Source organism: Bacteroides bouchesdurhonensis, assembly GCF_900155865.1.
Classification (GTDB): domain Bacteria; phylum Bacteroidota; class Bacteroidia; order Bacteroidales; family Bacteroidaceae; genus Bacteroides; species Bacteroides bouchesdurhonensis.
Genome location: NZ_LT707006.1, coordinates 4,112,458 through 4,227,800 on the forward strand (window position 1 = coordinate 4,112,458; position 115,343 = coordinate 4,227,800).

Here is a 115,343-nt window from a genome sequence, read left to right on the forward strand (position 1 = left end):
CACCATATCGATGGAGTTCTTCACATCCTTACTGTACACGAATTGGCGGGTACACTCCAATATATTTTTATTGTACTTCTCTATCAGTTCGGGATTAAGCGTTGATGTGGGAGCGAAGAAGCAGAGTTTCAATGGAATGCCGAAGTCGCTCACTCCATTGCGCAATGTATGTATCAACCCATACTTCAGGATGTCACCTTGTATAGTTTTATACAATTGTGCCTTTACACCATTACCATATTTACGTTCAAACTTTTCCCAAACTTTCGGCTGGGAATCTTTGATAAAGCGAATCAAAGTATCAAGATCAATGGCTTTTTCCTTGTCATACGTGGCTTGATTTCCTTTGATATAGCCACCTTCCGTGAGCAGATATTGTTCAATATCCGCTTCAAAGTTTTTCTCGTATAAACCTGTATGTGCCATAGTACAATTAATCTTTTTTAGAGTAAGTTCTGTTTTTATTGCCCCCGTGGGCTTCTAAATATCCGAATTCAGTCAACTGACGCAGATAACGTTTGGCTGTTGTTTCGGTGAAGCCGAAAACACTGACAATTGTTTCGGTCTTTATTTCGTCTTTATCGGCCATAAACAATAAAATATCGACCAATTTCTCAGCAATGGATAGCTTTATCGACCATTTATCGACCATTTTTTTAGTTAAGTCTGTTTTATCGACCACCTCTACCGACTTAACATACTGTTCGATGTCATACTTCAAATGAGTGCAGTGCAACTCGGCCATGCAATTAAGGAATATTTCTATATCCTCATTTTCTCTTGTATCGATAAGAGCTTGTATGTATTCCCCCTCATCTTCTTTGAGTACCTTTGTTGGAAGCACGTCATATTCCATTTGTAAAAGGTTCATCAGCAGGCGGCTGGTTCTGCCGTTGCCATCTGCCCATGGATGAATGGTTACAAGTTCATAATGTGCCCAAAAACTAAGTTCGTATATAGCTGCAATATCACCAGAATCAAGTGCTTTACGGCGAGCATTAAGTTCATTGCAAAATGCTTCCAGTTTCTGAGGCACTTTCATCCAATTCATATACGATCGTCCACCGGCTCCAGCTGTTACATTCAGTTTACGCAACTTTCCTTTTGAAGCATCAAAGTTTCCACCCAAAGAATTATATTCGGAGCCTGTTCTTGCCATGACTTTGGAAGCGAGCGTAACCAGGATGTCAATAGTGATGTCTTCGTGATTTTTTATCCATTCTCTGCCGTATTCGTAGGCATTTTTCAAGTCAAGGTTCATCAACTGCTCAACCATGGGTTTACCTTTTGCAGTAATGCCCTCGTCAAACAGAAGCAGAGCTTCAACTTCAGTCACTGTGCTACCCTCAATAGCTGTGGAATGGGTGATAATCGAGTAGAGATAGAATTTGTCGTAATCTATCTGATTCGATATTCCCAATTCTTTGTGCTGCTGAAGTAGTTGCAGCAGTAAGGTTTTATTGTCCGCTTTCATGGCTTAAACTCTTTTCTTACCGGTTACATACTCGTAGATAATGCTCTTTTTGTAGTCCTTCAGCTCCTGTATCTTCTCCCGCTTAATGGCAATCAAGGAGTCTATTTGGGCGGTCTTGGTGTCGAGGTATGTGACAATGGCAGTTTGCTCGTCTCTTGTTGGTAGTATAACTGATGTGGATTTTATAAGTTTTTGATTAACGCTAAATACTTTAATTCCGGAGACACGTGAACGAATCTGTTGTCTCCATATATCAGTTAAAAACTGGTAAGCAAGATATTTATAATCGCCAGCAATAATCGGACGAGCAATAATTGTATGATAACCAGCAAACAATGTTATATCTCTATCAACATATATAGCATTGCCACATCCTTCATAATCTTCAGAAGTGTCTGCAAAGAGGAAACAACCTTTCTGTACCAAACATTTTGGGTATGAATTAAGATATGTGTCTGGAACATATTTGAAAAGGACATCATTGATTTGAGTTCCTGGGTTTTCTTTACTATGTATTTGCCCATAACTTAGCACAGGAATTCCACTCTCCACTAAGTTTTCTTTTGTGATATTCAATCCCTTTTCCGTATAGTAAAGCGATTTTAGTGGTTTTATCTTCCACCCCTCCGGCACTGCCCCAATCCATTCCACACCACTGTCTTTCATCTTTGCATTAGGGTCAAGTCCTTTGGTGACAGCCTCTGTAATTATAGACTGCTTATAAGCCTGCAATTCGCTTATCATCTCCTCCTGTAAGGAAATCAAAGAGTCTATCTCATTACATTTCTGGTCGAGAAAGACAGCTATGGATTGCTGTTCATTATCAGAAGGAACAAGGACTGGTTCTGAACGAAAAGTTCCATAATTTAATGTCGCCCGCAAACCGCGTCCCATCGCATGAAGAGCTTTATTGTTATCATATGCTTTGAGAAGATACTTTGCATAATCAGACTTCATACCTTCTTTTGGTTTCAGGGCGAGGTAGGTTGAAGTAATAACCCCCTTTTCATGAACTTGGGCTACTCTTTGTGAAATAAGATCAAATGAAAGATTTAGTCCATTTATCATGATTGTACCTGGTTCAACAATATTGTAAGCCTCAATAGTTTCAGGATTATATTTACTATCTCCATCTTTCTTGGAAATGATATCTCCCATTTTAAATTGAAGCGTATTAGTTTCCTCTTGATTGGTATTAGGATTTTTAATTTCATCGAAATACCGTCCTACAAAACCGACTTTCCATCGACTCGGAATCTCCCCTATCCAAGCAACGCCACTATCCTTATATATATCGTAAGTCTTTGCCATAACTATCCCAAAATTTTAGTCATCAATTCTGCCTCTTGTAGTTCCAGCTCCTTCAAGTAGGCAAAAATCTCTTCGCTCTTGCGCGGAGTTACATATTTGTAGAACTCACGTGTGAAGGGAATCTCATAACCAATCTTGGTCTTCTTCTCGTCAATCCAAGCATCTGGGGCGTAGGGGAGGACATTCTTCTGCATATACTCCTCAATGTCTTCCGTCCAAGGTACAATCTCGATGTCACGTTTCTTGGCATCCGGCTGTACTTTCCCCTTTTTGAATATGGGTTCACCCGTCTTTTCATCCACCAAAGGACGTTCAACAGTCAGTTTAGAAAATTTGAAGTAGTCATTATCCAACACTTTGCTCTCAACATTCAAAGTACCGTCTTCACTTATGTATTCCCAATCTGTAAAGTCCTTGTATGCCTCCATGATAAGTTCTCGGCAGCAGTCACTTATCTCCACACGCTTATTTCCCAGACTCTTCCGGCGTTTGTCATAACATTGGCTTGCATCTATAAGTTGGACTTTACCTTGACGTTCTTCGCTTTTGTTCTTGGTGATAAGCCAAATATATGTAGCAATACCAGTATTGTAGAACAAGTCGTTAGGCAACTGAACGATAGCTTCCAACCAGTCGTTTCCCAACAAATAGCCACGGATTTCACTTTCGCCACTGCCAGCATCCCCTTTGAAAAGACTGCTGCCGTTCTGAATGATTGCCATTCTACCCTCATCTTCTTTCAGCTTGGCTATACCGTTCAGCAAGAACAGCATCTGACCATCGCCAATGGCAGGAAGTCCGGGGGCAAATCTACCAGCTTCACCCAATATATATTCATCCTCTACAGCCTTCTTCGAGGTTTTCCATTCTATACCAAAAGGTGGGTTTGAAATGATATAATCAAACTTATAACCGGAAAACTTGTCATCCCCAAGGGTATCTCCTTGACGCATATTGTCGGCATTGCCTCCCTTGATAAGTGTATCGGCTTTGGCAATGGCAAAGGTTTGGTTGTTCAACTCCTGCCCGTAGCTTGTAATCTCCGCTTCCGGATCAATCTTCAGAAAACGTTCGGTAAGGCAACCCAGCATCTGGCTTGTACCCATCGCCATATCATAGATAGAGGCAGTAATACCTTCACACTCCAACTTCTGTTCATCGTTGCCGACAAGCAGTTCTGCCATGAGATAGATAATGTCGCGGGCGGTAAAGTGTGCTCCTGCCTGTTCGTCATAGCTTTCCGAGAATTTACGCACCAGCTCTTCGAAGATGTACCCCATGTCCACACTGGTAACGACATCTGCTCCGAGATAGGCTTTGGCGGTGCAGAACTCTTTAATGACAAGATACAGTACATTATTATCAGCCATCTTTTGGAGTTCACGGTCGAAGTCCATACGATGGATGATGTCGATTACATTTTCAGAAAAATGATTAAGATATGATTCAAAGTTCTCTTTGATATTCTCTGGATCGTTCAGAAGGCTTTGAAATGTGAACGGAGAAAGGTTATAGAATTGCTGACCGGCAGCCGTTTCCAAAAATCCCTTTTTCACCACAATGCCATCTTTGTCAAGTTTGGCATTTGTATCAAGGACTGCCTGCTTGGTAGGTGCAAGGGTATCTTCAAAGCGTTTGATAACGCACATTGGAAGAATGACATTACCGTACTCGTGAGGCTTATAAACACCTACTAACTTATCTGCTATAGCCCAAATAAGGTTTGCTTTCTCTTGAATATTAATCGTTGTTTGTTGCTGCATATTATTGTTCATATTAACGCACTGTATTATGTCTATCTAAATTAAAGTTTAACGCCTATTGCTTGATTACAGCTGCCAAGTTCATCTTTATCTGTGCAGTGATTCTGCATAGATAAATATTTTTTCAGACAATCATGGATTTTTTTGCCAAATTCATCCCTAAACCAAGCTGGAGATAGGACTTCAACATCTGGTCCGAATGAAAAAATCTGCTGTTCTAATTCCAAAGTGTGATATAGGGTAAGAGAAATGACACAGTCTTTTTCGCTTACCGTTTTTTGCGATTTATGAATAGGCTTGGAGGTTACATATTTAAAACGATGCGGAGAGAATTTTAATTGAAATTCTTCTAATTTTGCATCATATGGCACTGTGACCCCAACCACATTATCAAAATAGGAATTGAAATCAACAATTTCATTTTTACGAAATATATACGTACTTAATGCAAGACTTTTGATTCTGTCGAAAGCTAGATTTTTAATTCGTTCTTCCTTTTCATCTAAACCAAACAGATACCATCTACCATTGTACTGCTTTACGAAATAGGGATGCAATGTGTGCTGATGATGGTTTCCATTGGCAGATATATATTCAATTTCCAACGGTTGGTGGTTGATTGTAGCATCAATAATGTCAGAAAGATATTCTAATCCTTTTAATTGTTCATTTTGTCCAAATGAAACAAGATTTTCAGCGTTATTTTTGACACCAAATCTGATTTCAAGATTAGAGATGACTTCTTCCAGCCATCCGTTTGAAGGCAAACCTCTGTATTTTCCTAACATTTCTATGGTAGAGCGAAGATTCTGTACCTCTGAAACAGAAAGTTCATTTTTGTAAATAGAGAAATCTGGTTCTGAATAACGATAGTAGCATTTCTTACCATCATACGGAATAGCATCAAGGTAAACTCCATCTGGAAGCATTTTGCGAATAGCACTAAAATCACCACGGAGCTGACGTTCTAAAATCATGGACTTACAACCATTAGCATCATAAAGTTTATCGTTGACTTTTTCCAGCAAGTCTTCAATATTATATTTATGGTGATAATCGCTAAAGCATCGGTCTAAAACCATAAACCTATATTCCGCATTTTTATTCTTAGGCATAGTACTGAATCTGTTATATAGTAAAATTTGTCGGAACTTTAAAATACATAGTATCTTCCTTTGTAGAATGCAGCAAATCTTTCACATCTACATCAAGAACATTAGCAATCTGCAACAATGTTTCCAATCCTGGTTGTGAAGTGTTTGTGCACCATTTGGAAACCGTTGCCGGGTCTTTCCCTAATTGTTCTGCCAGCCATTTATTGGTCCGCTTCTTTTCAACAAGAACAACTTTGATTCGATTTATATCCTTCGTTGCTTCTTCCATTTTGGATTATGTTATTTACCTTATCATGCAAAAGTAATGAATTTATTTCATTGAAGCATCATTTAAATTATATGATTTTCCATTGAATTTGCGAATTACATCAATATTTATGACCATCATTTACTCAAACCCGATAAAATTGTCTAACTTTGCGTATATCATTTATATCAAAAATATTATGACAATAGAAAAACTGACAACATTAGCCTTTTCCATGTATTCCAACAAAGGCACTTATGCTCTTTTGCTTGGTTCAGGAATATCACGCTCTGCACATATACCAACAGGATGGGAAGTTGAAACAGCTTTAATAGAACAGCTGGCAGCCTCAAAAAAAGATATTATAAAGGATAATCCGCACCAATGGTTTAAAGAAAGATATGAGAAAGAAGCCTCGTATTCATTCCTGTTGGAAGAATTGGTAAAAACACCCACTGAACGAGTGCAGTTAATGAAACAGTTTTTTGAGCCCACTGAAGAAGAAAAAGAATTGGGTTGGAAACAACCAACAAAAGCCCATAAAGCAATTGCCAAATTGGCAAAAGCCGGTTATATCCGCATTATTTTGACGACTAATTTTGACAGATTGTTAGAACAGGCATTTGAAGCAGAAGGAATAACACCTCAAGTAGTTTCTCATGAAGCCGCCATTTCACAAACTACGCCACTTACTCATTGTCAGCTCCCTACAATTATTAAAATCAATGGTGATTATATTGATTGCCAATTTAGGAACACGACAGAAGAATTGGATGATTACCCTCCAATAATGAGACGATACCTTGAACGAATTTTTGAGGATTATGGGCTTATAACTTGCGGATGGTCTGGAGAATGGGATAAAGGACTTATTAAAATTATATCTGAAGCAACAGCCTCAAGATATAATTCGTTTTTCGCAACTATTGGTATAGCCAAAGAAATATTGCAGGAATTAACACGACTAAGACACGGTGAACTATTACCTATAAATGGTGCTGATGAATTATTCTCAGAATTATTGGAGCAAGTTTCTGCTTTAAATGAGAACCATATCAGTAAGAATATGGGGCATGACATAATGATTGCAAAATGCAAAAAATATCTATCATCAAGTCAGTACGATATTGAGTATATGGATTTAGTGGAACGATTAGGCAATGACGCCTATGATATAATAAATGCCCATGCTAAATATAACTTTGCCCTAACACAGGAATCTTTTTCAAATTATTTGGAACTTCACAAAAGCGCAATTACTCCTTTGATAGAAATCGCAATTTTGGCAATCAGATGGGGTAAATGGTATCACATTAAGCCTTTTGGTGAATTATTGGTAAAATTATGTATCAAGCCTTTTAAAAACGGCGAGAGCTTCATAGAAGGAACTCAGTATATACACTCAATAGCTCCAATGCTATTATTAAATGCCATCGGTATTGCCTGTATTAAATACAGTAAATTCAGAGAACTTGATAGTATTTTGAAACTATCCGTCCCTGCTCCTAATTTTATGACTGTTTCATATAGAGAGCCATTGTTAACCTTGTTGGGTAGCACTCATTGGAATTATGAAACATGGAATGAATTAATAGGACAGCGTTATTATTATCCTATCAGTTTCTTTTTGCTCAATGAATTGCGTCCTTTATTCGAGGATTTTTTTGTTGTCAATTCGGAGTATGAAAACACCTTTTATATCTGGGAACGTATGAAGTCTTTAATATACGGCTACAACAAATGTTCAATTCTTAGAGAGTTCGATGTCCCATTAGGACAGTTTGTACGAAGTGAAAAAGAATATGAATTGAGAGGTATGGGGAAAGAACCATATACTATATTTTGGAAAAGTGCTGATTCACTCAAAAATGAATGGCCTCCTATAAAGCAGGGAATGTTTGGCGGACGCTATGAAAATTACAAAGCGATCAATGAACAAGCAATTGATTTTTATTTAAAGCATCGGAAATATTAATATAGTGCATAGATAATTACCGCAATTGTCAGATTATTCCAGAAGATTCTGATTGAACCATCCAAAATTTTCGGATAGTTCACTGTCTGAATTAATCCATACATCCTAAATTCACCAAAACGAAGCGGTTAACCATTCTACCATATCAACCGGCTGGTTGATATGGTAGCTTTCTTTATCATACTCAATCTATCATATGATATGCAAAAATACATCTTTTTCTTTATTTTATGACAGGTTGTTACTTTTATTCATCATATAGAAAAGTCCAGTCTTTAACAGCATATTCCTTTTCAAACTCCGCCAAATCTCCCTTAATGCGTTCACGGAAGCTCTCTTCGCTATCATCGCCACTCATCATCCAATCTACGCGAGTTGCATATATTTCTGCTATGCGCATTTGCCGATATGCCTCCTTCATTGCATTTATCGTCTCATCTGACAGTTCCAATACATCAGCATCATCCGGATAACGATCATAACAACAATGATAGATTGAGTATAATACTGGAATTTGTTCACCATCAGGAGTATCAGACATATTATGCGTTGTTGACTGGAATATTATGTCATCTGCGATAAAAAGGTCTGCATATTTTTGTTCTGCCTTGATGATAGTTTTATCTCTCAGGAGAAAAGATTCTGCATCTTCATAACTAGCAAACTTCATATAGCTGTTATAGTTATGGAATGAGCTAAAGCTATCTTTCTCATAAATTACCCAATAATCCATATGCTCCTTCTCTGGCTTTGGCTGTAAAGCTCTCGCAATATCACGCTCCATAGTATCTGCGATTTCACGCATTGCATATGTGCTCCTATCAAAATATCCTCCACTCATAGTTATTTTTCTCCTTATCAAATTTAAATACTATCATATCGTTCATCCAATACTCCTGAAAACATATCCATCTCTCTTTTGGAAATACTCAATCGTGTTGCCAGTTCTCGCCATCCTTTCACGGCTTCAATCACTTCTGAAATAATCTTTTCTGCCGTTTTTGGGTTAAGCATATAATCTTCGCTGGCATCCAGCAAAATACTCAGCTCTGCTTTATTAGAAGTTGATGAAACAAGCAAACTTTGATATTCATTCAAAGTTGGATTCATATCGTATGCAGGAGAAAGCGTCCAACCTTTTGCAGTCAAAAGAAAACTGTGATTACGGAAATGGTCATCGCTATTACCAATGCAGATATTGAAAGCCACACGGCGATAGAGTTCCTGCAGATTCCCTTCTACATTCGTACAGTTCTGGATTATGAAATCTACTATATCCAGATAACCGTGTCCCGTAGTTGCATTGTCGCCGTCATTGAGTCCCAATAAAGTCATGGCAGAAGCAAAATGAATCCGTCTCCCTTCTTGAGTTCTGTCAAAGCGTTGCGAAAGCAAAGTGTGATATTTCTCTCCGGTAGCCAGCACTTTGGTCTTTGCGGCATTTATACCGACTTTTGCAGCAAGAAGATGGCTGAAATGCTCCCAAAGTCCTGCATCGTAATCATCTTTGCGAGAAGGGAACTTGGCTATATAAAGCGTTTTATCCGTGTCTATCACACTGGCTTTAGGCCTTGCGCCTCCCAATGAAGAACCCGGTTGTACGAGTTGGGCAATCCATTTCCTGTCAGGCAGGACATTCCCCTCTTCGCTTTTCTCTATTTCCGCACTGGCTGCAATCAACTCCCTTATATCCGTCAGAGGTGGGATTTTCAAAGACTCACTTACATTTATAAATCCTCCGCCTTTTGACTCCTTGAAACGGAAAGCACCCATTCGGGAAAAGTCATCGATACCAGTTAAAAAGTCGAAAGAAGACAATCTCCGCACCGGTCGTTTCTCTTCCATCGCAGCAATCTGTTCACGTCGCAACAGCAGCGTTCGTCCCCAACGATCCGGCAAAGCATCCGAGAAACATCCGAATATATCTTTCTCCAGTTGCGTATATTGCTGTCCCGGATAATTATTGAGGTCATCACTCAGGAACAAATCTCCGTGTCTCTTCAACCATCCATCGTTGAAGGTAAAGCAATAGCTGTCCGAGCCACGAAGAGATTCATAACCTAATTCACCAATGAGTTCTGTTTCCTTGAGCCAATCAAAATCGGCATAAACATATAGCGTCTTCATCGTTTACTCCTTTTTTGAGGCACGTTCCCTGGTCTTCAAACTCAAATCCTGCAAGGCTTTTCCCAATTTGTCTTCTTTGGCCAGCCACAGAATATCATCATCAAGTTGTAAAGCATACAGCACACGCAAGTAGATTCCGATTGCGACTGTCGGTGCGCCTTTCTCTATTCGGGACACGGTCAACGGAGAACAGGTAGCACGTTCAGCCACCTGAGCTACACTCAGATTCCTGCGCAAGCGAGCCAGTTTAATCTGTTCTCCCACAACAGACATCTTCTGCTCCAAATTTCGGGGAAGTTTGGTTCCCATTGTATTCTTTGTCATATTAACTCATCATATAATATGCAAAGATACTACTTTATATCTATTTAATGATGTATTGCGGACGCAAAAATCACAAATTCAAAAGATACGACTATTAAATACTGATTTTGCTACCAAAATAGAGATTTCAAAGAAGCAGACTTCTACCTTTATCTATGATTATAGTCAAGATAAAAGCCAGCTTCTTCAATTTAAGCATCACTCGATGGGCTTCACCAATTCTTCATCCTGCCATTCCGCAAGAGAAACAATCGCATTGTATTGCTCCAAAGTCAAATCCGATTCACTATCGTCTGAGCATTCGTATTCCCACGGCAGTTCGTAAACAGTACCTTCTTCCTGATAACCCATATAGTTATGGTACGTATTAGGAATTAACCGCACATAATCTTCTTCGCGCAGAATCCTCAAAAGTTTCTCGGCATCACGAATCAATAATGGCACTCCGACCTTATATAGAGCAGTGGCAACCTCAATGGCCAGCTCGACATTTGCCGAGTAGCTATTAGAAACAACTATCATCCAACCCTGCTGTGGCACCTTCGATGCAATGATGTTCAAGCGCGAAAACCACAACTCGCCATAGTGGTCTGTTGCAAACCGTATAAAATCCTCCGGGCTGTCAATGTCATAGAGTTTATCTACATCTACGAATTTCACTCGTTTGTAATAGACTACATCTCGCAGTTCTTCCGGGATATTCGGTTGTTCTTCGTAGAGACGGTTTCCAATACTTCGCTTCCGGTAGTATGCCTCATAAGCCTCGTTAGCGATACGATAATATGTGCAATATTGCCGAATGGTCATAGTCTTCAGATGAAGTGCGGAATGTTCCTTCGCAGAATCCTCCAAAGCCTTTATCGCTGTTTCCCGATCTTCCACATTAATCTTAAAGCTCGGAGCTATCCTATTGAGTTCCTTTCGTGCAATCCGCCCAATCCGTTGCTGGCACGGCAGATTGTGCGCCACATAGTCGTTGAACCCATCAGGATTTGCAGCAATAACATCAACCAGCCTCTGCAAATAGCAGAAAAGTCGGGCAAGGGAATCCTGATACCATCCGTCATCAGATTCTCCGTCGGCACAAGAGGAGCGATTTGTTATGACGAAATGCGCATGTTTTCGGTCTGTAATGCGAATCGACCGGAACTCTTCGTATTTATAAGAGGTAACATGAAACCACTGCGTTTCCGTTGGATTGAACGCAAGCCAGTCCGCAAGGAAGGCTTCTTTGCTTTGATACTCTCCCGAAGCAATCAGTTCCTCGACATCACCCCATTCCTCTGGAGTGGGTCGCGGTACCACAATGTAGAAGCCACGGTATTCATCATCCCCCATTACGGTAAGTTGCTCGAACTGATGCTGAATTTCAACTAGACGTTCCAGCATATTGCCGCTAACTGTGATTTCACAATGACGCATTTCACCCATTGCTTCTATATGCGAAGCGTTCAAGCCAACCTCATTTGCCAAATCAATAAAGAGTTTTCTATCTATTATTCTTTCATCCATTGCTTAATGCTCATTAAATTTCAACATGCTTTTTCGGATCAAACCCATTCACAATGTGCTCATTCGCAAAAATATATCCCATCTGATTACAGATTACTTTTGTACTACCAATCTCTGTGTCTATATTGGTATGTGAATGTCCATAAATCCAAATATCTATCCGACTGTTGGCAATCCAATCACCATATTCGCTAGCAAATGCACTATTCAGTACGGAGTTCTTGTGCTGTGGATCAATCACCTCCAAAGTAGGCAAATGATGAGTAACCACCACAATATGACCAGCCGTGCTCTCTTCGACACTTTTCCGGATAAAATCAATACAGGTCTCATGCATCCGATTGAATTCCTCTACCTGTAGCAATTTTCCGTCAAATTTGATTTGGCGAAAGTCATTCATACCTTTCCACACGAAATACTCGTCATTCGGGTTAATCCGTGACCATAGCGTACTCAGGACAAAATCGGTATCATCGATACGGATTACCTGATTCTGATAGAACCCTACATTCTCACGGAACATCCACTTCCATTGCAGCCCTCGTTCCATCACGTCCGAATAATTATAGTATTCGTGATTGCCGGGAACAATCAGAACCTGCCTGTAATTATCCGAAGCCCATTTCCAGAATTTCATCATAGGAGCTATCCTATCCCTAAGATAGAATATATCTCCAGCCAAAACCAGCACGTCACCGGTAACAGGTAATTCATTATGCTTTAAATATCTGCTGTTCTCCCTGAACTCCAGATGTAAATCGCTCATGTATTGTATCTTCATTGCTCTTTCATTTTTAATTGTTCAACTTGTTTTTCAATAATTATCTTCATCTGTGCAAATGAAACCGGCATAAAGTTGTTGTTATCAACACCTACGTCATATTGTGTAGGATAGAGATACTGAAGCCGGGCTGCATCAATTCCAGTGTTATTCTTCCTCGTATGCACATGGCCGAACAGTTGCCATACATCTTTATAGCCGCCATCAAAGCACAGAAACGGATAGTGATTCAAATATATCTTCTGTTTATCCACTTCTATATGCATCTGCATGGTCACATGCTCAAACCTATCGACATACCCCTGCCTCAAGTTCTTTAAATCATGGTTGCCGAGAATCAGATATATCTTGCCATTCAATCTATCAAGAATTTTAGTCCATTCAGCTGAACCGCCCAGACAGAAATCACCCAAGTGAAAAACAGTATCATCCAAGCCAACTGTATTATTCCAATTGGAGATAATCGTTTCATTCATCATTTCCACATCCTCAAAAGGTCTGTTGCAGAAACGAATGATATTTCCGTGATAAAAGTGGGTATCAGATGTAAAAAATACTTTACTGCCATCAAATTTATAATTCATTTCTTCTCAATTTATGTGCATCACTGCACGTTAATAATCTGTTTGTCAATCACCCATCAGACGGAAATGACAGAAAAGCATCGTAAGATAACTGTCACAAATGGGTATAAAAACAAAATAGTTGGAAAGTTCGGTAAAGACTCTCCAACTATTCAGTTTATATTTTCAATCAGGGGTAGAATAAACTACACCATGCTATGTTCTTCGTTGGAAAGTATTTATAATACAAGGTTCAATGCCAAAGACATGAACACACAGTACAGATTCAGGGCGTTTGTTACCCCAAATTGTGACCTTCGATAATATGTTCATGCTATTTCTTTGCATTGTTAGTTTTTATATCGTTTCAAACTCAGCGCAAAATTAGCAAATAAATTCCATATCACACATCACTTTCTGAGAAAATCCACGTAACCTTTTGCCTATATGCCGCATAATAAAAACTGAACCTATGCAATTAATACACAGATTCAGTTCCTTATCATTTAGCTCACTCCATTGATTCCCGAATAATCCGCCGAGTCTCTTTCTTATACTCCTTGCGGTCATATTCGAATCCCCTGCACATCCAACAGCTACACGGAGTACCTGTTGTTTTGTAAACTTGTGCCCATTTCTCTTTTGCCAATTCAAACCAACGGGGATGCTCATAATAGCTTCCATCCTCACGAATGATGCAATGACCATAAGCGGCATAAAGAATCATGCGAGCCTTAAACACACGAGCCATTTGTTGGCGTCTCCAAAATTTGTTTCTTTTGTCCATCGTCTGTTTCTATTAAAGTTAGGATGAACGATGATGTTACTTTGGTGAGACTTAATATATCCATAGAATTATACTTTTAATAATCAAATTATTGCAGCTGTATATCATTCTTAATCTTCCATCTGATTAGAGAGAATCTTCATCATCCTCTTCCTCAAAACCTTCTGATGCATTTGCTATCAGTGCCTTCCCTATTTCCAATTGTAGGTATTTCGGAAGACGAAGCAGTTTTGCCATAAGATGGCTATAAGTGAACTCTACTTTAGTGTCGAGTATTGGTTCTTCTTCAATGCTCGTATCAATTTTCTTAACAGCATTAGCATCTTTAATAAAGTCGGAAAAGTCTGGCTTCTCCATCCAATTTTCTATCATACCGTCATGTTTGATTCTTAAACGGATATAATCCCCACAATCATCCGCCTCCGGAATTAAGCCATTAGGTACATAATCGGTAATTTTACATATTACCTTTTTATCTTTATCAAGCAAGAAATAGGTTCCGCTATCACATACCTTAGCTTGAAGATATAAAGTTCCATATTCTGGTTTCCAATCAAGAAGTTTATGAACTTTCAAGTCAATTATGCCAGACCACATCCCTTTAGAAACCAAAGGATACTTGTTTTCATATAGCTCACCAAGCCAATCATCTGTATAGCTACACATTTCCTCATTGTATGGGAAGTATATCACCAGATAGTGAGCCACCTCATTCAAATTCTGTTCTTCAATTCCAACTAATATCTGTTTTGCCATAATCAAAATTTTTAAATAGTAGTCAACAGACTCACATCAACATCAGGAATGATAACGTCCGCAAGCCTGTCTTCGACAAGGAATCCCATATACAACGGAATGGTGAGTATATCTCCCTCACGTCCTACATTATATTGCCCCAACTTGATTGCATTCTTGACATGATACACATCCTTATTTTTAAGAATGGTAGCCATACTTTTTGCCTTACCGGTCTTAGCCTTGACTTCAAGGATGACGCATTCGCCTTTGAACCTTACCAAGAAGTCCAGTTCAAGCCCACTGTCCTTATGGAAATAGTATAGCTTCTGTCCGGACTTACACAGGAAATCCGCCATGAGGTTCTCAAAGATAGCTCCCTTATATCCAAGAAGATTCCCCTTCAATATATCAGCCTGAGTGCCATAGTCGAGCATTGCTACAAGGACACCTATGTCAGTAGTGTACACTTTGAAACAATCTTTGATGGAATTGCCCTCCAACGGCAGTTCCGTAATCTGCGTGTTATAGCACCTACGGACTATTCCGGCATCCTCCAACCATTGAATGCTACCGATGTATTGAGAAGACCTTCCTCCCTTTTTGACTATGGAATATTGGAATTTCTTATTCTCCTTGGCTAATTGCTTCGGAATGGATTCAAAACATTCACGGATATTAGGTTTGTCCGCATCATCTGCATATTTAACCATATCCTCTTCGTATCCGGCAATAAGATTACGCTGCTTCTTATATATGAGTTCGATATTCTTGGTTTCAAGGAAGCAATTCACCACTTCCGGCAGCCCTCCTACAATAACATATCTGTATAGCAGCTCCATCATTGCCTTGTGAATCCCATCGGGAACAGCCTTTTCGTTCTCAAAACATGATTTGACAGAATCGATAACAGCCTCACCGATTCCGTTTGCCCATAGAAATTCCTCAAAATCCAATGGGTACATATCAATTACGGTTTCATATCCGACAGGAACAGAATCTTGCCCGACATCCTCTTTCTTTTTCTTGCTTTGACCATAGCCTTTCACTCCTAAAAGAGAACCTGTGGCAATAACATCAAAACGTCCGTCTATATGAAATGACTTCAAGGCTGTCCTTGCTTCCTTACATTCCTGAATCTCGTCAAGGATAATGCAGGTTTTCCCTTCAATGAACCGACTGCCTTGAATCAAAGCAGAGAGGTTGAGAATGATGGTATCGACATCTATATTGCCAGTAAAGGCAGACTTCTTGTCAGGTTCAAGAATGAAGTTCATATAGACCACACTTTCATAATTCTCCCTTGCGAATTTCTGGACAATATATGTCTTCCCGCACTGGCGAATACCTTTTATCACAAGGGGCTTTCTGCCCTCGGCCTCTTTCCAATTAGCTAAATATGTTTCTATTTTCCTTTTAAGCATAGCGCAATCTTATTCTTTCCGCTACAAAATTACACTTTTTCGAGCGAATAAACCAAGGTTAAATACATTTTTTCAAGCGAATAAATCGAATTTAGTTACACTTTTTCCAACGAATCATCCCTATTACACGACATTTTTTCAAGCGAATCACAGCATAAATTACCGAAACCAACTTTACTTTATCTCCGTATTCATATATACGTTCATTAAAGTAAAGCTAACAAAGGGGAGAAAAAGAGATAGCTTCGCCCAAACCAAGCCGAACCAGACCTATAGACTTTCTCTTTTGGCTGCAAAATATGAGCAATCTAAGTATGAAGATTGAGCAAAATACAACTCCAAGCAAAGCAATACTCACCTCCTACCAGGTCACAAGAAAACAACCCGGAAATCTGTGAATCTGTCTTCCATTTTGCAGCCTGAACCGGCGAAATAATCCCCGATATACCTTATCTTTGCGAAGCGGAGGTTTCGGGGCGAAAGAGAGCGATTTTCCCCATTTTCCCTCTGTTTTGAGACTGGCAACGAAGAAAAGTGTTAAATCTTCGATTTTTGACGAAAAAACAAGTAATTTTTTGAGCAGTCTATCTTTTAAGCCATAAACTACTGATAATCAATTAGCATAATATGCTGCATCGTTATTTACCACCGATACCACTTACACAATTGCTTAAACGAATATTGCATCGTTGCAGAATCAGATCAATAGCTTGCTCGGCACGTTGCAAATTACGATTGAGATAGAAGATTTTCCGATCAAACAAGCGAAGCTCCTGAATGACAGGTTCAGGTATAAAACTACCTTTTATAAGTTCTTTCTGTAAAACGGTAGCAATCCACTGAACATCTTTTACGTCGGTTTTACGTCCGGGAAGTTGTTTGATAAAGTAAGGATTGACCAGCTTTACATCAAAATCACTACATAATACCCGCCAGATAGGAATCCAATAAATACTGGTACTTTCCATGGCGACTTCACCCACAAAGTGACACACCAATAAATCACGAAGACGGTCAAGTTCAGGAGTTAGTACACCAAACGTTTCTTCGATTTTATCACCATTTTCTTTGAGAATGCACATAAACACACTATCTTTATGCACATCAAGACCACATACGTTCCTCATAATTAGTACTATTTGGGTTGCCACTTGAAAGATACTAAATACTCGGGAATCTCGAACTATGAACGAACGGAGTGGTCCTTATTTTTATTGAACACGCTTATAAATCAAGTTTTTTATGTAAGTTTGCAGAAATACGTAAAAACATAGCAACCATGTCAAAAGCTCAACTTAAAAAACACCTCTCCACTCTGAATAAGGAGCAGATTATCGAAGTGATGCTGGAACTTTACGATGCTCGTAAAGAAGCAAAGGAGTATCTGGAATTTTACCTCAACCCAAATGAGGATGAGAAATTGGAAGAATACAAAAGAATCATCCGCGACGAATTCTTTCCTAGACGCGGGGAGCCTAAATGCCGCTTCAATATTTGCCGTAAGGCGATATCCGATTTCAAGAAACTAAATCCACATCCAACTTGCCTGGTGGATCTAATGCTATATTACATCGAAACAGGATGCGAAATGACCAGCATGTACGGCGATATGTGGGAACAATATTATACTACGTTGGAAACGAACTTCACCAAAACAATGGAACTGATTAATAAATTAGGATATACAAAGCAATTTAGTGAACGGATCGAGCGGATGCTGAAATCAGTAGAGGATTGCGGATGGGGATTCCCCGATACCTTGTATGATATCTACTACGAGTATAAAGTAGATTAAAAGTTGCCTTTTCAAACATATGGCAAGCTGACTCAATTTCGCTCATGGATGAGCAATGGACCAATGCCTACTTATTATACAATATATGATCTTCCATAATAAGTTGACGAAATAAAATAATACGACTTTTAATTTCTTCTTATATACCCTTCTTGTTCATAGCCGCGTTTATAACGATGAATCATTTCAACAACCGGCTCTAAACGTCTGTCAGCAACAGTCATATTTTTATAGCGGTCATATTGGATATCATAAAGTAACCGATTGCCATTCTCTATTCTTTTCTCTACATCCGCAGGAATAAAAAACTCTGCACGATCCCCCAGATATGAATAATATTCCGTCAGGAAGATAGACACACCAGCTAAATCAAAATCTCCAAAATGAATATAACGGTTAGGTATCACTTGTAACCATGAACGCAAATCATTCGATTGGGGATAACGGGATACGAAGAGTACTTTCATTCCTTCAAACAAATATTGTTGATCACGAATGGATTGAAAGCTTTCACCATTCTCCATACCAACCACTACTACATCTTCCGCAACCCGGAAATGTTCAAAATCTTCCAAAAACACAGATGTCCCTTTTGCAGGCTGAAGAATCAACGGCTCATCACATAAAGTAGCTTCTATCGGAGTGACACAGTTAATGAGGAAACCTCTAAAAGCACGAGTCTTTTTTAATTTCGAGTTTCCAACAACTTTCACTTGTTCCGAACGCTTTATTTCTTCCTCACTGGATTTTATCTCATACCATTGTTCCAAATTACCACCAATATCATAACGTTGTGCAAGGTAAGTGCGCAGTCCTTGTGGATCTCTCAATCGATAGCTTCTTCTATAGCCACTACTACTAACTATCAATATATCTTCATCTAATAGCTCTTTTGCCACATCAACCTGAAATTTACTGGAAGCAATTCTTTCTCCTTTCAACAGCTGCATCATTCTACGGGCAAACGCCAAAGACATTTCTTCTTTCATCTATTCTTTTTTTTGATTATATGATAATAATGGAACAAGCTGCGTGTTCGACCGCTTATCTTTACTTAATAAATAGGTATAACGATAATCTTCCACATTATAAGTGGTGGGAGAACTGTTTACTAACAGAATATTGCGGCAATTCGCAAAATCCAGAATCCCCTTCACATTATTAGGATGTAATTTACCAATTTCATCCATCATGCAATGAATTTTAAAATCCCCGAACTTACGGGAAGCCTTCTCTTTGAAAACATTAATCAACATAATATTCACCATTGCTTTGACCAGGATATCTGTACCGTCGGAACCCACATTGGCTATCTTCTCCACCCATCCCGTATCGTTATCGTTTTCTTTCACACGAAATTCCAGTTTAAACGTATCAGCCAACGCCAACCGTTTACGTCCCGGCTCATCAAGCAGATATTTCATAAACGACAACAAATAACGAACAGCAGTAGCATTGACATCTTCCCGGGTATCCTGTGAGAACAAATCCATTTTACCCATATTATGCTGGTTTTCATCACTAAACCGTTTTATTTCCAGTAACAACTGCATTAGTTTGTCACTACTTTGTAAAGGTCGAAGAGCTATCTCTTTGATTACTCCCGCAAAATTCCGTTCGATGAAATCATCATTGATAGCATGAATTGTTTTATGTATCTCACTCTCATTACGGGTAAGATCACCCACTTCTTTCGAAATACGACGAATGATATCCGTATATCGTTCGCTGATATGCTTCTGATATTCAGAGATTTTATCGTTATCCACAAATTCGCATAAGTTAGCTGCGAAATCACAATAATCCTGTTCGCCAACCAACTCCGCACGAAAATGGAATGTATTCTTGGGTGAGAAATTTCCGTTGAACTGTGTAACGATCTTTTTGAACTCATCTGTCTTTTTAATCGTAGAAACAATGAGAGATTTTAACTCCTCTACTATGAGATCACAACTTTTCCGAGTAGTTTTCTCACCTGGCTCCAAGATTTCGAGCGGGCAGAATGTCCTATCTTTACGAAACATATCTACCTTATTCAACCCTTCTTCCATTGCATGAAGTTCCTTATTCATCCGACCGAGTTTATCATCCACTTCTTTCAGCTGTATCTGATATTTTTCTTTTCTCAAAACAAAACGTTCATCCAATGCAGTTAATTTCGTATCCAATTCTTTTTTCCGATTACGCACCATCGGTTCTTTATCCAAAAAATCTTTTTTATCTTTCTCGTAAAACAAAGCTTCCGGACGATATCTATTGATATACTCCAACTCTTTCTTGATTATATCCAACCGATCATCATATTTCCGAATAGTAGCCGTATCAGCACCTTTTCCATTCAATTCATCTTCCAGTGCTCGTTGCAGTTCCTTCTTCCGTTGTTCCATTTGTTGTTTCAGACCATCTATTTCTTGCCGGATATCAGCTATAAACAGTTCTTGTTCATTCAACACTTCCGTTTTAGCATCTTTATAAGATTTCTGGCAAGCTTTCAATTGCTTGTCACGTTCCATCTGCAACTTTTTCTTTTCCTCCTCAATGAGATAAAGCCTATGAGCAGTTTCATTCGATTTCATCTGCAATTCTTCCGTCCGGCTACGCTTCCATTCCTCTTCCTTTGTCCTCCAGGAAGCATAATCTGCTTGCAGATTTTTCAGTTTAACCGGGATTTGCATTCGTTCAGCTTCCATCAGATGTTGTTTTTCCGATAGGTCACGTATCTGCCTGGAATATTTCTTTTCCAAAGAAGAAACCGCTTCAACTTCCTCTTCCGACAAATGCTTTAGTTTATCCGTACACGATTGCCAGACAATCTGCCGTTGTTCACGTTCCAATTTCATTTCTTCAGGCGTACGTACAGAACGATCCATTGCTTCCAGATTAAGCGAAATACCAAACAGTGTATTTTCGTTTCCCACTAACTGAGGATGTAATTCATTGTTATACAATACCTGCTCTTCATCTGCTACTTTTCCAATTGTATCTTGCCAACCAGGTTTATTTTGCTCCAACCATTCACAAAGAGAACCTTTCCTCTTTTCAATCAAAGTATCCAATGACTGAAGCTGATTTTCAATCGTCGCTCTCTCTTTACGAATCGCCTCCATCTTTGTTTGAAACTCCCATTTCACATCTTTCCGCTTCAACTCACATTCCTGCCTCAGCTGATTGATTTCGATTTGTTGCCGGCGAATGTTTAGTTCCAGTTCTCTATCTATTTTACGCAGTTCATTGATACCTTCTTCACACCCCTCCATTTCTTTCTGATGAGGATGTTCATAAGAGATCTTTTGAAGTTGAAGTTTCCACTGAGACTGCTCTTCATGTAACTGCCGGATGCGATTATCCACTGTTTGGAATCTTTCTTCCTGAGCCAATCTCACTTTTTCTTCTTCTTCACGAAGCCGTTGCATTAATTCTTCCTGCTTAGCAGTAACTTCCGACTTCTTAACGAATATTTGAGTCTGACGATTATTCTCGGAAGTACGAAAATCCGCTTCTAACTTATCCAAAAGCAGACGATATTTAGATAACACATCATCATACGCTTTGGTTAGTTCCGATTTCATTCCACGCACTTGTTCCAATTCCAGAGTCCACATCTCTTCGCGGGAAACACGTTTGATGATTTCTTCAATCTGCACCTCTTCATAATGCATACGCTTATCACGTACCTGTTTTAAGAAATCATTGATTATACTCCTATCCGCAATCAGACCATCGTGCTCTTTAGCATACTTCTGTTGCAATTCACCCATAAGTCGCAAAATACGTTCGTGTTCACTCTCCATCTTTGCAATCTCTTCCTTCATCAAAGGTATTTCCTGCAACGTACGTTTCTCCGCAAAGTTCAACTCAGCACGCCCTTCATCGATCTGCTTATGAGTATAAATCAAATCCCGATAAGCATTCATCACCTTCTCTGCCATCTTACGGACAGGTATTTCTCCATTCTTGTTAGGAGTATACCAAAGCATCACATCCCTGTATTCTTGTTCAAATTCTTTTATCTGTCCACGATAGAAATCCATATCAATCGAGACATCTTCATCACTCATCGAACGAATAATGGTATCTTTAATAAAATCAGCATCCAATTTGGAATTCAGAAAAACATTCTGAATGGTACGTGGTATATTCTGATATTTGGCACTCTCTACAATTGCGAATTTCCGATACGGTATCATCTCTTGTTTCCGGTTATTACCAAAGATAATATCACGATACATTTCATAACCGGTTATTTGTTTGGTGATCTGTATTTTGGAACCAATCCCGTCACGAACATGGCTCCATTCAGTATGTACCTCATTACGATCATTGATAAACCATTCTCTCTGAAACGGTGCATCTATAAACCGAAAATATACCCTACCTAATGATTTAGCGGTTAATACACAATATGCACCATGCTCGCGCATCACTTCATAGATTATATAAGAATTGGCATAAGGAAAATAAAATGCATCGAAGCTTTTCTTCTCTTTAGGAATACCCAGCCTCAGCTTATCAGCATTATAGAAAAAAAGGATAGCACGAAGCAACGTACTCTTCCCCACTCCTTGAGTACCAATAAAATGCACATTTCCATCCAGCTTTATTTCTGCATAAGGAATATGGGCACTATTCAGAAATATAATCTTATTCAGGTATCTCATCTTGCACCTCCTCCGATATGGTAATACAATCAATCAAATCTTCCATATAATGAAAAGCAGCCAATACTTTATAGGTTCCGTCCAGCTCATTCTCCTTTTCTATCAACCCCATACTCTCCAGCTCCTTCACAATTTTAGCAACTACTTCATCATATTTCTTTTTATCTGTGAAAAGTTTGGAAGCCTTTTCTTTTAATTCAATATCACATCCTATCTGAATCTCAATATCAGCAGCACGAAACAAGAATCCCGACCCGAAAGCGGAATTATACGTTTTCAGAAAACTCATATAGTCAATCCATCTAAAAGCAGCTTCCAGTTTACGTTCCAAATCTACCTTCGCTTCTTTACGAACAAAATGGTAATAACCATCTCCCCCTTCCAGGTAGAAACCAATTCCTTTATAATACTCAAAATAATCAGACTGTTCTTCTTCAATAGCATCATACAATCGCTTTATCTGAGTAGAAATACTATTGGCTGATATAAATCCTCCTTTACTAAGTATATTGAATATTTCTTCTGTATATTTCATGATGGTTGGTGTTTTTCAATCTTATTGGGCATAAATTAAAGGATATTCCACATCGTCGGAAACCTCGTATGTAGTAGTAAAAAGCAATTCATCTGCGAATTGTGAGGCTAACTGGCAGAAAAAGACCAGCTTTTCATTTCGGCTCACTTTTTTACGATAAGAATAGTTCATCACGAAGTAAAACAGATGGGTGCCGGATGCCATAAAAGCATTGTGAACTTCCTGTAAATTTACGGTATCAATTACTTGCGACTGTTCTCCCAAATATTCTTCCGGAATAGGTTCCGCCACTTGTTTCATACCTTTGGAAATACTTTTTTGCCTGGAAGCCAGTTTTCGGATCACCTGAAAAGCATCGTCGGAAGTACGTAAACAATCAATGGATAGTTTAATACGATATCCCGTCTGCGATTCCATCCACACAGGATTCTTTTGAGACAGAACCTGACGTATATTGGTATATTCTTCCAGAAGGAATTGGTCTTTCAGGTATTTCAGTTTCTTCGCTTTTTCAAGGATGCGGTTCTGGTAGTCTATGAGATTCAGATAATGGATTATTTGCTTTTGGATTTCAATCAGATTATGATACGAATCATTCAGTTGAAGCTTCACGTCGCTCACCACATTACGCATTTGCACATCCATCGCCACCCGGAAAAAAACAGGTTGTCCCACATCAATCAGTTCCTCACTTTTCCGAATCAATAGGGCTATGTTTTTTCGTTTCTCATCAAGCCTGACAAGTTTGGTCTTCTTTATCTTATAATTGGGTTCGTTTTTATACGCATTATCCATATTTCTTTTTAAGTCCATCACATTACGGACTGTAGTAAGAGCTATGTTTTTTAAACAACGTTTTACTTCCCGCTGATAATTATATTTACGGTGTTCATTACTCTCAGTCAGATAATAGTCGATAGATTCATTAAGTCGTGTAAGATAATCCTGTACAAAAGAAACATTAATTTCTTCATTTACTTCGAGCACATCTTCAAAGAACTTTAGATAAATATCTTCCATCTCCAAAAAATCACCAGTATCCCGAATAACACCATAATCAATCAAATAACGGATACGTTCTTCTTTATATTCCGTCATTTCCAAGGCATAATCGTAGTGAAATGAAAGAGATTTCCTTTTGGCAAACATATCCTTCAAGAGTTCTTTTTCCCGATCAAGGCTTTTAACTAATTCTTCTATGGAACGGAATGTACTCATTTTATTGACAATCATTTTCTTTGCAAAAATAACTAATTCCTACATAATATATATATATTATTGAGATAAATATCCTCTTAAATTAATAATCCATATTTGTCGTTTAACCATATTTGCGTAAAATGGCAATAAATTAGATTTACCTTTAATACATTCAAAATTACAACTCTAAATAAGTTTCATTAAATACAATCAAGCAGAAAAAACTCATATCCTACTTTCAAAAGAGTAGGATATGAGGTAACACTCATTATTTTAGATGATAACTTAAGCTATTATTATGGAGTTATAACAAAAAAAGAAGCATTATGATTAAATAATAACATATTAAAGACCGCAGATTACATCTATAGACCAAAATTTCTCAGTATTACCATCTTACTCAAACATTTTTCAACAAAGATACCCCATTATATTTCTCTTTCTTAATTAAAACTCCTACCTTTGTAAAAAATAATATTTCACATAAAATGAAACAAGAAACTAACCAATCAGCTCCTTATAGCTTTGCCCGTTGTTTCAACGCCCAATGTTTACAAGCTTCCAAATGTCTGCGTTATTTAATTACAGAAAATGACACACCTAACATTCCTTTTATCACTGCTGTAAGTCCAGTCTGTTATCCGGAAGATTCCAACAAATGCCCATATTTTCACACTGCCGAAAGAGTTCAAGTTGCTTGGGGAATCAAACGATTACTGGAAAGACTGCCTTACGAAGATGCTGTCAGTATCCGTAAACATCTAATCTTGCACTTTGGCAAAACAAGCTATTACCGGTTCTACCGGGAAGAACGTTATCTGTTGCCTAAAGATCAAAAGTACATCCAACAGGTATTCCGTAATAAAGGAATTACTGATAGACCAACTTTTGATCGCTACACAGAAGAATATATTTGGTGAATTTCCATCACCCGTCACATGTAAGCAGATAACTAATTCAGAAGTCGATAACATTTCACAGCCAACCGATAGGCATGAGCATGGAATTCCATGCGGTGATACTCATAGTTTCATCACTTGAAACCTTTTGTTTCAAGCCTTGAAACCATTGGTTTCATATAGGGAAACTCTTTGTTTCTCAGTGTGAAACTGTTAGTTTCATACGGTGAAACTAAAGGTTTCACTACTATGAAACTATCGGTCTCAGTATATGAAACTATAAGTTTCACTACACTTTTATATCTGATGCCCTGATTATTTCCATATATTGTTAGGTATATCAAGTTTTTTTATACCTTTGCCCTCCGATAAGCAGCATCCGGAAAATCAACAAAGTATCTCTGTCACGAATGCATGCTTCGTATAAAAAGACAAAACAGAAATCATCTTACTATTACTAACAAGAATACTCAAACTAAAATGAAACGCATTGTTTTTTTGGATTATGTACGCGTATTTGCATGCTTTCTCGTCATGCTTGTCCACGCTAGTGAAAATTTTTATGGTGCTCCCGGCTCCACAGACATGGCAGGTCCGCAATCTTTTTTAGCCACTGAGGCAGATCGGTTGTGGGTATCTTTGTATGACGGTTTTTCCCGCATGTCAGTACCATTGTTTATAATTGTTTCCGCCTTTCTTCTTGCTCCCATGAAGGAGGGACAGACCACATGGCAATTCTATGGTAAGCGCTGCCTCCGTATTCTGCCACCGTTTTTCATATTCATGATATTATACAGTACCCTACCATTATTGTGGGGACAAATAGATGGAGCAACATCAATTCAGGATTTATCACGATTATTACTGAACTTCCCGTCACAAGCCGGACATTTCTGGTTCATGTATCCGTTGATCAGCATTTATCTGTTCATACCTATTATATCACCATGGCTGAAAAAAGCTACGGCAAAAGAAGAGCGTTTCTTCATAGGGTTATTCCTGCTATCAACATGTATGCCGTATCTCAACCGTTGGTGCGGTGAATTGTGGGGACAATGTTTTTGGAATGAATATCACATGTTGTGGTACTTCTCTGGTTACTTGGGATACCTTGTACTTGCACATTACATACACGTACACCTTACATGGAACCGTTCCAAACGTCTCACTATAGGAGCCATTTTAATGATTGTCGGTGCTGCATGGACCATCTACTCATTCTATGTTCAGGCTATACCTGGAATCACTCATTCCACCCCTATAATAGAGATTGGGTGGGCTTTCTGCACCATCAACTGTGTGCTTCTCACTGCAGGAACATTCCTTATGTTTACATGTATAAACAGTCCGAAGTCTCCACGAATCATAACAGAATTATCAAAACTCAGCTATGGCATGTACCTTATGCACATATTCTGGCTCGGATTTTGGGTAACAGTATTCAAAGGCACACTGGCATTACCAACTGTTGCTGCCATTCCATGTATTGCAGTGAGTACATTCATTAGCTGTTACGTAACCGCAAAGATTATCTCATTCATACCAGGCAGTAAATGGATAATAGGATAATTATCTAAATTAATAAAAATCATAGCTGTGTCAAGCAATCTGCGTTTTGCGTTGCTTGACACAGTTTAATTTACATCCTCGAAATGATAGCATCACCAACTCTTCATACAGAACGTTTGTTGTTACGCCCCTTCTCCGAAAGTGATGCAGAGCAATTTTTTATCTCTTGCCAGAATCCCAATTTAGGAAATAATGCAGGATGGAAACCGCACGAAACTTTTGAAGAGTCTCTTACTATTCTTCAAACTGTTTTCATCGGACAAGAAAATGTTTGGGCAATCACGCTCAAAAACACGCAGCATTTGATCGGTTCTATCGGTATTGTTCCCGATCCGAAACGGGAAAATCCACAGGCACGCATGTTGGGATATTGGATTGACGAATCACATTGGGGACATGGGTATGCAACTGAGGCTACACAAGCAGTACTTCAATATGGTTTTGAAGAACTGAAACTCCAACTCATATCTGCCAATTGCTATCCACACAATGAACGTTCACAAAAAGTTCTTAAAAAGAACGGATTCATCTATGAAGGAATACTTCATCAAGCAGAACAGATTTATAACGGACAGATATATGACCATCTGTGTTATTATTTACTCGCTTGATGAAAGGGTATTTTTATAAATCTGTCCGTCTTTCATAATCAAAAGCATATTCCTTTCCGGATGCTCCAGAAGGGTGACGTCTTCCAAAGCGTTGCCCTCTACCAGAATCAGATCAGCCAGAGCCCCTTCTTCAATGACTCCCAACTTACCCGGATAGGGATTTCGTGAACCGGAGAGAGCAAGTAACTCCGCATTATCATGAGTAACCATTTTCAAGATTTCAAAATTGCTGAACCATTTTTGTAATTTGCCAATTCCTTTATTCTCATTGACTGTATTAGCCGGATTAAACAATAAATCGGTTCCCCATGCCAGATTTACTTTGTATTTCTTGGCTAACTGATAAGTACTATCCGTACCATGAACCACCATTTCATGCTTAGCTTGTTGTTCTTTTGTCGGATATTGATTATCTTCCAAAGTAAATGGTTGCATACTTAGCCATACGTCTTTTTCTGCAATCAGTGCCATCGTTGGTTCATCAATCAAATGGCCATGTTCAATACTTTTCACTCCTGCATGAATAGCTCGGGAAATTGCTCTCGGCACATATACATGAACCATCACGTAAGTACCGACATCTTCCGCAGCTTTTACTGCTGCATTAATCTCTTCTTCAAAATATTGGATATCTTCCAAACGGTCATAAAGTGAAGCAACTCCCCCACCCGTCATCAACTTTATCTGACTGGCTCCCAAACGAAGATTGTTACGGGCAGCCACAGTAACAGCATCTACCCCATCCGCAATGATCGCAGCTCCGATTTCTTCGGTATGTGTCAGTCCACAACAATCAAACGGACGAGGTTCTTCATAAACTGCCCGAAAGTCACCATGCCCACCGGTCTGCGAGATGATGGAACCACTCGGATAAATCCTTGGTCCGGATAATATCCCTTCATCAATCGCACGCTTTAATCCGAAAACCGGACCGCCTGCATCTCGAATGGTAGTAAATCCCCGTAATAATGTCTTTCCGGCTTCATGTCCCGCTTTAAACTGAGTATAAGCATCGTCTGCTACCAGCAAATCCATCATAGTATTGCATGACATATACGAATGCCAATGAGCGTCAATCAATCCCGGCATGAGAAACTTACCTTTTCCATCTATCACTGTTGCCCCTTCAGCAGAAATCGGCAACTCAGAGATCTTCTGAATATGTCCTTCTTCCACTAGAATATTCCCTTTGATAACCTTCTCATTGATTCCGTCGAAGATTAATACTCTATTAATTAATACAGACTGATTCATAACTACTTTAATTTAATTTCAGGCAATTACAACCTATCTATCCACATTTTGTTCGTCTCTTTAAGGATATATCTCTATAAAAAACTATCTTTGCATAAATAATAAAGACTAGATACAATCACATGATTTCCCAACCCACTTTACAAGATTATAACGAGCTGACTCTGTTATGGGAAGCTTCAGTTCGTAGTACGCATCATTTCTTGACGGAAGAGAATATCCGATATTATAAGCCATTGGTACGGGAACAATATCTGCCGGCTGTAGATTTGTACATCATACGTCGTGAAGATAACCGAATCGTTGCTTTCATGGGATTAAGCGATGAATTAATTGAAATGCTGTTTGTTCATCCTGATGCACAAGGGAAAGGCTATGGCAAACAATTGATTGACTTTGCCGTAAACAAAAAACAGATAACTAAGGTCGATGTAAATGAACAGAACGAAAAAGCTTTGCAGTTTTATCTAAACAGAGGATTTGATGTAATCGGACGCGATGTAACGGACCCTTCCGGCAAACCTTTTCCTATTTTACACATGGAAATAACGGCTCCTTTCGTCAATCAGTTGTCCAAACGTTTCCATATTGAGGATATTCACTCTCTCATATATCAAATAAAATACAACAGTTCACGTAAAGAAGAGCTTTACCAACTGATCTTTGACAAAGACAATTATATCTCCTATCAGGCTCTTTGGACATGTAGTCATTTACCTCTTTCGGAAAGAAAATGGCTGGAAAGCAAACAGGAGGAGCTTATTGAAGAAGTTCTCCATTGTCCCCATTCCGGAAAAAGACGGATTCTTTTGCAATTATTGGAAAAACAGTCTTTTAAAGATACCACCAGAGTAGATTTTCTAGACTTCTGCCTGAACCACATGCTTTCTAAACAAGAACCACCAGGCATACAAAGCCTTTGTATCAAACTGGCTTATAAGCTTTGCCAACCGATTCCGGAATTATTGCAAGAGTTTTGGATGATGATAGAAATAGCTAAAGAAGAACAAGGATCAGCAGCTGTGAAATCGGCAATACGGAATCTATCGAAAAAGAAGAAACAAAAAGAATGAATGGGATAAATAAAGAATATGAGGCAAAGGCATATTGACAAGTGGTTTGCTTAATAACATTACATCAGCTATGTATTACGCAAATGATGCGATTTTGAAATATCAGAATCGCATCATCTATTTATTCCGTAAGAGAAAAATTAGTATCAATAAAAGGTAAAGACCTACTTATCAATTGAAATAATACAAGAATACTGCTATTCCCTCTAATGCTTTCTTAGGTTGGTCTTTTATCTCAATAGCAAACTTGATCTCTGCTTTTGCCACACCACGCAAGTTCGTCAATGAATGCAACGTAGTTACCAAACGTATACTCTGACCTGACAACACAGCCTGACCAAATTTCATTTTGTCCATACCGTAATTGATCATCATTTTCAAATTATTCACCTGAATGATCTGGTTCCACAAATAAGGAAGCATAGACAAGGTCAAATAGCCATGAGCGATGGTGCTTTTATAAGGACTTTCTACTTTAGCACGCTCTGTGTCCACATGAATCCATTGATGATCCAGCGTTGCATCAGCAAAAAGGTTAATACGTTCCTGAGAAAGTTCTACATAATCGGAAACACCGATCTGCTGTCCAACCAGTTTTTCAAATTCTTCATACGAGTTAATAATTACTTGAGCCATAGTTTTTATTGTTTTATGGAGATTATACATCAATTATTGGCTGCAAAAATAGGAAAAATAAATGATATGGCTCTCAATAAAGAATAAAAGCTATTTTTTACAAAGAGGACTCGTTGGATCTGAGCACAGCTTGTTTCAGAGTATCTGATAATATACTGTATCCTTTTCCATTCAGATGTAAATCATCGATAGTCATTTCCGGATTCAATCGTCCATCCGACAATAGCCGATTGAATACATCCAGATAAACAATACCCGTTCCTGCCAGTTTACGTTGTATTTTCTGATTAAGAACACGTATAAAACGATTCACTGCCGTACTATAATCATCATAATCATTACGAGGAAAAATACAGAACAGAAATGTTTTCAAGGAAGGAATAACAAGTACAGCTTTCACATATCGTTCCACATAATCATCCACATTTTCCTCATTCAACTGATAAATATCATTCGTACCAAACTGAATAACGACCTGACAATCAGAAGTGTCTTTATCAAATGATTCCACATAGGACAATCCTCCACCGGGAGCACCATAATTGAAACACTCCCACTGCGGGAAATAGACATTCAAAGCCCAGAATGCCATATGACTGTTGCCTACAAAGGCAAATTTCGGTTTATTCTCCATACGATTCTTCAATACCTTTTTAAACTCTAAAACAAATATAGAACAAATTTCGCAGATTTAGTTTACTTTTGCACCCGTAAAGATAGCTATATACGAACTGATGAAACATTTTTTCAGCCAATCGATTTCCCACATTCCGTTACCGGAGAAATTCACATATCCTTTTCATTATACGCCTCATCCATTATGCGTGTTAGCCACAGAAGAGGTAAAAGCATTTATTGAGACGCAAGTGAAATGGCAAGAAGAATTATCTTTGGGTAAAATGTTCGGTGTTCTAATTGTGCAGGACAATAAAGAAATGATAAGTTATCTGGCAGCTTTCTCCGGCAATCTGGCGGGAAAAAATCTACATCCTTTTTTTGTCCCTCCTGTCTATGATCTATTGCAACCACAAGGTTTCTTCAAGATAGAAGAAGAACAGATCTCTACTATTAATTCACGAATAAAAGAATTGGAAGCCGACCCCACCTATCAGACTTTAAAACAAAGACTAAAAACAGAAACTGAACAGGCAACCGTTGCATTAACCAAAGCCAAAGCCGAACTGAAAGCAAACAAAGAAGCAAGGGAGCTCCGACGTCAATCCGTAGCTTCTCTTTCTGAGGAAGAACAAACAGCTCTTATCAAAGAAAGCCAGTTTCAGAAAGCCAATTTTAAGAGATTGGAACGGAAATGGAAAAAATTATTAGAAGAACGAAAAGCAGAAGTTGTAGCATTCGAGACAGCCATAGAAGATTTAAAGATGGAAAGGAAAGAACGTTCCGCTGCCTTACAACAGAAACTTTTCCAACAGTTCCGAATGCTAAATGCCAAAGGAGAAGTAAAAGACCTATGTACTATTTTCAAAGAAACGGTACATAAGATTCCTCCCGGAGGGGCTGGTGAATGCGCATTACCTAAATTATTACAATATGCTTATCTCCACCAATTGAAACCTTTAGCAATGGCTGAATTTTGGTGGGGAAACTCACCTAAAACGGAAGTACGGCATCATGGTTATTATTACCCTTCCTGTAAAGGCAAATGTGAGCCCATCTTGAAACATATGCTACAAGGATTGGAGGTGGACGAGAATCCTCTCACTACTGACCCACGTCCACATATGGATTTAGAAATTGTTTTTGAAGATGAATGGTTGCTGGTAGTCAATAAGCCCTCCGGAATACTATCTGTACCGGGTAAAATAGAAACAGTAGACTCTGTTTTTCAACGTGTGCGAAAGAAATATCCAAATGCAACCGGACCAATGATTGTCCATCGCCTGGATATGGCAACTTCCGGATTATTACTCATTGCTAAAACCAAAGAAGTGCATCAACATTTACAAGCACAATTTGAAAATCATACAATCAAGAAACGATATATTGCTCTACTCGATGGAAGCAAACTTGAAAAACCAATAAAGAAAAACGGAAGGATCGAACTTCCTCTTTGCTTGAATCCATTAGACCGCCCCCGACAAATGGTCAGCGAAGAATATGGTAAAACTGCAATCACTGAATATCAGGTATTGGAAAGTTCGGGAGAATATATCCGTATCCTCTTTTATCCCAAAACCGGACGCACACACCAGTTACGCATACATGCCGCCCATCCGCAAGGTCTGGGTTGTCCCATCGTAGGAGATGAACTTTATGGAATGAAAGCCAACAGACTTTATTTGCATGCCGAATATATTGAGTTCTGCCATCCTGTTTATGGCGAAACAATCTGTCTGCAAAAAGAGGCGGAATTCTAAAAACGTTCTTTTGTAGTGAACTGAATACTATGGATCTAACAACCGGAACTTATTTCCTCCGAAACAACTTATGTTCAAGCAGCATCAATGGGGAGGAAATTCTTATACAGAATAAAATCGGGGAATCAAGAAAATTACAAAGATCTTTATTACACGAAATTAGCCCAAAGATTGACAATCTAATTTTACCCTTCGCAAGCAATGAAATGTCTATAGATAAGGGCGTTCGTAAAAACTCTTTCTTTTAAGTCAATCCTAATCTCGGTTATTAACTAGATTAAGCAGAATATTCCAATTCCTCTTCTTTGGAAGAAGATATAGGTGTGAGACAACTTTTCTTTAACCTGCGATAGACATAAATAAATGCAGGAATTAAAAATAAATCCGCTGCGATCCACGCGGTCGGGTCACCAAAACAAACGGCTATGAAACCGAAAGCCGGCACTGCATAAATACTGACTAGTATACGAGCAATCATTTCCGAAACGCCGGAAAACATAGCAAGATTCGTATATCCCACTCCCTGAATGGTATAACGGAGAATACAAAGCAATCCGAGTACAGGGAAAAAGCAGCAAGCAACATGAAGGAAGAGTTCTGTATTTTTCAGAATTTCCGTCTCCGAAGGATCTACAAAAATCAAAGCAAAATACTTAGATCCCACCATCAACAGTACAAAAGTCAGTGCTGTATAAATTAACATCATCAGTACACTGGCTTTAATTCCTAACCAAACACGTTCCGGTTTACCGGCTCCGTAATTCTGTCCGCTGTAAGTTGCCATGGCAATACCCAAACTCTCAAATGTACAGATAAAGAACATTTTGATACGCATAGCCGATGTAAATGCCGCTACACAAGCCGTTCCCAACGCATTGTTAGCACTCTGGAGCATTATACTGCCAATTGCAGTAATGGAAAACTGCAATCCCATAGGTACACCTATATAAAGCAATGTCTTAGCCAATTTTGGTTGGAATCGTCGTTCTTTTGGAGAGCTCTGTAATATTTCAAACTTCCTGCGCATATAAATATAGCATAGAACCGCCGAAAGTCCCTGCGAGACAACAGTGGCAATGGCAGCTCCCGCCACTCCCCAATCGAGTACCAGAATACAGAATAAATCGAGAACGATATTTAATACGGTAGATAAGAGCAAAAACCAGAAAGGTGTTTTACTATCCCCTAATGCACGAATAATACTCGAAAGAAGATTATAGAAGAAAGTTGCCGGGATGCCGATAAAGGTAACAAACAGATAATCATAAGCTCCGTCAAAAATAATTTCCGGTGTACGCATTATACGAAGTATATCGGCACAATAGATACTGGTAATAACAGCAATGGCCAAAGACATCCCAACAGCCAGTTTCAGGCTGACGGCAACATAACTGCGCATCGTACTATAATCTCGTGCTCCAAACTTCTGCGCTACAGGAATCCCAAATCCGCCGCAACAACCATTACAAAAGCCTAGAATAAGAAAGACAACCGATGTACTTGCTCCAACAGAAGCTAATGAGTTTATTCCCAAGAACTTTCCAACTATTGCAGCATCCACAAGTGAATATGTTTGTTGCAATAGATTGCCAAGTAATAACGGCAGTGTAAACTTTAAAATTAGAGGTAATGCCGGTCCTGCCGTCATTTCTTTAGAAGTTGCCATACATCTGTGTTCTAAAATCAGGCACAAAGATACGGAGAATCCAACGAATAAAATTTAGTTTTCTGCGCCTCTTTCATTGACTTAAATCAAAAAAAACGGAGCATAGATTTATTATCTCTTTTCTAATCTTTTAGGAGAACCATGCCAAGAGCAGCCTAAACAATAGACCTCTGTCAAATCGAAACCTTCCATAGAAGTTCCTTGTTGTTTCGGAACAACCTCTCCATTCTCCATTACATAAACCAGTAATCTTTCTCCCAAATCATTCTTCACATACATAGCAGCAATCTTACACTGCGGACATAATAGCTTTTTCATGCTGCAAAGATACAATAGTTTTCTGTCAATTTATTATCTTTGCTCCCATATTCAGTTATGGAGAAAAGAAAGAAATCGCGCATTGAACAAGAAAAAAAGACAGTTGAGATAATGATACGCCTCTACTGCCGGAAAAAGGAGAAGAATATTACGCTTTGCCCGAAGTGTGAAGAATTGCTCCGGTATGCACATGCCCGTCTTGAGCATTGTCCTTTTGGAGAAACCAAAAGTTCATGTAAACAGTGCACCGTCCATTGCTACAAACCCATTATGCGAGAACGAATGCGACAAGTAATGCATTTCTCCGGTCCGAGAATGCTTATATATGCTCCTTTGGAAGCTATCCGCCATTTATTAAGATAAAACTAACTATTCTTCCTGAACTTCGAATAAAAGAGTAATACATCAATTTAATAATTAACAATATGAAACGAGCAATTATCATAGGAGCCACCTCGGGTATCGGACAAGAAGTAGCAAAAATACTTTTACTGGAAGGTTGGAAACTGGGAGTAGCTGGCAGACGCCGATCTGCACTCGAAATCTTTCAGAAAATAGCACCGGATCAGATAGAGATCGAGGAATTAGACATTACCCAAGAAGAAGCGACTGATAAATTGCAAATACTTATCAATAAGTTAGGAGGTATGGACTTATTCCTGCTTAGTTCCGGCATAGGTTATCAAAATATAAATTTAGATAGCAAGATAGAATTGGACACAGCACGCACCAATGTGGAGGGATTTATCCGGATGGTAGACAGTGCTTTTACTTATTTCAAAGAAAACGGTGGCGGTCATCTGGCTGTTATAAGTTCTATAGCAGGAACAAAAGGATTGGGAGTGGCTCCCGCCTATTCTGCAACCAAACGTTTTCAGAATACTTATATCGATGCACTCGAACAACTGGCCCACCTGCAAAGACTAAATATTTATTTCACAGATATCCGTCCGGGATTCGTTGCGACAGCTTTGTTGAACGACGGAAAACATTATCCAATGCTGATGAAAGCGGACAAAGTAGGATATAGTATTGTAAAAGCAATTAAGAGAAAACAACGGGTAGCGATTATAGACACACGTTACCGTATTCTCGTATTTTTCTGGCAAATGATTCCTCGATGGATATGGAAACGAATGCCGATTAAAACGAATTGATAATTAACAAGGTTAGATAGTTTCTTTTTCAATAAAACTACCTATATTTGTTTCCGAACAATATAAAAAGAAATAAGATGGAACAAAAAATTTGCCAGAGTTGTGGTATGCCAATAGATGACTCTACTTATGGAAAAGAAGCAGATGGTAGCAATAACGAAGAGTATTGCCATTATTGTTATGCAGACGGACATTTTACTATGGATTGCACAATGGACGAAATGATTGAACACAATCTAAAGTTCCTCAATGAGTTTAATAAGGAATCTGAAGTAAAATTTACCTTGGATGAGGCTCGCGCAAGTATGAAAGAATTCTTTCCGCTACTCAAAAGGTGGCAATCGTAAAATCCTGTAATAGAGGTTTGCTTGTCATTACCGAATTGGAGTATTTCATTAAAGTGATAAGAACTCCGGATGACGCTCTAGCCATTTCACTGCATAAGAGCAGGTTGCTTTAGGTTTCAGTCCATTTTGCAAAGCAAAGTCATAGGTAGCTTTTACCAATGCGGCTGCAATTCCACGCCCCTCAATGGGTGGAGGGACAATCGTATGAATAATATCAAGGCTATTGCCCAACAAACGATACTCAACAAAAGCAGTACGACCATCTACTTCCGTTTTAAACAATTTCTGTTCCGGTTGATGAATAATTTTGTAATCCATGTTATTATAGTTTTAAAGTTGTTCAATCCACTTCAAACGTGTTGTATCATAACCGCGACGTTCAGCAGCGGTTACCAGCTTTTTCTTCACTTCTTCTGGAAGCTGTGGAGTACGGCTTAATATCCAAAGATATTTATCAGTGCTACTGCCAATAAGAGCATAATTATAGTTCTCCTCATCCAATTCCATAATATAATAATCAGAATAAACTCCGGGAAAAAACGAAACCTTCAATTTCCCTGGTTGAGTAAGATCAGGGATAATAGCACGTCCGGTAGCTGCTTTACAAACATTATACGGAGTTTTCTTTTTACATCCGCAATTTTCCACACGAATCGTTCCGTTAGGACGTAATGTATAAGTAGCCGTTACATCAATAAGCCCCCGTTCAAAACGATTATCAAAACGGGCTATTTCATACCAATGTCCCATATAGTGGGAAAGGTCCAATTTATTGACAGTATGATGATCTGTTCCTTCGAATAATTTTTCCACTGTTGGTACAGAGAAAGTGAAACCGGCATCAAGTAAGCGTGTAGGATGAACATATTGCCCAGTGGTCAGAAACGAAGCCGCTTCACCATAAAGCAAACGAAAGACTGTACGAGGAACTTTAACTGTCATCCAAGAATGATATGCTTTCGCCATTGCATTCGTAAAAGGTAATTGGGTAATTTGTTGGGGAGCAACCAAATTAAAAGTTCCCTGCAATGATTCATTATTAATGATAAAAGCTATTGCACGACACAAATCACAAATACTGATCCATGGAAAAGGTTGCGTACCAGGACCTATAGCAGTAGCTACTTTCATCATTTTCAGTGATCTCAGCATTTGTTGCATAGCTCCTCCATCAGGAGAAAGTACAATACCGAAGCGAGTAATCACCGTTCTCGTTGATGCCGGACATCGATGGGCTTCTTTCTCCCAGGCATAACATAAATCCGACAAAAATCCTTCTCCCCTGACTTTACTATATTCATCGAACACAGTTGTATCCGCACCCGGTTCTTCTCCTTCCCTTGAAGGATAATATCCTGTAGCAGAAGCTGAAATAAACAATTTCGGTTTCGTTTTGATAGTGCCCAGAATACGAATAATATGATGAGTTGTATTAATACGACTATCATACAATTCTTTTTTATATTCAGGAGTCCAACGTCGGTAGATAGGAGCACCAGCCAGATTGATAATAACATCACAGTGGGTCAACGTCTGAATCAAATGACCGGACATATCCTCACGAAACATCGATCTTCCAAGCGGAAGTATCCGGTGTCCTTCCGTTTCAGTCAGAAACTTAGAAAGATGTTTGCCTATATATCCGGTGGCTCCGGTAATTACTATATTCATATGGATCCATTGTTTTTTAACTATACTAGAAAACGTATAAAAAGCAAAAAAAGTTCTTTGAAAAAAGTAAAATGAGGTTATCTTTGCAAGAGAACATTTTCGAAATATAAAAAATAAGAATATGATCGAAGCCCCCGAAGCACGTTATTTGTGCGAACAACTAGACAATACTGTTAAAGGAAAACGGATTACCAATGTGTTTGCCCAATTTACTCCTCATAAATTTGCCTGGTTCTCCGGAAGTCCCGAAGAATATGCAGAATGGCTGACAGGAAAGGTTATCAGCCACGCCCAGTCGCAAGGAGGAATGGTGGAAATATCCATAGAGGACCGGATGCTTGTCTTTACGGACGGAGTAAATTTGCGTTATTATGCTCCAGGGGCAAAGTTGCCGGCCAAGCACCAACTTCTGATAGGATTTGAGGATGAAAGCTGTCTCGTAGCTTCCGTACGTATGTATGGTGGTTTGATGTGTTTTCTGAAAGGAAAATGTGATGTTCCTCTTTCTGAATATTACCTGACAGCCTGCAACAAGCCACAAGTGATGTCAGAAGCATTCGACAAAGAATATTTCCTTAACCTCATCTGCCAAGATAGCGTACAGAAAAAATCCGCCAAGGCTTTTTTAGCGACCGAACAGACAATTCCGGGACTCGGAAATGGAGTATTACAGGATATTTTATATCATGCACGCATACACCCAAAGAAAAAAATCAGTGAACTGACCGACAAACAGAAGGAAAATTTGTTTTATCAAGTGAAGAAGACAATGGATGACATCTACCAGCAAGGTGGACGTAGTACGGAAACAGACTTATTTGGAGAAAACGGCAAGTATGTAGCATGTTTATCCAAAGATACGGCTGGCAAAGTGTGTCCCTGCTGTGGAGAAACGATCATAAAAGAAAATTATCTCGGAGGCAGTATCTATTATTGCCGAGGATGTCAGACACTCTCTGATTAATAAATTTAGAATTAAACTTTTAACAACGAAATGAAAAAACAGTATCGAATTAATTATATTCTCTCTCTTATTTTAGTGTTTGGTATCGGAACCATGCTTCCTACGCTGATTGGTAGTAGTATGGTTAGTGAACAACATTCCGCCAAGTCGGAAGTTCCTTATTGCGTCACTCCTCCGACTGTTCCCGAAGAAGTCTCTTTTGACGGTGAAACTATTGATCTACGCCGTTATGACCGTCGGGAGCGGATGGATCGTGAAATGATGTCATTTACTTACATGCACTCCACAACAATGTTATTGGTTAAGCGAGCTAATCGATACTTTCCAATTATCGAACCTTTGCTAAAAGAAAACGGTATCCCCGACGACTTCAAATATTTGATGGTTATTGAAAGTAATCTGAATAATATCGCCCGTTCCCCCGTCGGTGCAGCCGGATTATGGCAGTTTATGCCTGCCACTGCAAGAGAATTTGGTTTAGAAGTAAACGATAATGTGGACGAGCGTTATCATATAGAAAAAGCAACAGTAGCTGCATGTAAATATTTCAAACAAGCATACGCCAAGTACGGAGACTGGATGGCTGTATCCGCTTCTTACAACGCCGGACAGGGACGTATCTCTTCCCAGCTCGAACAACAACTTGCCAACCATGCCATGGATCTTTGGTTAGTAGAAGAAACTTCCCGTTATATGTTCCGTCTGCTTGCTATTAAAGAAGTTCTTAGTAATCCGCAACGTTACGGTTTTCTGTTAAAAAAGGAACATCTGTATCCCCCTATTCCTTATAAAGAAATAGAAGTTACCACGCAAATTGATAATCTGGACGACTATGCCAAACAACAAGGAATCACTTATGCCCAGCTGAGAGATGCAAACCCATGGTTGAGGGAACATTCTTTAAAAAACAAAAGTGGAAAAAAATACGTTCTCAAAATACCTACACAAGAAGGTATGAACTATGACCCGAAAAAAACTGAAGCCTATAACAAGAATTGGGTAATTGATTAAAAACGTGATAATGAAACTGAAAGAAAGAATCCATCATTTTTTGTATGATCAGAAACTGAAACATAAATTATATGTTATCATTTTTGAATCGGACACCCCTGCCGGAAAACTGTTCGATGTGATTCTTATCTGTTTCATTCTCCTTAGTGTATTATTAGTGATCATCGAAAGTTTGAAAGGACTTCCTACTTATCTGGCAACTCCGTTTGTCATCATGGAATATATTTTTACCGCTTTTTTCACTTTCGAATACATAACAAGAATTTACTGCTCGCCTCAACCTAGAAAATATATTTTCAGTTTCTTCGGTATTGTCGATTTATTGGCAACTCTCCCACTTTATATCGGTCTGCTTTTCCCGGGAGCACGCTACTTATTAATTATCCGCGCTTTCCGCCTGATACGAATATTTCGCGTTTTCAAACTTTTTAATTTTTTAAATGAAGGAGAACTTTTACTTGCCTCTCTTCGGGAAAGTAGTAAGAAGATAGCCGTATTCTTTCTTTTCGTCGTTATCCTGGTGACGTCTATCGGAACTGTGATGTACATGATAGAAGGTACACAACCTAATTCGGAATTCAATAACATACCGAATAGTATTTATTGGGCTATCGTCACTATGACCACCGTTGGTTACGGGGATATTACGCCGGTCACCGGATTCGGAAAATTCCTTTCGGCTGTAGTTATGTTGATCGGTTATACGATTATTGCTGTACCTACCGGAATCGTATCTGTGACCATGATGAAAGAATATAAACGAAGAATGGAAAAGGAATGTCCCAACTGCCATCGTTCGGGGCATGAAGATAATGCCAGGTTTTGCAAATATTGCGGACACCAACTGGAAGAATAACGACGAAGGGCATCTTCTCTCACTCATACAGGAGTTTCCGAATGAACGGTACAACGAATTGAATAGACACTGAAACGAGAATTCTACTTTTTGGAAGAAGGAGAAGAAAAATTCTGTTTCTCCGTCAGATATTTCCAATAGCGAACAGGCATATCCTGTTTATGCTTTCGTGGATTAAGTCGTTCTTTAATACAAATAGCTTTAAAATATGTCTTCCAGAGTTGCTGAAAGAGTTTTTCATCCTTATCCATTAAACTTTCATCCAGCATACCGGTAATAAGATGTGCTTCACGACTATCATCGTCGAAAGACACTTCGGTAACTTCTTGCAAATCATAATAAAAGCCATAACGTCGTTTCATATCATAAATAATCCATTTCTGATCTGCAAACCGATCTTTGAAGTGCTGGATTGTAAGTGGCAACGCATTAAACTGCGGTTCAAATGCTGCAAAAAATGTCCCGTCAGTAGCTTTCTGGAAACGGACAAATTGTAATAAATGTACTCGTTCGCCATCTACCTTTTTCCATATATGGGCGAGTTGGAGTACATCAGGGTCCGCAAAATTAGTTTCTATAGAGCGAGGGGCATCAATAGCTTTACGGATATAGCGAAAAAGCAACATTCCCACTTCCGGGAGTTCCGACAACCAGCTTTGTGTCAGACATCCCAAAGCAGAAGAAGATACCTTTTTCTGCAAACCTTTCCATACGCGGGTAGCTTTCTCTTCATCCGTAATGACCCTATGCATATCACTATAAAATAAAGGCAATGAATCACCTTCCGACAACAACACATCGGGAAAGGTCTTACGGAAATAGGCATCGAAGACAGCAGTCAGCAGACCGTCAAAAGTTTTATCGTAGACAAAAACAATCATGGAGTATCTAGTATTGGAGTAATACCAAAATCTAATGTTAATTGACGTTCATCAATCTTCTTTTTAGGCTTCGGGATTAAAAGACTACGTACCCGTTGCGGAGTCAACTCATGCACCGTCAGCATAGGTAACTCTTTACAAGTGATGAAATATTGTGCTTTTTTCATCACTACACCTATCTTCTTTAATTCGTAATAGCCCAAACGAGAGAAGCGACGGGAAGCAACAATCAATTTAGCCGATTTCACTCCAATGCCAGGTACACGAAGTATCAACTCATAATCAGCCTTATTGATATCTACCGGGAAACGCTCCGGATGGCGCAAAGCCCACGATAATTTCGGATCAATCTCCAGATCAAGATCCGGATAAGCGTCATCTACTATTTCATCCACTTTGAACTGATAAAAACGCATCAGCCAGTCTGCCTGATACAAACGGTTTTCACGTACCAAAGGTGGTTGTTTGAGAGCAGGAAGACGCTTATCGTAGGTATTCACAGAGACATATCCGGAATAATAAACACGTTTCATGGTAGGTCCTTGATAAAGTGCCGATGAAAGGAAAAGAATATCTTTATCCGACTCTGAGGTAGCGCCCACAATAACTTGAGTACTCTGTCCGGCTGGTGCAAAACGCGGTGCATGACGAAACCTTTGACGTTCTTCTTTGCTTTCAAGTACTCCTTGTTGTATATACTTCATCGGAGCGAAAACACTTTTATGATCTTTCTCCGGAGCCAAGAGTTTCAGGTTTTCCTCTTTGGGGATTTCTACATTGACACTTAGACGATCGGCGTACAATCCAGCTTCATTGACCAGTTCGCGACTGGCACCCGGAATGCTTTTAAGATGAATGTATCCATTAAAACGATATATCAGACGGAGATCTTTTGCCACTCGTACGAGGCGCTCCATTGTATAATCCGGATTGCGCACAACTCCGGAGCTAAGAAATAATCCTTCGATATAGTTGCGGCGATAAAACTCGATTGTAAGTTCCACCAACTCCGAGACTGCAAATGTTGCCCGCGGAAGATCATTACTCCGGCGATTGATGCAATAGGCACAATCATAGATGCAATAATTGGTAAGCATGATCTTGAGTAACGAGATGCATCGTCCATCCTCTGCAAAACTATGACAAATACCCCATCCCCCCACTGTGTTACCTAAAGTGCCGGGCTTATTAGCGCGCACCGTACCACTGGAAGCACAAGATACATCATACTTGGCAGATTCTGCCAGTATCTTTAGTTTGGCAAGGATATTTTCGTTCACGACTTACAATAGAATTAGAGTCGCAAATATAAAGGAAAAAGGGCACGTCGCCAAAACGACATGCCCTTTTCTTTTTCTGATATCTGAGTAGACTCCTAATCTTATTTTTTAGAAGCTTCCAAAGATGCTTTACGGAATTCTTTCATTGCTTTTTCGATTTCCAAAGAAGCCTTACGAGCACGAGTTCCTGCTGCTTTGTTACCATTTTCAATCTGAGCGTTAGCATCTTTTGAGAAGTCAGCATAAAGAGCTGCTACCTTTTCTACCAATTCTTTCATAATCCTTTTATTTTTTCGTTAATAATGTGTCGCAAAAATACACTGTTTCCTGAAATAAACGCATAAAAACGATATTTTTTTTGAATTAATCTGCGAAAAATACCTAAAAAAAGGGCTTTTCAGCATTTTTACCTACCTTTGTAGCCATGAAACCACTTACAGATACCGACTATATACATACTTTGATTGCTGAAGGAGAGCATCAGCAACAGGATTTTAAATTCGAAATATCCGATGCCCGTAAGATAGCAAAGACACTATCGGCTTTTGCAAATACGGATGGGGGCAGATTATTGATCGGTGTAAAGGATAATGGACGGATTGCCGGTGTACGCTCGGAAGAAGAGAAATACATGATCGAAGCAGCCGCCCAACTTTATTGTTTACCGGAAGTGAATTACGAAATGCAAACGTATATTGTGGAAGGTCGCCAAATATTGGTAGTCACTATTGAAGAAAGTCTGCATAAACCGGTTTATGCCAAAGATGAAAACGGTAAACCCCTCGCCTATCTTCGCATTAAAGATGAAAATATTTTAGCAACGCCTGTCCATTTACGTGTCTGGCAACAAAGTGAAAGTCCACGTGGCGAATTGATTCGCTATACCGAACGTGAACAACTCCTACTCGACCAGTTGGAACAGGGCACTTTACTCTCTCTCAACCGATATTGTCGGCAAACCGGCATTTCCCGTCGTTCTGCCGAACATCTGCTGGCTAAATTTGTTCGTTATGACATTGTAGAACCTGTGTTCGAGAAACACAAATTCTACTTCCGTATGAAAAAATGAATAATCACATCGCTATTCCAGATTGGATACTTAATACTTAATTATGGGCTTTATCAACGAAATCAATGACTTGCTCTGGACTTACATCCTAATCATGATGCTACTTGGTTGTGCTATCTGGTTCAGCATACGCACTCGATTCGTACAATTTCGTATGTTACGGGAAATGATTGTACTGCTGAGTGAATCTGCCGGAAAAGGTAAACAGGGTGAGAAACACGTATCTTCTTTTCAGGCATTCGCCATATCCATTGCCAGTCGTGTAGGAACAGGTAATCTGGCAGGAGTAGCTACGGCAATTGCTATCGGAGGTCCCGGATCCATATTCTGGATGTGGATAATCGCTTTACTCGGTGCATCGAGTGCTTTTATCGAATCCACTTTAGCACAGTTATACAAGATACGCGGAAAAGATTCCTTCATCGGCGGACCAGCCTACTATATGAAAAAAGGATTGAAACAGCCTTGGATGGGAATGCTTTTCGCCGTACTTATCAGTATCACTTTCGGTTTTGCTTTCAACTCTGTACAAAGCAATACTATTTGTGCTGCAGCAGAACACGCTTTCGGATTTGACCATATTATATTGGGTAGTATCCTGACTGTGCTGACATTGGTTATTATCTTTGGAGGTATTCATCGCATCGCGCGTGTCAGTAGCATCATTGTGCCAATTATGGCATTAGGATATATAGGACTGGCTTTCATCATTGTTTTGCTCAATATCACTCATTTACCGGGAGTGGTCTCACTCATCATCGGTAATGCTTTCGGTTGGGAACAGGCTTTGGGCGGAGGAGTCGGTATCGCATTGATGCAAGGTATCAAACGTGGACTATTCAGTAATGAAGCCGGTATGGGTTCTGCTCCGAATGCAGCGGCTACTGCGCATGTCTCGCATCCGGTCAAACAAGGTTTAATACAGACATTGGCCGTGTTTACGGATACCTTATTAATCTGTACTTGTACGGCATTCATTATCTTGTTTAGTGGCACTCCGCTGGATGGTTCAGCCAATGGTGTGCAACTCACCCAACAAGCATTAACCAATGAAATAGGTGCGTCGGGAAGTATCTTTGTTGCCATAGCTCTTTTCTTTTTTGCATTTAGCAGTATCTTAGGGAATTATTATTACGGAGAAGCCAATATTCGTTTTATTACTCAAAGAAAATGGATACTTTATGTTTATCGGATATTAGTCAGCGGTATGGTACTTTTCGGAGCACTTACCACTCTAGACATGGCTTGGAGTCTGGCTGATATCACTATGGCACTAATGGCAATCTGTAACCTGATCGCTATCCTTTTCCTTGGGAAATATGCAATCCGTCTGCTCGCTGACTATCGCGCCCAGAAGAAAGCCGGTATTTCAAGCCCTGTTTTCAAAAAAGAGAGAATGCCGGACATCGAAAAGGACTTGGAATGTTGGTGAAACCCAACTGTTTTACTACCTTTGCACCCAAATTAGTGAGCGGTAAACTGATACAGTTTGATCTCGTCCACTTTGTTCTCTATTTGTAACCTGTAATTAGTAAACATAACAATGGGCTTATTTGGTTTATTCAAGAAAAAATCCGATGAAACAAAAGTCGGCAATGTAGAAGATTTTATATCATTGACCCGGGTTTATTTCCAATCAGTAATTGCTACGAACCTAGGTATCACAAACATTCGTTTTTTACCTGATGTAGCTAACTTCAAACGTCTTTTTAAAGTGCCGACGCAAAACGGGAAACTGGGACTTGCCGAAAAAACTGCTTCACGCAAAATGTTGATGCAGGATTACGGTCTGAGCGAAGGCTTTTTTAAAGAGATTGATGCATCTGTTAAACGGAACTGCCGCACTCAGAACGATATCCAGTCTTACTTATTTATGTATCAGGGATTCTCCAACGACCTGATGATGTTGATGGGCAATCTGATGCAATGGAAATTCCGTATGCCTTCTATTTTTAAGAAAGCACTTTACGGAATGACCCAAAAAACAGTACATGATGTATGCACTAAATTAGTATGGAAAGCTGATGATGTGCATAAGACTGCCACCGCTGTCCGCCAATACAAAGAACGCCTGGGATATTCGGAAGATTGGATGACCGAATATGTGTACAATATCGTAATGCTCGCTAAAAAAGAACCTAAGCGAAAAGATGACGACACAGAGACGAAAAAATAAATCGTTTGAAATGTTAGAAAGAAAAAAATAATCGTAAAGAATAATATAGTAGGAAAAGCGAAGTTAGATTAACTCCGCTTTTTTTGTTATCTTTATAGAGTATTTTACTTCCGCAAGTATCCCCCAAAGCTTCAGAAGGACATTACTTACTTGGTTGTTGAATATTAATAGTCTACTTCTCAACTATTAATAACCTGCATTCCAGCTATTAATACTCTACTTTTCAGTTATCAATAGTTTGTAAACAGACCGTAAATGTTATAAGAACGGGTTCATTGACGCACTTGCGAAAGCTGGACAAATTGACAATGACGCGTAGGAGTATTTGTCATAGTGGTATCTATTATATCAATTTTAGACTTATTAATTAACCAATAAAAGAAAAATCGCTTATGAAACAAAAGAAAATGCTTACACTTACACTTTCACAGTTAAAACAGATCTATATCCAGGACATACCGGAGTTGATGGAAATAGCAACAAGAAATTCAACTATTGAGGATTTCAAGTCTAACTTGTCACTATATCTGGACACCTGCCAAATAGATGGAAAAATAGCGGAAGAGGCAAGAGAGCAAATTCGACTCTTACTACATTATGATGGGCTAAATGTCCATGAACTGTCTATGGGACAGGATATGCCAGTACAGACAATCCGGTTGCTTTATCAGTTTCTGACAGGGATGTTGGAGAATGTAGAAATGCCGACGGATTTGTTTATAGAAATCTTTCAGATGTTCAAGAGGCTGAAAGGAGAAGAGGTTTCCATACCATCACCTCAACGTATCAAAAACCGCAGCGATCGCTGGGCTACAGGACTGGATGAAGAAGTACAGGAGATACGTGCTGAAAATAAAGAGCGGATGTTACATCTGCTCATCCAGAAGATAGAGAACCGGAAATCCAAACCTTCGGTACGGTTCCATTTTGAAGAAGGAATGAGTTACGAGGAGAAATACCAATTGGTAAGTGAGTGGTGGAATGATTTCCGTTTTCATTTGACAATGGCAATAAAAAGTCCGATTGAGTTGAATCGTTTTTTAGGAAATTCACTTTCCCCCGAGACGATGTATTTACTTTATAAAGCCCGGAAAAAAGGAATGCCATTCTTTGCAACCCCCTATTACCTTTCATTGCTTAATGTTAGTGGAGAAGGCTACAATGATGAAGCAATCCGAAGTTACATCATTTATTCACCGCGGTTGGTGGAGACCTATGGAAATATCCACGCTTGGGAAAAGGAAGATATTATAGAAGCCGGGAAGCCGAACGCTGCCGGATGGATGATCCCCGGACATAACATTCACCGTCGTTATCCGGAAGTAGCAATTTTAATCCCAGATACCATGGGGCGTGCTTGTGGAGGACTTTGTGCTTCTTGCCAACGTATGTACGACTTCCAAAGTGAACGGTTGAATTTTGAATTTGAAAGTTTAAAACCGAAGGAAAGTTGGGAACACAAATTGCGCCGGTTGATGACTTATTTTGAAGAAGACACTCAGTTGAGGGATATTCTTATCACCGGAGGTGATGCGCTGATGAGTCAAAACAAGACACTACGTACTATTTTAGAGGCTGTCTACCGCATGGCTGTACGCAAACAAAAAGCAAACCAAGAACGTCCGGACGGAGAGAAATATGCAGAGTTACAACGAGTACGGTTAGGTTCCCGCCTACTGGCCTATCTGCCGATGCGTATTAATGATGAATTGATTGATATCTTACGGGAATTTAAAGAAAAAGCTTCAGCTATCGGTGTCAAACAATTTATCATTCAGACTCACTTCCAGACTCCTTTGGAGGTTACTCCTGAAGCAAAAGAGGCTATCCGAAAAATTATTTCCAGCGGATGGATTATTACCAATCAGTTGGTGTATACGGTTGCCGCTTCCCGTCGGGGACATACGACACGACTTCGCCAGGTGCTCAACTCATTAGGTGTAGTATGTTATTATACTTTCTCTGTGAAGGGATTTAATGAGAACTATGCGGTATTTACACCCAATAGCCGTTCGATGCAGGAACAGATGGAAGAGAAAATATACGGACAAATGACTCCAGAACAAGCAAAAGAGCTATACAAACTGCTGGAAATTAAAACTGAAACAAATAAAGATATCAAAAAAGGTAATGAGAAGTCTCAAGCAACCATAAAAAAAGAGCCCAAAGAAGGTACTGCTGCTTTGATCAGGCACTTTATGAAAAAACATCATCTACCTTTTCTGGCCACTGACCGAAATGTTTTAAATTTACCAGCCATCGGTAAAAGCATGACATTCCAGTTGGTAGGACTGACTGAGGATGGAAAACGTATTCTTCGCTTTGAGCATGACGGAACACGTCGTCATAGCCCGATTATCGGAAAGATGGGTGAAATCTATATTGTAGAGAATAAATCATTGGCTGCCTATCTTCGTCAATTAGGGAAAATGGGAGAAGATCCGGAAGAGTATGCTTCTATCTGGAGCTATACGAAAGGGGAAACCGAACCTCGTTTCAGTTTATACGAGTATCCTGACTTCCCCTTCCATACAACAGAAAGAATGAGTAACCTGATCATTTAATTCCTACTATCGACCGATAAAAGAGTTCCGGCAAAGGGAAAAGGAGAACCTACATAGAAAAAAACAGAAATGATCTGTTTCATCATACACTTCGCTATTGTAATTTTTTATTTCAGGTTATTATTTCCTGTATCCCACCAAAGTCTCGTACCTCCATTATCATCATCCCCCAAAGCTTTCACAAGAGCGAGATACTGTTCGAGATTTTCCGTTTGCAGCGTACCGGGAAAGCAAAGACGACGTATCATTATCTCCGTATCGATACTTCCGTTTTTGCTATGGTTGAAACGTACAGGAAACAAACGTGGATATCCTGTCCGCCGTTGCTCTGCCCATGCTTCACAACCTTCAGGAAACATAGCAATCCATTTTTGAGTGATGATTCTTTCTAACTTTATCTCTTTATCATCTTGTGAGTTCCACTTCGGCGAGACTTTACAACGAGCTTCTATATTATTAGCACTTTCAAAAGTATCCACAAAATCAATAGCTGTCCGTTCACTGTTCAAATAATCCTCGACTTGGTATATACCGCATTGGTGAAAAGAAGTAGTTATTCCATTTCGATAGCAAGTTTCTTCATCCTCATCTGTCCATCCACGCAAAGCAGCTTCGGCACGCAAAAACCAAATTTCTGCAGGCGTCATCAGAGGCGCATCCGTATTTTGATTACAAGATAATTTAGAGAGTCCGGCATAATGATTGTGGGCAAAACATGTTCCCTGACGGATTCCATGATATTCCCCCTTATACTTTTCATCCGTACAAGATTCAAAATAGACTTTTAGCCGTGGATCTTCAAAACCTTTCAGAATAGATTCCATAGCAGCACTCATATAGGTTTCATTCCAGACACGATTTAATTCGCCCAACGGATTGGTATAACCGGATTCTGTTAAAACCGCAACTCCTTCTGTCTCAGCTTCAAAAACGCCATATTCATTTTTCAATCCTTTGAGAAATTCCAGACGGGCTTTATTCGGATCAACTGCAGAAAGCCGCATGGACAAACGCATCCGTAAGGAGTTGGCAAACTTGACCCATGTGGAATATTTACCATCCAGCAAAATATCAAAACGAGCAAATCCGTTAGCTTCGGGTTTCTCCTCTATATAATCAGTAAGAGCAACCACAGCAGAATCCAGCTCATTAAAAAACTCATAATAAACATCCTTCTGAGTATCAGGTTGATAATGGCTTTGTGCATCAGCAAAATGTTTATAAATAATAGGACCATAATAGTCTGTCATACGATGCATCACCTCTACCTTTAGTATTTTTGTTATGCCGAACAAAGCCGGTTGCTCATAGCGAGTTGCATTTTCCGACTGAAATATCTGTGGGAAAATATAGGAATATATAGTTGTCCACATGGCACTATTCCAACCATCCTGCAGATTATAATCAGAATTATGGGTACCTCCGTTCAAAGGTTTACTATCATGCATATACCCGCAAAACATATCTGCATTCAAATTTTGTATTAGTTGGAAAGGCCAGTTTTTCCCTTTTCCGTAATCATAATTAAAATAAATGCCTTGCTGAATAATTCCCAATCGAATCCCATAACCATTGTCGTCAATGATCAAATCTTCATCGGTAATACCGGACAAGTCTGTATTGAAATCACGAAACTTTCCGGTACATGCGACAGACAGTAACAGGACACCCAACAAGCATATGTATATGTACTTCTTCATCATTTCCCCTCCTACCTTTAAAACTCACATTTCACAGTAAAGCCCAGACTACGTGTAGTAGGCATACCAAAAACTTCAATACCTTGATTGTCATTACCTGTAGATAACACCAGATCGGGATCAAACGGGGCCTTCTTATACAAGAAACAAAGATTACGTGCAACAAAAGAAAGTTGCAGACTTTTTAGCACATTCGTTCTCTGCATCCATTTCTTTGGAAAATCATAACTCAATGAGACTTCCCGCAAACGAAGATTGGTTGCGTCATACATATAATATTCCGTCACTCCGGCACGTCCCCCCACTACATTCTTATAAAACCCCTTTACATTGTCTATACGGTTTCCTTCCAACATTATATACCCTCTGTCACGTGCTTGGGCGGTTACTTCCGAAACACCATAAAGATCCATTTCAGCCTGAGTTTGTGAAAGAATCTCGCCCCCATAACGCCAGTCCAATAAGAAATAGAGACTAAACCCTCTATAAGAAAAGGTATGATTCCATCCCATCATAAAGACAGGATTAGCATTTCCTACTTTCACCGTATTACCATCGCCTTTCACTTGAGGGAGTCCTTTATATTCCCCCTCCGTTTCGTACAAAATGTTTCCTTCGTTATCACGAACAAATGCCTTACCATAAATATCACCAATAGAACCGCCTTTGACAAGCTTCATCGCATAACTGGACGAGAAACTGGTAGGTCCATAGGCAAACTCTTTCAATTGTTCATGCAGTTCAAGAATCTTATTCTTATTGGAAGAAAAATTCAGAGAAGTCTTCCAAGTAAAATCGGACGTTAATATCGGAGTAGCCTCCACCGTCATTTCCCATCCCCGATTCTGAATATCTCCGGCATTGACATAGCGATAGGCATATTTATCTCCGGCCAGAGCAGGAAGCTTGAAAAATTGATTATGAGTATTCGTACGATAATATGTAAAATTGACCCCTAAACGATGCTGTAAAAATTTCCATTCCATACCAATCTCCGTTGATCGGGTCATTTCCGGTTCCATCTCTTCAAAAGGAGCAGCGTCATTGGCTTGTATTTCTCCCCCTGCAGTAATATGCGAAACAGAATTGGTTATAAATAGAGGAATATCATTTCCCACTTTACTATATGTCCCGCGTATCTTGGCTAAAGAGATCCATTCGGGCAACTCAATCCATTTGCCAATTAAAAAAGAGATTCCTACAGAAGGATAAAAGAAACCGATTTTCTCATGCCTGGTATAGGCAAGAGTAGACGACCAGTCATTACGGGCAGTCAGATCAAGAAATATTCCCTCCCGATACCCCAATTGAGCCGTACCGAACACAGATTGCAGTTGCCGGCGGGCATCTATTTTCTGATCAATACTAGATGATCCGTTCATGATGATATTTGCAAGATTAAATACATTGGCATACTTTAAAGAGGCATTTTTAGAATCGTAACGAATAGAATTCACATTTTTATCATTGATACTCCCGCCAATAGCCATATCTAATGTAAAATCATCCCATTTCTTTTTTCCCATCATCATGACATCACCATAAACCAATGTCTCCTGATAATCCATTTCAATATACCGCCCATTTGCTCCACACAATGCGGGAGCTGTAGAAGCATAAAACTTCTGCCGTAACTTATCGGCTAGATAATCCACATTACCCCGAGCCTGAATAGTCATCCAATCATTCACTTTCAAACTTGCCGAAATAGAAACAATGCTTCGCATACGTGTATCCTTACTCTGAATACGGTTCACCACCCAATAAGGATTCTGCTCAAAATCCTCGGTAAAAGTATGCCAGTTTTGTGTATTCAGTTTTCTATCTTCATCGTATGCTTCAAAATGATCTTTATAATAAGATAGATCTTCTCCCCTCGGAAAACGATATAACCCTACTAACGAATTCATGTAAAAACCTCCTGAAACAGGTTTATTCTTGACAATCTGTCTCATAACATTCACATTACCATCTAGTTTCAGACGTTTATTAAACATGACAGCAGTCTCCCGAAGATTGATATTATGCTTCACTAATTGATTCTTATCAACAATACCTCTTCCGGTCGTATTGGCATAAGAGAAATAGGTCTGAAGTTTTTCATTTCCATAATTAACAGATAAAGAAGAGATAGAGGTCACCCCGGTACGAAAGAAATCATTCAGGTTGTCAAACGCTGTTAGATTGGAGCGTGTTCCCCAACTATCCACGACATCGCTTACCCCATACCGGTTTTGCATTTCAGGAAGAGCAAAAGCTTTTTCGAAAGTCAACCCGGTAGAAAAGTTAATATTCCTTTGCCCCACCGAGTTCCCTTTCTTCGTTGTGACAAGAATGACTCCGTTGGCTGCCTGACTACCATATAAAGCAGCCGCAGGAGCTCCTTTTAAGATACTGATACTTTCCACATCCTCCGGATTAAGATTAGAGATACCATCACCTCCATCCCGGTTACCGGCGTTTGCCGTCCCACCAATAGCAGAATAAGCCTGCTCCGGGCTTTCATTCAGCATTGGTACTCCGTCTATCACATAAAGAGGCTGATTGTCACTGGATACCGAACGAATTCCCCGAATACTTATTTTCGCAGATCCCCCCATACCGGAAGAATTCTTATTAATCTGCACTCCGGCAGCTTTTCCGGCTAAAGCAGTGATCATATTCACTTCTTTCACCCTATTCAATTCCTTCCCGTTTATATTCTGGACAGCATAAGCCAAAGAAGATTCATTCTTTTCAAGTCCCAAAGCGGTCACAATTACTTTATCGAGTATCAATGTGTTTTCAGTAAGACATACTTCAAGTGTCTTTTTACCTGCTACACTTACCTCCATCGTCTTGTAACCCACAAATGAGACTTCCAAGATAGCACTGTCCGGAACAGACAAAGTGAAATTGCCTTTCACATCAGTTACCGTCCCTTTTGTCCCTCCCTTTTCATGTACATTTGCACCAATTAACGGCTCACCATTCATATCAATAACGCGCCCTCTCACTAACGAATCAGTGGTGGAAGCTTCTATTATTTCTTTAAATCCCAATTGCTTTGAAGCATAACTTTTTTCACCTGAGAAAAAGAACAGAATGATAATAGAGCAACTTAGAATTATTCTTATTTTCAATAACATCATATGAAGAGTTCAAACATTAACGGACAAAAATAGCTAAATATTTTTAAAAGGACATTTTTTCGCATCGATTTTGAGAGAAAAGAACAATATGATTATTTTTGTAGAAAATTAAAAGAGAAATGGAAATAGAAATTGAAACACATCCATTAGAGCCTTTTCTTCCACCAAACGCAAAATTGCTGATGTTAGGGAGTTTTCCGCCACAGAAGAAACGTTGGTCCATGGATTTTTACTATCCAAACCTGAACAATGATATGTGGCGTATTGTTGGATTTTTGTTCTTCAACGACAAGGATTATTTTCTGAACGAGACACGAAAAGCGTTTTGTAGAGACCGGATCATTGATTTTCTGAATGAGAAAGGTATTGCGTTGTTTGACACCGCCTCATCCATCAGGCGATTGCAGGATAATGCTTCAGATAAGTTTCTGGAAGTAGTGCAACCTACGGATATAGCAACATTACTTCGTCAAATTCCTTTATGTAAGGCAATAGTTACCACGGGGCAAAAAGCTACTGATACGCTCCGGCAACAATTGGAAGTGGAAGAACCGAAAGTCGGTGATTTCTCCGAATTTATCTTTGAGGGACGTGCCATGAGACTGTACAGAATGCCTTCTTCGTCGCGCGCCTATCCGTTGGCACTGGATAAAAAAGCGGCTGCTTACCGGATTATGTATCAAGACTTGGGAATGTCACAAACAGCTCTGTACTAGTTGGGTTCAAACCCGAAGAGTGGGAAAAATTAAAATAGTTAAAAACTTATTTATCCGAACGCTTGCAGATTCAGAAGTTTCTATTACCTTTGCAGCCGCAAACACGGGAGTAGCTCAGTTGGTAGAGCACCGGTCTCCAAAACCGGGTGTCGGGAGTTCGAGCCTCTCCTCCCGTGCAAGGTCAAACTTTATACTAAAAAAAATAAAAAGGCCTCCAATTCATGGAAGCCTTTCATCCGAAAGTTGTGTTTTTAAAAGCGATGCTTCCTCAAACGGAGAGCACTTCTCTTTATTCGTTCACTCAAATCGAGTAAACTATCTGATAATAAATCAATTTCTTCGTTAGTAAAAACAGCAGCCTTATTATTAACATGATAACCATTCAAACGCTGACTGAACCAAGAACGTGACTTATTAAAATATTGTTCAGCAATGTAAGACCAAGTTATAGCCGGAACAATATCTTTCAACGCTTGCTTGAAATCATGCTCATCAATTAACGCCTGTGACAGATCAATTGTTTCCTGAGCTTTAGAAGAAAGGATCTCAGCAAACTCACATTTTTCCTTCTCGTTTTTCCCAGATAACGTATGAGCTATTTTGCCCCGGAATTGTTTCCGTTGTTCATCCGTCTCTAACTGGAGAAATTCATTCAACAAATTATTTATTTCCTTATCTGTTCCCATACACTTTTATATATGTTGGTTTTTAAAGCACCCCCTCACTACATGAGGGGGTTAATGTTAGTCTTTCAGTTGTTTGAGGAGTTCGATCAACTTATCCAGCTGAATATCGATCAACCTCTCTAACTCTCTTTGTGGGTATCCTTGCTTTAACAATTCCTCCGCACTTTGGGCATAGAACTGTAAGCATCGCTTTACATGTTCTATGTGAGCCTTTAGCTCATCCTGATTGTCAAACATCGCTTTAAAAACACAGTACAAATATAATAAACATTTGTTTATTAACAAAGCTTTTACAGATAAATCTGCCTTCAAGTTAATTATTTAACACTTACATAACCTGAAACTAATAGATCAATCAGGAAGTGTTTAAGAGAATCAGTACATTTACAACAAACAAACTTCAACCATGGAGATTCTTTACCCCAATTACATATTAGAAAATATCGGTATATTGATTTCTGTTGTTTATATCCAGCGACTAATCATTTCAGATGAAGTGCCATTGCATCATTAGCATAAAGCAAGGCATAAGCATAGGGAATACGTCCATATCCTTTATCCCCAAAAGATTCTCCGAATGAATTTTTAAAAATGAGATACCCTCCACCGGGTGTTTTTTCATCAGCCTGATACCCGACAATCAGGATACTATGTCCATCAAATACATTCTCACGCTCTACTACCGCCAGTTCGCCATGCTCCCCAATAGCTTCACCTTGTTTAGGCCATTGAAAACCGATCGCAACCGGATGATTAGCATCCAATTGTTTTTGCACTTCGTGCAACTGCTCTTTTGTAATACCATTTTTAGGATTCCACTGCTTAATCCATATCTGTTTACCTATTTTACGAGATATCGCATCTTTTTTCGCCGACTCAGAAGGCTCCACTTTCTCTGTGAAACGCGTAGCGTAAGGCATATAATCGTCTGCACAGATTCCATATTTTGCCATTCCGTCTATCGCATAATTAAAAAATGAACCATCGGCATTTATTCCCTCTATCTGATTGGCAGACCAATTCAGATATTCTACCGACAACGGTGTGTTATCTTTCAAAACATGGGCTCGTTCAAATTCTATTAAACCAACAATGGTAAATATAGAACAAGTTCCCCTACTACCCTGATCTTTTACTGATATTCCATACTTTTCAAAAAGTGGACGCAAATCTTTTCCCTGTGGAAAACCTTTTGAAAAGGAGAAAAACAATGCAACAACAATTAAAGTTAAGATTTTCTTCATTTGTACGATTTTTATAGTCATCAGACAAAGATAAGATTTGAAAAATATGAAAACAAAAAAACAGAGTTTTTTTATTCCGCTTCCATCAATTACATCATATCATTCATACCAATAAAGCAGCTTTATCCAAATGGCGGTCAGCTTCTTCACGTTCAAAATCACGTGAGTTACATCATTGTTTTTCAGTTTGATATATGTTTTCTAATTTTAATGTCTGCACACTAGATAGTAAAAAATAGCCTTATATAAATTTATTCGTTCCACCACTGTTATCTTTTCGTTCCATAGTGGTGGAACTAAAAGATAACAGTGGTGGAACGAAGCGGAAACAACTGTGGAACGAATAAAAGATAGTACTACCTTTTTTTAATTATCAGTATCTAACCCCTTAGCAGCCTCTACCAAGCGAACGAACTCTCTCCTGTATCTTTCGCATCATTATTGAAGTCTTCATCTTTCAATAAACGGCTCTCAAAACCTATCAATCTATAAGTCTGTACAATACACCACTCTTACGTTCTTTTTCTATCAATTGCTCCAAACCTTCTTCAGAAGAAACGCCTACATTAAAATCACCGTCCGAGCAAAGAATAATTCTGTTATTTCCATTAGAAATAAAATTCTTTTTTACGATACTATAAGCCATTTGGATACCTGCACCTCCTGCTGTAGAACCTCTGGCAATTAGTTCATCTATTGCTTCACGTATCTTTTGTTTATCACTTCCGGAAACAGATTCCATTTTTACATCCGCATTACCGGCATAGGTCACAATTGCGACTTTATCTTTATCACGCAAGTTATTGACCAACATTTTAAGAGATGACTTCACTAAATCCAATCGCTCCTCTCCCCACATAGAACCGGAGACATCAATCAAAAAGACCAAGTTAGAAGCAGGCAAGTTATCTGTTGGAATCTCTTTCGCTTTCAATCCGATTCGTACCAAGCGATGAGTAGTATTCCAGGGACAGTCACCGGCTTCTATTGTTATCTTTACCGGATCATCTCCGGTTGGCTTCGGGTATTCATAAGTGAAGTAATTCACCAATTCTTCCGTACGAACAGCATCAGCAGGGGGAAGTTCACCTCTATTAATAAAACGACGCATATTACTGTAAGAGGCTGCATCCACATCAATGGAGAAAGTAGACAGTGGTGCATCCGAAACTTCTTTGTAACCATTTTCATTGATCGGTTTATATTCTTCGCCACGCATTGTTACTACTCCACTCACATTTCCCGCCAATGCATTGACTAAACCCATTTGTCTCAGTTCCTCTACTCTTACAGATGTTACAGCACCTGTAACAGTTATCTTCTTTTGTGCTGCTGCTCCGTACAATTTTTGTGTACCTGTTCCGCTCACCACGACTTCTTCCAATATATCCTTAGCAGATTCATTCATCACCACATTTATTTCCTCAGACTTAACAATCACCTCCACTGTCTCAAAACCTATATATGAGAAACATAAAATTCCACCTTTAGCTACTTGAATAGAGTAAGCTCCTTTGATATTTGTAGTTGTGCACTTACTTCTCCCAAGGCAATAACTGCCATCAGCAGTACGAGCATGATCGTTCTAAATTAATTTGTTTTCATAACTACAAGTATTTAATGTCATTATTAATTCACTTTTACTATAGAGACGCAGAATACACCCAAATTTCATAAGCTGACTAAAGTTTTTTTTATTTTTCTTCTGTCCGTTGTGATTTATCATTTCTATTTCTATCTTTGGCAACAAAAATAAAATTCTGATATTTAGAAGAGACATATCGAAGCTATCGGACGAAGAACTACTAACATGCTATACCAAGTCCGGGGATACAGAATATTTCGGTGAATTATACAACCGTTATATCCCGTTGCTTTATGGTCTCTGCCTGAAATATCTACAAGATGAGGATAATGCACAAGAAGCAGTCATGCAACTATTTGAGGATCTAATCCCCAAAATGAGCAATTATGATATAAAAATATTCAAGCCATGGCTCTATCGAGTGGCCAAAAACCACTGCTTGCAACTGTTACGAAAGGGAAACAAAGAAATTTCACTAGATTATACCATTAATATTATGGAATCTGATGAATTTCTGCATCTTTTAAGTGAAGAGGACAATCCGGAAGAGCAACTCAAAGCATTGCACGCTTGCTTGGAAAAGTTGCCCGAGGAACAACGAACCAGCATCACCCGTTTCTTTCTGGAAGAAATGTCTTATGCTGACATTGCCGAACAAACCGGACTCACTCTGAACAATGTGAAAAGCTATATCCAAAACGGAAAGCGGAATTTGAAAATCTGTATTAAGAAACAAACCCTATGAAACTATTGGATTACATACGAGGACTACGCAAAGGGAAAGAAGCCCATCGACTGGAAAAAGAGTCGATGAGAGACCCTTTTCTAGCTGATGCCATGGATGGATACCAGCAAGTAGAGGGAAATCATGAAGAACGGATTAAGGAACTACAGAATTTTATAACAGCCCGCTCTACAAAGAAAAGATATTCGTATGCCATCACCTGGAATATTGCCGCTTGTCTGATCATCGGAATTGGTATCAGCAGTTATTTCTTATTCCTGAAAAATAACATGCCGGAAGATACATTTATAGCAAAAGAAACGACTAATGCTAGGACAGTAACTCCTGAAGTCTCAATTGATCCGGAAACTCCGAAAGAGGAAATTATTCATTCCCCATCTGCTGCAAAAAAGAAACAGGACTCAAGTCATGTAGTTACCACAGATAAAGAGATTAAAAAAGATATTATTGCTAAATCAACAGTCGTAACTACTCCCCAAAATCTTCCTGCCAAGAATTCGGTACCTATAAAAGAAGAAGTTTTAAAACCTGCGAAAACTGAAAAAGAGGAAAACCCTATCAGTACAATAGATACACTTATCTTACCTAGTAATGAGAAAGATACGAAAAGACTCAAACTGAGTGCCAATGCCCAGAATATTATAGAAGGAATGGTGATCGATGATAAAGGGCAACCTCTTGTCGGTGCTAATATAACTTTTGGGACAAAAGAAACGGATAATAAAGATCAGTCTCTACTATATGGTACCGTAAAAACTCACGAAGGAAAAGTTCACGAAACTATCACAGACATTAACGGAAAGTTCACAATTCCCAAAGATCTACTCTTTGGAAAATTGAAAGTAAATTACATTGGGTATGATCCTGTCAGCATCACTATTAAGGACTCACTCCAGCCAATACTCATAGCAATGAAAGAAAGTACCCAATCAAAATTTGACGAAGTGGTAATAACCGGGACCGGTGCAAAAAAGAAGATGACTGTTACAGGTGCTGTCACATCTGTGAACGTAGAGGATCTGAAACAAGCACCTTCTACCAATGCTTTGGCAGGATCTATACCAGGAGTAATCAAAAGAAGTACTGTAAAAGCCCCAAAGCAGATAACTCCGGAACCTGTAATCGGAATGAAAAAGTACAAAAAATACCTGAAAGAGAACCTGATACCCCCTACGGATGAAACTTGTAGTGGAATGAAAGGATCTGTCATATTAACTTTCTCAGTCAGCAGAAAAGGACGTCCCAACTGCATTAAAGTCAAGAAGGGACTTTGCGAATCCGCAGATAAAGAAGCAATACGCCTAATTCTGGATGGTCCGGATTGGACTTACGGAAACACTTCTGCAGAAGTTACCGTAAAATTCAAGTAACCGGAGATACTATTATCTCCCGGTTCCAATCCAAGTACCTTTGCGCCACAAGAACTCCAAAGGCCCTTGCTTATGCCGTGCAAGCCACCAACGGCTAAATATCAGTTGAATAGTAAAGATACATAATGCAATAAGAATACTTCCTGTTGCTCCCGCATATCTATACATAGAGAGTCCGAAACCATAATAAATACAAACTCCCATAATAGACTGGGATATGTAATTTGTCAAACTCATACGACCATACGGAATCAACAGACTTTGCCAACCATACCCACTATTTTTCTTAAACCAAAGTAATGTAAAGATAGAAACAAGAATAACCATGAAAGCAAAATTAGCGTAAGAAGGTACGGCTATTTTATAAGGAACCAAAACAGAAGGACTGGTTATTAAACCGGGAACGAATGTCTTCAAACAATAGAGAGGAATAAAAGCAATGGCAGCATATTTCAGCATCTTTTTCCAGAAACATGTAGATTCTTCACTCTTAATAAAATACTTTCGGCGTCCCAGCAACATTCCGAACATGAATAAAGCAGCAGTCTGGAACAGACGACCATTTTCTACTTGCCAAATGTTACTATACAATTGCCCGTCAGTAATATTAGAACGAAGTACTTCCAGGAAACTACCATTAGCTGTTACTACCTGGGCACGTTCAGCATAAGGGATAAAGTGACCTGTCACAGGTACATAATTGGGATCGATCATCGCATAAATAGCACGTCCCCATTCATAAGGCTGCAAAAGCAATATAACAGCAATCCAGAAAACCGTTTTATCATTTAACTTACATACCGGAATCAAAGCAAAACCAACTACTGCATATAACAAAAGTATATCACCATTATAAAACAAAGCATGTAACTGCGCAAATAAGAACAACAGACACAATCTCCACGCAAAACGTCCACGAAAGTCAGTACCCCGTTTCTCCGCATTACGCAATTGGATATAAAAACTAAACCCGAACAATAAAGAGAAAGTAGCATACGCTTTTCCTGCAAACAAGAAGAACATCGTATCCCACATATACTTATCTATCGTTTGTAACCACGCCGGTACTGTAACTTCCAACGGTAGAAACAGATTATAATGTTCCAGATTATGTAACAATACAATAGCTAAAAGGGCAAATCCGCGCAGAGCATCTACTACCCCAAGCCGTTCAGTCGTTTTAAGTGTTTGAGTCATAAAATACATTTATTCAAGATTACTTAATAATGGCGGTAAAAATAGCAGTAAAATCTGAATAACAAAAGTTTATAAACATTAAATGATATATTTAGTTTCCCCTCTGCTTACTCTACATCTGTAAGGAACCGCAAACTTGTTCTTTCCGTTCCATTCATGAGTTAGATCAGTTCGTAACTAGCCATTTGTATAGGCATATCCAAATTATGCAAAACCTTCTCCAGCAAAATTCCTTCCCTATTATCATACTCATAGCCAAAAGTAGCCCGAATCCCTTGCAAAATAAATTGTGTTGCACGGTCCAATGCCATCGGAAGACTGTCTCCTTGCATTAAAGAACCGGTTATAACACTCGTGAACGTATCTCCGGTTCCGGGATAGTGAGCCGGTAAATAAGGACAGGTCACTTTCCAATAGCGATTTCCATTCCTGTTATATGCATAGACAGAAGTTTTACGTGTATCTTCATGCACCGGAACACTGGTTATAATGACTACTTCCGGTCCCTTATCGGATAAATGACGCAGGTATTCCTTTAATTCTTCATCCGTATTATCTGCTTTATACGGTTTATCCAACAAATAAAAAAGTTCGGTCAGGTTCGGAGTTATCACATCCGCTTTTGTAATCAGATGACGCATTTCCTTGACCATATCCATGTCGAAGTTGGTATACAAACGCCCGTTATCTCCCAATACCGGATCTGCTACTACCAAACTATCCGGTCTTCTGAAATCATTAATAAAATCAGAAACAATCTGAATCTGCCTGGGAGATCCCAGATAACCTGTATAAATCGCATCAAACTGTACCTCCAATTTCTTCCATTCAGCAATAATCTTCGGCATTTCATCGGTCAGGTCCAAAAAGGAAAAACCGGGATACTGTGTATGATTAGACAACACAGCTGTAGGAAGTGGACAAACCTGAAATCCCATTGACGATAAAATGGGAATTACAACCGTCAATGAAACTCGTCCCATCCCCGAAAGATCATGAACAGCCGCTATTTTCTTTACTTTATTTGCGTACATTATTTATATTTGCTAATTCATTTCAAAATAACTAATACTTCCCGCGCTCCATGAGCCCCCATCACCAACGCTTGTTCAATATCAGCCGTTTTCGACGGACCGGAAATAAATGTTCCGAACTGATATTCTTGTCCGACTAACTCGCAATAAGCATCAAACATCGTATTTACAATTTTATTCCGATCAAGTAAAATTACCAAGCTTTCGGAAATAAAGTAAATAGCTTTATACTTGACTCTTTGTGGAATCCATATGGCTCCATTTTCTGCGACTCCTATCTCTCCTTCAACTACTGCCACCTCTGTCCCGTCCAATTCCCTCGGATCATCCAGATTGTCCGGATTGAAAGTAGCACAAGAAACCTCCGGTAACACAGAAGCTATACGTGTTGCAGCCGGATAAGTACGACGAATGACTTGATTCACATCCTCTCCTTCCCCTAATATCACAGCAGTACCGCCAACAGCCCGACTAATCGCACAAAACTGCTCTATCTTATCAGGATAAGACATTCGTTTCATATTTACTATATCCGGCTTGTCATAGCGAACCTGTGTATTTTTGCGGATATTCGCTAAAATTTCTTCTCTACTACTCATTGCTATCCTCCTTTCCCTGTACTTTATTCTTTTTCCACATTTCATTGAACGACTCTTTGGCAAACTTCGGAAGTTCCCGTCCTTTTCCCCAAGCATCAAAATCATTATATTTCATAAAGCGTGGCAGACCATTCACCACGGGAGCTACCCACAAAGCCGCATTGAACAATGCCGGACGGTCCATCAGGAATTTCATGCCACCGGACATTATTTTCTTTCCGGCACTTGCTTTTCCTAAACCATCCAAATCCTGACGCCACTTATAAATCTGCTCCGCCAAATCTACCTTCACCGGACAGACATCCGAACAGGATATACACAATGAACAAGCAGAAAGATTATCGTAATACTTCTCCGGATCATGTGCCATCCCCAGATTAATACCAATAGGTCCGGGAATAAAATAAGTATAAGAATATCCTCCGCTCCTGCGATACACCGGACAGGTATTCATACAAGCACCACAACGGATACAATTTAATGTCTTAATATGATCCGTCTTAGATAGTATTTCACTTCGACCATTATCAACGATGATAATATGGTATTCTCCCCCTTCACGCGGACGGCGATATTGGGAAGTATAAGTTGTCACCGGCTGTCCGGTAGCCGAACGTGCTAACAGACGTGTAAATACCCCTAAAGACTCCAAGTCGGGTACAATCTTTTCTATTCCGAAAGCAGCAATATTCAGCTTCGGATAAGACGTTCCCATATCCGCATTCCCTTCATTTGTACACACAACGATATCTCCCGTAGAAGCTACGGCAAAGTTTGCCCCCGTCATGGCAGCCTCTGCATTCAAGAAAAGATGTCTCAGATTCTTACGGGCCGCATGAGTCAGATAAGTCGGATCAAAGTTACCTTTTTCCGTACCCATCTCTTTTTCAAAAAGCTCACCCACTCGCTCCCGCTTAATGTGTATAGCCGGCATCACGATGTGGCTCGGTGCCTCATGCATCAATTGCAGAATACGTTCTCCCAGATCGGATTCAACGACGTCAATTCCACGTTCCATCAGGAAAGGATTCAGCCCGCACTCTTCGGCAAGCATAGATTTACTTTTGATAAAATGATGGACATTATGTTCATTCAATATATCATAAACAATGGCACAATATTCATCCGCATCTTTCGCCCAATGAACAATAGCTCCATTAGCAGTAGCATTTTTTTCAAACTCGACCAAGAGTTCTTCCAAATGGCTGTTGGAATAAAGCTTTAATTCACAAGCTTTATTACGCAGTTCCTCCCACTCGGGAACTTCTTTACTCATCTTGTCCCTTTTGACACGAACCATCCAAAGGGTTTCGTTATACCATGCTGCCATCTTGCTGTCCTGCAAGAACTTCTCTGCAGCTTTTGCATGTTTGGTACTCATGACTGCGAAGCTAAGATTTCTACTATATGAATGATTTTTATAGGAAGATGTTCCCTTTCAATAACGCCCTGCATATGCATCAGGCAGGAACTATCAGCTCCTACGATATATTCGGCACCGGTAGCCATGTGATTTTTCACCTTATCCCGTCCCATACAAACAGATACCGCTTGTTCTTCCACAGCGAACATACCTCCAAATCCACAGCATTCATCCATATGAGCAGGTTCGAAAACCTCAATGCCTTCTACCATATCAAGTAAATCACGCAACTTATTAAAATAAGGAATGTTCCATTCACTTGGAGCAGAAAGAAATAGCTCGCGCACCCCATGGCAACTATTATGAATGCTTACTTTATGTGGAAAACGTGCCGGCAGTTTCGAAGGTTTAAGCACATCATGGATAAATGCACAAAGATCATGAATCTTACCCGCACTTTGGCAAATATGTCCCTCTTTCTTTAGAATACCGGGATGATTCTCTTTCACAAAAGCCACACAACTGGCAGAAGGACCGACAATATAATCGTACTTCTGAAACAATTCATCAAACCGGAGTGCCAACTTCACCGATTCATCCTCAAAACCGGCATTTGCCATCGGTTGTCCGCAACAGGTCTGGTCTAACGGATAATCGACATCTACTCCCAAACTTTTTAATAGCTTATATGATGCCACCCCCACATTCGGATAGATAGCATTGATATAACAAGGAATAAACAAACCTACTTTCATAATGTATATGTAAAATATTAGATGCTCCTCTAGTCCATCCGTTTATCTATTTAACGGATGTCGATAAGTTTATGCGTTTGCAAGCTAAGTCTCCATTTTGGGTGCCGCATTACGCAGTCTACTGTTTCAGCAGTATTACTACAAGAACAAGGTTGAAGGTAAAAATGTTCGGCAAGAAGTGATTCATAAATGCTGATATCTTGTCCTTCATAGACAACTTTCACTTCATCCATTCGGGTAATCTCCAATTTAGTTCCTTGTTTAGGAGAACAGGTTACCCAATCGATAGATTCGGGCAACACACGAGTTCCATTTGTTTCAATACAGACATATTTACCCGCTTCATGCAAACGGTCAATAAAATCATCATCTATCCATAACGAAGGCTCACCTCCCGTCAAGACAACCGTAACAGCAGGATATTTCTTTACTTCAGCAATGATTTCTTCATCAGTCATCATTATTCCTTCCTCATGTTGCGTATCACAAAAATCACAACAGAGATTGCATCCCGAAAAACGAACAAAGATAGCGGGCGTCCCAGTGTGATAGCCTTCACCCTGTAAACTATAAAAGATCTCGTTAATTTTTTTCGCCATTTTTATCTCTCATTCACCGTTTCTTATTCCTTTTCATTTTCTAAAGAATCTTTCTCGTAGATAACAATATTCCCTTCCGACTCCTGTACTTCCACTTTATAGCACTGAGGAATCTGCTTACAAACCCAACGGGCTATATTCTCTGCCGTTGGATTAAATGGAAGAACTTCATTCAGATTTTGATGATCAAGTTTTTCCATAACCACTTCTTTAATTCGGGTGAAATCGACAACCATTCCTTCTGAGTTCAGCCGTGCTGAGCGGCAATAGACAGTGATAATCCAATTGTGACCGTGTAGACTAGCGCATTTGCTGCGATACGGGAGCACCAGCTTATGAGAAGCTGAAACTTCCATGCGTTTAATTACTGTAAACATTGTTGTATAAATTAAAAGTTACCTGCATCTAATGTCACCTCGATACAAGTACAAAGATAGTATAAAAAGAGTTTTCATTGGTCAAACCTCGTTATTTTTTCACTTTTCTACTCAGCAAAATAGGCAACACCAAATGTAGAATACAAATAAATTTGCTTCTGCATCCGGTTTGCACTATATTTGCGGCATGAAAACTCTCTGTATTGTTTTAGGAAGCATCTCTCTGGCACTCGGCATTCTCGGCATCTTTTTACCGTTATTGCCCACCACTCCTTTCCTATTACTTACGGCTGCCCTTTATTTCAAAGGATCGCCCCGATTATATAATTGGCTGCTGAATCACCGACACTTCGGACCATATATTCGTAACTTTCGTGAGAATAAAGCCATACCACTACGTGCCAAGATCCTCTCTCTCACTCTGATGTGGGGGACCATGTCTTATTGCATTTTCTTCCTGATCCCACTTTTATGGGTAAAGATACTCCTTGCACTGATAGCAGCAGGAGTCACTTATCATATACTTTCTTTCAAAACATTGAAATAATGCGAGAGTCCCCGCCGTGCATCTGCTAGTTTATCTTCCCAATGTTTCACGGAGTTCTGACCTATAATGTCCGAAACATATTTCACAGAGATGAATGGAATCTCTTTAGCCCGACAAACAAAAGCCTGAGCATAAGCCTCCATATCTACTACATCTCCACTCACGTGAGTCAGTTCTGTCAAAAAACTATCTCCGGTATTGCAAATTCCTTCCTCTGTCCAATTCTCACAAAAACCTTTTTCTTTCAACAAAGCAGATGAATCTATCTCCGACTCCAAACCGAAAGCTGTCATCTTTTGCATATCTCGGTCTACGAACTTACGACAAACAAAAATATCCCCAACCTGATGATTGACTGTTCCGGCCGTACCAAAGTTCAAAACCAAATCAGGCTCTACCTGACGAATCGCTTCCGTCAAATGAAAAGCCGCCTTCACTTTACCAATGCCTGTACGAACGTAATAAGGTTCCACTTCAGGCCATTTTATCTCTACAAACTCGCCTTGAACGGCATAGGTTATTAATATTTTCAACATAAATACCTCCTAAATTATACAACTTTTATTTATAAGAGAATAAACCAATCACATATCAAATGTACAAAAGTAATTATTTTATTGAATTTCTCCTACCCAGCCAAGACTTAACATCGAAACAAGGACAAAACTTTATATATTCATAAGACTCAACCACTCCATCCCTATCCAGATCCGGTGAAGTATCCCGATGTCCTAAAATTTGGTGAATATCATATTTATTCTTTAAATCGATCACCAATTGAGAAAGCGCACGTTTCTGCTCATTGGTCCGCGTATCCGCCGGACATCCGTTCTCATCCAAACCACCAATATAACATATCCCGATACTTCGTTCATTCCAACCTTTGCAGTGAGCACCAACTAAAGACACATCACGCCCTTTCTCTACTTTTCCATCCAAACGAATCACATAATGATATCCGATTCCGTTAAATCCACGTTTGCGATGCCAGCCGTCAATATCCATTGCAGTAAAATCCTGTCCGGTTTTCGTAGCCGAACAATGTATGATAATAGAATCTATCTTTCTCATGATATTTGTCATTAATCAATTAATCTTTTTAGTAATCAGAGGGAGGGATGCGCTTTGCGCACCCCCTGATTTCACACCTCTTCACTTCAAATTCTTTCCGAATCAGCTCCACTTCATGACACTTATGTATCCAGTTTATTTTATCTTCCTGTTCTTTACGAAGTTCAGCATAGAGTCCATCTATTTTTTCATCCCTTTGAGTCAGACGTTCTTCCAGCCAGTCCACCTTTTTACGGCGGTTTTCCTCTTCCAGACTACAAACAGTCGCCTCTTCCCTCCGGGCATCCGTCTTACGGCAAGTGATGTATCGCACCATCCACTTTATTGCTTCCAAGCCACCTATAGCGGTAATAAAAGCCAGAATTGTAGTGATTTGCATTGCATATTAAAGTGTCGGATCCGGTGACTCACCACCATCTCCCGGATCACCTTTATCTCCGGAATCATCGATATCAGGATTATTTCCGTTTCCATCCGAATCCTTATTAATGTGATCCAAATCCTTAAACTTCAAACCGTTTGTACGAACAGTTCCTCCTGTCTGCAACCGGATATCTGAGTTGGCACGGAAACAGATACGCAGTCCCGAAATATCAGCTACAGTAAAATCCTCTGCGGTTTCTGCCCCTTTACTTTGGGCAGATAAATAAAAATAGCCCAGTCCGCTGATATTTACCGACCGTCCCGCAAGCAAAGTCTTTCGCAATAAAGTACGAAAATCTTTGAGCACACTAATCGTCTCTCCCTCGCTCACACCGGAGGTTGAAGAAATCTCATTTGCAAATTCATCCAGTGTAGCACTGTTATCATACTGATAAGAGATTACCGGATATACTTTCTTCCCTGCAGCTTTGTCTGTAGGATCACACAGACGTTCTACTCTTCTAAATCGAATTGCCATAAATTTTCCTTTCTTTAATTTTAATGAATACAGTTATTTATTACTTCGCTAACGTTAACGATGCAAAGATGTGGTATATTCATCGGTCATGAAACGACAAGACCATATCTGCTCCGGAAAGCATCCTAAAGAGGAAATAATCCCTAAAAACAGGAGTTTTAGAACAATTAAGCGACAGAGAAACAAGGGAAGGAGTAATGTTTTCTTCTATTAAGATTTCAAGTCCTATCCTAATAAAAGACGAAAACTATCACGTTATTGCAAGATTTTAAAATATAATACCTATATTTGCTCGGTAAACAATTAGGTTTATTCTGATTTTTCTTTGTCTGTGTTTGATTCCGTGCTATTTTGTAGTGGGCTTTCTCATTTTCAAGATTGATCTCATTATTAGTCCTTTTTGTCTGGAGAATATCCATTTTGAACATTGATTAATTGGTATATGAAAATTGATGAAGGCATCAATAGCGAAATATACTATTTAATTATATAAATCACAATTATATATGGTAAAAAAAGTAACATCAACTAAAAGAGATCGGGAAAAAGCGAAGCAAAGTAAGAGAGAAGAAAAGCAAAAGAAAAAAGAAGAACGTCTTAATAATGGGAGTCGCAGCTTTGAAGAAATGCTTGCATATGTAGACGAAAATGGAGTACTTCATTCAACGCCTCAGGAAAAGCCCAGAGAGGAAATTGACGCCAGTGAGATTGCAGTTTCTGTTTCCAAACAAGAAGCAATGGAAGCTCCACTTCCCCTTAGCGGACGGATTGATCATTTTAATGAATCCAGAGGTTATGGTTTTGTGAAGGACGCAGAAAACGGTGAAAAATATTTCTTTCACATTAGCTCAGCTCCTGAAGACATTGCAGAAGGAGATATGGTAACATTTGAAATAGAACGTGGTACGCGGGGAATGAACGCCGTGCGCATCTCAATTATTAATAAAGTAAATAAATAGAAAAAATGAACATTTATGTTGCAAATTTAAGCTGGGGTACAACATCCGACAGCTTGCAGGAATTATTCTCACAGTTTGGCGAAGTTACAACAGCCAATATCATTACTGACAGAGAAACGGGGCGTTCACGCGGATTCGGTTTCGTTGATATGCCGAACGATGAAGAAGGCCAAAAAGCTATTAACGAACTGAATGAAACTGAGTTTGAAGGCAAAACTATCGCAGTAAGCGTAGCACGTCCGAGAACTGAAAGACCTTCAGGTGGTCGTGGCGGTTACGGTGGCGGCAATCGCGGTGGCGGCTATGGCGGTGGAAACCGTGGTGGTGGCTATGGTGGCGGAAGATATTAATTTCCGGATTATATAGAGTATATATCAATAAAAGGAGGTGTGTCGTCACGGCACATCTCCTTTTTTATCTTAAAATAGTCGTTCCTCTTTTTTTTGTCTATGCGACTATTTTTTCAGTAATTAGGTAATAAGGCTTAATATTCGTCGTATGTTGATTCACACTTGGTCTGATAAAGATAAATATAGCGTGTCATTCTTTCCCTTTCCCGCTTTTAGCAGTTTTGCACACATCTTTTTGATATTAAAGGCTATGACAAAGAAGGCAAAGTCCATTGTAACCTTGTCTTCTTTTAAGTATTGGGTATTATTCAAATCTTCATTAATAATTTTATCTTCTATTGATTCATGTTCAAATGGTGAAACTATATAATAAAAACGATCTGCAAATTTATTATTTTGAATGCTATTATTTATAATTTTTCTATGTGCTCTATACAAAACACTTTTAACATCTTCATTTTGAGATCTATAAAAACCAATCCCATATTGGTAGTTATCGGCATTGCCAACTTTCGATACTCCTAAAATATTCTGTCTAACATGTAATTTCATTCGCTTCAATCTTATTAATTCAGCCAATATGTCTATATCAAAAAAATTTAGTAAGGTTACAAGTTCATTTTCATGAACGAGAACATTTACCTCACCGTAGAAGAGCATAGTATCAATCAAAAAAGCAATATCTATTTTTTGCTCATTACCATTGTTTGATTTTATACAAATTTTATCGAACATAAGATTTTAGATTATTATAAATGGAACTTAATAACAATTTAATCACACAAATTTATTTAATTCTTCCACAAGCTTATAAACAGTAGTAGAAGACTCTTGTTGTGCTGGGTTATTCCCATCAAATTGTTTCATGATAATTTTAGCATGATTAATAGCTTGTTCTTGTTTAAGGAATAAAGCATTAAACATTTTAGAGCTTACACCCGACTTCTTTGTATAAGCAAATCCGAGCAAAGTACTCAACATTTTTTCATATCTAGAACGATGCAAAGCCCCTTGATACAGATTAAAGTGAAGTAAGAACCAAAATTCAAAGGCCTGATTACTATAAGCCACTTCAAAACCATTTTGGCGTGCTAATAGGATAGCAGAGTTAAAGTCATTTTCAGGAAAGTCATCTTTGTCAAAAACCACCCAATTCTGATTATATGTTCTTCCTTTTTGCCTTTCCTGCTCTTTTATATTGATAGCTTTCTGTACTAATGTTAATGTTCCCATGCCTTGACCGATAGCTTTCACATTGGCAGAAGTCAAGCGGAAAGCATTAAAATAGTCCGGTTCAGTATTAACCCCTTCGCAAATAATCAGAAATGTTTGTTTCACTTCACGTACACCACTGATACGGGTTATCTTTCTTTCGATACGCGGATTTATATTTTTCCTTTTTGTAGCCGCCATAGTTTATTTTTCTTGCGTATTAAACAAACGGGTTAAGTCTCCGACAATTGGAATAGCACCGTACTTCCCGGATAAGTAATCTTTTTCAAACGAAGCATCATTACGAACTTTATACTCAGCTAATGAATAAAGTTCAGTCGCCCCATAACGGTCTTTTTGTGTGAACCAAATCTGATCCCGTCGGAATGTATTAGCACTTAACAAATTTGTATCGTGAGTAGTAAAAATCAATTGAGCATTTTTCGGATTTGTTTCTTTTGAATTAAACAAGGCAATAATTCTACACGTAAGAAGTGGATGCATCTTAGAATCAAATTCATCTATAATCAGACGCTTTCCATTATCCAAAGCATCAATAATAGGATACGCCAAAGAAAAATACTTAATTGTACCTTCCGATTCATTTTTCCTGAATGGAAAAGTAATAGCTTTGACTTCATTACCTTCATCATCGTACTGCGTATGCGTACTGACAATAGTATTATCAATTTTTTCAATATTCTCAATACCTAAATCAGCATAGCGTGAAAACTCTACAATTCTCCGTTTCATTCTGATGTCATCCAGTTGGATGGTGGCGGTATTCCATATCTTCTCATCATTAGAACCAGAAATAATAGTGGTATCGTTTAACCATTTCATTATCTCTACTGCTGTCGGATCATTGAATTGTGCCGCAACAGAAAGTAATAATGCATTTGCTCTCACCATTCGTTTGCCTGCAAGTTCTTTACCAACGACAAACTTGGTATGAATATCGAAGCTATCTTTTTCCCGATAGAATAGTTCCACCTCCTTAGCTCTCTTTTTATTAGCTTTTTGATAGAGCCATTCCGAATGTACCAAAAAATTATCAGCTTCAAATCCATAACGATATTGATTATCTCCATCACAGAATATGGCTTCAAAATAACTTGGTTCACCCGCAGTAAGCGAATTTAACCGAAAACTTTCTATATTGACACGTTCTCCTGCTTGAATATCCTTTGATGAATTTATCACATACCATTTAAAGAACTCAAAAGCCTTAATGAAATTGGATTTACCGGATGCATTGGCACCGTAAACAACTGCACTCTTCATTAACGATAATCCGGCAGTCCCTACACTAAAAATTATATCTTCAGCCGGAACCTGTACTTCTTTCAAAGCCGACGCCGCTAATGACAATGTAGATTGTTCTTTGAAAGATAGAAAATTTCCTATTGTAAATTGAATAACCATATTTTAATTGCTTTATTCGAGAATTTATCACAAATATAGCTTTTATTTTTCAGAAAAGGACACCTGTCAGATGAATTATATTATTTTATGCCTAATAACATGTATTCCTACTTTCATTTTCAAATTTTCGGCAGTATTTACCTGTTACTGCCAAAACTTTGAAAAAATATCCCGTCCTATCATTACGACAGTACGGGATACACACACAACGTCAGGTTATCGGCTAAATCTGCTTAAATGGAAATCATAACAACCTAAATATCTTCTGTTACTTCGTTCTCATCATCGGACAACATACCATCCTCTGTACGTTCATTTTCCTTACATTCCTTCGTTTTGCCTTTCCCTACATTCTCCCCGTCGAAATACCGCCGTATAAACTCATGCAAGTCCTTCTCCCTATAATACGTCTTATGCAGATCGTGTGATACTTCAACCCATTATCCCTGTACCGTTGCAACGTCCGTTTACTGATGTTCAGCAGCAGGCAAACGTCCTGGTTATTGTACAGCCGTTCCCCGTTCAGGAAATTTTGCGGTTTCTTGTCCTTCTTGTCCAGTGCGCCTACGACCTTTTCCACTTGTTCGAGCAACCGTTCCATATACGCCTCGAATGTTTCTTTATCCAATGGTATCATAAGCCTGCCTGTTTTAAATTTCCGATGATATAATAACTTTGGTTCGACGGGTCTTTCAGTATGATTTCCTTCTCCCGCATGAACTTGATATAACTTTTTGCTATGCGTTCTTTCACGTCCGGTATCGCTTGAATTTGTTCCGCCAAATCCACATAAGTAATAAAGTCCTGCCGTCCGAAAATATCCCGTGCCACTGCCACGAGTTCATCCTCTTTCCGCTTCTCCTTTTCCTCTTTCGGCTTTTCCCCCAGATACACGTGCATCCTGACATCTTTATCCCATACAAACTGCATGATAGGCACATCCAACGGACTGCCGTCACGCACTTTCAGCACTTTCACCACCGACACCGACGGATCAGTATCTTTCTCTATCGAGAGGATAGCCGCCGCCTTTCGTTGCAACTCACTGCCCAAATGCCCCCGCAATTTCAGCCCCGAAGGAATAAAATGCAGGATAGTAACGATACAAATATTGTAAATCCCCGCCAGCCGATACAATTCCTCCACCACAGCAATACTTTCCGTTTCATCATTCGCACCCTTTATCAAGTCCGCAATCCCGTCGATCACCACCATGTGAATCCCCCGGAACTGGTAATGAAACTTATCCATGCTTTGGATAATCGCCTGCAAGCGTTCTTTCCGGCTCATTCCCGTCAGGCAATACGCTTTCAGGTATTCCGGCATCGTTTCCCGTCCGCAACGCCTTAAAAGGGTTGTAATGTTCTTGTACGTCTGCACCTCCGACTGTTCCGTATCATAGAACAGAATCGCCTTCCGCTTGCTGTTTTCACAGACCGACACTCCCAACGTATCCATCACCTTATCCTTATTATTGTCGGATTGTCCGATGGCACCGGCTATCAATGCCGTCACATAATTACTTTTTCCGGTTCCCTCACCACCGGTAATACAGAGGATATTTCCTTGCGTGCCTAATAGCACATCATTCACCGACACAACCATTTGTGCCACGGGCGGCGGATTATTAAAATCCACCTCACAAGATTTCAGAGCAGACATAGTTTCGCTGTATATTGTATCCAGATAATCCAGAAATAATTTAATCAAATCTTCCCGGCTATTTCCCAAACGGAAAAAGTCCGAAATATCCTTTTCCACCTTCGTTCCCGCCAGTGACAGCAACAATCGTTTCACCCCGTAGTTCTTCAACGCCAGTTCTTGTTTTGCCAAACTGTCCAGCCCCACTTTATCCACATCATAGAGCAGGACAATATGCTTGAACCGGAAAGAGAGCCTATGAATAATTCCTACGGGAATAGTCACCGTTTCCGAATTGAAGCATATAGCATGGAACCCGTGAACCGTCAGACTCATCACATCCTTTTCACCACCCGTAATAAAGAGCAAATCTCCTTTAGCAGGCAACTGCTCCAACCCGAAGCAATAATTCTCCCCAAAATCCCCGGCATATAAAAAACGCATCTCCGAGTGCGGGCGGTACACCTTCACATACTGTTTCGCCGTATATCCGAACACCGGTTCTTTATCCGTCGCCGCAATGCTGAACGGTTTCCCTTCGTTATTCTCACTGCTGAACTTCTTCAGCGAAACCACCCGAAACAATTTCAGTATCTCTTGCGTGATACCGCTTTCTCCCAAAAAGGCAAGTTCCACAGCCGTAAAGTTCTTTTGTGCCAACGTGTAAGGTCTTGCTTTCTTCCTTTTCGGTACATGCGTAATTTCCACTTTCACCGAAACAGGTTTAGTAGAAGAATTTCTCATTTCAGGCTTGTCAGATAGCCCCAAGCGCATATCTCGGTTAATAATAGCCAGTATTTCTACAAAGTCTTTAGGCTCTTTACAATTCAGCCCGTTTAGCTTGCCGACCAAGGCAAAACAATCCCCTGAATAATCATCATTCCCAAAATCCTTCATTTTGTACATTCCGTTTCTTCGGTCAAAATACACATTACACGAAGCCTTGCTATCTTTGTACAGCGGATTTAAGAAATTACGCCCGAGTTTAAAAGAAAAAGGAATATTCACAAGTAAATTCTTATCCAAAGTAGCTCCAAAAGCAGTTTTAAAAGTACCTGATAAACAGCTGTTTGCTCCATTTACTTTTAAAAACTGCTTTTGATAATAACTCTTAGCTTAGACTTTTCAGGAAGGCTTTTAGTTTCGGGTCCCTCTCCCAAGTGTTGACATTTGGTAATGTAATTCCTATATCTTTATAAGCTTTCTCAAGTGCTTCCCGTTTTGCTTCAGAGTCTGCTCTGGCATAAATTTCAGTCGTTGTAACGGATACATGGCCCAACAGGTCTCGGATATAGACAAGATTGACTCCTGCTTGTAAAAGGTGCATCGCCTTTGAGTGTCTCAGCATATGTGGGCTTACTATTTCCGGGACTAAATCCGGATTCTTTATTCTTGCCTGTCGGGCATATCTTTTCAGTATATATGTAATACCCGGATTGGTAAGCGTTGTTCCCCGGGAGTTACAGAAGAGCGGTGCTTTGTTCCTCACCAGATTATCAAGTCCCGTTTCTTTGATATAACCGGTCAGTAACCCCACCATGTCATGATCCAACGGTACAATACGTGTTTTAGCTCCCTTACCGAACAATTCTATAGTTGCCGGTTTATTCAATCGCAGCGACAAGGGGGTGAGATTGATAACTTCCTGCACCCGGGCCCCCGTATTATAGAGAAGAGACAGTAGTGTAAGATGTCGACGGCCTTGGCAGGTGTCTTGGGGTATTTCTTCCAATATGGCTTTGATACCTTCAATACTAAGATGCTTGATTACATCCTGCTTTTCCTTCTTGAATCTGAGAGTTAAAACATTCTTCCATTGCTGTAAGTGCATCGGGTCTTCTCTCATCATATATCTGTAAAATGAACGTATTGCAGCCAGACGGGTGTTTCTTGTAGCGGATGAAGATAACCTGTGTATTTCCAGCCAATCCAGAAAACCAGCTATGCGCTCCTTATCCAGGTGCTCAAAGCAGATTCTCTCCGGTATAATACTGCAAGCTGTTTCTAAATACTGAAGCAACAGCATAAATGTATCTCTGTAAGATCGCATTGTCTGCCGGCTCACACCTACTTCACGGACTAGATAGCGCGTGAAAAAGTCCTGTAGGCATACGGCAAAGTCCTTGTATTCAGCCTTCATCCTCTATCAGGTTACTTACCGGATAAGCATCCGTGATAACGCGCCGTATCCCGGATGACAATCCTGCCTGTTGGTTAATGACCTCGGGATATGCCTCCTGAGTCAGTCGCAGATAGTGTTCTGTGGCATATACATCCATATGTCCCATAAACTTTGACAGGACAGGCAAACATGTGTACAGGTCTACTCCCTGAGCTGTCATTTTCATCATGGCATGTATGCAAGCCGTGTGGCGCAAGTCATGCACCCGGGGACCTGCAAAATGTCCTTTATATGGTATGCCCGCTTTCCTCAGCAGCTGCTTGAACCAACGTTCGACAGCACTGCAAGTACCCTGTGTCCCTTTGTTTGAGACAAAGAAAAAGGCATCCTTTTCTGCTGCATTCCGGCATCTTAACTTGTTGCGATAACTCACATATTGCTCAAGGACAGCCAGCAGGGACTGATTGACGGGCACTATACGTTGATGGCGGTTCTTGGTGTTATTGAGTATAATCTGCCTATGTTCAAAGTCTATATCTTGATTTCGCAGGGATAGTGCTTCCCCTAAACGTATGCCTGTGCTATAAAGCAAGCGCAGGATAGCCGGCATTGAAAACATGAAGTTCTTACTGGTCAGAGAACGCATTATTTGCTGCTCGGACGCTTTAAACAGCAGTCGTATTTCCTTGTGCGTAAATATATAAGGGATGAACTTATGCTCATTCTCTCTTGGTAAGGCCGGGATAAACACCGGCTTGCCTATTCGGGACAGATATATCATTAGCTGACGATAAGCGGCGGCTTTTGCATAAATGGTCTTGCGGCTCAGATTGTCATGGTCCAGGGAGTCAAACCATTTTTCATAAGCCTCTTTCTTTAAATCGGTTATGCCGATGCCATTAGCTGCCCAATATCTGTCTAATTCTCCCAATGTATAAAAGAGGGACAGGGAAGAAAAGCCATGCAATGTCTTTTCATGTCGTAGACGGACGATATATTCCGCCAACAGGCTGTAGTATTCATCCGATGACATAGAACAGCCCTCCTTTTTGATTATAAAAGTCCTCACATACAGGCGGTACATCCAAAGTACAACCAAGCAATAATTTAAGATTTACATTCAAGTATGCCATCGTAGGTTCAATTGAGGAGTGACCCAGTACGCCGGATATAGTATGGATATCCACGCCCTGATTCATAAGGGTTGTGGCCAAACTATGGCGCAGGCTATGAGGACCATGATGACGGGCGCGACAATCCAAACCGGCTTCCCTCATGGTATCAGATACTACAGACGTCAGTTTCGCGGCTGTCATCGGACGGGGCTTTCCACCTTGCCTGCAATATCCAAGAAATATGAACTTGGATTTGCTCTTTGGACGCCCGTGGACAATATAGTCTACCAAAGCCTCGCCAACACAACCTAAAAGAGGCAATACAACCTGTTTACCGGTCTTTTGCTGTATGATTGTAATCAGGTTGTTGTCCCAGTCGATGTCTGAAAATTGCAAATTTGTGACATCTGAACGTCGCAGACCAAGACGGGTTGAGAGAAGAATCATTGCGTAGTTCCGTTTACCTATCGGCCCGGTACGGTCTATTGCCTGCTCCAGCTTTAGTATCTCATCCTTATCAAAGTATGAGAGTAAAGGAACTCTGCGGGTACGCTGTGTTACACCTTCAAAGGCCAAACTCAAATCTGTCGTTATAAAGCCGCCTTCATGCAGATAACGCATGAACAGTTTTACAGGATAGCACTTGGCATATCTGTTTTTCCCCGTAGAATCAACATAGGCGACAATATCGTCCCAACAAAGGGTAGACAATGATTTGTCTGCCATATGCTGAAACTCACAAAAACGGCTTATATACAGGAGATGGGAGTCGATGGTAGCAGGTGTTAAAGGAGAGCGGTTTAGCAACTGATCGGTATACTGCCGGGCTATCGCACCTATATCACCACTGAACAAACGTGTCACGCGCTTGGGTTTGTTCCGAAAAAAGTTATCCAGGGCGTCCGCTAACGATGCGTTGAGAATTTCTATTCCACGACAATTGCGCTGATAACGACGGTAAGAGACACCTTTATCCAAATTTGCGACACTCAGAAATGCAATGCCGACATCCGAGGAATACGTCTCGATGGACCTGAACTCCATAAAAGACGTTAATTGTAACAGACTGCTCATTATGCGAGTGAAAGTGTCACCCGATAATTCATAGGAAGATAAGGACTTACGAACAAAGGGGACAAGTAAGTTGCGAGTGATGATTTTGGTTGGTTCCATAATAGATTTGTATTATAGGAAAGAGACAGTGCTGTCCATAATACAAATCTAAAGAATGGTAAATGAAATTAAAGATATTATCAAAACTTTATTATCAAAAGATGCATTGAAAATCAATAAATTATAGGTATGGATAGAATATTACTTTGGATAAGAATTTACTTGTGAATACTCCTTTTATCAAAAGCTTTTGATAAGATCTAAAGGAGAAGACAGACGGCACGGACTCCGAGGTTGGACACGAGGGAAAAACATCCAACTGAACTTCCACTATTTTTCTGCGGGTATCCTTGTACCATTTATGAAAAATGTTGTAAGGGACGTTATTCTTTAAACAGAATGAATGAAGAGACATTCCATGAGGAACGACCTCTGTTTGGTACTGAAAATAAAATCTTTCAAGATATTCGCTACTATACGTAATTGTTAAACACCAACATCCAACAAAGATATAGATATCATTTTGGAGCCCTAATTTGAGGGCTTACGTACTTCGGAATACAGAGTCAGCAACTGAAAGAAAAAAAGGAAAATAAATCTAACAAGCAAAATGTTTCAGATTCATTTCCCAAATATTATTATCTCCATTAAGGAAGTTGCTTACTTTACGATAGCTTCTTTGATACAATCCACAGTGTAACGAACATCATCATCTGTTACATAAGGACCTGCAGGTAGGCAGAAGCCAACCCTAAAGATCTCTTCGGATACACCATTCACGTAAGCAACAGCATCTGCATACACTGGCTGCTTGTGCATTGGCTTCCATACTGGACGGCACTCAACCTTCTTCTGGAGCATGAACACACGCAGAGCCTCCACATTCTCATTAGGCTGACAGTCGGTTACAGCACTATCCACAGCCTTGATGACACCAGCAGCACCACCTACGGCAGTCTTGATAACCTCCTTGTAAGCGTTCTCCTGACCCTGAATCTTCACATCTGCATCCAGCGTAGCAGCACACAGCCAAAAGTTAGCATCGTAGCGAGGATCAGCAGGCTGCTCGTGAAGGGTTACCCCATCCACATCCTTCAGCAATTCCTTGTAGAGCTCCTGAACGTGCTTATGGTGGGCAATATGAACATCAAGAACAGTCATCTGACCACGACCGATACCTGCACATACATTACTCATACGATAGTTGTAACCAATCTCTGTATGCTGATAGTAAGGATAAGCATCACGAGCTTGAGTAGCATGCCACATCACATTGCTGGCATCTTCATCATTACGACATATCAAAGCACCACCACCAGAGGTTGTGATCATCTTGTTACCATTGAAAGAAAGTACGCCGAAGCGTCCGAACGTACCCAGCACCTGACCATCAAAGCGCGATCCCATACCCTCAGCAGCATCCTCAATCACAGGAATGCCATACTTGTCTGCAATTGCCATGATGCGCTCACAGTCGTAAGGCATACCATAGAGTGCCACAGGGATGATAGCCTTTGGATACTTGCCAGTCTTCTCCTTACGGTCAACGATAGCCTTCTCTAGCAGCTCTGGATCCATGTTCCATGTCGTACGCTCCGAGTCGATGAACACAGGTTTCGCTCCTAAGTAAGTGCTAGGATGCGAAGAAGCACAGAAAGTGAATGACTGCACACACACCTCATCACCCGGCTTCACGCCACAGGCAATCAATGCCAAATGCACAGCAGCAGTACCTGCAGAGAGGCATACTACCTTACGGTCCAACTTACTACCATCGCTATTGTTGTTAGCGAAGTCTGCCAGATTCTGCTCAAACGCATTCACATTAGGTCCCATTGGCACCACCCAGTTGGTATCGAATGCCTCTTTTACATATTTCTGTTCATACCCCGCCTCACTCATGTGAGCAAGACAGAGGTAAATCGTTTTTCTTTCTTCAGTTGCCATATATCTTATATTTTATTCGTTCATACCTTTTATAACTCCTCGCCAGCAAATTTCACCTTAAATCCTAAAACTGTTGCAAAAATCATTTCTATATCCTTAATGAAAGAATAATGACGATAATAATAACAGTTCAGACGAACTTTGTCTGGATAGATTACATTGTCATTGTACTCTGTTGCTATCTCCTGCATAGGACGAGTGTCACCTTCTGCCTGTTTCTTTGCCACATACTCAGAGATCATCTCGTCTTCAAGTCGGTATTTGAGCGTTGCAGGACCTGTTATACCTGGGCGAAGTTTCAGGACATCACGGTCTTCGCCTACGAGCTTATCTGCATATCCAGGAACATCCGGACGAGGACCAACAAAGGACATGTTTCCAATCAGTACATCCCAGAGACCTGGAAGTTCATCAAACTTATAATGGCGGAGAGTTGCACCAAACGGAGTAATGCGGCTATCTCCAGCCACGCTTACCGTAGAACCATTGTGATTTACTGTCATAGTTCGGAACTTATGGCATGGAAACAACTTTCCCCCCTTACCCACCCGCTTCTGCACAAAGAAAGCCGGTCCCCCAGGCATCTTCACCTTCACCATGATAACCACAACAATCAATATAGGCCAAAGAAACAGCAAGCCTATCAAAGCGACCGACCGATCAAAAATCCATTTAAGTATCATAATAATCTAAATGTTGTACCTTTGTCTAGTTATTCGCATCCATATTTCTAATCTCAATCGAGCAAAGGGCATCACCAGAGTTCATAAGGCATCAAAGCGAATCATTCTTAACTTGCGACTCCACTTACGCCAGAAGCACCCTATGAAAGTTTCTCCCTTCACATTATTGCGCACATCATACTGTCCGTGATTGCCTCCGTTTTCAATATCCTCCAAAAGTTTTAAGCCCTCTTCTTTATCAGCCTCACAAATCAGATATAAACTATTTTTTTGATTCGTGTTTGTGTCGAGATGATCATTAATAGAACTATTTGCAAGTAATTCATGAGCATTTCTGTTTCCATCAAACACTACTTGTAAGACATATTGTGTAGCTCCCACAAAACGCATCAAGTCCATCCTTTTGAATAACTTCAACACCTCCTTTACACTCTCCGGTTGCTGCTTAATACACACCTTTTGAGCAAAATACAAATCCATTAACTGACGTAATCCCACGCCTTCATACACATAATGACCAAACACATACAATAACTGGTGTACCAACTGAAAATCCACTGTTGGGACCCCCCATTGCCCATTTGTCTATCACATTCCTTTACAAAATAAGAATCCAGCACCCGATCAAACTTTCTGCTGCCTCTCTTTACAGGAATCCAATGTGCTTCCACATCAACATCTTTGAACACATGCCAATGAATATGCTTCTGGTCAAGGTCATTAGCAGGAGCTTGCTTTATCACATAGTCCAACACATTCTCGTGACCACTTGTCAACCATATATCAATATCCCCAGACTGACGATAAGGAGCTAATTCTTTAATAGAGCCCCCCCTTCAAAACACAAGACTGAAAACTATCAACCGTCAACTTAGCCTGCAGTTCCAAGCAAAGAGCATTCATCACTTCATTGCATTGCTATATCTGATTCGCTAAGGCAAACCACTGCATCTTCAGTTCTACCGGTATGTTGCCAGTTTGCTTCTGCTTACTCAACATATCAACAGCAACAAAGCAAACACCCACCAGCACCTGCTTCTGAGCCATAGCAAAAGCATCTGCCACTCCTCTGCAGAAAGGGTTTGTGACAAACATATGCAATTCCCGACAGCAATCTGTATCAGTTCAAAAAATAGGGATTCCAATTGGAAATTATAATACATCAATTATTCGATAAATCAACATATGACTTATTTAGATCACAACTTACAAAATCATGAGCTGTAACCTGTTTCTCGTTTGGGGGAAGCTCTTCCCAGTTACCATATATATGCTGTAAGTAAGAGACTGAATCTTCAGGAATAAAAACTTTCATATCTTCAAAGTCAGCCTCCTTTGCCTTGCCGAACCACTTCAATGGAACAACTTCGCCATCAAATTTTGTTCCTAGTAAATTTCCGCCATACTGGTATAAATCAAAATCATGCACCGCACACATATTATCGATTTTTATGCGAAGGTCACGAGAGCTAAACAAGAACTCAGGTAACAAGTGTGTACACTGAATGAAAGCATTCTTCCAAAAATTTCTTCCTTCACGAGTACAAGTAACCATAGCCTCGTGGAATACCAAACGCCATTTTATAGGGCTATATGCATTCTTGGCTTCCTCTTTTTTATTGCAAAGTCCATCAATAGGGAAAATATCAATATATAATCCTCGTTTGACAGTTCTTCGTCTTTGCTCCACCAAGGTAGTTCGCGTATCATACAATTTTCCCATAGAATAGCAAAAATCCTTTTCTGTTGAATAGATTGTTTCGTACTGATAACGCCCCTGACGCCCATTCATCAGTTTCATAAATAACTCATAGTCCTTTCTAGGCATACCAACATCAAGATCGTCATCCCAAGGGATAAAACCTTTATGACGCAAGGTACCCAACAATGTACCACCAATAGCATAATATCTCAGTTCATTCTGACGACAGAATGCATCAAACCATTTGAATATTTCAAGAAGGTTTTTCTGTATAGGATTCAGTTCCTCAATCATTTGATATACTCTCTAAAATTAATAATATTCTCCTCGTACTTCTTCACGTCACCCTTGAAGATGGCAGACGTGCCGCATACAAACATATTGGCACCGATAGCGCGTAATTTTTTTGCATTCTCTGGAGTAATGTTACCATCCACTTCAACAATGATATCCTCACGTCCTGCGTCTTTCAACAATTTTATCACTTTCTCTGCCTTTCGCAAGGTAGAAGGTACAATTTTTTGACCTGCGAAACCCGGATTAACCATAAGAAGGTTAATGCCATCAATGTAATCCAATACCTCTTCAAGTGCATTTACAGGAGTAGCAGGATTAATAGCCAAGAATCGCTTACAACCATAAGGCTGTAACCAATCTAACACTCGCTGAACTTGGAAACTGCTCTCGTAGTGAATACTTACGATATCTGTCTCCTTGATGCCAATCCACTGAAGTTTATATTCTGGGTCTTTTATCATCAGATGAAGATCCAACGAAATATATGTCAATTTCCGAAGACCTCGAACGTAATCTACTCCAAGTCCGAAATTTGGGACAAAGTTACCATCCATCATGTCGATGTGAAGACGTTCAACACCGTTCTTCTCAAAAATGTCTATAGTCTCACGTAAATCAACAAGATCAGAACACATCATTGATGCCGAAATTTCACTTTTATGCATATCCATTATATTTTATTAATTATTCCACGTTGTCATTACCTTACAATAAGGCTCAGCGTGTTCCTGCATCAGTTTCAAACCGTCCATCAGGTTATCCTGCTTAAATACATGTGAAATTAATGGTTCTACATTGATTTCGTTGTTAGCAATAGCTGCTACTGCCTCCGTCCAATCAGAAGAATTAGTGCCATCGTAAGCCGAGTTCCAAGTGCCCTTTAATACGAGCTGCTTGCGGAGAATACGCCAATAAAGGTCCTGAGAGAAATTGATGTCGCCAGAAGGGTTTCCCATCAGTAGTACAGTTCCTCCTGGGATCGCACCACTTACAGCCATCTCTACTGCCGAAGGAGTTCCAACAGCCTCAAGAACGAAATCATACTGACTAATCTCATCCTTATTACTGCAGATAGCATACTCCAAACCGCATTTCTCTACTAACTCGCGTTTAGTTTCGTTTCGACCAATAACAGTCACCTTTCTGGCACCAAATTTATAAGCCCATTGTCCAGTGCTAATGCCTATCATGCCAGTACCGATAATAGCCACATTATCATTTTTTTTTACGCCACCAATTTTAATAGCATGAAGTGCAACAGAAAGCGGTTCCAGCATTGCAGCTGAAGTGAAAGAGATTGTCTCTGGAAGTTCTAGCAAATTCCAGATAGGTACGGCTACATATTCTGCATAACCGCCATCGCGACGAGAGCCGACATAGTCATAGTTAGCACACATCTCGTAATGCTTTTCAGCACACTGAGGACATTCACGGCAAGGAATCAAAGGGAAGACACCCACCTTCTTGCCTACAAAGACCGCATCCTTCTCATCACCTACCGAATAAACTTCTCCAGAGAATTCGTGTCCTAGGATAGTAGGAAAATGATAGGTCCCCTTTGTGAATACACGAGCAATATCAGAACTGCAGATACCTGCTGCTTTAACTTTAATAATCGCCCAACCTTTAGGGCACTCTGGTATATTAATCTCATCATAGTGGAGATCATTAACCGCATGAAGTACGTATGCTTTCATATTGATTACGCTTTTTTGATTATTGCTTCAAAACTCGACAAATCCTCTGGAGTAGTAATCTTAAAGTTCATTGGGTCACCTTCAACCATTTTGCAATCAAGTCCAGCCTTGAATGCAATCTCGGTGCTGCCATTGATCTTCAGAAGTTCCTCTCTTGGCATCTCATCATGAACGTTGATGTACTTACCGAATCGGAATGCCTCAGGAGCCTGCCCCCCCCAAAGATGACTACGATTAAGAAGCGACTGGATATGCTTACCATCTTCACTTAAATAGGTAGTATCCTTGACAGGATTCACAGGCATGATACCATCTGCCTCTTTGCAACCATTGTAGCAACGATTGATAAGGTCGTTACTTACCAAAGGACGAGCTGCATCATGAATGAGTACGATATCTTCATCTGCAAAACCACTCTTACGCACCACTTTTAGCGCGTTGTAAATAGAGTACTGACGGGTCTCTCCTGGTTGAGCATAGTAGATAGGCTTAAGAGGATTGAGCTTAGCAACATACTCCATCACAAAATCTTTCCACTCGTCAGCCACACCGATAACGATGGCATTCGTCATTTCGTTGTCCAAGAAAGTCTTAAGGCAATAGTTTATCACCGGCTGGTCATTGACCAGGACGTATTGTTTAGGGAGATTGAGACCCATACGTGAGCCTACGCCTCCGGAGAGTATTATAGCTATATTCATAGTAGTTGTTATTTTAACATTATCTCAATATTTTATAAGCAAATTTCAAAATCCAACTTGGCGAAATCATAAGCAGGTACATCGCATAGGCATACACATAAGCCATAGCACCATAACCGAGATCCTTGGCAATCATTTTACGGAGCTGCAACTGACTCTCTGCAAACGTATGTCCATTGCGTCTCTGCTTGAACATACTGTCTGTCATACGGAAATTCAACAGCACATCCGGCAAGTTAGCAATCACGCATCCATGCTTGTACCCCTCATGCCAAAGGCGAGTATCCTCATTGCGCTCGAAGTCGGTAGGATATGCCCAACCAGCCTTCTCAAAAAAACTTCTTCGGAACATCACGGTTGGATGTGCTACAGGATTACGTTTTGCAAAGAACGCGCGACATGCATCAGGTTCGCAAGGATATCGAGTCACCTTACCACGGTCGTTACCATTCTCGTCAATCTCGTTGATGGCTCCACCTACCACATCCACCTTCGGATGCGCCTCTAGAAAAGCAACCTGCTTCTCGAATCGATCGTGCACTGAGATATCATCTGCATCCATGCGGGCGATATAATCTGCATCTTTGCATTGCATTAACATTTGGTTGAGTGCAAAAGCCAAACCATGATTTTGCAAACTGTTAATCACCTCAAATCTTTCATCAGTATAAGAATTTATTACATTCCATAGCATATCTGATATTGGACCATCCACAAAAAGTAGTAACTTAAAGTCACCATATGATTGGGAAAATATACTATCTAATGCATCTTTTAGATGATTAGCCTTATCATTCTTGTATACAGATTCTAATATATATAGTCTTTGCATATCAATCGAATTTATCAGACTGATGCACAAGCCTCTTTTATTTTACTTACGCGCAAAGGTACGAAACACCCATCCGCGAATTCGATTTGGCAAGAGTACTTGAACTATCAGCCGCTTTGCAACATTAATCAAATACCCATCCTGCCAATCGCATGATTATCAAGCATATACTTCTGTAGACGTGCTTCACTCTTGAAATACTCCATACCTCCTCTACGTTGATACATTTCCTTACCAGCTCTAACGTTAACAAGTTTTTTTCAACATTATGAAATTTGTATCCGCTCAGAGCCATACGTATCCATAGGAAATAGTCCTCATTGCAATACCAATGCTGATAGCCACCTACGCTCATTACATCCTTCTTTTTGAACATTACGGTCATCTGATTCATTGGGCAACGACTTTTCATATACTATTTAATTTCTTTATCATAGACAGGTACAACACGCGAACAAACTACATTATCTACGCAGTCGATAAATTCATTTATTTGCCCTCCTACAACGCTAACCTCTGGTGTGAAGAGAGTACTTCTAACTCATCCTCAAAACGTGTTGGGACTGCAATATCATCCGCATCCATGATGGCGCATAAATCGTTCTTTGCAGCCTTGATACCAGTTTGAGGTGCAATAGCATGACCTTGGTTCACTTGAAGACGTACAACATTCATAATACCGATCTTCTGTTTCATCACCGAGATGGTATTATCCAAATCTGATGGGATGGAACCATCCACCACAAGTACGATTTCCTTAGGCCATGTCTGATTGTATATGCTCATTACTGCTTTTTCAAATTCTTGTGGTCTGTCGTTCTTGTAGACCGACAGACAGACGGAAAAATTACTGCTCATTACAACCATATTGTTATTGCTTTTCAGATATTCTGTTCATCAGATCTATATGCATTTGAGCTATCCGTTTCCAGTTATAATTAGCTGATAGATTGTATGCAGCTTCATGATGCATACAATAATGATTATTTAAATCAGCAACTGCCTCTTTTATTTTTTCTGCAACAGAATGAGCATCAAATTCAGCCTTCCATCCAGCTCCTACATATCGAAGATCATCTGCCATATTTGTTCCAGGAGTTAGGATGCACGGCACTCCATAAGAAATAGCTTCAAGTACTCCCATAGGCATACCTTCAAAACGACTGGTGAGTACGAACGCATCAGCTTCTCTTAGTACTTTACACTTATCTTCCCCATATACTCCTCCTCTATATGCTGCAATGCCGTCTAATTCCGGAAGTCGATCTTTTAGATATTGCAGATCCACATCGTTTTCGTTGGCATAGAAACTAACCCTCACCTCGTAGAATTTCTGAGCCTTCAATATTCCTAATGCATCCAACAACACATCTACCCCCTTATGGAATTTATCAATTCGCCCAAGGTAAACAATATTCACAGGAGTATGAATACCAATCGAATCAATATTGAACTCCCCCTCATCGCATCCATTTGGAATAATAACATTATTTTTGTTATTTTTTGCAGAGAGACATAATTCTTCCTCCGTCTTACTCAAGTAAATAACAGCAGATGCATTCTTCATAAATCGATTAAACATAAGAACATTTGCCCCCCATTTTTTTATGGTAGATCGCTTTCTATTCTCTTTGGAATCAGCACCATGCATCATAATAGCATATGGGATATCATTAGTCTTAAGAACTCTTGCAAAACCAATATAGGGCATTATCCATATCGAATGAAAGAGAACTGCATCCGGTCTCCATTCTCTGATAAAATTCTCCAGATCTGCTTTTTCATAACATGTCATTATATCAAGGTGTTTGTACGCAATATTTTCCGTTACATTTACTATGCGTACTTCATGCCCCAAAGATGTTTGTTCGGTTAGCAAACGCTCTATCACAGTTCCAATACCTGTGGCACGACGTCCAAAGTCTGATATGTGAAGTATTCTCATTAGTCTGTATATTTAATAATTCTTGCGGGATTACCAACTACAATTGCATTGCTAGGAACGTCTTTCACCACAACACTTCCAGCACCAATCGTTACGTTATTTCCAATAGTAATATTACCAATAATGACTACATTAGCTCCTATTGTAACATTATCACCAATGAATGGTCTTTCTGATGGACGTGTATCAAGCTTATTTCCTATAGTTGTATTCTGCCGACAGGAGAAATTGATTCCAATCTTATTCGCATTTAGGTAAGTGGATGTCGGATGAATACAGAAAACGCCTCCACCCACCTTGCCAGATGTAATACAAAAACTGCTGTCTCCTCTCCATAACCAACTTAACAAAATAGATATTTTTCCAATTCTATAGTAGAATAGTGTTCTATAGAATTTGTCAAGTAATAGTACATAAACCAATGCATTGATCCTAGTAAAGGAAGCACTTCGGAAGCCCATATCCTTTTCGATATCCTTTAATATTTCCTCTTTATTAGGACTCAGCATGCATAATATTGCATGTGGCCACATTAGTAGCCATGAAATAACAAAGACTATTTTCGTTGCGATTGTTTTCATCATACTCCTAGTATAGTTGAATGATAAGGAACGATTCCACTAGTTTTATTGTACACAAATACAAACCAAAAGAAAAAAATCGCAAATACGACATAGGCAAATCTACAAACATTATTTTTTTGCAATACTTGAGGCATGTAAATGAGCATAAGCATATCTAGCATAATTGCAATACGGTAAATATAAGGAGCTATAGTACTTGAACCAATAGCAATCAAGGTTAGAAAGGATAGTATTAGATAAACTGAATAATTATCAATATATTTTTTATATCTTTTTGCCCAAAATACCAAAAGGAAGTTTAATAGCATCTCAACTACATAGCAAGATTGATATACTACCCTTCCCTTATCCATATACGTTCCTTGATAATAATCCAAAGAACTATCAAATAAAGGTATTATCCTTGGCAGAAATAGAACAAATAATAAGACAAAAACAGCAATTGCTTTTTTATTAGCTAGATTTCTAAATTGAATAAAAAGAACTATAGGCAAAAAACATATAGATATATAATGATTTAGGAAAGCAATTAAGACGAACAAGTATGTTTTTATGTACTCTTTTCTCAAAAGAAAATGAAGAGCCAATACTAGGAATGCAGTTGCTATTGATTGTCTCATAATATTAAAAGCATACGGACAAAATAGCATATAGAATATAAACATTACCAAAACTGGTGAAGCTTCATTTCTATTCTTTATCGCAACGTAATAGACAGGTAGAATTGATAATACTGCGGATGTAAAGTACAATCCTATTAAAGAAAGATTATTGTGAGAACATACATATAATAATGTCGCAAAAAGAGGTTCAATACGTGTTGCCAACAAGTAATCTAAAAGACTGTTTGCTGAATAACTCCAATCATACATATCCGCATAATGAGGCGTATCAGTACCCACATTCTGGTCTCTAAGAGACATAATCAAAATAGGACCTGTCAATGCAAAAAAATGCAGAATATACGAGTTAGTTTTCTTTCCCGCAAAATGAACAAATATGATAGAAATAATAAATATTGTAATATAAAAAATCATATAAAATCTTGCTTATGATTATTTATGCATAAAAAGATATACTGTAATCAAGACATGCCTTATTTTTCTTCCTATACTTATCCTTGAATGTTTAAGAAATTTCCAATTGTATTGGTCGTAGTGTTTACGCCAAATTTGTCTTACCTCTTTGTTTCTGATAAACGGTAATAAAGTATTGGATGAACGATAGTACAACCATTCCAACCCTTCTAGTATTTTGTGATCTTTGATTGACTCTTCTTTCAATGCTTCAGAAAGCACTCTGACGTTTGCATCTGATTGTCTAAATTTACTAACAACAGACTCGAGCGTAACTGTTCTTACAATTGATGCGGGATTTTCAAAGTAAAAATATAAGGGTTTAGGAACAAGTGCAATCTGCTTACACTTTATTGTGTATTGTAACGATAGCACCATGTCTTCGCCCATATTACATACAGGGTCTTGTTTTATTGATGTGCAGATATCTCTACGCACCATACGATTCCATACAGGCCATTCTGATCGTTGATAGAATAATTCTTGAAGATACTCATCCTTATTAGTTGATATACATCCTTTCTTCTCTACTAAAAGTTGTTTTCCATCATGGCAAGCATAATTACATAGTACGCAATCTGCATCTTCTCGAATAGCAGTCTCGTACATATGTAGATAAGCATCTTTATCTACCCAATCATCACTATCACAATGAATGACAAAATCTCCGGTGGCCAACTGGATCCCATGTCTACGAACAGCGGCTAACCCGCTGTTCATAGACATCCTCTCAGTTCGTATCACATGATTCATCTCCGCGAAGCAGAGTCGATATTTTTCAATTTCTTGGGCTAATATCTCCATTGAACTATCGGGGGTACAATCGTCCACAAAGATAAATTCGATATCATCCAAGGTCTGCTCGAAGAGACTCCTAGCACAACGAGCTATATATTTCTCCACTCCATATACAGGAACAATGACCGATAGTTTTGGCATAATTATATTATTTTCCGAGTATTTTTTTTACAATTGGAAAAGAATATACCATATTTCTTTCACTTTTACTCAAACCAACGAAGAAACATAATACAGTTGTAATAGCCATAGAAAGTAGCGTCTGCAATATTGCATTAGTCCAATTCGCCTCAAATACTCGTGTCAAATATATTGGTAGAGGAAGCGAGAGTACAGTTACACATATAACCGGAAGGACAACTTTTGAAAAGTATGCATGCAAATCTAGATTTATAAGGTTCCTCATATACAGAGTTCTGGCAGTAGCGCACGTCAAATTAAGCAATGCATTACTAATTAACACCCATTCACCTGCTACACCAAATTTCAACATAAAGTATGAAATTGGAATAAATAAGAATACAAGGGTTGATATCATAATCTGATGATATTTTAATCTACCCGTAGCATGAACAGAGGTTACCAAAGGCTCCTGTATAGCATCAATGAGATAATATAAGATAATGGAAATAATGTATATTTGAGCCATCTCTGGATATTCCCCCAACCAAATTTTTAGCCAAAATTTGATATTACATGCAACAGGTATACTTATAATAAGCAAAAGAAAATAGGCCATTTTGGATGTAGAGAATATCACTCTCATGAAATAATCATATTCCTTTGAGGCCCATGACATTATAAGTTGTGGACGAAAAGCCTGTGTAAAATTTGTAACAAAGGTATTCAAAGCTCCTACCACTTGATTAGCAATCCCCATAGCTGCATTGGCTAATACACCAAGGAAGAGATTGAAGAAAATATTAATACACTGACTACGGGTAATACATGCAGCATTAACCAAAAGACTCCACCCTGAATAAGATGCAAACTGTCTCAAAATACGAATATCCCAATACTTCGTGTATCTAATCTCCTTAAATATGTAATGACAAAATATAACATAAAATAGGAATAATGAAAAATACACTAACATTGTCAAGCCTCCATAGACAATTAATTTGTCTAAAGGTATTACAAGCAGCAGATACACTATACCTAAACGTAAAAAAACCTCTGCTACACTAGTAATAGCGTAGAAGTCCATACGCTCATGAGCTAAGATATTTGACTCAAATGGCGTACGAATGACTGAAATACAGAATGTAAGAAGAGAAAACTGAAATGCCCAATTAGCTGCATATAGTCGTTCTGGCACCACATTCATTTTACAGTTTATAAACCAAATACCACCTATTTCCATTAATAGAAAAAGTACTAATGCCATCAGCATATGAGTATTTATGGCCATAGAATAGGTCTTTCCAAGACTATCCGTATTTCCTGCGCCTAAGTCATATGTAAAATAACGAAAGGTAGCATTACGAAGTGCTGCTTGTAGGAAACTCAAGAATACTACAACACTACCAACAACATTGTAGATGCCAAAATCCTCAATACCTAACACTTGAAGAACCACACGAGACGTATATAGCGACACCGCCATAACGAGGATCATGCGGATATACAGATATATGGTATTTTTTGCAACCTGCTTTGATTTATTATCAGACATATTAGATTACAGTATGTTCTCCGATTGCGATTCGTTTATTAACCTCCTCTAACGTAAGACCTTCTTTAAGATTAAGATAGTAGTGATAGTGCATTGACACCTGTTTATCGGCTGAAGGTGGTGTCATATAATCACCAAACAATTGCGTAAGGTACTTTTCAATATCTGTTGACACATATATACTGGTGTTTTCGAAAGATACTTTCTTAAATGAAGAGAACCATTCTTTTGGAAAAAGCTCCTTTTCTATTTTATAGAAGGTGTGATGATTAAATACCCTGTTGCTTTTTTCTTTTTTCCAGTCCTGATCGTAGTTAAAGAATGCTTCTCTACGTTTTTTAGTTTCCTTCTTTCTCCCGAACAACATAGATAGTCCTGATTTAAATTCTTCAAAGCGTCCCTTAAGAAGGTTCTTTATAAAGTATTCAAAGGTAAAATGACGGAAGGACTGTTGGTATCTCATGAATAGATAGTCATACTTTTGCTTACGTGTTCTAATCTCTTCAAAAGAACCTGCGACCTCGTCTAATATAAAGATGTCTATATAGGCACCACTTACACAAGACCCAAAGGATTTCAATTCAACAAGAGTCGTGGTCGTATCATAAAATTTGGCGAATGGATAAATGTAGTTCTCGTCTTCTGGTGTTGCAATCGCATACTTCGAACCAATAAGTTTGTTTTTTATCTGTAGCAGTTTGTCATAATCTTGACGTAGCATACATACATCTATATCGTCATCCCATGGTATAATGCCTTTATGACGAAGGGCTCCTATAGCAGTTCCACCAGCAGCGGTATAGTGAAGATTGTTATTTTCACAAAATTCAGTAAACGCATCAAGTGTCTCTATCAGTTTCTTCTTATATAATTCAGTAACTTTAGGATCCATTGAGTATAATATTTAAAGAATGAGTATAATATTTTTAAAAAAATGTGCTTCACTGCGTGTTATGTTGTATTTTGTGCGGAGTAATCATTGAACCTGTATATCCACACATCCTATATGTTATTTGCCTTATTCACTCTGATAAATGCACACTTTACTACAAAATTATCTTTACAATATGTGGGCAGTAATCATTAGTTAATACTCAATTTAGAGCATATTCTTTTTATAAGTCACCAAAATGGATGCCTCACAAAAAAATGTTATTAAATTCAATTGATTTTTAACTATTGGCATACAGCCAAGTTTATATTTTGCGGTGCCAGACTCAAAAAATCTCTGCAACTGTTAAAAATTCCGGTAAAAAATTTGCCAAGATAATCCCATGCGGACCTGCCTTGCAGCTTCACCGTGCTGATTATGCTATGATATACGGTGGCAATCTCCGCTCCCTCGTCGCTTCCTAAGTGCAGGGGGTTCTTGCGTTTGGTCGTAAAGGGACGGACCGCCCTCTCCGCCAGATTGTTCGAGATCGGATAACGACCGTCCTTTATATAAGTGAAAGCCTCCTTCCAAAACTTATAAAGATAATTCAGGACCTCCTGCATATAACAGCTTTGCTGATCCTCCTCACTTTTCAACTCCTGCAGCAGGTTTGCCCGCAGGTTTATCATCGCCTCTATGGTTGGTAATCCCTGTCGTCGCCGGATACGCTCCTCATCGGTAATCATCTCCTTGTCATACTCCCTTTCAAAACAGATCACCACACGTTCCACCTTGTTGACAAGAACCCACATGTAGTATTTCTTGTACCGGTCATATTTGCGGACCTTGTACCAAGTCTCGTAACAATTGACCACGGCATCCTTTTCCAGAGAGCTCCTCCTCAGTTCCACCACCACAAGGTTGAGATATCCCTTGCCTTTCTTCAGCCAGTTGCGCAAGGTGTTTTCCGATACGACCACGCCTGTTGTACGATAGGTTTCAGGACGGTTGGAGAGATCTCTCCGATTCGGAGAGGAAGAACGGAATTCCCCTGTATCCGACTCTGGTACGGAACGTGTTTCCAATAATTCTCTAACAGAAGGACCACGTCCTTCCAGTCTATCCGGTAGAGACCTCGTTACCTTCGTCATCTTTGATTATAAGCATAAACTGATAGCCAACAACAAACTTTTTCTCAAAAAGACTGTAGGAACGGTTATCATAAGCGAATAGGCGAACGATACGGCGATCTTTCGACATGACAATATAAATGTCACCATCTGAAGGCTCACGGTGCAACTGTTCACGAATGACGGATAGAACACGGGAATGCTTACAACGCATGTCTGTAAAGCCCCGCAGGTAATAGAAGCAGTTTATGCCGGTCACACTCAACATAGGACCTCCAATTTTTGGATCAAACGGTACAGACCCGGATAATCCAGATCTTTTTGGAGGATATGCAGACCATTGCTCAAGATTAGATCCAGGATATATGCGCGGGAAGCACACTCGGGACTTTGCACGGCTTCCGATGTTTGTGCCTTACAGGGGAAGAAGGATTGTCCTTCCTTAAAGGGTTTTCCCCTGAAGGAGAAGACGGCACGGACTCTGAGGTTGGACATGAGGGAAAAACATCCAACTGAACTTCCACTATTTTTCTGCGGGTATCCTTGTACCATTTATGAAAAATGTTGTAAGGGACGTTATTCTTTGAACAGAATGACTGAAGAGACATTCCATGAGAAACGGTCTCTGTTTGGTACTGAAAATAAAATCTTTCAAGATATTCACTACTATAATCTCCAACAAAGATATAGATAACATTTCGGAGCCCTAATTTGAGGGCTTACAAAAGTTACGCAGCATTTAACATATTAATATTCAATATTTGTCTTTGTTGTAATATAATCGGATAGAGGTTATCATACAGTGCTTGACTTTCACGCAAAAATTCCGGGGAGAAAAGAAGGTTAAGCTTCTTGCCTTGGAATTCCGGTTTGCTAAGGAATTGATGTGCATATTTCACATAAAGCGAACGTGTATATTCTACCGGAATCGTGGACTTAATCACCATCACCGCATCAGGATTTACACTGAGCACAAGGTCGATCACATCTTCAATATGATGTGTATCAAAGAAATTCTTCTGAGAGTCATAGTTGGTAGGTGGCGCAATGACGATAAAATCAGCGTTACAATAAGCATCCTTACCATCAAGAGTGGCACGCAGATTCAAATCTTTCCCTGCCAGATACTTCTCGATATATTCATCCTGAATAGGCGACTTTTTTGGGTTGATAAGATCCACCTTCTCAGGAATGACATCTACGGCAACAACCTCATTGTGTTGAGCCAAAAGTGTGGCTATTGACAACCCCACATAACCGGTGCCTGCTACTGCTATTTTCATAATATTTTCCTTATTGGCAGATTTATTTTTTTAATAAAGAGTTCTCATTATCCAAGACTTCAAACCTCGAATTCTTAGAGATAAACTCCGGAACAATCTTCTTCATCAAAGCGACAGTGTCCATGATCCTGACATTTCGAGCCAAAGCCTCAAAATCAGAGTAAGAATCCAATACGTCATCATATTCATAACGACGGACCTTAGCGATCTTGATCTTCTTGTTAGAGGTAGGAAGAGTATTCTCCTCAGTACTCAAAAGCTCCTCATAAAGTTTCTCCCCGGGACGAAGACCGGTAAACTCTATCTTGATGTCCTCATCCGGACGGTAGCCTGCCAGCTCAATCATACGGGTAGCCAGATCCACAATCCTGACGGGCTCACCCATCTCAAAAACAAAGATCTCATTCCCCTCTCCCATCATACCCGCCTCCATTACCAGACGGCAAGCCTCAGGAATGGTCATAAAGTAACGGATGATATCAGGATGGGTTACCGTCACAGGACCACCATTCTCAATCTGCTCTTTAAAACGGGGGATAACAGAACCGTTACTGCCCAATACATTACCGAAACGGGTGGTGATGAATTTTGTCTTACCTTTGACCTTACCTTCTTTGATGGCAGTTCCCAGACTCTGAACATAGATCTCAGCCAGACGCTTAGAGGCTCCCATCACATTCGTGGGATTGACAGCTTTATCAGTAGAGATCATGATCATCTTCTCCGCTTCATATTCAACCGCCATATCGGCTACCTGGCGGGAACCTATCACATTGACATAGACTGCTTCGCAAGGGTTTTCCTCCATCAAAGGGACATGTTTATAAGCGGCAGCATGGAATACGATCTGGGGATGATAAAGTTCAAAGACCATACGGAGACGTTGGATAACACGAACATCACCAATAACCGGTACGAAGTCTATCCCGGGATATTTCTTCTCGAACTCCAAACGGACGTTATGAAGGGGACTCTCGGCGGAATCAAATAATATTAGTTTACGCACACCGATCTGGGCAAGTTGACGGCAAAGCTCACTGCCGATACTACCGGCAGCTCCAGTAACAAGAATGGTCTTATTACAATATTCCGCTGCGATCTCACCCATGTTGATCTTGATCTCTTCACGTCCCAAAAGGTCCTCAATACGGATGGGGCGGACAAACTGGTGGAAAAGACCATTGACATCCGCCTCGCTGATCGAGGGAGCGATCAGAGTCTTCACGCCAATGCTCTTACAATATTCAAGAAGGCGGTTCTCTTCTTCTTTGATGGAATCGTAGCGGGCAAAAAGAACGCCTTGTATACGGTGTTTCTGAATTAACGTCTCAAAATCGGACTTGTCTGAGAATGAATAAACCCGGGAATCGGCAAGAATCCTGCGGCTATGATCGGGACTGTAAATACAAAAACCGGAGATCTTGTAATGAGAGCTGTTGCGAAGACGGGTCTTCAAGGCAACGCTCTTGTCATCCGTACCGTAGATCAACACACGCATGTCGGTCTTACGGACCATACCGATCAGAGACTCGTAGGTTACGATGACTATGACTCTAAAACCGATCAAAGAGATCAGGGTGAACATGCCGTCGGAGATGACGAATACAAGGTTCTGACTGCCGAATAAACGGTCTCCATGTAATATAAAAAACACATACACGGCAAGACAGCAGGTCTTGAACAGGACGCTGCAGGTGATACGCCAAAGGTCCTTGATCTCCGAATAACGGATCGTGTTGCGATAGGTGTTGAAAAGCAAGCCGCCAATTATGCTTGACAATAAGGATACGGCAATGACCTGTAACAACTGGGAAACATTCCAGCTGATGCCCACAATGTAATAAATGCCAATAAAGGCAAACAGGGTACACAAGCCGGAAATCAGCGTATCCACCCCGAGGATAAGCCAGCAATTAAAAAAATTACGGCTGGTGTATTGCAAAAATCTTTCCAATGATTTCTTCATGATCGTATTCTATATTCCCCTTTTTTAAAACTTTTATACGACGTGTTATACAAATTCACGCTTCAGTTTGTCCCAGAACTCTTCCCCAAAGAGTTTCCAAACAATGACCGTAGCTACAGATAGAAAAACAAAAATGATTACATACATCTTTCTGCTTGTACCAGAAGGCTGTTGAGGGACGACCGCAGGTTCTACCACTGCAAATACGGGTTTCTCTTCCTGAACTTTCGCCCGGGCTACTTGTAATTGGTTGGCAACCTGGCTGTAAACCTGATAGGCCAAATTCATATCGTTCTGCAAACGCTCCTGCTCAGCACGAACACTCTGAAGGATCAAATTGTCATGGGTATCAACATAATCGGCATACTTCTTCTGGGCTGCGTAATATTCCTCCTGACGTTCCTTAAATAGTTTTTCTAAATAATCACAATCCTCCTTCGCCTTAAAAGTACGGTAGCCTATGATGTATTCCTGTGTTTACATTGTTCTGTTTCTCGTATAATTCTTTCACACGAATGGCTTGTTCCTTGGTTACACCCTTACGGGCTAATTCTGCGGCCATCTGTTTCTGTTCCTTGCCTTGTTTGATACCTTCTTTGACGTACTCGAGGACTTGCTGGTCGCTCATGCTTTGAGCCATCAGAGAAGAACTACTACAGAGCAACAAAGAAAATAGAAATAAGCGAAATAGTTTTTGTATTTTCATTTATTATTTAGAAATTTTCAATTGGTTCAAAAGATTCGGTCAATTCATGGTAGACGGTCAATAGCTGTTCTTTTAAAGAAGAAGCGGAAAGCGTTTGGAGGATATGCCGGGAACGGACAAGAGTATTATATTTTTTCGACTCTTCTTCCGGATTGGCATACATGGAAACACTGTATCCCAACAATAAAGCTAAACATAGAGAAGCATCCTGCTCCATTGTCGCACCCCGCAAGGAATACAATTCATCAAGCTGATTATGAATGCTTTGGTGCAGTTGAGAAAAATCATCGGAATATAAGTAACACACGTCACTCCCAGCAGGAAGCAACCGACGCACAGAACGTAACAGGTGATCTATTTTCTCCTGTAAAACGACAGCATCCATCTTTTTAAACGGCACGGGCTTTGGCTGATTCCACATAACCGATAGGCATATCGACACAGGCACAGCCGAGCATATCCAAACGAACGGCAATTTTACTTTTGCCATCCATGGTGACTAGTTCACCGACAAGGCCCGCCAAAGGACCTTTGATCACACGGACTTCTTCACCGCGGGCCAAAGGAGTGCTGTTCATATGAACGGCTTCCTCTGAATAGTCGAGCATGAAACGGAAACGGGTCATCTGGTCGTCGGGAATGACCGTAGGAGTGCTTTCACCGCGCATCACCATATAGCGGCTGACCGTAGAAAGAGTCAGAACTTCCATGCGTTCTTTGGGTGTGACATGGACAAAGACCATCATGGGAAGAAGAACCGCTTCCACTTTTTTACGACGGTCACTCCATTGATGGATTTCCTGCTGAACAGGTATAAAACTGTCAATCCCCATTTTACCCAAACGCTCGGCTACTTTCTTCTCGTGGTGCATACGGACCAACGCTACGTACCAACGTTTAGGGTGTGCTACGCCTTCCCCTGTCCCATAAATAGGCCCAGCAATTACTGATTTTTTTTCTAATGAAATCATGTTTTTTTACCCCATTATGCTCTGTTACTTTTTAGGTAACAGAAGAATAAGGAGAAGTGAATGATCTGAATAAAAAAGAAAAACACGAACAAATAAAGGAAACGAAGAATACTGGACTTTGGCGAATGAACGTATTTCTTTGAGTATAAGACAAATAAAACACAAGGCATGAAGTCCAAATTATTTCATGCCCGGATATATTTTTGACTTATCTGTTGGAAGAAAAGAAAAAAAACGTTTTTTATTTGTTTGCTATATACTATTTTGTCTATCTTTGTGCCGAATTCATATCTGTTACCTAAAAAGTAACACACACCATTTACCACTAGATATCAACACATTGACTTTTTATTCTTAGTCACAAAATAATTTTTAACGTAACATAAATTCATGCGATTCACTTCTGTGCGTTCTTCAAGTTCAAAACCCTTAAGATAAGTTTGTGTCGTTTTAATGGAAGTATGTCCTAAAGACTCACTGATCATTTCGATAGGCACACCGCGATATTTTGCCGTAGTTGCCCAAGAATGGCGAATGGTGTAGGATGTCACAGGACAGCGCAAACGCAATGTACGAGCCAGGCTCTTCAGATTGTTATTGAAATTACGTAGGGCGGACTGGTATTCACGGTAACTGCTCCAGTCCCGACGTTTCTTGTCACCACGGAGAATGCTGAAAAGATAGTTCGGGCAATCGGGAGACGGAGGAAGACGATTGCGAAGGAGAAGAATCATCTCTGTGGCGGTATCCAGAACTTCCACACACATAGGAGTACGGGTCTTGATACGGTTATAATGCAGAATATTCTGTTCCAAAGAGGTTTTCTCCAAATGGGCAAAGTCGGCAAAAGACATACCACAAAACTGGAACATAAGGGCAGCAATATTCTGAGTACGACGCAAACGCTCTGAACCGGGATCTTCGTATAAAAGGCGGTGAAGTTCGGAAACAGGCAACGCTTTTTTCTGGCGAATATCAACTCCTGTATAGACATCATGAAACAGCCGGGGAACATAACGAGCCTTTCCCGACTCCACTCCACGATTATAGATACTACGCAACATACGCATATACGTAGAAATTGTATTAGGTTTCAAACCGTGTTCATAAAGGTAACGGCAATAACTACGTAAATATTCACGCGTGACCCGGCAGAAAGGCACATTCGAAGTGCCAGTAAATCGAACAAATGAACGCAAGGCATGCTGATAAATGTGCGCTGTTGCAAAACGTCCTTCTTTTCGCAAACACCCAATATAAGCATTTGCACATACAGTAAATCCATTTTTTTCCATCATTTTCTTGGTTTAATTCATTATTACATGGGGAATTATAGCTGATTAGTAAGCACAAACAGACAAATTTAGTTAAATTATATTTCTAGGATTACAAGTATATTCATTGACAACCAAGATTCCTCCAACGCGCGCGATTCATACTATATAGCATCACAATAGATATATAATTACAAAAAGTAATTTTCGTTTCAATAGTCGTTTTTGAAAAAACAGGATATTACTCCTAGTTTTGCAACCGGATTTTAAGAAATGATCGGTTTCTCGGTGAGAAACAACTTGTTCCTCACCGAGAAACCGATCGTTCCTTTTAAAGGAACGGCGTCTTGGTTTTAAACCAAAATACGACATTTGTAACATATTGAATTTCAACTTCTTACAATATCAGAATTCCGTCCCGACAACCATGGGAATTTTCGCAACAGACAAAACGGAATTCATAGTCGAAAGCGGCTATTTAAGAATAATCAATATTTACAAATTAAAAGAAAATTCCCATGGTTACAACAACGTTTACCATTAAACCTTATTTGGCCAAGTTCATGTATGTCAAATACGGATGTCCGGTACACCTCACACGCATCCATCCGGTGTATCACTGCTTGCAACAACTATCTGTCCCACATCCCCAAAATGTTTCCTGGAAGGAGGCAGGGAACATTCGTTTCATACTCCCCAATCCACGATACGGAAAATCTCCCGAAAAGTATAACTATATCGGGCAGGATAGCGCATTTATCATCGAAAAAATAATAGAAGTAGAGATAAAAATGGAATTTTACGAATTTCTATTGGAGAATAAATATAGTAAGGGGATAATGTTCAAAAAGTCGATGGAACTGTTCGTCGAACATTACCAGCTGGAAGAACTGATTGAGGAAGAAAGTCTGATGAGGGCATTTCAGAGATGGAGAAAAATGATGAAAGAGAATAAATAGCCATTAGCAACTTTCATGTAGAGCATGGTCATTAAACTCCATGCTCTACCACTAATCCGAGATTACAATTAACAATCTCGATCATATGTTTATATGCTGAATTTTGACTTGATAACTTATTAAAAATCTTCAATGATTGATTATAATTTCCACATGCCTTTTGCGACTGTCCAATATCAGTATATAGTTTACCCAGATAAAAATAAATATAGGCAATTTGTGCTGTATATGAAGTATATTTTTTATCAGAATCCCTTAATATTTCAGTCTCCATATCAATATAGTTTTTCAGAGTATGCTCATACATATTTATAGCAGCTGATATACGTTCATTATATTTTTGTATATCAGAAGTGGCAGATTCTTTCGAACCTTGTGAATAAGTGTCCATTCTTTCTGCTATCTTCTCCGCTTGATACCAATAAAGTTTTCCCAACGAAAGATAGGTACCCGCCAATTCCGGCAAATAACTTTCCGGTTTTTGATCGGCTAGTTTTTTCCTTATTTCTAAAGACTCCAGCAATAGAGCTTCACTATCCGTCCATCCATTTTCCGCACATAAATCACCTAAATTATAGAGGCATTTAGCAATACTGGGAGCATATTTACCGGGATTTAGATTTTCCAATTCACGATAGACCCTTAACGCATAATAGATAAAGACACGCGCCCTACGATGCTTACGAGTATCATTCTTATAAAAGCAACCGAGATTCATCCATGCCATCGCTATATCGGCTTTATACTTTTTCCTCTTGGCTTCACATAAATCTTCATACTGATCTCTAATCTCCTGATTCAGTTTTTCTCCCTCATCTTTCTTACCATTTTGATAGTAAAGTACACTCAAATTGCTTTTAACAAGAAAGATATAATGGTCATAATCATTGTCCGGATAATGATTGGATAACACTGTATACAGCAAAAGAGCCTTCTGATAACTTGCTTCTGCTTCCTGATATTGTCCCAACCGATTATGTAAATTTCCCACCAGATTGAAACTTCTGGCAATAAGAGATAAGTTTTGCGACGGAGAAAGCAAATTTATAAATTCCAGATAAAAACTATTCAGATACTTATTCTCAGGTAAAGACAAATAACGCTCAATAGCCCGCTTGTAAAAATCCAAAGCTTTTTCAAAGCGGTGATTTTTATCAAGAAAACGCGCATACTTATATATAATATAGGCACACTCATCTTCAGGAAGACACGCTTCTGCCACCCGAATAGCACGCTCTCTTATGGAACACGCTTCCCTGAAACGATTAGGATTGGAAGGATCTATCAAACGGCTTTTAGCACATAGCAGTAGCTCATCAACATTATTCCTTATCAGGTTCTGTGCATCTTCCATAACAAGCTTAGCCTGCTTGTACTTATCAATATTATGATCTCCTTCTTTATTTATATCATCTACATTCAATAATCGGGTTACCTCTTTGTCATTTCCTTGTTCCAAAAGGAATGCAACTTTTTGCAACCGTTGGCTGGTAGATTCTGCTGCCAATTTATTCAATTGATAAACAATATTCAAAAGCAGTTTATTTTGTTGCTCCAAGTCTTCTTGTGACTGATTGATACAGTTTAAAATATGCTTTTGCTTATATTGTTTTTCTGTCAACGTTTGAGTTAGCATCTCTACATAGTCTTTAGCGTCTTCCCACATTTCCCGGTAATCATCTTTAGGAACTCCCGGATGTTCCGGATCTTCATACCTGCCAAGTCGGACATTTTTCTCTTCTATCTTATTTTGTAATTCTGTAATCTCCCGATTAATTTCAGATAGCGATTCACGATACTCTTCCAGCACCTTCTTCAGCCTGATAACTTCACTATTATTTGCAGAAAAAGACAGATGCTCAATGTTCCCAATGCATGTGTTACCCAACATGATATTGGAATCTCTTATCTCCATATTGCTTATGCCATCCAAATAAGGAGACAATCTATTTCCTTCCTTATTCTGAAGGGCTTTGAGAAGCCTCTGAGCACTCATATTAACGTCCAAACACAATTCGGAAGAATGATTATAAGCTGGAGGAATAAAGAAATTATATCTCTGCCCTATAATAGCTTTTAGTTTTTGAAGTCTTCTTTCTTCTTCTTCCCCTTCATTCAGCTTCTTCTGGAAAACATAAATATTGGGATATCCTTGCTTCTGTTGGTTTTTTCGGGCTTCATAAAGTTCCTCAATCGTATAACGTCCTGCTTTACGATGAAATAATGCAATAAACAATTGACTTGTCTTTACTTTTTGGTCATATCGATACTGAGAAGGTATTCCATTATATCCATTGTCGAAATGTTCCCATATTTCTAATTTGAATATAATTTTCCCATCATAGACATCATTCAGCTTTTGAATTAATTCAGTTACCGCTTCACGGTCCTGCTTTAATTCTTCACTGGAAGCTAAAAATACCCGTACAATAATTGGAGTCTGCATAAGAACTTATTTCTGTTGATACTCAAAAATACAAAACGGTAGACAGAGAGTTCAGAACACATTATTTTCCCACCAATATCTAAACCCAAACAATTCTTCTTCGGGAAGTGTGATTAGACACTCTTTCAAATTTCGTCCGCGATTAGAATTATCAATGATTGTCCGGAACTTTTCTTCTATCATCAATTGGGCTGCTTCTTTTTTCATTTTCTTTCTTTTTTATTCGGACAAAAATATGAAATTTTCCAATAAATATCGTGATATAACCGCATAATAATCAAAAGTTAGTGGCTATTTTAAAAGAAAGTAAAGTCATAGCTTAAATCCGTATCAGCTTTTGCCAATAAAGTTATGAACAGTCTGACGGGTAATGATTTGGTCTGTTTTTATCTTAAAATGAACAATAATTTTCCTTTTTGCTGCTCTATCTTTCATACCTTTGTATAAAATTTAATTACACAAACCATGACTCAAAACATTACTACAGAAAATCGATTAGTATGGCTGGACGTTATCCGTTGTATAGCCATGATGATGGTAATCGGTGTACACTGCATCGATCCTTTTTACATTTCTCCAACAATGAGAGTGATACCGGAATATACTCATTGGGCCGCCATTTACGGTTCATTGCTGCGTCCGTCAGTGCCGTTATTCGTGATGATGACCGGATTACTCTTACTTCCTGTCAAACAACAACCATTAGGAATCTTCTACAAGAAACGTATTTACCGTGTATTGTTTCCTTTCCTCATTTGGTCAGTATTATATAGCATGTTCCCCTGGTTTACAGGTCTCCTCGGATTGCCGAAAGAAATTATCGGAGATTTCTTTTGTTACACACAAGGGCAAGAATCGCAGAGTCTTATGGACTCTCTGAAAGATGTGGCAATGATTCCATTCAACTTCAGCCACAAAGAAAATCACATGTGGTATATCTATTTACTTATCGGACTGTATCTTTATATGCCTTTCTTCTCCGGATGGATAGAAAAGGCAAGCAATAAGACTAAACAGACATTCCTGTTTATTTGGATTATATCTTTATTCATTCCTTATATACGTGAATATGTAGCAAATATGCTTTTCGACCGAAGTGGATATGTATTTGGTACTGATACATGGAATGAATTCAGCATGTTCTATTATTTTGCCGGATTTAACGGTTATCTGTTATTGGGACATTATGTAAAACAAGGGAATAATTGGAGTGTATTAAAAACATTCCTTATTTGCGCAGTCATGTTTGCTGTCGGTTATTATGTCACTTATACAGGCTTTAGTACTACTGCCGCAAATCCCAATGCCACTGAAACAGAAATGGAACTTTATTTCACCTTCTGTAGCCCGAATGTGTTATTAATGACTCTGGCGGTATTCCTCATATTGCAAAAAGTGGTAATCAATACACCGATTGTGGTAAAAGCATTGGCCAATATGACTAAATGCGGTTTTGGTATATATATGGTACACTATTTTGTAGTAGGTCCGTTCTTCCTACTGATAGGTCCTTCTGCAATACCTATTCCACTGCAAGTACCTTTGATGGCTGTATGTATTTTCATTTGCAGTTGGGCATTCACAGCACTTATGTATAAGTTAATGCCTAAGAAGGCGCACTATATTATGGGATAAGCACGTTGCTACTACCTCAAAAAGGAGTAATATGTCGTAATTAGCATGACATATTACTCCTTTTTAATTATAACCTATCAATGTTCTATATTGATATTCTATTTTAATAGAAAAGTTTTGCTCTTATAGGTGGTTCATGAGTCTTACCTGAAACGTTTACGTGCTAATATAGCCAAAGCCAAAACGACACACAATCCTATTCCCCAAATCCACAATCCTCCTCCATTACCTTCGGTCTTACCATAAGAGTGTAAGCCACTTAAATAGTAATTTACTCCAAACCAAGTCATTAAGACTGAAAGTATAGAGACCACAGAAAGCAGATTGAAGCACCAATCCGTTTTACCTTTCAGTAACGGTACAAAACGTAGATGAAGAACCAGCGCATACACAACAATTGATATCAATGCCCATGTTTCTTTCGGATCCCAGCCCCAGTATCTTCCCCAAGAGACATTCGCCCAGATAGCTCCTAAAAATGTCCCTGCAGTCATAAAGAACAGACCGAGAATCATTGCCATTTCATTCAGCAATGTCAGTTCACGAATTCGAAATCGAAGTCTTAACTGATTGGTTGCTGAAAGCAAACTCATTAAGATCAGATTGAATAGTCCTGTTAAAGCACAAAGTGCAAAGAATACGTACCCAATCATGATAACAGCTACGTGTGACATCAGCCAATACGACTGAAGCACCGGAACTAGAGGAGTTATTTCCGGATTCAGATGATTTAATCCGGCTACGAAGAGCATGATTCCTCCCAATAGTCCAGCCAAAGCAGGAAGAATAGGAAAACGACGGGCAAACAGCAATCCGCAACCGACCAACATCCATGAAGTACATACCATCGATTCATAGGCATTCGCCCAAGGGGCATGACCGGAGATATACCAACGTAACAAGACTCCGGTGGTATGTGCCAAGAAAGCTATTACTAGAAAAGCAATCAAGGGAATATTCAATTTTCTACCCCATTTAAAGTCCGTCATCATCTCTCCACATGCAATAAACAGTAGTATCCCACCTAAAACCAGATAAGCTAGACGGCACCAGAAAAACAGGTCCAACTGATTATAAAGCAATTCTGCCTTTATCTTTTGGTTATCGATAACAGGAGTTTTACTTTTTGCTTGCTGGAAGATTTGAATCATATCCACCACCTTATCCGCTTCTTTCCAGTCATTGGAACGTACTCCATGATCCAACTCATAGAGATACCAGTCCATGATTTTAGAAACAAACATAGAGTCTTTTCCTTGAAAAACATTCAGGCTGTCACCGGCTGAATACCATTTACCCCGTAGATCGTTTTCGTCCGGGAAAAGAGGTAATAACTGATGCTGCATAATCTGATAAACAATATTCACAGATTCATCCAGTTTCAATAAATCTGAATCCAAACGTTTACGCTCTGCCGCTGATTTTGAATAGATTGCATTCACTTCATCAGCCAATACATAATTTCCGTACTTGTCAAATACATCTTGCCATGCCATGTATTTTCCATCTCTTCCGAAACGTTTTAGGATCTCCTTATTATCTACTTTGATAAAAGGGACTTTGCCCCATTCATCGGGGAAAGATAATAAATTCAAAAAGAACTGGTCTGAAGTAAGACCATTCAGTTTCTCCGCCCCATAAAGTTTGCGCAGAATAGCAGACGTATAACTATTCACCGGTTCTAAACGACCATTCGGATTAAGTACCACTAACTGTCCGAACTTCTCAGCATGTAAAGAAGAGACACTTGGAGATTGTGCCCCCAACGTTTGCGCCCCGAATATACCACCGGATAATCCTAGAAGAAGAAATAAACAGAAAGGCACATTCTTTTTCATCTCGCTCAACTCTCTACGTAAACGCCCAAAACGAGAATTCTGACTAAACAACGTAAGCACAAAACCTACAAATAATAAGAAGTAACCCGTATACGTCAGCTGCATACCGGGACGGTCATAACTCACAGACAAAACTGTTCCCTGTTCATCCCGATCAAATGAGGATTGAAATAGCCGGTAACCATTCACTTCTATTACCTTATTCATACGCACCGTGGCAGTGAAAGAAGGTTCGTTTTCCTGCTTTATTACCAAATCACTCTCGTATGACATCGGACTATGTGACCCTGGATAACGTTCCAGCCTAAAATCATTGAGCTTAACAGAAAAGGGCAGGGAGGAATTTCCAGTCCCTGCCCCATCATCTCTCATCATGTAATTCACCGTTTCCCCCTCACGGATATGCATAACCCCTGTTACGCCCACATAATGAGAGGCAGCTGCCCCCAACCACATAAGAATAAAAGCTCCATGAAAAGCCAAACTACCTTTATTGATTCTTTTGAAATAGCTTCCCCGAAGAAACATACTCAACAAATTGACAGCCTGCAATAATTGTAACAAAATAAACCAAGGGGCATAATAAAAATACTCCCTGGCTATAGCAGGACCGTATGAGTTCTCCACAAAAGTAGCAATTGCCAATATCACTGCATAAAGTCCCGCCAATACATACATCAGAACAGGTGAGGCTATCAAACGAATCAGTTTCATTAGTTTTATGTTATAAATAAGCAATACCTTCAATTTCTACCAGTAGCTCTTCTCTGCATACATCGGCATAAAGATAGGCAATAGGAACATCCGGACAAAGTTTATCCAAATCTTTTTTCACTACATGCACATCCGTTTCATTCTTCAGATACACACGAAGAAGCTCCAATTTGCCGGAATGCTTGGGAAGATTCTTCTTTCCTTCTTCCAAACCAATCAAATGCTGGATGTTTTCTAGTGTAATCTCTGTTTGTAAAAGCACATTCCGATCCATGATACTCTCTTCGCCACGAATAGCAGCTGTGCCTGAGATATAAATCATTTCCAAACTTTGATCGGTGAGTAACTTTCCCCTTTCAAATTTAGGAGTTTCTTTCTCTGAATCAGTACGATGGCTTATCAGTACGTTGTCTGAGTAGTCATGGGCTGCTCTCTGCCAATCATTGTCCAAAGGCACAATGTCAATATTTCCTTTAACAGCGTTGAAGTCTATCTGTACACCACCATATTGTGTTCCGATTCCCGTAGCTGCCGGATAGCCATATAGCCATTCCGAAGAAGCATAGTACCTGGAACGCACGTCATTAAAATCTTGGTAACACTGATTTCCATGAATCATATCTGTAATACGTTCCAGATAGTTCCACTGACGGACAATATCTCCGAAATTCATCTCTTCCTCCTTAAGAATCTCTTCTGCTTTGCAAAATGCCTGCTCTGATTGTTCACAAATCGGCAGGTCCAACTCATCCGCACAAAGCCCTCCTGCTACAATTTCTAAATAACCAGCCGCTTTTATACGGAGGTAACGCCCCCATGCGGTTTCCTGTTCTTCTATCACTACCGCCTCATCAGCAGTTTTCTCCAACGAATGTACTTCCAGAACCAACTCTCCCGCCAAAGGTTTCTGCGCAACGAGCGAAACCAGTGGACGGGGAGCAATAAAATGCTTGTCCACCCATTGTTCAAGAAAATTCCGTTGAAGTCGATATTCCTGATTATCCGAACAGAGCGTAAAGAAGATAAGACGAATTACATTGTCCCGGCGAACGGCAGATTCCAGTAGTTCCTCCGCCATCCGCTGCCAGGATTTATTTTCCGCAGTATATAGCTCACATTTTATTCGATGATACACCATTATGACATACAGAAATTAATGATAAGTTGCCACACCTTCCGGTTTATCAACACTATATACAGAAGACATCGTCTGCAATCCCGGATGATTTTCCAATGAGTAAAGTACGTTCTTCTGGCGATCTACCAACAACATATGTACTTTATCTTTCGGATTTACGTGTCCGGTCCAATTAGTTATCAAGAAACGTCCGTCAGAGAAGTATTGGAAACCTCCCAAGAATTTAAGTGGTTTACCGGGAATATCTGCATTGGATATTTCCCAAATTGTTTTTCCTTGGGGAGTTACTTCAATCAGACGGGGATTCTGGTCTTTGTCCGCTACAGCAATCAACGTATTTCCATTAGGAAGGCGGGTCAATGAATGAGGACCACCGGGGACTGACAGTTCCCATACGACTTTGCCATTCGCATCATATTCCTTCACGCATTGATCTCCATAATGTGCCACCAAGAAATGACCATTATCCAAGCGGCGAGCATTACGCATAAATGCAAATCCTCCATCCTTCACTCCTTTTGGCAAGATGCAAACCTCTTTTACAATTTTCCCTTTCGGAGAAATTTCCAACATCCGTCCTGTGGCACACTCACCTACGAATGTATTACCGTTCTTCAAACGTTGGCAAGCAAAAACCGGGCTTTGTGACTGATAATGAAATACTGTATCATTCTGACGAGTCATTTCAAGCACTCCATGTCCGGTAGTAAAAAGAATATTACCATTAGGCAAGACCCATAAATCATTGGTATCCGGAGCTTTGTGCTGCCAGACAATCTGTTCGTTCTCCATCACAAATACGATGCCTTGTGAATAATCAGCTCCAACAAATGTCTTTGTCTGCGCGATCATCGATACCGAGAAAAAAAATAAAACAAATGCAATAGTATATCGAATCATAATTAGTTTGTTCTATATTATAGTGATAATATGTATTCTTCCAACTCCTCCAATTCCTGATCAGTTACAGGTTTCTTCGGACCATGGACCTTCAACATATCTTTCATTGAATAACACCGGCCATCATAAAGATAAGGAGCTGTACGCCAGCACTCATTCAAGGCTGGAACGTCCATTTTCAATCCTTTATCCGGTCCGGTAGTCCATCCCACCTGATACTGTTTCATATCTGTATAGTACTCTCCGGAATGACAACTAGCACAGTTCTCTTCAAAGATTTTCTTTCCTTTCTTCGCTTTCTTAGAAAGCTTGCCGTTTTGCAGATAAGGACTTGGCAGTGGTTTCAATGACTTGAGATATTCATCGATTGCCTCATAAACTTCCTCCTCTCCCTCACCAAACAAAATATACTTTACGCCCGAGCGTACAGCTGTTTCAGCATCTTTGCGGATGCCCGTCACCATACAAGGAGGTGTCTGATGAGAAAGTAACAATGTTTTTGTATTCTTCGGATTACCCATACCATCGTTCAGCAAATCCCAGTTGAGGCCGTCCATACGTGCATCATTCGGATGACAGGTCGCGCAGCTTTGCCAATTTTGGAAACAAAGTGTGGCATCATGAAAATACATATCACCTTTACCTACTTTAGTAAATGCCAACGGAGCACCCAAAACTGCCGTTCTCACATTCTTGCCATTCAAGTCCATAGCAACCAATTCCGAAGTATAATAATTGGCTGTATAGATGTTGTTATCAGTAGCCACCACTGAACGAGGACCTTTTCCTTTAGTCGAAATAAAGTCACGAATACCATATAAGAATCCGGCATCATTCGGAATGTTGCCCCATGACTTCATGGAAGGAGTCACCATCTCTCCCTGTTTCGCTTTTGCAAGACGTTCGTGCAAAGCAATCCGGTCGATTCGAACTAATTCCTGACTACCGGAGGCTGCAACAATAATTTGTTTATCGTCTGGAGTAACAATCACTGCCCATGGGTTGGCCGCTCCTTTTTGAGGAGTATCCAACAATACAGAAGTTAATAGTTTCTTCGCTTTCAGATCAATAATGGATAAGGTATTTGTAGCCATCCAGCCTCTATCCAATTGATTGGTAGGCAACTGGTAACGAGCAATCAGATGAGTAACATACGCATACTGACGATTTTTATCCACTGCTATAGACTTGACGTCCGTTGAACCGTTGGGTAGCATGATACGACTCTCTACCTTCTTTGAAAGTACATCTACGATATCCAATTGCACAGCAATGGGATAAGCAGTAGAAGCCATTTCCGGTAGATTGTTTCCTATCAACAAACAAGAATCTCCGGCAAAAGAAGCCATTGCTACCGGTTCGCGACCAATAGCAATTTTATTTATTACTTTACGGTTAGACGGGTTTATTTCCCAAAGTTCATTGTTAAACCGCTGAGTCACCCAAAGTGATTTCGATAATGGATTATATAATATATCCGATGGAGTTGCTCCACTCCCTTGCTTTGAAAGTATAGATAGTTTTTTTCCATCCAATTCGTACATCATGCCGGAATTGCCATCACAAACCACCCATAGCTTTCCGGATGGATCTTGTGTCATTGCATTCACCGGAGAAGAGAAAGTAACTCTCTGTTCGATGTCCTGCCCGTCGGACGACATTTTTAACAGTTCACTTCCCGCTCTATTCGTCACGAATAAGGATTTTCCATTATCAGCCAGAAACAGGTGATCCGGTGAAATAGTACCAGTGGTTTCTATACCACTTGTGCAAAGAAGTATAGAAGCTACGATACTAACAGGTATCAAAATCTTTTTCATTTTTTCAGTTCTTTAGTTTGAAGAGATTGAATGTATTGACGGATATTCTCTTGGTCTTCCGCACGAGCAGCTTCCCGTTTCTTATCATAACGATCATAAAACTCGCGATCTTTATCCGACCAATTGTTCGCTTCACGGTAATCTCCGATCTGAGGAACAAGCAAGTCAATCCAAAGAGAAACCTTACGTATTTCCTGCGGAGTCAGTTTCGTTCCACCATGCCCGTTTTCCAGACGCTTAATCAGATTACTCTTATTAGATCCCGCAAAATAAGGCGGTAACAAGGTAGGCTCGGACAAAGAACTGATCCAGTTCACTTCCGGATGATGTGGATCACCTCTCCAAGCCCGGTCGTCTCCATCAGGGCGAGCATGAGTCAGACTTAAATAAGAATCTGTATATTTTCTCTTACTCTGGTGATCTACCACTTTCAACTCTCCTTTCAAACTCATAGGTTGTTTTACTCCGTCATGGCAAGAGATACAATGTTTGTCCCAGATTGGTTGAATCTCTTTCAGATAGCTGAAGTTACGTTCTCCCATTTCATCTTCCGGTTCCAATGCCTTGATGCCTTTATTCATAGCCATGGATACAGCATGTCCAGACACAGGTACAGTATTCTTATGTTCGTGACATCCGACACAACTCTGCACTTCATTGGGTTGGAGGGTAGACCAGCTACGCATAGTCTGTACTACACGCCCGTTCGCATCCAAAGCCTGAAAATACAAAGGTCTGCGTGCAGGAACTTTAAAGAATGCGGAACCATCGGGATATACTTCCGTCACACCCAACACTCTCTTCACATCCCAAGCCGCATTTCCTACTCCGGTAGGTGTACTGGCTAAAGCTCCTCCCCCTTTATCCTGACCATTCACTTCGCCTACACCCGCTGCACGAAATTGAATCTCTACAACACGCAACTGCTTAATAGTTCCGGGTTCTACACCTTTCAAGCCATTACCTTCATAGATATTCTGCATGTAATATACCCCGTCCTTCTTCGTATAGTCTACTGTAGATGAACGACGGAAAGGACGTTCACGAGGAGCAACCAATATCGGTTGATTGCAAGAAATTTCAGGATCGGAAACTAGTAATTCCCGCTCTCCATCAACATTCATCCAATAAATACCAAACATCATCGGATGTCCGACATAATATCCCAGCGGAGTATAAGAAATCAGAAATTCTGTTTCGTTCAATGGGAACGGATGTTGGAACTGATCGGTAAATTGTCCGTAACTGTCAATACGTTCAGCTTCCGGTTTACGAACGGGAGCGACAAACATCACACCTTCATTCTCATCACGACCAGCTTCGGGGTCAATAATACCCAACTTGCCATGTTGCGGGTTGTGATGTCCCATAAAAGTAGCCATTACCTTACGAGTACCGGGTATTTGGCGAGTATGTGCCACCGTTGTCGGGAACCAACTGTTTACTCCATAATATTCTGCCTGTCCGGTTCCATCAGGATTCATTTGGAATAATGGTTGTGTCCAAACCTGCCCACGGTCATTATAATCCCATCGGGTATAAACCACACGACCGTCATCAAGTAATGTAGGAGTTACCGTATGCACCTGGTCAAAACCTATCTGACGCATATAACGTCCCTCCCGGTCACAAAGATACAGATTGCTGACTTCGGTAAACCAACAGTCTACAGCACTTCCGCTACGAGTAGAATTAAACATTATATTTTCATCCGGCAAATAAATTCCTTCAATATCAGCGTGTCCTTTCCCTGAAGTTATTTGCTTCACTTCACGTGTCTTCAAATCCATTTCATACAAATGAAAATCATCTTCTTTTGCAGACTTCTTCCAAGCAAAAAGCAAGTGCTGACCATCAAAATGAAGATTCGGATCACGATAGACTCCATCTTCATCTGACAATAAATTCTCCTCTTTTGCCCAAATGCCACTCATTTTAATCTTTGACAATGAACCACCTGCAATGTAATTACATTCGGCACGTGCATCCGACAATCCTTCGGTATATGCAAAGAACGAAGGTCTCAACGTTCTAAATTTCGTAAAGATAATCTCTGGCTGATCGGCAGTGAAAGAAGCCAAACGCTTTGCACGTCTCTTTTCACAAGCTTTCAAATAAGATTGAAATGCTGTTTCAATGCTTTCCTGAGTCTCAGCCACGTTAGTCGCAAGATTTAGTACGTCCAACCGACGAGACAGTTGCTGGCTGAAAGAACCCTTAAACCAATTTACATTTCTTCCGTCCTGTAACCACCAGTCATAATATACCGGATAATTTTTCATCAATATTCGATGAGCTTCCTTTATCTTATTCTCAAGTTCTTCTTTATGATCCTCTTTTTGCTTTATCACCTGAACCTCTGCAAATTGCTTCTGCATCTCAGTGATAAAACTTTTCGCGTCCATAGGTTGAAAAGAGGTATCTTTGGTTTGCCAGGCAACGATGGTGAACAGCACCCAACATGCTGCTCCCCATTTCAATAACCTTATTATTTTTGATTTTATCATATTAATATCTTATGTTATCTCTGAAATAGATATTACATTCCTCGTTTCAACTCTTTATATGCTTCTACAATCGCAATACCACTTGAGGTTCCGATACGAGTAGCCCCCTCCTGAATCAATGCTAACGCAGTATCCAAATCACGAATACCACCGGCTGCTTTTACACCAATAGTCGGACCTACAACACGACGCATTAATGCCACATCATGTACATTCGCTCCTGCTGTTCCGAATCCGGTAGAAGTTTTCACGAAATCAACACCCGCTTCTTTAGCAATACGGCATACGGTTTCTTTTTCTTCATCTGTCAAATAACAAGTTTCAAGAATCACTTTACAAATAACGCCGGCAGGTTTACAAATAGAAACCATATCTTCGATTTCCTTCTTAACGATCTCAGTCTGACCTTTCTGCAAAGCTCGTACATTGATTACCGTATCTATTTCCGTAGCACCTTTAGCTATAGCATCACGAGTCTCAAATGCTTTACTCTCTACAGTATTCTGTCCCAAAGGAAAACCGATGGCTGCTCCAACGCGTACACCCGAACCTTCCAACAGTTTCACACAAGTTTCCACTTCTGCAGGATTGATAGCCACCATTGCAAATTTATACTGACGTGCTTCTGCACAAAGTTTTTCAATATTCTCTGCATTTCCAAAAGGTTTCAGGAAAGTGTGGTCGATCATTCCGGCTAACTGTTCTACTGACAAATTCGCAATTATTTCGTTTATATTTTTCTTTTCCATTGTTTTAATTCGTTTAATGTAGTTATTCTAATTGATTATTTAAAAAGTTAATACGCATTTCAAGACTTCACCGCGTTTTACGGCTGCAAAGGCTTCCTCTATTTCTTCAATCTTGAAACGATGCGTGATAAAGTCATTTGCTGAAAGTTTACCTTCTTTAATCCACTGCGCCAAAGTTGTCATAGCGGCTTTCTCTTCCGAACGAGTAGGCCATTGGTGCATATGCAAGTCGAAGT

Annotated in this window: 106 protein-coding genes, 1 tRNA gene and 11 pseudogenes (2 of these 118 only partly in view); 26 read left to right on the forward strand and 92 right to left on the reverse strand. The window is 39.7% G+C overall.

Annotation, left to right across the window (positions count from 1 at the left end; translation table 11 throughout):
- The 6 genes in view from CZ225_RS17980 to CZ225_RS18005 are tightly spaced (at most 29 nt apart) and all read right to left on the reverse strand, a layout consistent with a single transcriptional unit that may run on beyond the window.
- Positions 1-426, reverse strand: the 5' portion of a protein-coding gene (locus tag CZ225_RS17980) for a type I restriction endonuclease subunit R (RefSeq protein WP_077154876.1). 3,348 nt of this gene lie to the left of the window's left edge; 426 of the gene's 3,774 nt are visible here — the first part of the coding sequence; its start codon is at positions 424-426; its stop codon lies beyond the left edge, outside the window.
- A gap of 7 nt (positions 427-433) precedes the next feature.
- Positions 434-1,474 (reverse strand): Fic family protein, encoded by a 1,041-nt coding sequence (locus tag CZ225_RS17985; protein WP_077154877.1) that lies wholly within the window; start codon positions 1,472-1,474, stop codon positions 434-436.
- A gap of 3 nt (positions 1,475-1,477) precedes the next feature.
- Positions 1,478-2,785 (reverse strand): restriction endonuclease subunit S, encoded by a 1,308-nt coding sequence (locus CZ225_RS17990; protein ID WP_083714663.1) that lies wholly within the window; start codon positions 2,783-2,785, stop codon positions 1,478-1,480.
- A gap of 2 nt (positions 2,786-2,787) precedes the next feature.
- On the reverse strand, positions 2,788-4,560 hold the full coding sequence (locus CZ225_RS17995; protein ID WP_077154878.1) for a type I restriction-modification system subunit M: 1,773 nt from the start codon (positions 4,558-4,560) through the stop codon (positions 2,788-2,790).
- 29 nt (positions 4,561-4,589) lie between these two features.
- On the reverse strand, positions 4,590-5,663 hold the full coding sequence (locus CZ225_RS18000; protein ID WP_077154879.1) for a helix-turn-helix transcriptional regulator: 1,074 nt from the start codon (positions 5,661-5,663) through the stop codon (positions 4,590-4,592).
- A gap of 13 nt (positions 5,664-5,676) precedes the next feature.
- Entirely contained in the window at positions 5,677-5,931 is a 255-nt protein-coding gene (locus CZ225_RS18005; protein ID WP_022276591.1) for a helix-turn-helix domain-containing protein, read from the reverse strand.
- 178 nt (positions 5,932-6,109) lie between these two features.
- On the opposite strand from CZ225_RS18005, the gene CZ225_RS18010 reads away from it, so the two are divergent.
- The gene (locus CZ225_RS18010; protein WP_234983072.1) at positions 6,110-7,885 is read left to right on the forward strand and encodes an SIR2 family protein; all 1,776 of its coding nucleotides are present in this window, start codon (positions 6,110-6,112) and stop codon (positions 7,883-7,885) included.
- 247 nt (positions 7,886-8,132) lie between these two features.
- Here CZ225_RS18010 and CZ225_RS18015 read toward each other — a convergent pair whose 3' ends face one another.
- The 10 genes and pseudogenes from CZ225_RS18015 to CZ225_RS18060 form a co-directional block, all read right to left on the reverse strand.
- Entirely contained in the window at positions 8,133-8,726 is a 594-nt protein-coding gene (locus tag CZ225_RS18015; protein WP_077154881.1) for a hypothetical protein, read from the reverse strand.
- Between the two features lie 23 nt (positions 8,727-8,749).
- Positions 8,750-10,012, reverse strand: a complete 1,263-nt coding sequence (locus tag CZ225_RS18020) for a type II toxin-antitoxin system HipA family toxin (protein WP_077154882.1) — start codon at positions 10,010-10,012, stop codon at positions 8,750-8,752.
- Positions 10,013-10,015: 3 nt separating this feature from the next.
- Positions 10,016-10,336, reverse strand: a complete 321-nt coding sequence (locus CZ225_RS18025; protein WP_077154883.1) for a helix-turn-helix domain-containing protein — start codon at positions 10,334-10,336, stop codon at positions 10,016-10,018.
- 198 nt (positions 10,337-10,534) lie between these two features.
- Positions 10,535-11,848, reverse strand: a complete 1,314-nt coding sequence (locus CZ225_RS18030) for a hypothetical protein (protein ID WP_077154884.1) — start codon at positions 11,846-11,848, stop codon at positions 10,535-10,537.
- 13 nt (positions 11,849-11,861) lie between these two features.
- Entirely contained in the window at positions 11,862-12,629 is a 768-nt protein-coding gene (locus CZ225_RS18035) for a metallophosphoesterase (RefSeq protein ID WP_024987109.1), read from the reverse strand.
- Entirely contained in the window at positions 12,626-13,213 is a 588-nt protein-coding gene (locus CZ225_RS18040; protein ID WP_021862421.1) for a metallophosphoesterase, read from the reverse strand. The genes CZ225_RS18035 and CZ225_RS18040 overlap by 4 nt, the downstream gene beginning before the upstream one ends.
- A gap of 490 nt (positions 13,214-13,703) precedes the next feature.
- The gene (locus CZ225_RS18045; protein WP_021862420.1) at positions 13,704-13,979 is read right to left on the reverse strand and encodes a hypothetical protein; all 276 of its coding nucleotides are present in this window, start codon (positions 13,977-13,979) and stop codon (positions 13,704-13,706) included.
- Between the two features lie 126 nt (positions 13,980-14,105).
- The gene (locus CZ225_RS18050; RefSeq protein ID WP_077154885.1) at positions 14,106-14,735 is read right to left on the reverse strand and encodes a hypothetical protein; all 630 of its coding nucleotides are present in this window, start codon (positions 14,733-14,735) and stop codon (positions 14,106-14,108) included.
- An 11-nt stretch (positions 14,736-14,746) separates the two neighbouring features.
- Positions 14,747-16,138, reverse strand: a complete 1,392-nt coding sequence (locus CZ225_RS18055) for an ATP-binding protein (RefSeq protein WP_077154886.1) — start codon at positions 16,136-16,138, stop codon at positions 14,747-14,749.
- A 641-nt stretch (positions 16,139-16,779) separates the two neighbouring features.
- Positions 16,780-17,265 (reverse strand): annotated as a pseudogene (locus tag CZ225_RS18060) (IS110 family transposase); the annotation flags it as partial.
- Positions 17,266-17,417: 152 nt separating this feature from the next.
- Between CZ225_RS18060 and CZ225_RS18065 the strand changes: the two are divergent.
- The gene (locus CZ225_RS18065; protein ID WP_077154887.1) at positions 17,418-17,933 is read left to right on the forward strand and encodes a DUF6155 family protein; all 516 of its coding nucleotides are present in this window, start codon (positions 17,418-17,420) and stop codon (positions 17,931-17,933) included.
- Positions 17,934-18,061: 128 nt separating this feature from the next.
- Here the strand turns inward: CZ225_RS18065 and CZ225_RS18070 are convergent, their stop codons facing one another.
- Genes CZ225_RS18070 through CZ225_RS18085 form a run of 4 tightly spaced genes read right to left on the reverse strand, consistent with a single transcriptional unit; the run spans position 18,062 to position 24,344 of the window.
- The gene (locus CZ225_RS18070) at positions 18,062-18,922 is read right to left on the reverse strand and encodes a DUF7281 domain-containing protein (protein WP_077154888.1); all 861 of its coding nucleotides are present in this window, start codon (positions 18,920-18,922) and stop codon (positions 18,062-18,064) included.
- Complete coding sequence (locus tag CZ225_RS18075; protein ID WP_077154889.1) at positions 18,923-22,591, reverse strand: ATP-binding protein; 3,669 nt, start codon at positions 22,589-22,591, stop codon at positions 18,923-18,925.
- The gene (locus CZ225_RS18080; protein ID WP_077154890.1) at positions 22,575-23,126 is read right to left on the reverse strand and encodes a condensin complex protein MksE; all 552 of its coding nucleotides are present in this window, start codon (positions 23,124-23,126) and stop codon (positions 22,575-22,577) included. The genes CZ225_RS18075 and CZ225_RS18080 overlap by 17 nt, the downstream gene beginning before the upstream one ends.
- A 21-nt stretch (positions 23,127-23,147) precedes the next feature.
- Complete coding sequence (locus CZ225_RS18085) at positions 23,148-24,344, reverse strand: hypothetical protein (RefSeq protein WP_077155880.1); 1,197 nt, start codon at positions 24,342-24,344, stop codon at positions 23,148-23,150.
- A gap of 470 nt (positions 24,345-24,814) precedes the next feature.
- On the opposite strand from CZ225_RS18085, the gene CZ225_RS18090 reads away from it, so the two are divergent.
- The 3 genes and pseudogenes from CZ225_RS18090 to CZ225_RS18100 all read left to right on the forward strand — a co-directional run.
- A complete protein-coding gene (locus tag CZ225_RS18090) occupies positions 24,815-25,246 on the forward strand; it encodes a DUF6078 family protein (protein WP_077154891.1) in 432 nt (143 codons plus the stop codon).
- 459 nt (positions 25,247-25,705) lie between these two features.
- The gene (locus CZ225_RS18095; RefSeq protein ID WP_077155881.1) at positions 25,706-26,794 is read left to right on the forward strand and encodes an acyltransferase; all 1,089 of its coding nucleotides are present in this window, start codon (positions 25,706-25,708) and stop codon (positions 26,792-26,794) included.
- 83 nt (positions 26,795-26,877) lie between these two features.
- Positions 26,878-27,396, forward strand: a pseudogene (locus tag CZ225_RS18100) (GNAT family N-acetyltransferase); the annotation flags it as partial.
- Here the strand turns inward: CZ225_RS18100 and CZ225_RS18105 are convergent.
- Positions 27,394-28,659: a metal-dependent hydrolase family protein gene (locus CZ225_RS18105; RefSeq protein WP_077154893.1), complete on the reverse strand. Its 1,266-nt coding sequence runs from the start codon at positions 28,657-28,659 to the stop codon at positions 27,394-27,396. The pseudogene CZ225_RS18100 and the gene CZ225_RS18105 overlap by 3 nt on opposite strands.
- Positions 28,660-28,781: 122 nt before the next feature.
- Here CZ225_RS18105 and CZ225_RS24910 point away from each other — a divergent pair, with 122 nt between their 5' ends.
- Complete coding sequence (locus tag CZ225_RS24910; RefSeq protein ID WP_083714664.1) at positions 28,782-29,732, forward strand: GNAT family N-acetyltransferase; 951 nt, start codon at positions 28,782-28,784, stop codon at positions 29,730-29,732.
- A gap of 171 nt (positions 29,733-29,903) precedes the next feature.
- Here CZ225_RS24910 and CZ225_RS18115 read toward each other — a convergent pair whose 3' ends face one another.
- Entirely contained in the window at positions 29,904-30,368 is a 465-nt protein-coding gene (locus tag CZ225_RS18115; RefSeq protein WP_025073801.1) for a MaoC family dehydratase, read from the reverse strand.
- 97 nt (positions 30,369-30,465) lie between these two features.
- The gene (locus CZ225_RS18120) at positions 30,466-31,002 is read right to left on the reverse strand and encodes an SGNH/GDSL hydrolase family protein (RefSeq protein WP_077154894.1); all 537 of its coding nucleotides are present in this window, start codon (positions 31,000-31,002) and stop codon (positions 30,466-30,468) included.
- A 100-nt stretch (positions 31,003-31,102) separates the two neighbouring features.
- On the opposite strand from CZ225_RS18120, the gene CZ225_RS18125 reads away from it, so the two are divergent.
- A complete protein-coding gene (locus tag CZ225_RS18125; RefSeq protein ID WP_077154895.1) occupies positions 31,103-32,743 on the forward strand; it encodes an RluA family pseudouridine synthase in 1,641 nt (546 codons plus the stop codon).
- Positions 32,744-33,020: 277 nt separating this feature from the next.
- Here CZ225_RS18125 and CZ225_RS18135 read toward each other — a convergent pair whose 3' ends face one another.
- Both CZ225_RS18135 and CZ225_RS18140 read right to left on the reverse strand, forming a co-directional pair.
- Complete coding sequence (locus tag CZ225_RS18135; RefSeq protein ID WP_077154897.1) at positions 33,021-34,409, reverse strand: MATE family efflux transporter; 1,389 nt, start codon at positions 34,407-34,409, stop codon at positions 33,021-33,023.
- A 111-nt stretch (positions 34,410-34,520) separates the two neighbouring features.
- Positions 34,521-34,727, reverse strand: a complete 207-nt coding sequence (locus CZ225_RS18140; protein ID WP_077154898.1) for a hypothetical protein — start codon at positions 34,725-34,727, stop codon at positions 34,521-34,523.
- Positions 34,728-34,784: 57 nt separating this feature from the next.
- Between CZ225_RS18140 and CZ225_RS18145 the strand changes: the two genes are divergently transcribed.
- The 3 genes from CZ225_RS18145 (at position 34,785) to CZ225_RS18155 (ending at position 36,231) form a co-directional block, all read left to right on the forward strand.
- Positions 34,785-35,090: a nitrous oxide-stimulated promoter family protein gene (locus CZ225_RS18145; RefSeq protein ID WP_077155882.1), complete on the forward strand. Its 306-nt coding sequence runs from the start codon at positions 34,785-34,787 to the stop codon at positions 35,088-35,090.
- Between the two features lie 62 nt (positions 35,091-35,152).
- Entirely contained in the window at positions 35,153-35,884 is a 732-nt protein-coding gene (locus tag CZ225_RS18150; protein WP_077154899.1) for an SDR family NAD(P)-dependent oxidoreductase, read from the forward strand.
- Between the two features lie 77 nt (positions 35,885-35,961).
- Positions 35,962-36,231 carry a zinc ribbon domain-containing protein gene (locus CZ225_RS18155; protein WP_077154900.1) on the forward strand — a complete coding sequence of 90 codons (270 nt, stop codon included), beginning with the start codon at positions 35,962-35,964 and terminating at the stop codon, positions 36,229-36,231.
- Positions 36,232-36,279: 48 nt separating this feature from the next.
- On the opposite strand, the gene CZ225_RS18160 is transcribed toward CZ225_RS18155, so the two are convergent.
- Together CZ225_RS18160 and CZ225_RS18165 are read right to left on the reverse strand one after the other, a co-directional pair.
- Positions 36,280-36,549 carry a GNAT family N-acetyltransferase gene (locus CZ225_RS18160; RefSeq protein WP_077154901.1) on the reverse strand — a complete coding sequence of 90 codons (270 nt, stop codon included), beginning with the start codon at positions 36,547-36,549 and terminating at the stop codon, positions 36,280-36,282.
- Positions 36,550-36,561: 12 nt separating this feature from the next.
- Entirely contained in the window at positions 36,562-37,902 is a 1,341-nt protein-coding gene (locus CZ225_RS18165; protein WP_077154902.1) for a TIGR01777 family oxidoreductase, read from the reverse strand.
- A gap of 121 nt (positions 37,903-38,023) precedes the next feature.
- Here CZ225_RS18165 and CZ225_RS18170 point away from each other — a divergent pair, with 121 nt between their 5' ends.
- Genes CZ225_RS18170 through CZ225_RS18180 form a run of 3 tightly spaced genes read left to right on the forward strand, consistent with a single transcriptional unit; the run spans position 38,024 to position 40,733 of the window.
- Complete coding sequence (locus CZ225_RS18170) at positions 38,024-38,866, forward strand: endonuclease VIII (RefSeq protein WP_077154903.1); 843 nt, start codon at positions 38,024-38,026, stop codon at positions 38,864-38,866.
- A gap of 30 nt (positions 38,867-38,896) precedes the next feature.
- The gene (locus CZ225_RS18175; RefSeq protein WP_077154904.1) at positions 38,897-39,877 is read left to right on the forward strand and encodes a lytic transglycosylase domain-containing protein; all 981 of its coding nucleotides are present in this window, start codon (positions 38,897-38,899) and stop codon (positions 39,875-39,877) included.
- Between the two features lie 10 nt (positions 39,878-39,887).
- On the forward strand, positions 39,888-40,733 hold the full coding sequence (locus tag CZ225_RS18180; protein WP_077154905.1) for an ion transporter: 846 nt from the start codon (positions 39,888-39,890) through the stop codon (positions 40,731-40,733).
- A gap of 83 nt (positions 40,734-40,816) precedes the next feature.
- Here CZ225_RS18180 and CZ225_RS18185 read toward each other — a convergent pair whose 3' ends face one another.
- From CZ225_RS18185 to CZ225_RS18195, 3 genes are all read right to left on the reverse strand, one after another.
- Positions 40,817-41,614 (reverse strand): TIGR03915 family putative DNA repair protein, encoded by a 798-nt coding sequence (locus CZ225_RS18185; RefSeq protein WP_077154906.1) that lies wholly within the window; start codon positions 41,612-41,614, stop codon positions 40,817-40,819.
- Positions 41,611-42,894, reverse strand: a complete 1,284-nt coding sequence (locus CZ225_RS18190) for a putative DNA modification/repair radical SAM protein (protein WP_077154907.1) — start codon at positions 42,892-42,894, stop codon at positions 41,611-41,613. The genes CZ225_RS18185 and CZ225_RS18190 overlap by 4 nt, the downstream gene beginning before the upstream one ends.
- 101 nt (positions 42,895-42,995) lie before the next feature.
- Positions 42,996-43,172, reverse strand: coding sequence for a histone H1 (locus CZ225_RS18195; protein WP_004301965.1), 177 nt, complete (start codon positions 43,170-43,172; stop codon positions 42,996-42,998).
- 146 nt (positions 43,173-43,318) lie between these two features.
- Between CZ225_RS18195 and CZ225_RS18200 the strand changes: the two genes are divergently transcribed.
- The 4 genes from CZ225_RS18200 to CZ225_RS18215 all read left to right on the forward strand — a co-directional run bounded on the left by CZ225_RS18200 (position 43,319) and on the right by CZ225_RS18215 (position 48,703).
- Entirely contained in the window at positions 43,319-43,963 is a 645-nt protein-coding gene (locus tag CZ225_RS18200) for an AlbA family DNA-binding domain-containing protein (RefSeq protein WP_077154908.1), read from the forward strand.
- 43 nt (positions 43,964-44,006) lie between these two features.
- Positions 44,007-45,395 (forward strand): alanine/glycine:cation symporter family protein, encoded by a 1,389-nt coding sequence (locus CZ225_RS18205; protein WP_077154909.1) that lies wholly within the window; start codon positions 44,007-44,009, stop codon positions 45,393-45,395.
- A 111-nt stretch (positions 45,396-45,506) separates the two neighbouring features.
- Entirely contained in the window at positions 45,507-46,139 is a 633-nt protein-coding gene (locus CZ225_RS18210) for a hypothetical protein (protein WP_077154910.1), read from the forward strand.
- 392 nt (positions 46,140-46,531) lie between these two features.
- Positions 46,532-48,703 (forward strand): KamA family radical SAM protein, encoded by a 2,172-nt coding sequence (locus CZ225_RS18215; RefSeq protein WP_077154911.1) that lies wholly within the window; start codon positions 46,532-46,534, stop codon positions 48,701-48,703.
- Between the two features lie 107 nt (positions 48,704-48,810).
- Here the strand turns inward: CZ225_RS18215 and CZ225_RS18220 are convergent, their stop codons facing one another.
- The gene (locus CZ225_RS18220) at positions 48,811-50,406 is read right to left on the reverse strand and encodes a SusD/RagB family nutrient-binding outer membrane lipoprotein (RefSeq protein ID WP_077154912.1); all 1,596 of its coding nucleotides are present in this window, start codon (positions 50,404-50,406) and stop codon (positions 48,811-48,813) included.
- A 14-nt stretch (positions 50,407-50,420) separates the two neighbouring features.
- Positions 50,421-53,531: a SusC/RagA family TonB-linked outer membrane protein gene (locus tag CZ225_RS18225; RefSeq protein ID WP_077154913.1), complete on the reverse strand. Its 3,111-nt coding sequence runs from the start codon at positions 53,529-53,531 to the stop codon at positions 50,421-50,423.
- Between the two features lie 122 nt (positions 53,532-53,653).
- On the opposite strand from CZ225_RS18225, the gene CZ225_RS18230 reads away from it, so the two are divergent.
- Together CZ225_RS18230 and CZ225_RS18235 are read left to right on the forward strand one after the other, a co-directional pair.
- Positions 53,654-54,250, forward strand: coding sequence for a uracil-DNA glycosylase family protein (locus CZ225_RS18230; protein ID WP_077154914.1), 597 nt, complete (start codon positions 53,654-53,656; stop codon positions 54,248-54,250).
- A gap of 103 nt (positions 54,251-54,353) precedes the next feature.
- Positions 54,354-54,426, forward strand: a tRNA-Trp gene (locus CZ225_RS18235).
- A 75-nt stretch (positions 54,427-54,501) separates the two neighbouring features.
- Here the strand turns inward: CZ225_RS18235 and CZ225_RS18240 are convergent.
- The 4 genes and pseudogenes from CZ225_RS18240 to CZ225_RS18260 all read right to left on the reverse strand — a co-directional run.
- On the reverse strand, positions 54,502-54,936 hold the full coding sequence (locus tag CZ225_RS18240; protein WP_077154915.1) for a DUF5053 domain-containing protein: 435 nt from the start codon (positions 54,934-54,936) through the stop codon (positions 54,502-54,504).
- Positions 54,937-54,993: 57 nt separating this feature from the next.
- On the reverse strand, positions 54,994-55,173 hold the full coding sequence (locus CZ225_RS18245) for a hypothetical protein (RefSeq protein WP_234983074.1): 180 nt from the start codon (positions 55,171-55,173) through the stop codon (positions 54,994-54,996).
- 245 nt (positions 55,174-55,418) lie between these two features.
- Positions 55,419-56,180 (reverse strand): C1 family peptidase, encoded by a 762-nt coding sequence (locus CZ225_RS18250; RefSeq protein WP_077154917.1) that lies wholly within the window; start codon positions 56,178-56,180, stop codon positions 55,419-55,421.
- Positions 56,181-56,596: 416 nt separating this feature from the next.
- Positions 56,597-57,726 (reverse strand): annotated as a pseudogene (locus tag CZ225_RS18260) (YfbK domain-containing protein); the annotation flags it as partial.
- 211 nt (positions 57,727-57,937) lie between these two features.
- Between CZ225_RS18260 and CZ225_RS18265 the strand changes: the two are divergent.
- The gene (locus tag CZ225_RS18265; RefSeq protein ID WP_077154920.1) at positions 57,938-58,510 is read left to right on the forward strand and encodes an RNA polymerase sigma factor; all 573 of its coding nucleotides are present in this window, start codon (positions 57,938-57,940) and stop codon (positions 58,508-58,510) included.
- A complete protein-coding gene (locus CZ225_RS18270) occupies positions 58,507-59,880 on the forward strand; it encodes a hypothetical protein (RefSeq protein ID WP_077154921.1) in 1,374 nt (457 codons plus the stop codon). Before CZ225_RS18265 ends, CZ225_RS18270 begins: the two co-directional genes overlap by 4 nt.
- A gap of 12 nt (positions 59,881-59,892) precedes the next feature.
- On the opposite strand, the gene CZ225_RS18275 is transcribed toward CZ225_RS18270, so the two are convergent.
- The 7 genes from CZ225_RS18275 to CZ225_RS18305 all read right to left on the reverse strand — a co-directional run bounded on the left by CZ225_RS18275 (position 59,893) and on the right by CZ225_RS18305 (position 65,804).
- The gene (locus CZ225_RS18275; protein WP_077154922.1) at positions 59,893-61,077 is read right to left on the reverse strand and encodes a DUF418 domain-containing protein; all 1,185 of its coding nucleotides are present in this window, start codon (positions 61,075-61,077) and stop codon (positions 59,893-59,895) included.
- A gap of 161 nt (positions 61,078-61,238) precedes the next feature.
- Positions 61,239-62,111, reverse strand: coding sequence for a pyridoxamine kinase (locus tag CZ225_RS18280; RefSeq protein ID WP_077154923.1), 873 nt, complete (start codon positions 62,109-62,111; stop codon positions 61,239-61,241).
- Positions 62,112-62,128: 17 nt separating this feature from the next.
- A complete protein-coding gene (locus CZ225_RS18285; RefSeq protein WP_077154924.1) occupies positions 62,129-62,710 on the reverse strand; it encodes a LutC/YkgG family protein in 582 nt (193 codons plus the stop codon).
- Positions 62,703-64,091: a lactate utilization protein B gene (locus CZ225_RS18290; protein WP_077154925.1), complete on the reverse strand. Its 1,389-nt coding sequence runs from the start codon at positions 64,089-64,091 to the stop codon at positions 62,703-62,705. The genes CZ225_RS18285 and CZ225_RS18290 overlap by 8 nt, the downstream gene beginning before the upstream one ends.
- Complete coding sequence (locus tag CZ225_RS18295; protein ID WP_077154926.1) at positions 64,088-64,828, reverse strand: (Fe-S)-binding protein; 741 nt, start codon at positions 64,826-64,828, stop codon at positions 64,088-64,090. Before CZ225_RS18295 ends, CZ225_RS18290 begins: the two co-directional genes overlap by 4 nt.
- Before the next feature lie 50 nt (positions 64,829-64,878).
- Positions 64,879-65,427 carry a 7-carboxy-7-deazaguanine synthase QueE gene (locus CZ225_RS18300; protein ID WP_077154927.1) on the reverse strand — a complete coding sequence of 183 codons (549 nt, stop codon included), beginning with the start codon at positions 65,425-65,427 and terminating at the stop codon, positions 64,879-64,881.
- Between the two features lie 23 nt (positions 65,428-65,450).
- Entirely contained in the window at positions 65,451-65,804 is a 354-nt protein-coding gene (locus CZ225_RS18305) for a 6-pyruvoyl trahydropterin synthase family protein (RefSeq protein ID WP_077154928.1), read from the reverse strand.
- A 187-nt stretch (positions 65,805-65,991) separates the two neighbouring features.
- Between CZ225_RS18305 and CZ225_RS18310 the strand changes: the two genes are divergently transcribed.
- The gene (locus tag CZ225_RS18310; RefSeq protein ID WP_077154929.1) at positions 65,992-66,351 is read left to right on the forward strand and encodes a YbaN family protein; all 360 of its coding nucleotides are present in this window, start codon (positions 65,992-65,994) and stop codon (positions 66,349-66,351) included.
- Here the strand turns inward: CZ225_RS18310 and CZ225_RS18315 are convergent.
- The 4 genes and pseudogenes from CZ225_RS18315 to CZ225_RS18330 form a co-directional block, all read right to left on the reverse strand.
- Positions 66,321-66,887, reverse strand: a complete 567-nt coding sequence (locus CZ225_RS18315; RefSeq protein WP_077154930.1) for a 5'-methylthioadenosine/S-adenosylhomocysteine nucleosidase family protein — start codon at positions 66,885-66,887, stop codon at positions 66,321-66,323. The two genes, CZ225_RS18310 and CZ225_RS18315, sit on opposite strands and share 31 nt — an antisense overlap.
- A gap of 97 nt (positions 66,888-66,984) precedes the next feature.
- Positions 66,985-67,422, reverse strand: a pseudogene (locus CZ225_RS18320) (N-acetylmuramoyl-L-alanine amidase); the annotation flags it as partial.
- 28 nt (positions 67,423-67,450) lie between these two features.
- Entirely contained in the window at positions 67,451-67,801 is a 351-nt protein-coding gene (locus CZ225_RS18325; protein WP_077154931.1) for a hypothetical protein, read from the reverse strand.
- Between the two features lie 6 nt (positions 67,802-67,807).
- Positions 67,808-68,323: an HU family DNA-binding protein gene (locus CZ225_RS18330; protein WP_077154932.1), complete on the reverse strand. Its 516-nt coding sequence runs from the start codon at positions 68,321-68,323 to the stop codon at positions 67,808-67,810.
- A 506-nt stretch (positions 68,324-68,829) separates the two neighbouring features.
- Between CZ225_RS18330 and CZ225_RS18335 the strand changes: the two genes are divergently transcribed.
- Together CZ225_RS18335 and CZ225_RS18340 are read left to right on the forward strand one after the other, a co-directional pair.
- The gene (locus tag CZ225_RS18335) at positions 68,830-69,282 is read left to right on the forward strand and encodes a cold-shock protein (RefSeq protein WP_077154933.1); all 453 of its coding nucleotides are present in this window, start codon (positions 68,830-68,832) and stop codon (positions 69,280-69,282) included.
- Between the two features lie 5 nt (positions 69,283-69,287).
- Entirely contained in the window at positions 69,288-69,632 is a 345-nt protein-coding gene (locus CZ225_RS18340) for an RNA recognition motif domain-containing protein (RefSeq protein WP_077154934.1), read from the forward strand.
- A gap of 97 nt (positions 69,633-69,729) precedes the next feature.
- On the opposite strand, the pseudogene CZ225_RS23490 reads toward CZ225_RS18340, so the two are convergent.
- From CZ225_RS23490 to CZ225_RS18515, 36 genes and pseudogenes are all read right to left on the reverse strand, one after another.
- Positions 69,730-69,932, reverse strand: a pseudogene (locus CZ225_RS23490) (IS5/IS1182 family transposase); the annotation flags it as partial.
- A 477-nt stretch (positions 69,933-70,409) separates the two neighbouring features.
- Positions 70,410-71,045, reverse strand: coding sequence for an RloB family protein (locus CZ225_RS18350; RefSeq protein ID WP_077154936.1), 636 nt, complete (start codon positions 71,043-71,045; stop codon positions 70,410-70,412).
- Positions 71,046-71,048: 3 nt separating this feature from the next.
- Positions 71,049-72,269, reverse strand: coding sequence for an AAA family ATPase (locus CZ225_RS18355; RefSeq protein WP_077154937.1), 1,221 nt, complete (start codon positions 72,267-72,269; stop codon positions 71,049-71,051).
- Between the two features lie 254 nt (positions 72,270-72,523).
- Positions 72,524-72,906: pseudogene (locus tag CZ225_RS18360) on the reverse strand (helix-turn-helix domain-containing protein).
- A complete protein-coding gene (locus CZ225_RS18365; protein WP_234983075.1) occupies positions 72,903-74,918 on the reverse strand; it encodes a toprim domain-containing protein in 2,016 nt (671 codons plus the stop codon). The pseudogene CZ225_RS18360 and the gene CZ225_RS18365 overlap by 4 nt, the downstream one beginning before the upstream one ends.
- Before the next feature lie 103 nt (positions 74,919-75,021).
- Positions 75,022-76,050 carry a tyrosine-type recombinase/integrase gene (locus CZ225_RS18370; protein ID WP_077154939.1) on the reverse strand — a complete coding sequence of 343 codons (1,029 nt, stop codon included), beginning with the start codon at positions 76,048-76,050 and terminating at the stop codon, positions 75,022-75,024.
- Positions 76,040-77,065 (reverse strand): tyrosine-type recombinase/integrase, encoded by a 1,026-nt coding sequence (locus CZ225_RS18375; protein ID WP_077154940.1) that lies wholly within the window; start codon positions 77,063-77,065, stop codon positions 76,040-76,042. The genes CZ225_RS18370 and CZ225_RS18375 overlap by 11 nt, the downstream gene beginning before the upstream one ends.
- Positions 77,052-78,320 (reverse strand): site-specific integrase, encoded by a 1,269-nt coding sequence (locus tag CZ225_RS18380; RefSeq protein ID WP_083714667.1) that lies wholly within the window; start codon positions 78,318-78,320, stop codon positions 77,052-77,054. Before CZ225_RS18380 ends, CZ225_RS18375 begins: the two co-directional genes overlap by 14 nt.
- Before the next feature lie 241 nt (positions 78,321-78,561).
- A pseudogene (locus CZ225_RS24495) lies at positions 78,562-78,744 on the reverse strand (hypothetical protein); the annotation flags it as partial.
- Positions 78,745-78,920: 176 nt separating this feature from the next.
- On the reverse strand, positions 78,921-80,207 hold the full coding sequence (locus tag CZ225_RS18390) for a DegT/DnrJ/EryC1/StrS family aminotransferase (protein ID WP_077154942.1): 1,287 nt from the start codon (positions 80,205-80,207) through the stop codon (positions 78,921-78,923).
- Between the two features lie 29 nt (positions 80,208-80,236).
- Positions 80,237-80,890: a sugar transferase gene (locus CZ225_RS18395; protein WP_077154943.1), complete on the reverse strand. Its 654-nt coding sequence runs from the start codon at positions 80,888-80,890 to the stop codon at positions 80,237-80,239.
- A gap of 81 nt (positions 80,891-80,971) precedes the next feature.
- A complete protein-coding gene (locus CZ225_RS18400; protein WP_129585830.1) occupies positions 80,972-81,436 on the reverse strand; it encodes a hypothetical protein in 465 nt (154 codons plus the stop codon).
- Positions 81,437-81,808: 372 nt separating this feature from the next.
- Complete coding sequence (locus CZ225_RS23735; protein WP_159441787.1) at positions 81,809-81,985, reverse strand: hypothetical protein; 177 nt, start codon at positions 81,983-81,985, stop codon at positions 81,809-81,811.
- Positions 81,986-82,052: 67 nt separating this feature from the next.
- The gene (locus CZ225_RS18410) at positions 82,053-82,886 is read right to left on the reverse strand and encodes a LicD family protein (RefSeq protein ID WP_077154946.1); all 834 of its coding nucleotides are present in this window, start codon (positions 82,884-82,886) and stop codon (positions 82,053-82,055) included.
- Positions 82,883-83,554: a ribulose-phosphate 3-epimerase gene (locus CZ225_RS18415; RefSeq protein ID WP_077155884.1), complete on the reverse strand. Its 672-nt coding sequence runs from the start codon at positions 83,552-83,554 to the stop codon at positions 82,883-82,885. The genes CZ225_RS18410 and CZ225_RS18415 overlap by 4 nt, the downstream gene beginning before the upstream one ends.
- Before the next feature lie 15 nt (positions 83,555-83,569).
- Positions 83,570-84,586 carry a galactitol-1-phosphate 5-dehydrogenase gene (locus tag CZ225_RS18420; protein WP_077154947.1) on the reverse strand — a complete coding sequence of 339 codons (1,017 nt, stop codon included), beginning with the start codon at positions 84,584-84,586 and terminating at the stop codon, positions 83,570-83,572.
- A gap of 5 nt (positions 84,587-84,591) precedes the next feature.
- Entirely contained in the window at positions 84,592-85,287 is a 696-nt protein-coding gene (locus CZ225_RS18425; RefSeq protein WP_077154948.1) for an IspD/TarI family cytidylyltransferase, read from the reverse strand.
- Between the two features lie 19 nt (positions 85,288-85,306).
- Complete coding sequence (locus CZ225_RS18430) at positions 85,307-86,119, reverse strand: glycosyltransferase (protein WP_077154949.1); 813 nt, start codon at positions 86,117-86,119, stop codon at positions 85,307-85,309.
- 124 nt (positions 86,120-86,243) lie between these two features.
- Positions 86,244-86,513, reverse strand: coding sequence for a glycosyltransferase family protein (locus tag CZ225_RS23950; RefSeq protein ID WP_200800554.1), 270 nt, complete (start codon positions 86,511-86,513; stop codon positions 86,244-86,246).
- Between the two features lie 107 nt (positions 86,514-86,620).
- A complete protein-coding gene (locus CZ225_RS23955) occupies positions 86,621-86,977 on the reverse strand; it encodes a glycosyltransferase (RefSeq protein WP_200800555.1) in 357 nt (118 codons plus the stop codon).
- A gap of 13 nt (positions 86,978-86,990) precedes the next feature.
- Entirely contained in the window at positions 86,991-88,064 is a 1,074-nt protein-coding gene (locus CZ225_RS18440; RefSeq protein ID WP_077154950.1) for a glycosyltransferase, read from the reverse strand.
- Positions 88,064-88,648 carry a serine acetyltransferase gene (locus tag CZ225_RS24730; RefSeq protein WP_083714669.1) on the reverse strand — a complete coding sequence of 195 codons (585 nt, stop codon included), beginning with the start codon at positions 88,646-88,648 and terminating at the stop codon, positions 88,064-88,066. The genes CZ225_RS18440 and CZ225_RS24730 overlap by 1 nt, the downstream gene beginning before the upstream one ends.
- The gene (locus CZ225_RS18450) at positions 88,645-89,685 is read right to left on the reverse strand and encodes an EpsG family protein (protein WP_077154951.1); all 1,041 of its coding nucleotides are present in this window, start codon (positions 89,683-89,685) and stop codon (positions 88,645-88,647) included. Before CZ225_RS18450 ends, CZ225_RS24730 begins: the two co-directional genes overlap by 4 nt.
- Before the next feature lie 18 nt (positions 89,686-89,703).
- Positions 89,704-90,663 (reverse strand): glycosyltransferase family 2 protein, encoded by a 960-nt coding sequence (locus tag CZ225_RS18455; protein WP_077154952.1) that lies wholly within the window; start codon positions 90,661-90,663, stop codon positions 89,704-89,706.
- Between the two features lie 7 nt (positions 90,664-90,670).
- Positions 90,671-92,197, reverse strand: a complete 1,527-nt coding sequence (locus CZ225_RS18460) for a lipopolysaccharide biosynthesis protein (RefSeq protein ID WP_077154953.1) — start codon at positions 92,195-92,197, stop codon at positions 90,671-90,673.
- Position 92,198: 1 nt separating this feature from the next.
- Positions 92,199-93,089 (reverse strand): LicD family protein, encoded by an 891-nt coding sequence (locus CZ225_RS18465; RefSeq protein WP_077154954.1) that lies wholly within the window; start codon positions 93,087-93,089, stop codon positions 92,199-92,201.
- A gap of 284 nt (positions 93,090-93,373) precedes the next feature.
- On the reverse strand, positions 93,374-94,222 hold the full coding sequence (locus CZ225_RS18470) for an IS66 family transposase (RefSeq protein ID WP_234983076.1): 849 nt from the start codon (positions 94,220-94,222) through the stop codon (positions 93,374-93,376).
- Positions 94,191-94,469, reverse strand: coding sequence for an IS66 family insertion sequence element accessory protein TnpB (tnpB, locus tag CZ225_RS23740; protein WP_077154955.1), 279 nt, complete (start codon positions 94,467-94,469; stop codon positions 94,191-94,193). Before tnpB ends, CZ225_RS18470 begins: the two co-directional genes overlap by 32 nt.
- A pseudogene (locus CZ225_RS24735) lies at positions 94,463-94,887 on the reverse strand (hypothetical protein). Before CZ225_RS24735 ends, tnpB begins: the two are co-directional and overlap by 7 nt.
- 96 nt (positions 94,888-94,983) lie before the next feature.
- Positions 94,984-95,484: pseudogene (locus tag CZ225_RS18485) on the reverse strand (UDP-glucose 6-dehydrogenase); the annotation flags it as partial.
- Positions 95,485-95,506: 22 nt separating this feature from the next.
- Positions 95,507-97,450 carry a polysaccharide biosynthesis protein gene (locus tag CZ225_RS18490; protein WP_077154956.1) on the reverse strand — a complete coding sequence of 648 codons (1,944 nt, stop codon included), beginning with the start codon at positions 97,448-97,450 and terminating at the stop codon, positions 95,507-95,509.
- 45 nt (positions 97,451-97,495) lie between these two features.
- Positions 97,496-97,924 (reverse strand): annotated as a pseudogene (locus CZ225_RS18495) (chain-length determining protein); the annotation flags it as partial.
- Position 97,925: 1 nt separating this feature from the next.
- Positions 97,926-98,156 (reverse strand): annotated as a pseudogene (locus CZ225_RS18500) (hypothetical protein); the annotation flags it as partial.
- A gap of 7 nt (positions 98,157-98,163) precedes the next feature.
- Positions 98,164-98,577, reverse strand: coding sequence for a UpxZ family transcription anti-terminator antagonist (locus CZ225_RS18505; RefSeq protein ID WP_234983059.1), 414 nt, complete (start codon positions 98,575-98,577; stop codon positions 98,164-98,166).
- Complete coding sequence (locus CZ225_RS18510; protein ID WP_077154607.1) at positions 98,546-99,127, reverse strand: UpxY family transcription antiterminator; 582 nt, start codon at positions 99,125-99,127, stop codon at positions 98,546-98,548. Before CZ225_RS18510 ends, CZ225_RS18505 begins: the two co-directional genes overlap by 32 nt.
- 332 nt (positions 99,128-99,459) lie before the next feature.
- Positions 99,460-100,425: a tyrosine-type DNA invertase cluster 3b gene (locus CZ225_RS18515; RefSeq protein ID WP_077154958.1), complete on the reverse strand. Its 966-nt coding sequence runs from the start codon at positions 100,423-100,425 to the stop codon at positions 99,460-99,462.
- A gap of 539 nt (positions 100,426-100,964) precedes the next feature.
- On the opposite strand from CZ225_RS18515, the gene CZ225_RS18520 reads away from it, so the two are divergent.
- On the forward strand, positions 100,965-101,360 hold the full coding sequence (locus CZ225_RS18520) for a hypothetical protein (protein ID WP_392387489.1): 396 nt from the start codon (positions 100,965-100,967) through the stop codon (positions 101,358-101,360).
- A 31-nt stretch (positions 101,361-101,391) separates the two neighbouring features.
- Here the strand turns inward: CZ225_RS18520 and CZ225_RS18525 are convergent, their stop codons facing one another.
- Complete coding sequence (locus tag CZ225_RS18525) at positions 101,392-103,806, reverse strand: tetratricopeptide repeat protein (RefSeq protein WP_077154960.1); 2,415 nt, start codon at positions 103,804-103,806, stop codon at positions 101,392-101,394.
- 51 nt (positions 103,807-103,857) lie between these two features.
- Positions 103,858-104,013 carry a hypothetical protein gene (locus CZ225_RS23745; RefSeq protein ID WP_159441788.1) on the reverse strand — a complete coding sequence of 52 codons (156 nt, stop codon included), beginning with the start codon at positions 104,011-104,013 and terminating at the stop codon, positions 103,858-103,860.
- Positions 104,014-104,271: 258 nt separating this feature from the next.
- Here CZ225_RS23745 and CZ225_RS18530 point away from each other — a divergent pair, with 258 nt between their 5' ends.
- A complete protein-coding gene (locus tag CZ225_RS18530; RefSeq protein ID WP_077154961.1) occupies positions 104,272-105,441 on the forward strand; it encodes an acyltransferase in 1,170 nt (389 codons plus the stop codon).
- 143 nt (positions 105,442-105,584) lie between these two features.
- On the opposite strand, the gene ccsA is transcribed toward CZ225_RS18530, so the two are convergent.
- The 7 genes from ccsA to CZ225_RS18565 form a co-directional block, all read right to left on the reverse strand.
- Complete coding sequence (gene ccsA / locus CZ225_RS18535) at positions 105,585-107,993, reverse strand: cytochrome c biogenesis protein CcsA (protein WP_077154962.1); 2,409 nt, start codon at positions 107,991-107,993, stop codon at positions 105,585-105,587.
- A 10-nt stretch (positions 107,994-108,003) separates the two neighbouring features.
- Positions 108,004-109,071 carry a chorismate transformation FkbO/Hyg5 family protein gene (locus CZ225_RS18540; protein ID WP_234983077.1) on the reverse strand — a complete coding sequence of 356 codons (1,068 nt, stop codon included), beginning with the start codon at positions 109,069-109,071 and terminating at the stop codon, positions 108,004-108,006.
- A 75-nt stretch (positions 109,072-109,146) separates the two neighbouring features.
- Complete coding sequence (locus CZ225_RS18545; protein WP_077154964.1) at positions 109,147-110,031, reverse strand: aryl-sulfate sulfotransferase; 885 nt, start codon at positions 110,029-110,031, stop codon at positions 109,147-109,149.
- Positions 110,032-110,048: 17 nt separating this feature from the next.
- Positions 110,049-111,851 carry a c-type cytochrome gene (locus CZ225_RS18550; protein WP_077154965.1) on the reverse strand — a complete coding sequence of 601 codons (1,803 nt, stop codon included), beginning with the start codon at positions 111,849-111,851 and terminating at the stop codon, positions 110,049-110,051.
- Positions 111,848-114,358, reverse strand: a complete 2,511-nt coding sequence (locus CZ225_RS18555) for an HzsA-related protein (protein WP_077154966.1) — start codon at positions 114,356-114,358, stop codon at positions 111,848-111,850. Before CZ225_RS18555 ends, CZ225_RS18550 begins: the two co-directional genes overlap by 4 nt.
- Before the next feature lie 32 nt (positions 114,359-114,390).
- On the reverse strand, positions 114,391-115,107 hold the full coding sequence (gene deoC, locus CZ225_RS18560) for a deoxyribose-phosphate aldolase (protein WP_077154967.1): 717 nt from the start codon (positions 115,105-115,107) through the stop codon (positions 114,391-114,393).
- A gap of 39 nt (positions 115,108-115,146) precedes the next feature.
- Positions 115,147-115,343, reverse strand: the 3' portion of a protein-coding gene (locus CZ225_RS18565; RefSeq protein ID WP_077155887.1) for a zinc-dependent alcohol dehydrogenase. It continues 838 nt past the right edge of the window; the window shows 197 of its 1,035 coding nt (coding positions 839-1,035); its start codon lies beyond the right edge, outside the window; it ends in the stop codon at positions 115,147-115,149.

Excerpts from the sequence above, each read along its gene's own strand:
- CZ225_RS18005 (WP_022276591.1), bottom strand. The coding sequence starts at position 5,931 with ATGGAAGAAGCAACGAAGGATATAAATCGAATCAAAGTTGTTCTTGTT.
- CZ225_RS18430 (WP_077154949.1), bottom strand. The coding sequence starts at position 86,119 with ATGCAAAGACTATATATATTAGAATCTGTATACAAGAATGATAAGGCT.
- CZ225_RS18415 (WP_077155884.1), bottom strand. The coding sequence starts at position 83,554 with ATGCATAAAAGTGAAATTTCGGCATCAATGATGTGTTCTGATCTTGTT.
- CZ225_RS18490 (WP_077154956.1), bottom strand. The coding sequence starts at position 97,450 with ATGAAGAAATCATTGGAAAGATTTTTGCAATACACCAGCCGTAATTTT.
- CZ225_RS24730 (WP_083714669.1), bottom strand. The coding sequence starts at position 88,648 with ATGATGAAAACAATCGCAACGAAAATAGTCTTTGTTATTTCATGGCTA.
- CZ225_RS18160 (WP_077154901.1), bottom strand. The coding sequence starts at position 36,549 with ATGGATTACAAAATTATTCATCAACCGGAACAGAAATTGTTTAAAACG.
- CZ225_RS18030 (WP_077154884.1), bottom strand. The coding sequence starts at position 11,848 with ATGGATGAAAGAATAATAGATAGAAAACTCTTTATTGATTTGGCAAAT.
- ccsA (WP_077154962.1), bottom strand. The coding sequence starts at position 107,993 with ATGAAACTGATTCGTTTGATAGCCTCACCTGTTCTGATGTATGTATTG.
- CZ225_RS18175 (WP_077154904.1), top strand. The coding sequence starts at position 38,897 with ATGAAAAAACAGTATCGAATTAATTATATTCTCTCTCTTATTTTAGTG.
- CZ225_RS18505 (WP_234983059.1), bottom strand. The coding sequence starts at position 98,577 with ATGTGGAATCAGCCAAAGCCCGTGCCGTTTAAAAAGATGGATGCTGTC.
- CZ225_RS18390 (WP_077154942.1), bottom strand. The coding sequence starts at position 80,207 with ATGGCAACTGAAGAAAGAAAAACGATTTACCTCTGTCTTGCTCACATG.
- CZ225_RS18140 (WP_077154898.1), bottom strand. The coding sequence starts at position 34,727 with ATGAAAAAGCTATTATGTCCGCAGTGTAAGATTGCTGCTATGTATGTG.
- CZ225_RS18305 (WP_077154928.1), bottom strand. The coding sequence starts at position 65,804 with ATGTTTACAGTAATTAAACGCATGGAAGTTTCAGCTTCTCATAAGCTG.
- CZ225_RS18185 (WP_077154906.1), bottom strand. The coding sequence starts at position 41,614 with ATGATTGTTTTTGTCTACGATAAAACTTTTGACGGTCTGCTGACTGCT.
- CZ225_RS18300 (WP_077154927.1), bottom strand. The coding sequence starts at position 65,427 with ATGGCGAAAAAAATTAACGAGATCTTTTATAGTTTACAGGGTGAAGGC.
- CZ225_RS18335 (WP_077154933.1), top strand. The coding sequence starts at position 68,830 with ATGGTAAAAAAAGTAACATCAACTAAAAGAGATCGGGAAAAAGCGAAG.
- CZ225_RS18050 (WP_077154885.1), bottom strand. The coding sequence starts at position 14,735 with ATGGCAAAACAGATATTAGTTGGAATTGAAGAACAGAATTTGAATGAG.
- CZ225_RS23735 (WP_159441787.1), bottom strand. The coding sequence starts at position 81,985 with ATGTTTGTCACAAACCCTTTCTGCAGAGGAGTGGCAGATGCTTTTGCT.
- CZ225_RS18210 (WP_077154910.1), top strand. The coding sequence starts at position 45,507 with ATGGGCTTATTTGGTTTATTCAAGAAAAAATCCGATGAAACAAAAGTC.
- CZ225_RS24910 (WP_083714664.1), top strand. The coding sequence starts at position 28,782 with ATGATTTCCCAACCCACTTTACAAGATTATAACGAGCTGACTCTGTTA.
- CZ225_RS18295 (WP_077154926.1), bottom strand. The coding sequence starts at position 64,828 with ATGAAAGTAGGTTTGTTTATTCCTTGTTATATCAATGCTATCTATCCG.
- CZ225_RS18470 (WP_234983076.1), bottom strand. The coding sequence starts at position 94,222 with ATGACGAAGGTAACGAGGTCTCTACCGGATAGACTGGAAGGACGTGGT.
- CZ225_RS18040 (WP_021862421.1), bottom strand. The coding sequence starts at position 13,213 with ATGAATTATAAATTTGATGGCAGTAAAGTATTTTTTACATCTGATACC.
- CZ225_RS18170 (WP_077154903.1), top strand. The coding sequence starts at position 38,024 with ATGATCGAAGCCCCCGAAGCACGTTATTTGTGCGAACAACTAGACAAT.
- CZ225_RS18530 (WP_077154961.1), top strand. The coding sequence starts at position 104,272 with ATGACTCAAAACATTACTACAGAAAATCGATTAGTATGGCTGGACGTT.
- CZ225_RS18275 (WP_077154922.1), bottom strand. The coding sequence starts at position 61,077 with ATGACTCAAACACTTAAAACGACTGAACGGCTTGGGGTAGTAGATGCT.
- CZ225_RS18270 (WP_077154921.1), top strand. The coding sequence starts at position 58,507 with ATGAAACTATTGGATTACATACGAGGACTACGCAAAGGGAAAGAAGCC.
- CZ225_RS18510 (WP_077154607.1), bottom strand. The coding sequence starts at position 99,127 with ATGATTTCATTAGAAAAAAAATCAGTAATTGCTGGGCCTATTTATGGG.
- CZ225_RS18000 (WP_077154879.1), bottom strand. The coding sequence starts at position 5,663 with ATGCCTAAGAATAAAAATGCGGAATATAGGTTTATGGTTTTAGACCGA.
- CZ225_RS18240 (WP_077154915.1), bottom strand. The coding sequence starts at position 54,936 with ATGGGAACAGATAAGGAAATAAATAATTTGTTGAATGAATTTCTCCAG.
- CZ225_RS18455 (WP_077154952.1), bottom strand. The coding sequence starts at position 90,663 with ATGCCAAAACTATCGGTCATTGTTCCTGTATATGGAGTGGAGAAATAT.
- CZ225_RS18010 (WP_234983072.1), top strand. The coding sequence starts at position 6,110 with ATGACAATAGAAAAACTGACAACATTAGCCTTTTCCATGTATTCCAAC.
- CZ225_RS18310 (WP_077154929.1), top strand. The coding sequence starts at position 65,992 with ATGAAAACTCTCTGTATTGTTTTAGGAAGCATCTCTCTGGCACTCGGC.
- CZ225_RS18085 (WP_077155880.1), bottom strand. The coding sequence starts at position 24,344 with ATGAGTACATTCCGTTCCATAGAAGAATTAGTTAAAAGCCTTGATCGG.
- CZ225_RS18120 (WP_077154894.1), bottom strand. The coding sequence starts at position 31,002 with ATGGAGAATAAACCGAAATTTGCCTTTGTAGGCAACAGTCATATGGCA.
- CZ225_RS18070 (WP_077154888.1), bottom strand. The coding sequence starts at position 18,922 with ATGAAAGAAGAAATGTCTTTGGCGTTTGCCCGTAGAATGATGCAGCTG.
- CZ225_RS18230 (WP_077154914.1), top strand. The coding sequence starts at position 53,654 with ATGGAAATAGAAATTGAAACACATCCATTAGAGCCTTTTCTTCCACCA.
- CZ225_RS23745 (WP_159441788.1), bottom strand. The coding sequence starts at position 104,013 with ATGAAAAAAGAAGCAGCCCAATTGATGATAGAAGAAAAGTTCCGGACA.
- CZ225_RS18165 (WP_077154902.1), bottom strand. The coding sequence starts at position 37,902 with ATGAATATAGTAATTACCGGAGCCACCGGATATATAGGCAAACATCTT.
- CZ225_RS18145 (WP_077155882.1), top strand. The coding sequence starts at position 34,785 with ATGGAGAAAAGAAAGAAATCGCGCATTGAACAAGAAAAAAAGACAGTT.
- CZ225_RS18245 (WP_234983074.1), bottom strand. The coding sequence starts at position 55,173 with ATGTTTGACAATCAGGATGAGCTAAAGGCTCACATAGAACATGTAAAG.
- CZ225_RS18280 (WP_077154923.1), bottom strand. The coding sequence starts at position 62,111 with ATGTACGCAAATAAAGTAAAGAAAATAGCGGCTGTTCATGATCTTTCG.
- deoC (WP_077154967.1), bottom strand. The coding sequence starts at position 115,107 with ATGGAAAAGAAAAATATAAACGAAATAATTGCGAATTTGTCAGTAGAA.
- CZ225_RS18410 (WP_077154946.1), bottom strand. The coding sequence starts at position 82,886 with ATGATTGAGGAACTGAATCCTATACAGAAAAACCTTCTTGAAATATTC.
- CZ225_RS18090 (WP_077154891.1), top strand. The coding sequence starts at position 24,815 with ATGAAACAAGAAACTAACCAATCAGCTCCTTATAGCTTTGCCCGTTGT.
- CZ225_RS18035 (WP_024987109.1), bottom strand. The coding sequence starts at position 12,629 with ATGAAGATACAATACATGAGCGATTTACATCTGGAGTTCAGGGAGAAC.
- CZ225_RS18370 (WP_077154939.1), bottom strand. The coding sequence starts at position 76,050 with ATGAAGGCTGAATACAAGGACTTTGCCGTATGCCTACAGGACTTTTTC.
- tnpB (WP_077154955.1), bottom strand. The coding sequence starts at position 94,469 with ATGTTGAGTGTGACCGGCATAAACTGCTTCTATTACCTGCGGGGCTTT.
- CZ225_RS17985 (WP_077154877.1), bottom strand. The coding sequence starts at position 1,474 with ATGAAAGCGGACAATAAAACCTTACTGCTGCAACTACTTCAGCAGCAC.
- CZ225_RS18540 (WP_234983077.1), bottom strand. The coding sequence starts at position 109,071 with ATGGCGGAGGAACTACTGGAATCTGCCGTTCGCCGGGACAATGTAATT.
- CZ225_RS18380 (WP_083714667.1), bottom strand. The coding sequence starts at position 78,320 with ATGGAACCAACCAAAATCATCACTCGCAACTTACTTGTCCCCTTTGTT.
- CZ225_RS18020 (WP_077154882.1), bottom strand. The coding sequence starts at position 10,012 with ATGAAGACGCTATATGTTTATGCCGATTTTGATTGGCTCAAGGAAACA.
- CZ225_RS18220 (WP_077154912.1), bottom strand. The coding sequence starts at position 50,406 with ATGATGAAGAAGTACATATACATATGCTTGTTGGGTGTCCTGTTACTG.
- CZ225_RS18115 (WP_025073801.1), bottom strand. The coding sequence starts at position 30,368 with ATGGCTCAAGTAATTATTAACTCGTATGAAGAATTTGAAAAACTGGTT.
- CZ225_RS18125 (WP_077154895.1), top strand. The coding sequence starts at position 31,103 with ATGAAACATTTTTTCAGCCAATCGATTTCCCACATTCCGTTACCGGAG.
- CZ225_RS23955 (WP_200800555.1), bottom strand. The coding sequence starts at position 86,977 with ATGAGCAGTAATTTTTCCGTCTGTCTGTCGGTCTACAAGAACGACAGA.
- CZ225_RS18225 (WP_077154913.1), bottom strand. The coding sequence starts at position 53,531 with ATGTTATTGAAAATAAGAATAATTCTAAGTTGCTCTATTATCATTCTG.
- CZ225_RS18330 (WP_077154932.1), bottom strand. The coding sequence starts at position 68,323 with ATGGCAATTCGATTTAGAAGAGTAGAACGTCTGTGTGATCCTACAGAC.
- CZ225_RS18550 (WP_077154965.1), bottom strand. The coding sequence starts at position 111,851 with ATGAAAAAGATTTTGATACCTGTTAGTATCGTAGCTTCTATACTTCTT.
- CZ225_RS18460 (WP_077154953.1), bottom strand. The coding sequence starts at position 92,197 with ATGTCTGATAATAAATCAAAGCAGGTTGCAAAAAATACCATATATCTG.
- CZ225_RS18395 (WP_077154943.1), bottom strand. The coding sequence starts at position 80,890 with ATGATACTTAAATGGATTTTTGATCGGTCGGTCGCTTTGATAGGCTTG.
- CZ225_RS18325 (WP_077154931.1), bottom strand. The coding sequence starts at position 67,801 with ATGCAAATCACTACAATTCTGGCTTTTATTACCGCTATAGGTGGCTTG.
- CZ225_RS18425 (WP_077154948.1), bottom strand. The coding sequence starts at position 85,287 with ATGAATATAGCTATAATACTCTCCGGAGGCGTAGGCTCACGTATGGGT.
- CZ225_RS17990 (WP_083714663.1), bottom strand. The coding sequence starts at position 2,785 with ATGGCAAAGACTTACGATATATATAAGGATAGTGGCGTTGCTTGGATA.
- CZ225_RS18075 (WP_077154889.1), bottom strand. The coding sequence starts at position 22,591 with ATGAGATACCTGAATAAGATTATATTTCTGAATAGTGCCCATATTCCT.
- CZ225_RS18515 (WP_077154958.1), bottom strand. The coding sequence starts at position 100,425 with ATGATGGAAAAAAATGGATTTACTGTATGTGCAAATGCTTATATTGGG.
- CZ225_RS18420 (WP_077154947.1), bottom strand. The coding sequence starts at position 84,586 with ATGAAAGCATACGTACTTCATGCGGTTAATGATCTCCACTATGATGAG.
- CZ225_RS18195 (WP_004301965.1), bottom strand. The coding sequence starts at position 43,172 with ATGAAAGAATTGGTAGAAAAGGTAGCAGCTCTTTATGCTGACTTCTCA.
- CZ225_RS18045 (WP_021862420.1), bottom strand. The coding sequence starts at position 13,979 with ATGGACAAAAGAAACAAATTTTGGAGACGCCAACAAATGGCTCGTGTG.
- CZ225_RS18440 (WP_077154950.1), bottom strand. The coding sequence starts at position 88,064 with ATGAGAATACTTCACATATCAGACTTTGGACGTCGTGCCACAGGTATT.
- CZ225_RS18065 (WP_077154887.1), top strand. The coding sequence starts at position 17,418 with ATGTCAAAAGCTCAACTTAAAAAACACCTCTCCACTCTGAATAAGGAG.
- CZ225_RS18155 (WP_077154900.1), top strand. The coding sequence starts at position 35,962 with ATGGAACAAAAAATTTGCCAGAGTTGTGGTATGCCAATAGATGACTCT.
- CZ225_RS23950 (WP_200800554.1), bottom strand. The coding sequence starts at position 86,513 with ATGAATCAGATGACCGTAATGTTCAAAAAGAAGGATGTAATGAGCGTA.
- CZ225_RS18015 (WP_077154881.1), bottom strand. The coding sequence starts at position 8,726 with ATGAGTGGAGGATATTTTGATAGGAGCACATATGCAATGCGTGAAATC.
- CZ225_RS18285 (WP_077154924.1), bottom strand. The coding sequence starts at position 62,710 with ATGAGTAGTAGAGAAGAAATTTTAGCGAATATCCGCAAAAATACACAG.
- CZ225_RS18290 (WP_077154925.1), bottom strand. The coding sequence starts at position 64,091 with ATGAGTACCAAACATGCAAAAGCTGCAGAGAAGTTCTTGCAGGACAGC.
- CZ225_RS18315 (WP_077154930.1), bottom strand. The coding sequence starts at position 66,887 with ATGTTGAAAATATTAATAACCTATGCCGTTCAAGGCGAGTTTGTAGAG.
- CZ225_RS18340 (WP_077154934.1), top strand. The coding sequence starts at position 69,288 with ATGAACATTTATGTTGCAAATTTAAGCTGGGGTACAACATCCGACAGC.
- CZ225_RS18525 (WP_077154960.1), bottom strand. The coding sequence starts at position 103,806 with ATGCAGACTCCAATTATTGTACGGGTATTTTTAGCTTCCAGTGAAGAA.
- CZ225_RS18205 (WP_077154909.1), top strand. The coding sequence starts at position 44,007 with ATGGGCTTTATCAACGAAATCAATGACTTGCTCTGGACTTACATCCTA.
- CZ225_RS18200 (WP_077154908.1), top strand. The coding sequence starts at position 43,319 with ATGAAACCACTTACAGATACCGACTATATACATACTTTGATTGCTGAA.
- CZ225_RS17995 (WP_077154878.1), bottom strand. The coding sequence starts at position 4,560 with ATGAACAATAATATGCAGCAACAAACAACGATTAATATTCAAGAGAAA.
- CZ225_RS18450 (WP_077154951.1), bottom strand. The coding sequence starts at position 89,685 with ATGATTTTTTATATTACAATATTTATTATTTCTATCATATTTGTTCAT.
- CZ225_RS18465 (WP_077154954.1), bottom strand. The coding sequence starts at position 93,089 with ATGGATCCTAAAGTTACTGAATTATATAAGAAGAAACTGATAGAGACA.
- CZ225_RS18055 (WP_077154886.1), bottom strand. The coding sequence starts at position 16,138 with ATGCTTAAAAGGAAAATAGAAACATATTTAGCTAATTGGAAAGAGGCC.
- CZ225_RS18025 (WP_077154883.1), bottom strand. The coding sequence starts at position 10,336 with ATGACAAAGAATACAATGGGAACCAAACTTCCCCGAAATTTGGAGCAG.
- CZ225_RS18520 (WP_392387489.1), top strand. The coding sequence starts at position 100,965 with ATGTATGTCAAATACGGATGTCCGGTACACCTCACACGCATCCATCCG.
- CZ225_RS18135 (WP_077154897.1), bottom strand. The coding sequence starts at position 34,409 with ATGGCAACTTCTAAAGAAATGACGGCAGGACCGGCATTACCTCTAATT.
- CZ225_RS18250 (WP_077154917.1), bottom strand. The coding sequence starts at position 56,180 with ATGAAGAAAATCTTAACTTTAATTGTTGTTGCATTGTTTTTCTCCTTT.
- CZ225_RS18150 (WP_077154899.1), top strand. The coding sequence starts at position 35,153 with ATGAAACGAGCAATTATCATAGGAGCCACCTCGGGTATCGGACAAGAA.
- CZ225_RS18180 (WP_077154905.1), top strand. The coding sequence starts at position 39,888 with ATGAAACTGAAAGAAAGAATCCATCATTTTTTGTATGATCAGAAACTG.
- CZ225_RS18545 (WP_077154964.1), bottom strand. The coding sequence starts at position 110,031 with ATGATTCGATATACTATTGCATTTGTTTTATTTTTTTTCTCGGTATCG.
- CZ225_RS18080 (WP_077154890.1), bottom strand. The coding sequence starts at position 23,126 with ATGAAATATACAGAAGAAATATTCAATATACTTAGTAAAGGAGGATTT.
- CZ225_RS18375 (WP_077154940.1), bottom strand. The coding sequence starts at position 77,065 with ATGTCATCGGATGAATACTACAGCCTGTTGGCGGAATATATCGTCCGT.
- CZ225_RS18350 (WP_077154936.1), bottom strand. The coding sequence starts at position 71,045 with ATGGCGGCTACAAAAAGGAAAAATATAAATCCGCGTATCGAAAGAAAG.
- CZ225_RS18355 (WP_077154937.1), bottom strand. The coding sequence starts at position 72,269 with ATGGTTATTCAATTTACAATAGGAAATTTTCTATCTTTCAAAGAACAA.
- CZ225_RS18095 (WP_077155881.1), top strand. The coding sequence starts at position 25,706 with ATGAAACGCATTGTTTTTTTGGATTATGTACGCGTATTTGCATGCTTT.
- CZ225_RS18555 (WP_077154966.1), bottom strand. The coding sequence starts at position 114,358 with ATGATAAAATCAAAAATAATAAGGTTATTGAAATGGGGAGCAGCATGT.
- CZ225_RS18215 (WP_077154911.1), top strand. The coding sequence starts at position 46,532 with ATGAAACAAAAGAAAATGCTTACACTTACACTTTCACAGTTAAAACAG.
- CZ225_RS18105 (WP_077154893.1), bottom strand. The coding sequence starts at position 28,659 with ATGAATCAGTCTGTATTAATTAATAGAGTATTAATCTTCGACGGAATC.